The sequence below is a fragment of the Pseudomonas sp. NPDC089428 genome (assembly GCF_044749325.1).
Classification (GTDB): domain Bacteria; phylum Pseudomonadota; class Gammaproteobacteria; order Pseudomonadales; family Pseudomonadaceae; genus Aquipseudomonas.
In genome coordinates, this window is the sequence record NZ_JBIVHT010000013.1 from 56,193 (window position 1) to 153,316 (window position 97,124).

At 64.3% G+C, this 97,124-nt stretch carries 83 protein-coding genes and 3 pseudogenes (1 of these 86 only partly in view); 42 read left to right on the forward strand and 44 right to left on the reverse strand.

Annotated features, from left to right (window positions below; translation table 11 throughout):
* The 7 genes from ACIPZ5_RS21180 to ACIPZ5_RS21210 form a co-directional block, all read right to left on the reverse strand.
* Positions 1–557 carry the 5' portion of an SDR family oxidoreductase gene (locus ACIPZ5_RS21180; protein WP_261943933.1) on the reverse strand. The gene continues 196 nt to the left of window position 1, outside the view, so only the first 557 of its 753 coding nucleotides appear in the window; its start codon is at positions 555–557; its stop codon lies beyond the left edge, outside the window.
* The gene (locus ACIPZ5_RS21185) at positions 554–976 is read right to left on the reverse strand and encodes a nuclear transport factor 2 family protein (protein WP_261943934.1); all 423 of its coding nucleotides are present in this window, start codon (positions 974–976) and stop codon (positions 554–556) included. Before ACIPZ5_RS21185 ends, ACIPZ5_RS21180 begins: the two co-directional genes overlap by 4 nt.
* Positions 977–1,089: 113 nt before the next feature.
* On the reverse strand, positions 1,090–1,812 hold the full coding sequence (locus ACIPZ5_RS21190; RefSeq protein WP_261943935.1) for a proteasome-type protease: 723 nt from the start codon (positions 1,810–1,812) through the stop codon (positions 1,090–1,092).
* A 41-nt stretch (positions 1,813–1,853) separates the two neighbouring features.
* Positions 1,854–2,633 (reverse strand): transglutaminase family protein, encoded by a 780-nt coding sequence (locus ACIPZ5_RS21195; RefSeq protein WP_261943936.1) that lies wholly within the window; start codon positions 2,631–2,633, stop codon positions 1,854–1,856.
* Entirely contained in the window at positions 2,630–3,580 is a 951-nt protein-coding gene (locus ACIPZ5_RS21200) for an alpha-E domain-containing protein (protein WP_261943937.1), read from the reverse strand. Before ACIPZ5_RS21200 ends, ACIPZ5_RS21195 begins: the two co-directional genes overlap by 4 nt.
* A 3-nt stretch (positions 3,581–3,583) precedes the next feature.
* Positions 3,584–4,993, reverse strand: a complete 1,410-nt coding sequence (locus ACIPZ5_RS21205) for a circularly permuted type 2 ATP-grasp protein (protein ID WP_261943938.1) — start codon at positions 4,991–4,993, stop codon at positions 3,584–3,586.
* Positions 4,994–5,263: 270 nt separating this feature from the next.
* Complete coding sequence (locus ACIPZ5_RS21210) at positions 5,264–5,734, reverse strand: MarR family winged helix-turn-helix transcriptional regulator (protein WP_261943939.1); 471 nt, start codon at positions 5,732–5,734, stop codon at positions 5,264–5,266.
* A 198-nt stretch (positions 5,735–5,932) separates the two neighbouring features.
* On the opposite strand from ACIPZ5_RS21210, the gene ACIPZ5_RS21215 reads away from it, so the two are divergent.
* The 5 genes and pseudogenes from ACIPZ5_RS21215 to ACIPZ5_RS21235 all read left to right on the forward strand — a co-directional run bounded on the left by ACIPZ5_RS21215 (position 5,933) and on the right by ACIPZ5_RS21235 (position 13,256).
* Positions 5,933–6,763, forward strand: a complete 831-nt coding sequence (locus ACIPZ5_RS21215) for a p-hydroxycinnamoyl CoA hydratase/lyase (RefSeq protein WP_010954234.1) — start codon at positions 5,933–5,935, stop codon at positions 6,761–6,763.
* Positions 6,764–6,838: 75 nt separating this feature from the next.
* Positions 6,839–8,287, forward strand: a complete 1,449-nt coding sequence (locus ACIPZ5_RS21220) for an aldehyde dehydrogenase (protein WP_400810438.1) — start codon at positions 6,839–6,841, stop codon at positions 8,285–8,287.
* An 89-nt stretch (positions 8,288–8,376) separates the two neighbouring features.
* Positions 8,377–10,260: a feruloyl-CoA synthase gene (locus tag ACIPZ5_RS21225; RefSeq protein ID WP_400810440.1), complete on the forward strand. Its 1,884-nt coding sequence runs from the start codon at positions 8,377–8,379 to the stop codon at positions 10,258–10,260.
* Positions 10,257–11,498 (forward strand): thiolase family protein, encoded by a 1,242-nt coding sequence (locus tag ACIPZ5_RS21230; RefSeq protein WP_400810442.1) that lies wholly within the window; start codon positions 10,257–10,259, stop codon positions 11,496–11,498. The genes ACIPZ5_RS21225 and ACIPZ5_RS21230 overlap by 4 nt, the downstream gene beginning before the upstream one ends.
* Before the next feature lie 14 nt (positions 11,499–11,512).
* A pseudogene (locus ACIPZ5_RS21235) lies at positions 11,513–13,256 on the forward strand (acyl-CoA dehydrogenase family protein).
* Here the strand turns inward: ACIPZ5_RS21235 and ACIPZ5_RS21240 are convergent.
* The gene (locus ACIPZ5_RS21240) at positions 13,237–14,262 is read right to left on the reverse strand and encodes a formylglycine-generating enzyme family protein (protein WP_400810444.1); all 1,026 of its coding nucleotides are present in this window, start codon (positions 14,260–14,262) and stop codon (positions 13,237–13,239) included. The pseudogene ACIPZ5_RS21235 and the gene ACIPZ5_RS21240 sit on opposite strands and share 20 nt — an antisense overlap.
* Complete coding sequence (locus ACIPZ5_RS21245) at positions 14,259–15,932, reverse strand: arylsulfatase (protein WP_400810446.1); 1,674 nt, start codon at positions 15,930–15,932, stop codon at positions 14,259–14,261. The genes ACIPZ5_RS21240 and ACIPZ5_RS21245 overlap by 4 nt, the downstream gene beginning before the upstream one ends.
* Positions 15,933–16,188: 256 nt before the next feature.
* Between ACIPZ5_RS21245 and ACIPZ5_RS21250 the strand changes: the two genes are divergently transcribed.
* The 3 genes from ACIPZ5_RS21250 (at position 16,189) to ACIPZ5_RS21260 (ending at position 19,901) form a co-directional block, all read left to right on the forward strand.
* On the forward strand, positions 16,189–17,580 hold the full coding sequence (locus ACIPZ5_RS21250; protein WP_400810447.1) for an alginate export family protein: 1,392 nt from the start codon (positions 16,189–16,191) through the stop codon (positions 17,578–17,580).
* Positions 17,581–17,613: 33 nt separating this feature from the next.
* Positions 17,614–18,843 carry a 3-(3-hydroxy-phenyl)propionate transporter MhpT gene (gene mhpT / locus ACIPZ5_RS21255; protein WP_400810449.1) on the forward strand — a complete coding sequence of 410 codons (1,230 nt, stop codon included), beginning with the start codon at positions 17,614–17,616 and terminating at the stop codon, positions 18,841–18,843.
* Positions 18,844–18,938: 95 nt separating this feature from the next.
* On the forward strand, positions 18,939–19,901 hold the full coding sequence (locus ACIPZ5_RS21260) for a helix-turn-helix domain-containing protein (RefSeq protein WP_400810450.1): 963 nt from the start codon (positions 18,939–18,941) through the stop codon (positions 19,899–19,901).
* Here ACIPZ5_RS21260 and ACIPZ5_RS21265 read toward each other — a convergent pair.
* Genes ACIPZ5_RS21265 through ACIPZ5_RS21275 form a run of 3 tightly spaced genes read right to left on the reverse strand, consistent with a single transcriptional unit; the run spans position 19,877 to position 22,790 of the window.
* Positions 19,877–21,172: an NAD(P)/FAD-dependent oxidoreductase gene (locus ACIPZ5_RS21265; RefSeq protein ID WP_400810452.1), complete on the reverse strand. Its 1,296-nt coding sequence runs from the start codon at positions 21,170–21,172 to the stop codon at positions 19,877–19,879. The genes ACIPZ5_RS21260 and ACIPZ5_RS21265 overlap by 25 nt on opposite strands.
* A 22-nt stretch (positions 21,173–21,194) precedes the next feature.
* Positions 21,195–21,617, reverse strand: coding sequence for a Rid family hydrolase (locus ACIPZ5_RS21270; RefSeq protein ID WP_261943950.1), 423 nt, complete (start codon positions 21,615–21,617; stop codon positions 21,195–21,197).
* A gap of 33 nt (positions 21,618–21,650) precedes the next feature.
* On the reverse strand, positions 21,651–22,790 hold the full coding sequence (locus tag ACIPZ5_RS21275; protein WP_313712983.1) for a tyramine oxidase subunit B: 1,140 nt from the start codon (positions 22,788–22,790) through the stop codon (positions 21,651–21,653).
* A 293-nt stretch (positions 22,791–23,083) separates the two neighbouring features.
* Between ACIPZ5_RS21275 and ACIPZ5_RS21280 the strand changes: the two genes are divergently transcribed.
* Together ACIPZ5_RS21280 and ACIPZ5_RS21285 are read left to right on the forward strand one after the other, a co-directional pair.
* Positions 23,084–24,295 carry an MFS transporter gene (locus ACIPZ5_RS21280; RefSeq protein WP_400810454.1) on the forward strand — a complete coding sequence of 404 codons (1,212 nt, stop codon included), beginning with the start codon at positions 23,084–23,086 and terminating at the stop codon, positions 24,293–24,295.
* Between the two features lie 82 nt (positions 24,296–24,377).
* On the forward strand, positions 24,378–25,319 hold the full coding sequence (locus ACIPZ5_RS21285; protein WP_400810455.1) for a ketopantoate reductase family protein: 942 nt from the start codon (positions 24,378–24,380) through the stop codon (positions 25,317–25,319).
* On the opposite strand, the gene ACIPZ5_RS21290 is transcribed toward ACIPZ5_RS21285, so the two are convergent.
* The gene (locus ACIPZ5_RS21290; RefSeq protein WP_261943954.1) at positions 25,305–25,931 is read right to left on the reverse strand and encodes an NIPSNAP family protein; all 627 of its coding nucleotides are present in this window, start codon (positions 25,929–25,931) and stop codon (positions 25,305–25,307) included. The two genes, ACIPZ5_RS21285 and ACIPZ5_RS21290, sit on opposite strands and share 15 nt — an antisense overlap.
* Before the next feature lie 264 nt (positions 25,932–26,195).
* Between ACIPZ5_RS21290 and feaR the strand changes: the two genes are divergently transcribed.
* Positions 26,196–27,095 carry a transcriptional regulator FeaR gene (feaR, locus tag ACIPZ5_RS21295; RefSeq protein ID WP_400810457.1) on the forward strand — a complete coding sequence of 300 codons (900 nt, stop codon included), beginning with the start codon at positions 26,196–26,198 and terminating at the stop codon, positions 27,093–27,095.
* Between the two features lie 16 nt (positions 27,096–27,111).
* Here the strand turns inward: feaR and ACIPZ5_RS21300 are convergent, their stop codons facing one another.
* The 3 genes and pseudogenes from ACIPZ5_RS21300 to ACIPZ5_RS21310 form a co-directional block, all read right to left on the reverse strand.
* Entirely contained in the window at positions 27,112–27,969 is an 858-nt protein-coding gene (locus ACIPZ5_RS21300; protein ID WP_261943955.1) for an SDR family oxidoreductase, read from the reverse strand.
* A 141-nt stretch (positions 27,970–28,110) separates the two neighbouring features.
* Positions 28,111–28,650: a type 1 glutamine amidotransferase domain-containing protein gene (locus ACIPZ5_RS21305; protein WP_400810459.1), complete on the reverse strand. Its 540-nt coding sequence runs from the start codon at positions 28,648–28,650 to the stop codon at positions 28,111–28,113.
* Positions 28,651–28,953: 303 nt separating this feature from the next.
* Positions 28,954–29,238 (reverse strand): annotated as a pseudogene (locus tag ACIPZ5_RS21310) (short-chain dehydrogenase); the annotation flags it as partial.
* Between the two features lie 724 nt (positions 29,239–29,962).
* Here ACIPZ5_RS21310 and ACIPZ5_RS21315 point away from each other — a divergent pair.
* The 4 genes from ACIPZ5_RS21315 to ACIPZ5_RS21330 are packed head-to-tail and all read left to right on the forward strand — an operon-like array spanning position 29,963 to position 34,014.
* Entirely contained in the window at positions 29,963–30,508 is a 546-nt protein-coding gene (locus tag ACIPZ5_RS21315) for a sugar dehydrogenase complex small subunit (RefSeq protein WP_400810461.1), read from the forward strand.
* A complete protein-coding gene (locus ACIPZ5_RS21320) occupies positions 30,501–32,126 on the forward strand; it encodes a GMC family oxidoreductase (RefSeq protein ID WP_400810462.1) in 1,626 nt (541 codons plus the stop codon). Before ACIPZ5_RS21315 ends, ACIPZ5_RS21320 begins: the two co-directional genes overlap by 8 nt.
* A 10-nt stretch (positions 32,127–32,136) precedes the next feature.
* Positions 32,137–33,468 carry a cytochrome c gene (locus ACIPZ5_RS21325; RefSeq protein WP_400810464.1) on the forward strand — a complete coding sequence of 444 codons (1,332 nt, stop codon included), beginning with the start codon at positions 32,137–32,139 and terminating at the stop codon, positions 33,466–33,468.
* A 60-nt stretch (positions 33,469–33,528) separates the two neighbouring features.
* Positions 33,529–34,014 (forward strand): heme-binding protein, encoded by a 486-nt coding sequence (locus ACIPZ5_RS21330; protein WP_400810466.1) that lies wholly within the window; start codon positions 33,529–33,531, stop codon positions 34,012–34,014.
* Positions 34,015–34,218: 204 nt separating this feature from the next.
* Here ACIPZ5_RS21330 and ACIPZ5_RS21335 read toward each other — a convergent pair whose 3' ends face one another.
* Positions 34,219–35,133 (reverse strand): LysR family transcriptional regulator, encoded by a 915-nt coding sequence (locus ACIPZ5_RS21335; RefSeq protein WP_261943961.1) that lies wholly within the window; start codon positions 35,131–35,133, stop codon positions 34,219–34,221.
* A gap of 206 nt (positions 35,134–35,339) precedes the next feature.
* Here ACIPZ5_RS21335 and ACIPZ5_RS21340 point away from each other — a divergent pair, with 206 nt between their 5' ends.
* The 6 genes from ACIPZ5_RS21340 (at position 35,340) to pgm (ending at position 45,200) form a co-directional block, all read left to right on the forward strand.
* Entirely contained in the window at positions 35,340–36,362 is a 1,023-nt protein-coding gene (locus tag ACIPZ5_RS21340; protein ID WP_261943962.1) for a zinc-dependent alcohol dehydrogenase family protein, read from the forward strand.
* Between the two features lie 461 nt (positions 36,363–36,823).
* Positions 36,824–38,170, forward strand: coding sequence for a hypothetical protein (locus ACIPZ5_RS21345; RefSeq protein WP_400810468.1), 1,347 nt, complete (start codon positions 36,824–36,826; stop codon positions 38,168–38,170).
* Entirely contained in the window at positions 38,170–39,483 is a 1,314-nt protein-coding gene (locus ACIPZ5_RS21350) for a PLP-dependent aminotransferase family protein (RefSeq protein WP_400810470.1), read from the forward strand. Before ACIPZ5_RS21345 ends, ACIPZ5_RS21350 begins: the two co-directional genes overlap by 1 nt.
* A gap of 85 nt (positions 39,484–39,568) precedes the next feature.
* A complete protein-coding gene (locus ACIPZ5_RS21355) occupies positions 39,569–41,218 on the forward strand; it encodes a VRR-NUC domain-containing protein (RefSeq protein WP_400810472.1) in 1,650 nt (549 codons plus the stop codon).
* On the forward strand, positions 41,215–43,476 hold the full coding sequence (locus ACIPZ5_RS21360) for an ATP-dependent DNA helicase (RefSeq protein ID WP_400810474.1): 2,262 nt from the start codon (positions 41,215–41,217) through the stop codon (positions 43,474–43,476). Before ACIPZ5_RS21355 ends, ACIPZ5_RS21360 begins: the two co-directional genes overlap by 4 nt.
* A gap of 86 nt (positions 43,477–43,562) precedes the next feature.
* The gene (gene pgm / locus ACIPZ5_RS21365; RefSeq protein WP_400810475.1) at positions 43,563–45,200 is read left to right on the forward strand and encodes a phosphoglucomutase (alpha-D-glucose-1,6-bisphosphate-dependent); all 1,638 of its coding nucleotides are present in this window, start codon (positions 43,563–43,565) and stop codon (positions 45,198–45,200) included.
* Positions 45,201–45,337: 137 nt separating this feature from the next.
* On the opposite strand, the gene ACIPZ5_RS21370 is transcribed toward pgm, so the two are convergent.
* Entirely contained in the window at positions 45,338–46,036 is a 699-nt protein-coding gene (locus ACIPZ5_RS21370; protein ID WP_085677671.1) for a pirin family protein, read from the reverse strand.
* Positions 46,037–46,256: 220 nt separating this feature from the next.
* Here ACIPZ5_RS21370 and ACIPZ5_RS21375 point away from each other — a divergent pair, with 220 nt between their 5' ends.
* On the forward strand, positions 46,257–48,668 hold the full coding sequence (locus ACIPZ5_RS21375; protein WP_400810477.1) for a UvrD-helicase domain-containing protein: 2,412 nt from the start codon (positions 46,257–46,259) through the stop codon (positions 48,666–48,668).
* A 7-nt stretch (positions 48,669–48,675) separates the two neighbouring features.
* Here the strand turns inward: ACIPZ5_RS21375 and ACIPZ5_RS21380 are convergent, their stop codons facing one another.
* A complete protein-coding gene (locus tag ACIPZ5_RS21380; protein ID WP_400810478.1) occupies positions 48,676–53,547 on the reverse strand; it encodes an NEL-type E3 ubiquitin ligase domain-containing protein in 4,872 nt (1,623 codons plus the stop codon).
* Positions 53,548–53,802: 255 nt separating this feature from the next.
* On the opposite strand from ACIPZ5_RS21380, the gene ACIPZ5_RS21385 reads away from it, so the two are divergent.
* The 4 genes from ACIPZ5_RS21385 (at position 53,803) to ACIPZ5_RS21400 (ending at position 57,864) form a co-directional block, all read left to right on the forward strand.
* Entirely contained in the window at positions 53,803–54,729 is a 927-nt protein-coding gene (locus tag ACIPZ5_RS21385; RefSeq protein ID WP_313712480.1) for an alpha/beta hydrolase, read from the forward strand.
* Between the two features lie 76 nt (positions 54,730–54,805).
* On the forward strand, positions 54,806–55,225 hold the full coding sequence (locus ACIPZ5_RS21390; protein WP_400810480.1) for a VOC family protein: 420 nt from the start codon (positions 54,806–54,808) through the stop codon (positions 55,223–55,225).
* On the forward strand, positions 55,222–56,001 hold the full coding sequence (locus ACIPZ5_RS21395) for an alpha/beta fold hydrolase (RefSeq protein ID WP_400810481.1): 780 nt from the start codon (positions 55,222–55,224) through the stop codon (positions 55,999–56,001). The genes ACIPZ5_RS21390 and ACIPZ5_RS21395 overlap by 4 nt, the downstream gene beginning before the upstream one ends.
* Before the next feature lie 189 nt (positions 56,002–56,190).
* The gene (locus ACIPZ5_RS21400; RefSeq protein ID WP_261943973.1) at positions 56,191–57,864 is read left to right on the forward strand and encodes an MFS transporter; all 1,674 of its coding nucleotides are present in this window, start codon (positions 56,191–56,193) and stop codon (positions 57,862–57,864) included.
* 98 nt (positions 57,865–57,962) lie between these two features.
* Here the strand turns inward: ACIPZ5_RS21400 and ACIPZ5_RS21405 are convergent, their stop codons facing one another.
* Positions 57,963–58,532: a hypothetical protein gene (locus tag ACIPZ5_RS21405; protein ID WP_313712485.1), complete on the reverse strand. Its 570-nt coding sequence runs from the start codon at positions 58,530–58,532 to the stop codon at positions 57,963–57,965.
* Positions 58,533–58,607: 75 nt separating this feature from the next.
* The gene (locus ACIPZ5_RS21410; RefSeq protein WP_400810483.1) at positions 58,608–58,994 is read right to left on the reverse strand and encodes a VOC family protein; all 387 of its coding nucleotides are present in this window, start codon (positions 58,992–58,994) and stop codon (positions 58,608–58,610) included.
* A gap of 212 nt (positions 58,995–59,206) precedes the next feature.
* Between ACIPZ5_RS21410 and ACIPZ5_RS21415 the strand changes: the two genes are divergently transcribed.
* Positions 59,207–59,671 carry a hypothetical protein gene (locus tag ACIPZ5_RS21415; protein WP_400810484.1) on the forward strand — a complete coding sequence of 155 codons (465 nt, stop codon included), beginning with the start codon at positions 59,207–59,209 and terminating at the stop codon, positions 59,669–59,671.
* Between the two features lie 18 nt (positions 59,672–59,689).
* Here ACIPZ5_RS21415 and ACIPZ5_RS21420 read toward each other — a convergent pair whose 3' ends face one another.
* The 4 genes from ACIPZ5_RS21420 to ACIPZ5_RS21435 form a co-directional block, all read right to left on the reverse strand.
* Positions 59,690–60,688 carry a transketolase family protein gene (locus tag ACIPZ5_RS21420; RefSeq protein WP_261943977.1) on the reverse strand — a complete coding sequence of 333 codons (999 nt, stop codon included), beginning with the start codon at positions 60,686–60,688 and terminating at the stop codon, positions 59,690–59,692.
* Positions 60,685–61,533, reverse strand: a complete 849-nt coding sequence (locus tag ACIPZ5_RS21425; protein WP_400810485.1) for a transketolase — start codon at positions 61,531–61,533, stop codon at positions 60,685–60,687. The genes ACIPZ5_RS21420 and ACIPZ5_RS21425 overlap by 4 nt, the downstream gene beginning before the upstream one ends.
* Before the next feature lie 23 nt (positions 61,534–61,556).
* Entirely contained in the window at positions 61,557–62,855 is a 1,299-nt protein-coding gene (locus tag ACIPZ5_RS21430) for an MFS transporter (protein ID WP_261943979.1), read from the reverse strand.
* A 75-nt stretch (positions 62,856–62,930) separates the two neighbouring features.
* Positions 62,931–63,680, reverse strand: coding sequence for an SDR family NAD(P)-dependent oxidoreductase (locus tag ACIPZ5_RS21435; RefSeq protein WP_261943980.1), 750 nt, complete (start codon positions 63,678–63,680; stop codon positions 62,931–62,933).
* A 150-nt stretch (positions 63,681–63,830) separates the two neighbouring features.
* Here ACIPZ5_RS21435 and ACIPZ5_RS21440 point away from each other — a divergent pair, with 150 nt between their 5' ends.
* Positions 63,831–64,751, forward strand: coding sequence for a LysR substrate-binding domain-containing protein (locus tag ACIPZ5_RS21440; protein WP_400810487.1), 921 nt, complete (start codon positions 63,831–63,833; stop codon positions 64,749–64,751).
* Positions 64,752–64,894: 143 nt separating this feature from the next.
* A complete protein-coding gene (locus tag ACIPZ5_RS21445) occupies positions 64,895–65,800 on the forward strand; it encodes a LysR family transcriptional regulator (RefSeq protein WP_103447619.1) in 906 nt (301 codons plus the stop codon).
* A gap of 121 nt (positions 65,801–65,921) precedes the next feature.
* Here ACIPZ5_RS21445 and ACIPZ5_RS21450 read toward each other — a convergent pair whose 3' ends face one another.
* Both ACIPZ5_RS21450 and ACIPZ5_RS21455 read right to left on the reverse strand, forming a co-directional pair.
* Positions 65,922–66,338 carry a RidA family protein gene (locus ACIPZ5_RS21450; protein WP_014590706.1) on the reverse strand — a complete coding sequence of 139 codons (417 nt, stop codon included), beginning with the start codon at positions 66,336–66,338 and terminating at the stop codon, positions 65,922–65,924.
* A complete protein-coding gene (locus ACIPZ5_RS21455) occupies positions 66,338–67,657 on the reverse strand; it encodes a flavin-containing monooxygenase (RefSeq protein ID WP_400810489.1) in 1,320 nt (439 codons plus the stop codon). Before ACIPZ5_RS21455 ends, ACIPZ5_RS21450 begins: the two co-directional genes overlap by 1 nt.
* 293 nt (positions 67,658–67,950) lie before the next feature.
* Here ACIPZ5_RS21455 and ACIPZ5_RS21460 point away from each other — a divergent pair, with 293 nt between their 5' ends.
* The gene (locus tag ACIPZ5_RS21460; protein ID WP_261943983.1) at positions 67,951–68,628 is read left to right on the forward strand and encodes a DUF1028 domain-containing protein; all 678 of its coding nucleotides are present in this window, start codon (positions 67,951–67,953) and stop codon (positions 68,626–68,628) included.
* Positions 68,621–69,781: an acetylornithine deacetylase gene (gene argE / locus ACIPZ5_RS21465; protein ID WP_400810490.1), complete on the forward strand. Its 1,161-nt coding sequence runs from the start codon at positions 68,621–68,623 to the stop codon at positions 69,779–69,781. Before ACIPZ5_RS21460 ends, argE begins: the two co-directional genes overlap by 8 nt.
* Positions 69,782–69,868: 87 nt before the next feature.
* On the opposite strand, the gene ACIPZ5_RS21470 is transcribed toward argE, so the two are convergent.
* The 3 genes from ACIPZ5_RS21470 to ACIPZ5_RS21480 form a co-directional block, all read right to left on the reverse strand.
* Positions 69,869–71,137 (reverse strand): carbohydrate porin, encoded by a 1,269-nt coding sequence (locus ACIPZ5_RS21470; RefSeq protein WP_400810492.1) that lies wholly within the window; start codon positions 71,135–71,137, stop codon positions 69,869–69,871.
* 99 nt (positions 71,138–71,236) lie between these two features.
* Entirely contained in the window at positions 71,237–73,654 is a 2,418-nt protein-coding gene (locus ACIPZ5_RS21475) for a glucose/quinate/shikimate family membrane-bound PQQ-dependent dehydrogenase (RefSeq protein WP_400810494.1), read from the reverse strand.
* Positions 73,655–73,872: 218 nt separating this feature from the next.
* Positions 73,873–74,226, reverse strand: a complete 354-nt coding sequence (locus ACIPZ5_RS21480) for a cupin domain-containing protein (protein WP_261943987.1) — start codon at positions 74,224–74,226, stop codon at positions 73,873–73,875.
* A gap of 118 nt (positions 74,227–74,344) precedes the next feature.
* Here ACIPZ5_RS21480 and ACIPZ5_RS21485 point away from each other — a divergent pair, with 118 nt between their 5' ends.
* Both ACIPZ5_RS21485 and ACIPZ5_RS21490 read left to right on the forward strand, forming a co-directional pair.
* The gene (locus ACIPZ5_RS21485; RefSeq protein ID WP_261943988.1) at positions 74,345–75,244 is read left to right on the forward strand and encodes a LysR family transcriptional regulator; all 900 of its coding nucleotides are present in this window, start codon (positions 74,345–74,347) and stop codon (positions 75,242–75,244) included.
* Between the two features lie 113 nt (positions 75,245–75,357).
* Positions 75,358–76,557 carry an MFS transporter gene (locus tag ACIPZ5_RS21490; protein WP_400810496.1) on the forward strand — a complete coding sequence of 400 codons (1,200 nt, stop codon included), beginning with the start codon at positions 75,358–75,360 and terminating at the stop codon, positions 76,555–76,557.
* A 66-nt stretch (positions 76,558–76,623) separates the two neighbouring features.
* Here the strand turns inward: ACIPZ5_RS21490 and ACIPZ5_RS21495 are convergent, their stop codons facing one another.
* On the reverse strand, positions 76,624–77,235 hold the full coding sequence (locus ACIPZ5_RS21495; RefSeq protein WP_400810498.1) for a LysE family translocator: 612 nt from the start codon (positions 77,233–77,235) through the stop codon (positions 76,624–76,626).
* A 101-nt stretch (positions 77,236–77,336) separates the two neighbouring features.
* On the opposite strand from ACIPZ5_RS21495, the gene ACIPZ5_RS21500 reads away from it, so the two are divergent.
* Positions 77,337–78,314 carry a GlxA family transcriptional regulator gene (locus tag ACIPZ5_RS21500; protein WP_400810500.1) on the forward strand — a complete coding sequence of 326 codons (978 nt, stop codon included), beginning with the start codon at positions 77,337–77,339 and terminating at the stop codon, positions 78,312–78,314.
* 38 nt (positions 78,315–78,352) lie between these two features.
* On the opposite strand, the gene ACIPZ5_RS21505 is transcribed toward ACIPZ5_RS21500, so the two are convergent.
* From ACIPZ5_RS21505 to ACIPZ5_RS21520, 4 genes are all read right to left on the reverse strand, one after another.
* Positions 78,353–79,204 carry a CAP domain-containing protein gene (locus ACIPZ5_RS21505; protein WP_400810502.1) on the reverse strand — a complete coding sequence of 284 codons (852 nt, stop codon included), beginning with the start codon at positions 79,202–79,204 and terminating at the stop codon, positions 78,353–78,355.
* A gap of 165 nt (positions 79,205–79,369) precedes the next feature.
* Entirely contained in the window at positions 79,370–79,981 is a 612-nt protein-coding gene (locus ACIPZ5_RS21510) for a cell wall hydrolase (protein ID WP_261943993.1), read from the reverse strand.
* Positions 79,982–80,028: 47 nt separating this feature from the next.
* The gene (locus ACIPZ5_RS21515) at positions 80,029–80,946 is read right to left on the reverse strand and encodes an AEC family transporter (protein ID WP_400810504.1); all 918 of its coding nucleotides are present in this window, start codon (positions 80,944–80,946) and stop codon (positions 80,029–80,031) included.
* A gap of 99 nt (positions 80,947–81,045) precedes the next feature.
* Complete coding sequence (locus tag ACIPZ5_RS21520; RefSeq protein WP_400810505.1) at positions 81,046–81,909, reverse strand: LysR family transcriptional regulator; 864 nt, start codon at positions 81,907–81,909, stop codon at positions 81,046–81,048.
* A 568-nt stretch (positions 81,910–82,477) separates the two neighbouring features.
* On the opposite strand from ACIPZ5_RS21520, the gene ACIPZ5_RS21525 reads away from it, so the two are divergent.
* Positions 82,478–82,930, forward strand: a complete 453-nt coding sequence (locus ACIPZ5_RS21525) for a hypothetical protein (protein WP_400810507.1) — start codon at positions 82,478–82,480, stop codon at positions 82,928–82,930.
* A 74-nt stretch (positions 82,931–83,004) separates the two neighbouring features.
* Here ACIPZ5_RS21525 and ACIPZ5_RS21530 read toward each other — a convergent pair whose 3' ends face one another.
* From ACIPZ5_RS21530 to ACIPZ5_RS21545, 4 genes are all read right to left on the reverse strand, one after another.
* Entirely contained in the window at positions 83,005–83,604 is a 600-nt protein-coding gene (locus ACIPZ5_RS21530) for an START domain-containing protein (RefSeq protein WP_400810509.1), read from the reverse strand.
* A gap of 91 nt (positions 83,605–83,695) precedes the next feature.
* Complete coding sequence (locus ACIPZ5_RS21535; protein WP_027918838.1) at positions 83,696–84,532, reverse strand: bifunctional allantoicase/(S)-ureidoglycine aminohydrolase; 837 nt, start codon at positions 84,530–84,532, stop codon at positions 83,696–83,698.
* Between the two features lie 132 nt (positions 84,533–84,664).
* Complete coding sequence (locus tag ACIPZ5_RS21540; protein WP_400810511.1) at positions 84,665–86,029, reverse strand: LLM class flavin-dependent oxidoreductase; 1,365 nt, start codon at positions 86,027–86,029, stop codon at positions 84,665–84,667.
* Positions 86,030–86,045: 16 nt separating this feature from the next.
* Positions 86,046–87,017: an aliphatic sulfonate ABC transporter substrate-binding protein gene (locus ACIPZ5_RS21545; protein ID WP_400810513.1), complete on the reverse strand. Its 972-nt coding sequence runs from the start codon at positions 87,015–87,017 to the stop codon at positions 86,046–86,048.
* A 193-nt stretch (positions 87,018–87,210) separates the two neighbouring features.
* Between ACIPZ5_RS21545 and ACIPZ5_RS21550 the strand changes: the two genes are divergently transcribed.
* On the forward strand, positions 87,211–88,089 hold the full coding sequence (locus tag ACIPZ5_RS21550; RefSeq protein WP_400810515.1) for an SMP-30/gluconolactonase/LRE family protein: 879 nt from the start codon (positions 87,211–87,213) through the stop codon (positions 88,087–88,089).
* A 248-nt stretch (positions 88,090–88,337) separates the two neighbouring features.
* Here the strand turns inward: ACIPZ5_RS21550 and ACIPZ5_RS21555 are convergent, their stop codons facing one another.
* From ACIPZ5_RS21555 to ACIPZ5_RS21570, 4 genes are all read right to left on the reverse strand, one after another.
* The gene (locus ACIPZ5_RS21555) at positions 88,338–89,000 is read right to left on the reverse strand and encodes a class I SAM-dependent methyltransferase (RefSeq protein WP_400810517.1); all 663 of its coding nucleotides are present in this window, start codon (positions 88,998–89,000) and stop codon (positions 88,338–88,340) included.
* 27 nt (positions 89,001–89,027) lie between these two features.
* Positions 89,028–89,849 (reverse strand): phosphatase PAP2 family protein, encoded by an 822-nt coding sequence (locus ACIPZ5_RS21560; protein WP_400810518.1) that lies wholly within the window; start codon positions 89,847–89,849, stop codon positions 89,028–89,030.
* A gap of 2 nt (positions 89,850–89,851) precedes the next feature.
* Positions 89,852–90,529 (reverse strand): histidine phosphatase family protein, encoded by a 678-nt coding sequence (locus tag ACIPZ5_RS21565; protein ID WP_261944004.1) that lies wholly within the window; start codon positions 90,527–90,529, stop codon positions 89,852–89,854.
* Positions 90,530–90,854: 325 nt separating this feature from the next.
* Entirely contained in the window at positions 90,855–91,334 is a 480-nt protein-coding gene (locus ACIPZ5_RS21570; protein ID WP_400810520.1) for a GNAT family N-acetyltransferase, read from the reverse strand.
* Between the two features lie 229 nt (positions 91,335–91,563).
* On the opposite strand from ACIPZ5_RS21570, the gene ACIPZ5_RS21575 reads away from it, so the two are divergent.
* The 4 genes and pseudogenes from ACIPZ5_RS21575 to ACIPZ5_RS21590 all read left to right on the forward strand — a co-directional run.
* Complete coding sequence (locus ACIPZ5_RS21575) at positions 91,564–93,729, forward strand: methyl-accepting chemotaxis protein (protein ID WP_400810521.1); 2,166 nt, start codon at positions 91,564–91,566, stop codon at positions 93,727–93,729.
* Positions 93,730–93,823: 94 nt separating this feature from the next.
* A complete protein-coding gene (locus ACIPZ5_RS21580; RefSeq protein ID WP_085677616.1) occupies positions 93,824–94,024 on the forward strand; it encodes a DUF1289 domain-containing protein in 201 nt (66 codons plus the stop codon).
* Between the two features lie 53 nt (positions 94,025–94,077).
* Positions 94,078–94,707: a LysE family translocator gene (locus ACIPZ5_RS21585; protein WP_400810523.1), complete on the forward strand. Its 630-nt coding sequence runs from the start codon at positions 94,078–94,080 to the stop codon at positions 94,705–94,707.
* 72 nt (positions 94,708–94,779) lie between these two features.
* Positions 94,780–94,896: pseudogene (locus tag ACIPZ5_RS21590) on the forward strand (cupin domain-containing protein); the annotation flags it as partial.
* 51 nt (positions 94,897–94,947) lie between these two features.
* Here ACIPZ5_RS21590 and ftrA read toward each other — a convergent pair.
* Positions 94,948–95,907, reverse strand: a complete 960-nt coding sequence (gene ftrA / locus ACIPZ5_RS21595; protein ID WP_400810525.1) for a transcriptional regulator FtrA — start codon at positions 95,905–95,907, stop codon at positions 94,948–94,950.
* Positions 95,908–96,002: 95 nt separating this feature from the next.
* On the opposite strand from ftrA, the gene ACIPZ5_RS21600 reads away from it, so the two are divergent.
* On the forward strand, positions 96,003–96,437 hold the full coding sequence (locus ACIPZ5_RS21600; protein ID WP_400810526.1) for a rhodanese-like domain-containing protein: 435 nt from the start codon (positions 96,003–96,005) through the stop codon (positions 96,435–96,437).
* Positions 96,431–96,922: a GNAT family N-acetyltransferase gene (locus ACIPZ5_RS21605; RefSeq protein WP_400810527.1), complete on the forward strand. Its 492-nt coding sequence runs from the start codon at positions 96,431–96,433 to the stop codon at positions 96,920–96,922. The genes ACIPZ5_RS21600 and ACIPZ5_RS21605 overlap by 7 nt, the downstream gene beginning before the upstream one ends.
* Positions 96,923–97,124: the final 202 nt, after the last annotated feature.

Below are 97,124 nucleotides of genomic sequence, written 5' to 3' on the forward strand. Positions count from 1 at the left end.
CGCGTCAGCGGGGTGTCGACGAAGCCGGGGCTGATCAGGGTGACATCGATACCCTCGCGGGTCAGGTCCAGGCGCAGCGATTCGACCAGGTAGCGCAGTGCTGCCTTGGACGCCCCGTAGGCACCGGCCCGTGGCAGCGCCAGCCAGCTGACCGAGCTGCCCATCACCACCAGGTGCGGGCGCTGGCCGCGGCGCAGCAAGGGAAGGGCAGCCGCCAGGCAATGGCTGGTGCCGATCAGGTTGGTACGGATCACCCGCTCGACCAGGGCTGGGTCGAACTGCCCGGGCTCCAGGTACTCGCAGGTGCCAGCGTTCAGGATCACCAGGTCGAGCGCGCCCCAGGCCTGCTCGATCTGCGTGGCAATCCGCGCCACCTGCTCAGGCTGGTCGACATCGCCCACGGCCAGCAGGGTCTGGCCCGGAAAGCGTGCGGCGAGGTTTGTCAGGCTTTCTGCCCGGCGTGCCCCCAGCGCCACCTGGTGCCCTTGCTCCAGCAGGCGCTGCGCCAGCACCGCGCCGATGCCGCTGCTGGCACCGGTGAGCCAGCACCGGCTCATGCCAGCCTGCCCTTGAGCCAGCGAACTGCCCGGCCCATGACCGGAACATGTTCGTACAGCAAGGCGCCAGCGTCGAAGTAGTCCTGGTGAAAGTGCACCCGGCCACGCCAGCGCAAGTGGCTGCAGCCTTGCAGGCTGATCGGCTGGCCGCCGGCCAGGCGTGGGTGGCGAAAGTGCAAGGTCCAGCGGATGTAGCCGTGGCCCGGTTGCGGCTCGTCGAGGCCCTCGAAGGTGTAGCGAACCTCGGCAACATTGGCATACAGCTGCGCGAAATAGCCACGCAAGGCCGTCAGCCCACTGATGTGATGGAGCGGGTCGCGAAAGGTGACATCCTCGCTGTACAGGTCGCCCAGCAGCTCGAGGTTGTCTGCACCCAGCGTGGCAAAGCGTTCGGTGAAGTGCTGCAGGTAGGTGGACATGCACAATACCTGTACAAAGTTAAGTCGATGTACAAGGTATAGTGCAGGTGTCCGGATAAAGCTATACAGAAAAATAATTTTGTACAGCTTTGCCCCTCGTCAGTGGCTGGCCTTCAGCCATACGGCGGCGCTGGCAGCTCGGCCAGCAGTTTTTTCAGGCCATCGCTCCATTGCCGGCGAATCTGTGCGTAATAGGCGTCGTCGTTGCTGATGCGTTGGCGCGAGTGGGTTTCCAGGCTGTCCTTGCGGTACACCAGCAGGTCCAGCGGCATGCCAACCGACAGGTTGCTGCGAATGGTCGAGTCGAACGAGATCAGGCCGCAGCGCAGCGCTTCGTCCAGGGGCGTGTGGTAGCTCAGGTTGCGGTCGAGAATCGGCCGGCCGTACTTGCTTTCGCCCAGTTGCAGGAACGGCGTGTCGGCGGTGGCCTGGAAGAAGTTGCCCTGCGCGTAGATGTTGTAGATGGCCATGTCGGCGCCGGCAATCTGGCCGCCGACGATGAACGAGCAGCTCAGGTCGATGCCGGCCGTCAACTTGCTGCGGTCGCGGCTGACCACCTCACGCAGGGTATCGGCGACCAGCACGGTGGCGTCGTACAGCGTGGCCACGTTCAGCAGGTGAGGGCCGGGGCCCCGGGTGCGTTGCTGGAGCAGGTTCACCACCGACTGCGAGGTGGCCAGGTTGCCGGCGGTCTGCAGGACGATCAGGCGCTCGCCCGGCAGGCTGAACACGAACAACTTGGCAAAGGTCGAGATCTGGTCGATGCCGGCATTGGTGCGTGAGTCGCTGATGAAGACCAGCCCGTCCGCCAGGTGCATGGCGACACAGTAAGTCATGCGGGTTCCCTTGTTATCTCAATGAACGGATGTTGCCGCGGTCACTGGCGGTGGACATGGACGCTGGCCTGCATCGATTCGGCGCCGCCACCACGGCGCACGCCCCTGACCGGGCAGGCATCGAGGTAGTCCAGGCCCACTGCCAGCTTCAGGTGGCGTTCTGGCCGTGTCAGGCGGTTGGTGATGTCGAAGCTGTACCAGGCGTCGTCGACCCAGGCTTCGGCCCAGGCGTGGCTGGCCAGGTGCTGCTCGTCCTCGGTGCACAGGTAGCCGGAGACGTAGCGTGCCGGTATGCCCAGGCTGCGCGCGCAGGCGAGGAAGGCGTGGGTGTGGTCCTGGCAGACCCCGGCAGCGCCGTTGAACGCTTCGATGGCGGTGGTGCCCACCGAGGTGGCGCCCGGGCGGTACGGCATGTGCTCGGCCAGGCCTTGCATCAATCCGATCAGCGCCGAGCGGTCGCGGTGTTCGCCACAGTGCTGGCGGGCAAAGGCCTTGAGGGTGTCGTCGGCCTGGGTCAGGTGGCTGCCGCGCAGGAAGGGCAGTGGTGAAAGTTCACCCGCCTCGTGCTCGCATGCCGGGTCGATGTCGACCTGGCCGCTGGCGGTCAGCGCCAGATGGCCATGGGGCTTTTCCAGGGTCAGCACATGCAGGATGTTGCCATACGGGTCGATCTGGCCCTTCACCTTGCACGGCAGGTCCAGCTGCCATTCATCGATGCGCTGGCGTTCGCTGTTGCGTGGCGTCAGGCGCAGGAACTGGATGCTGTTGCTGACGTCGCTGGCGTAGCTGTAGGTGGTGTCGTGGCGGATGGACAGTTTCATACGACCTCCAGGTAGGAGTGATGGACCGCCTGGCCCAGTTGGTTGATGCGCCCGATGAAGTCGGTCAGCCACGGGTGCAGGCCGGCTTCGAGGATTTCGTCTACCGCGGTGTAGCGCAGGCGTGCATTGAGTTCGGCGGCCATGCGCTGGGCGGCGCGCCCGGTGCTGCCGGGCAGGCTGGCGAGGATCTGGTCCAGTTCCTCGATACAGGCATGCAGCGAACGCGGCACGTCCACCCGCAGCAACAGCAGCTCGGACACTGGCCGGGCACTGGGCGCAGCGCGATAGAGCTCGTTGAAGGCTTCGTACGCGGTCAGCGCGCGCAGCAGGGCACTCCACTGGTAGTAGCCGCGGGCAGAGTCGTCGCTGACCTCTTCGGAGGCCTCGCCAAACATTTCATAGCGCGCATCGAGCAGGCGCAGGGTGTTGTCCGCCCGCTCCAGGAAGGTCCCCAGGCGGATGAAGCTGTAGGCGTCGTTGCGCATGATGGTGCCCGAGGTCGCCCCGCGGAACAGGTGCGAGCGCTCCTTGACCCAGTCGCAGAACTGGCTGATGCCATACTGGCCCAGGCCGTTGCGGGCGATGTTGCGCATCTCGATCCAGGTGGCGTTGATGTTTTCCCACATGTCTGCGGTTATCCGCCCACGTACCGCGTGGGCATTGGTCCTGGCCGCCTGCAGGCAACAATAGATGCTGCTGGGGTTGGTCGCGTCGAGGGCGAAGAAGTGCAGCATGCGCTCGGTGTCGAGTTCGGTGTGCCGGCGGCGGTAGTCGTCCAGCGTGCCGGAGGCCAGCAGCGACATGGCCAGTTCGGCATGGCCGTCACTGCGCCCGGCCTGGGGCATCAGCGACAGCGAATAACTGACCTCGAGCATGCGCGCGAGGTTTTCTGCACGTTCCAGGTAGCGTGACATCCAGTACAGGTCGGAAGCGGTTCTCGAAAGCATGGTTCAGTCCTCCACCACCCAGGTGTCCTTGGTACCGCCGCCCTGCGACGAGTTGACCACCAGCGAGCCTTCCTGCAACGCCACGCGGGTCAGGCCACCGGGTACCAGGCGGGTTTCGCTGCCCGACAGCACGAACGGGCGCAGGTCGATATGGCGCGGGGCGATGCCGCTGTCGACGAAGGTCGGGCAGGTGGACAGGCACAGTGTGGGTTGCGCGATATAGGCATGCGGGCGGGCCTTGATGCGGGCGCGGAAGTCCTCGATCTGGGCACTGGTCGACGCCGGCCCGACCAACATGCCATAGCCACCGGAGCCCTGGGTTTCCTTGACCACCAGCTCGGGCAAGTGGGCCAGGACATGGGACAGGTCCGCAGGCCGGCGGCACTGCCAGGTGGGCACGTTGTTGAGGATCGGCTCTTCGCTCAGGTAGAAGCGGATCATGTCGCCGACATAGGGGTAGATCGACTTGTCGTCGGCCACACCGGTACCCACCGCGTTGGCCAGCACTACATTGCCGGCGCGGTACACCGAGATCAGCCCCGGCACACCCAGCATCGAGTCCGGGTTGAACGACAGCGGATCCAGGTAGTCGTCGTCCAGGCGCCGGTAGATCACGTCCACCTGCTGCGGGCCGGCGGTGGTGCGCATGTAGACATGCTCGTCACGGATGAACAGGTCGGCACCCTCGACCAGTTCGATGCCCATTTCCCGTGCCAGGAAGGCATGCTCGAAGTAGGCGCTGTTGAAGCGGCCCGGGGTGAGTAGCACGGCGGTCGGGTTGTCCAGGGGGCTGGCGCTCTTGAGGGTATCCAGCAGCAGGTTGGGGTAGTGGTCGATGGGGGCGATACGCTGGGCGGCGAACAGTTCGGGGAACAGCCGCATCATCATCTTGCGGTCTTCGAGCATGTAGCTCACCCCGCTGGGGGTGCGCAGGTTGTCCTCCAGCACGAAGTAGCTGCCATCGCCGTCGCGCACCAGGTCGACGCCGGCGATATGGGCATAGAGCCCACGGTGCAGGTCCAGGCCCTGCATGGCGATCTGGTATCCCTCGTTGGCCAGCACCTGCTCTGGCGGGATGATGCCGGCCTTGAGAATGCGCTGGTCGTGGTAGATGTCCTGAAGGAACAGGTTCAGCGCCTGCACCCGCTGGATACAACCGCGCTCGACCATGCGCCATTCGCTGGCGCGAATGCTGCGCGGGATGATGTCGAAGGGGATCAGGCGCTCGGTGTCCTGTTTGTCGCCGTACAAGGTGAAGGTGATGCCGGCGCGGTGAAACAGCAGGTCGGCTTCGCGCCGGCGTTGCTCCAGCAGCTCCAGCGGGGTATTGGCCAACCAGCGGGCGAACTCCTGGTAATGCGGGCGGCAATTGCCGTTCACTTCGTACATTTCATTGAAAAAAGCCCGGGACATAGCCACTCCTTGCTACCGTTGCTGGCAGTGCGTTGTGCATGCAAAAGGCCATTGCAATGAAAGTGCCGAAAGTTCGGCGCAGCACCGGAATGCGCGGCAGTGAGCGCTAAGGCATTGAAAAGGTGTGGTTTTACCTTGGCGTCGACGGGTGGTGTAGCGCCCAGTGGTGGCTGGCCTGCACCGATGCTGTCGCCTGGCGTGCATCAAAAAGGCGCGTCATGCAGCCCGCTGCAAGTTTTGCCCCGAGTTGGTGCTTGCACTGTGATGGGCTCAATCCTGATAGATCTTTGTCAGCAATTTCAGCAACTGCCCCCGTTCCTCATCATCCAGCGCTGACGTCGCGTCGCGATCGCTGTCGCTGGCGATCTGCTTCAGCTCCTTGAGCAGCGCTTCACCCGCCTTGCTCAGGTAGATGCCGTACGAGCGCTTGTCCGGCTTGCAGCGCACCCTTACTGCAAGCGCCCGTTCTTCCAGCTTGTTCAGCATGGGCACCACCTGCGGCGGCTCGATCGCCAGCGCCCGCGCCAGGTCTGCCTGCATCAGCCCCGGGTTCTGCTCGATGATCGCCAGCGCCGAGAACTGCGCCGGGCGCAGGTCGTACGCCGAGAGACGACCAATCAGGTTCTGAAACAGCTTCAGTTGCGCACGGCGCAACGCGTAACCGATCAAGTCCTCGAGTACCACTTCTCCGGCAGCGGGAAGCAGGGGGGCGGTATCGGCAGTGTGGGCAGACCTGGCCATCAGAGGGCATGCTCCTCGGTTATTGATAAGAAAGTTACCCAGTTTGCCTGCCCCCGCACGATCAGGCTAGGGGCGTGCCAGTAAAAAAGCTGCTCGATAGCAAGGTGAAGAAAGATAACTTTAATAATGGTTAATTGACATAGCTAATTTGCTCGATTAGCGTAAGCCCATCACCCCGAACAACAAGAGTGCAGAACCATGAGCAAATACGAAGGCCGCTGGACCACCGTCAAGGTCGAACTGGAGGCGGGCATCGCCTGGGTCACCCTCAATCGCCCGGAAAAGCGCAACGCCATGAGCCCCACCCTGAACCGGGAGATGGTCGACGTGCTGGAAACCCTCGAGCAGGACGCCGATGCAGGTGTGCTGGTGCTGACGGGGGCCGGCGAATCCTGGACGGCAGGGATGGACCTGAAGGAATACTTCCGTGAGGTGGACGCCGGCCCGGAAATCCTCCAGGAGAAGATCCGCCGTGAAGCCTCGCAGTGGCAATGGAAGCTGCTGCGTCTGTATGCCAAACCGACCATCGCGATGGTCAACGGTTGGTGCTTCGGCGGCGGCTTCAGCCCACTGGTGGCTTGCGACCTGGCTATTTGCGCCAACGAGGCGACCTTCGGCCTGTCGGAAATCAACTGGGGTATCCCGCCAGGCAACCTGGTCAGCAAGGCCATGGCCGATACCGTTGGCCATCGCCAGTCGCTGTACTACATCATGACCGGCAAGACCTTCGACGGCCGCAAGGCTGCCGAAATGGGCCTGGTCAACGACAGCGTGCCGCTGGCCGAGCTGCGTGAAACCACCCGTGAGCTGGCGCTGAACCTGCTGGAAAAGAACCCGGTGGTGCTGCGCGCCGCGAAAAACGGCTTCAAGCGTTGCCGCGAGCTCACCTGGGAGCAGAACGAAGACTACCTCTACGCCAAGCTCGACCAGTCGCGCCTGCTGGACACCACGGGTGGTCGCGAGCAGGGCATGAAGCAGTTCCTTGACGACAAGAGCATCAAGCCCGGTCTGCAAGCCTACAAGCGCTGAATCCAGCAGCGGGCAATGGCCTGATCCGCCGCTGCCCGCGGCTATTTCTCTATAACTACAACAAGAGGAATGAGCATGTTGCAGGTGCCTTTGCTGATTGGCGGGCAGCCACGTCCCGCCAGCGATGGACGCACGTTCGAACGCCGCAACCCGGTGACGGGCGAGGTGGTGTCGCAAGCCGCTGCCGCCACCCTGGACGATGCCGATGCGGCGGTGGCTGCGGCACACGCGGCATTTCCGGCCTGGGCGGCATTGGCCCCCGGTGAGCGGCGCAGCCGCTTGCTCGGCGCAGCGGACCTTTTGCAGGCGCGGGCTGCCGAGTTCATCGCCGCGGCTGGTGAAACCGGGGCCATGGCCAACTGGTACGGCTTCAACGTGAAGCTGGCCGCCAACATGCTGCGCGAAGCCGCGGCCATGACCACGCAGATCACCGGCGAGGTGATTCCCTCGGATGTGCCTGGCAGCTTCGCCATGGCCCTGCGCGCGCCCTGTGGCGTGGTGCTGGGCATCGCGCCGTGGAACGCCCCGGTGATCCTCGCCACACGCGCCATCGCCATGCCGCTGGCCTGCGGCAATACCGTGGTGCTCAAGGCATCGGAGCTGAGCCCGGCGGTGCACCGGTTGATCGGCCAGGTGTTGCATGACGCCGGCCTCGGCGACGGGGTGGTCAATGTCATCAGCAATGCCCCGGAAGATGCCCCGGCCATCGTCGAGCGCCTGATCGCCAACCCGGCAGTGCGCCGCGTCAACTTCACCGGCTCAACCCATGTCGGGCGCATCGTCGGCGAGTTGGCCGCCCGCCATCTCAAGCCGGCCTTGCTTGAACTGGGTGGCAAGGCGCCGCTGCTGGTACTCGATGATGCCGACCTGGACGCCACGGTAGAAGCCGCGGCTTTTGGCGCCTACTTCAACCAGGGCCAGATCTGCATGTCCACCGAACGCCTGGTGGTGGACAGCCGCATCGCCGACGCCTTTGTCGACAAGCTGGCGGGGAAGGTCGCCGGGCTGCGCGCCGGTGACCCGCAGGCCAGCACCTCGGTGCTCGGTTCGCTGGTCAGCGCTGAGGCTGGCGAGCGCATCAAGGCGCTGATCGACGACGCCGTGGCCAAGGGTGCGCGCCTGGTGTGCGGTGGCCAGCTGGACGGCAGCATCCTGCAACCGACCTTGCTCGATAACGTCGATGCCAGCATGCGCCTGTACCGCGAGGAGTCCTTCGGGCCGGTGGCGGTGGTGCTGCGCGCCGAGGGGGACGAAGCGCTGCTGGCGCTGGCCAACGATTCGGAATTCGGTTTGTCGTCGGCCATCTTCAGTCGCGACACCAGCCGCGCCCTGGGCCTTGCACAACGGGTGGAGTCGGGTATCTGCCATATCAACGGCCCGACCGTGCACGACGAAGCACAGATGCCCTTCGGCGGGGTCAAGTCCAGCGGCTACGGCAGCTTCGGCAGCCGCACCGCCATCGACCAGTTCACCCAGCTGCGTTGGGTCACCCTGCAGCAAGGCCCGCGGCATTACCCGATCTAGCCTCCAATTCCCAGGCAACGCGCAAGAAGACCGCCGCCTGCAACGCCAGGCGGCGGCAGGATGTACAACAAGAACAAGGAGCAACCTGCGTGAATACCGAAGCCCGCTCACGGTCGACCGACCCTGGCCAACGTCCGCGCTACCGGCAGGTGGCCATCGGGCATCCCCAGGTGCAGGTCAGCCATGTCGATGGCGTGCTGCGCATGCAGCCCGTCGAGTCCTTGGCGCCGCTGCCGGCGCGCCTGCTGGACCGCCTGCTGCACTGGGCTGCCGTGCGCCCCGACACCCCTTTCATCGCGGCGCGCCAGGCGGACGGTGCCTGGCGTGCGATCAGCTACGCACAGATGCTCGCCGATGTGCGCACCATCGCCGCCAACCTGCTGGGCTTTGGCCTCAGCGCCGAGCGGCCGCTGGCAGTGTTTTCCGGCAATGATATCGAGCACCTGCAGATCGCCCTTGGCGCCATGTACGCCGGCATTCCCTATTGCCCGGTGTCGCCGGCCTATGCGCTGCTGTCGCAGGACTTCGCCAAGCTGCGCCATGTGTGCGAGGTACTGACGCCAGGCCTGGTGTTTGCCTGCGACGCGCAACCGTTCCAGCGTGCCTTCGACGCGGTGCTGGACGAATCGGTCGCGGTGATCAGCGTGCGCGGCGTGGCCTCGGGCCGTCGCCACCTGAGTTTTGACCGCCTGCTGCGGCCTGCCGATCTGGCTGCGGCCGATGCGGCATTCGCCGCCACCGGGCCGGATACCATCGCCAAGTTCCTCTTCACCTCGGGCTCGACCAAGCTGCCCAAGGCGGTGATCACCACCCAGCGGATGCTGTGCGCCAACCAGCAGATGCTGCTGCAGACCTTCCCGGTGTTCGCCGAGGAGCCCCCGGTGCTGGTGGACTGGCTGCCGTGGAACCACACCTTCGGGGGCAGCCACAACCTTGGCATCGTGCTGTACAACGGCGGCAGCTTTTATCTGGACACCGGCAAGCCGACTGCGCAAGGCTTTGCCGAGACCCTGCGCAACCTGCGCGAGATTTCCCCCACGGCTTACCTCACCGTACCCAAGGGCTGGGAAGAGCTGGTCAAGGCGCTGGAGCAGGACGCCACGCTGCGCGAGGTGTTCTTTGCCCGCATCAAGCTGTTCTTCTTCGCCGCTGCGGGCCTGTCGCAGAGCGTGTGGGACCGCCTCGACCGGATTGCCGAGCAGCATTGTGGCGAGCGTATCCGCATGATGGCCGGCCTGGGCATGACCGAGGCCTCACCGTCGTGCACCTTCACCACCGGGCCGCTGTCGATGGCCGGCTATGTCGGCTTGCCCGCGCCGGGCTGCGAAGTGAAGCTGGTGCCGCAGGCCGGCAAGCTGGAGGCGCGTTTCCGTGGCCCACACATCATGCCGGGCTACTGGCGCTCGCCGCAGCAGACCGCCGAGGCCTTCGACGCAGAAGGCTTCTACTGCTCGGGTGATGCCCTGAAACTTGCTGTTGCCGAGCAACCCGAGCAGGGTCTGATGTTCGATGGCCGCATCGCCGAGGACTTCAAGTTGTCTTCGGGGGTGTTCGTCAGTGTTGGCCCGCTGCGCAACCGTGCGGTACTGGAGGGCTCACCCTATGTGCAGGATGTCGTGGTGACCGCGCCGGACCGGGAATGCCTGGGCCTGCTGGTATTCCCGCGTATGCCCGAGTGCCGGCAACTGGCTGGTCTGGCTGCCGGTGCCAGCGATGCTGAAGTATTGGCCAGTGATGCCGTGCGCCAGTGGTTCGGCGGCTGGCTGGAGCGCCTGAACCGGGATGCCCAGGGCAACGCCAGCCGCATCGAATGGTTATCGCTGCTCGCCGAGCCGCCGTCGATCGATGCCGGCGAGATCACCGACAAAGGCTCGATCAACCAGCGTGCTGTGCTGCAACGGCGCGCTGCGCAGGTCGAAGCGCTGTACCGTGGCGAAGACCCGGGCGCACTGCGCGCCGGGGCGCTGCCATGAGCCGCGGCGGGCTGTGCACGGCGTTCGAGGACGCCGCCATCGTGGAGATGGCGCGCACGCCTTGGGTCGACCTGGGCGGTGCCTTGGCCGGGGTTTCGCCCATTGACCTGGGTATCCTGGCCGGTCGGGCGGTGCTGGCGCGGGCCGCTATCGCACCCCAGGCGGTGGACAGCGTGCTTGCCGGCAGCATGGCCCAGGCCAGTTTCGATGCTTACATGCTGCCGCGTCACATCGGTCTGTACTGTGGCGTAGCGCAAGGCGTTCCGGCGCTGGCGGTGCAGCGCATCTGCGGCACCGGGCTGGAGTTGCTGCGTCAGGCCGGTGAGCAGTTGCGCAGTGGCGCGCAGTACGTGCTGTGCGTGGGCGCCGAGTCGATGTCGCGCAACCCGATCGCTGCCTACGAACACCGGGGCGGCTTCCGCCTTGGCGCGCCGGTCGGGTTCAAGGACTTTCTCTGGGAGGCGTTGTACGACCCCGCTGCCGGCATGGACATGATCGCTACCGCCGAGCTGCTGGCCCGTGAGCATGGCCTGGGCCGTGACGCGGTGGATGCCTGGGCCTTGCGCAGCCACCAGCGCGCCTTGCACGCCCAGGCGCAGGGTTGGTTCGACGATGAGATCGTACCTGTCACGGCGCAGGCGTTCAGCGCAGAAGGCTGCCTGCCACGGGCCATCGCGTTACCCCGCGCAGTGAGCGAAGTCAGCCGGGACAGCCACCCACGGCCTACCGACGCGGCGTCTCTGGCCCGATTGCGCCCAGTGCATGACGGTGGCGTACAAACCGCCGGTAACAGCTGTGCCATGGTCGATGGCGCGGCGGCGGCAGTGGTCACGCGCTTTTCGGGTTGCAGCCAGCCACCGCTGGCGCGCTTGCTGATGGCCACGGCCGTTGGCGTGCCGCCGAAAACCATGGGCATCGGGCCCGTGCCAGCCATCGCACTGCTGCTCGAGCGCAGCGGCCTGCGCCTGGAACAGATCGACCGCTTCGAGATCAACGAGGCGCAAGCCGCCCAGTTGCTGGCGGTAGCTCAGGCACTCGAACTCGATAGGGAAAAGCTCAACGTTCACGGCAGTTCCATTGCCCTCGGCCACCCCCTGGCCGCCACCGGCCTGCGCCTGGTGCACACCCTGGCCCGGCAGCTGCGCCACGGCAACCTGCGTTATGGCATCGCAGCGGCCTGCATCGGCGGAGGCCAGGGCATGGCGCTGCTGATCGAAAACCCCCATTTCACCGACTGATCCCGAGGTATGCCATGGCCTGGAAGGCTCCGCTGCGCGACATGCAATTCGTCCTGCAACACTGGTTGCGGGTCGACCAGTCCTGGCCGCAGCTGGCGGCTTATGCCGACGTCGACCTCGACCTGGCCGTTCAGGTGCTGGAGGAGGCGGCCCGTTTCAGTGAACAGGTGCTGGCGCCGTTGAATGCGTCCGGTGACCGCCAGGGCTGCCGGCTGGAACAGGGTGAGGTGCGCACGCCGGAGGGTTTCCCGGCGGCCTACCGCGCTTTCGTCGAAGGTGGCTGGCCGGCGCTGGCATGTGACCCCAGCCTCGGCGGCCAGGGGCTGCCCCTGGTGCTGGAAGCGGCCCTGCAGGAAATGCTCTTCGGCAGCAACCACGGCTGGGCCATGTACACCGGTATTGCCCACGGCGCCTACCTGTGCCTGAAAAGCCACGGGTCCGCCGTCTTGCAGGCACGCTATCTGCCGGGCATCGTCAGTGGCCAGACCCTGCCCACCATGTGCCTGACCGAACCCCAGGCCGGCAGCGACCTGAGCTTGCTGCGCAGCCGTGCCGAGCCACGGGGCGATGGCAGTTACGCGGTTACTGGTAACAAGCTGTTCATCTCTGGGGGCGAGCACGACCTGAGCCACGACATCCTCCACCTGGTGCTGGCGCGGCTCCCGGATGCGCCGGCCGGCAGCCGTGGGCTGTCGTTGCTGCTGGTGCCGAAGTGGCAGGAAAACGGCGAGCGCAATGCCGTGTATTGCGATGGCCTGGAGCACAAGCTGGGCATTCGTGGCAGCGCCACCTGCGCGTTGCGCTTCGAAGCTGCCCGGGGTTGGCTGGTCGGGCAGCCCCACGGTGGCCTGGCGGCGATGTTCGTGATGATGAACTCGGCCCGGCTGCATGTCGGCCTGCAAGGGTTGGGGCATGCCGAGGCCGCCTGGCAGCAGGCCCGCGACTATGCCCTGGAGCGGCGCCAGATGAACACGCCGGGGCAGGCCAAGGCTGCCCAGGGGGCCGACCTGATCCACCTGCACCCGGCCATGCGTCGGGCCCTGCTGGAGTTGCGCGTGCGCAGCGAAGGCATGCGTGCATTGGCTTACTGGGCGGCGCACTGGCTGGATATAGCCGCGTTCGCTGACGAACCTGAGCAACGGGCCCAGGCGGCGACACTGGCCGCGCTGTTGACGCCCGTCATCAAGGCGGCCTTCACCGAGCAAGGTTTCAGCCTGGCCAGCAAGGCCCTGCAGGTGTTCGGCGGCTATGGCTACACCCAGGAATTCGCCATCGAGCAGACGCTGCGCGATAGCCGCATCGCGATGATCTACGAAGGCACCAACGAGATCCAGGCCAACGACCTGTTGTTACGCAAGGTGCTGGGTGATGGCGGCGAAGGGGTTGCCCTGCTACTGGGCGAGCTGCGCGCCGAGGCTGCCGCGTCGTCTGGAAGGGGCTGCCACCGAGCTGGGCGGGGCCTGCGACAAACTGCAAGCGGTGCTGGCCAACGTGCGGTCAATGGCAGCGGGCGATCCTGAATACCCATATCGCGCGGCCGGCGACTGCCTGCAACTTTGTGCCACGGTCTTGCAGGCTTTTGCCTGGGCCCGCACTGCCCGCTGTATCGAGGCTCTGCCGGCGCAGGCGGCACAACGCCGCGAGAAGCAGGAAAGCATCGACTTCTTCTTCGACTACCTGCTACCCGACCTTGACCGGCAGGTGGCGGCCGTCGCCGCGGCCGCTGCACCTTTGCCCTTCATTGCCGAAGCGTTCTGAAGCCTACGTGTGAGGTTGCCATGAACACCGGCTGCGGCTGACGTGCCGAGGGCCGGTAGCGCATGCAGCGGTCCGCCGAGCACAGGTGCGAGCCGCCCTTGATCACCGCCACAGGCACGCCCGGCTCGGCGGGGTCGAAACTGTCGCTCAATTTCGGCCCCGGCGGGTCGAGCACGGCGTCACGCTGGGCGTCGTGGCCGGGTCGGTAGCCGCTGCGGGTCAGTTCCCAGACGTTGCCGCCGGCATCGAACAGGCCCAAGCCATTGGCCGGGAAGCAACCGACCGGCGAGGTGCCGGTAAAGCCGTCGGCCGCCGCGTTGTGGTAAGGGAACTGGCCCTGCCAGGTATTGGCCATGAGCCTGCCCTTGGGCAACTCGCTGGCGCCCCAGCTGAAGTCCGCATCCGCCAGGCCGCCGCGCATGGCGTACTCGAGCTGCGCCTCGCTGGGCAGTTCGCGGCCGGACCAGCGGGCGTAGGCCTGGGCATCTTCGAGGGTGACCTGCACCACCGGATGGTTGTCCAGCCCGGCCAGGCTGCTCGCCGGACCTTGCGGGTGCCGCCAGCTGGCACCTGGGATGAACTGCCAGCCGGGGTTGAGCACATCCGGCCCCTGCTTGAACACCATCGCACCGGGCACCCGCAGGTCGTCGGGCAGGGACGGGTCGTCTGCAACACTGATGCCGCGCTCGGCATGGGTGACGTACCCGGTGGCTTTCACGAAGCGGGCGAATTGGGCATTGGTGACGGGATGCACGTCGATCCAGAAACCCGACACCTTGGCGCGATGGGGCGGGCCTTCCTCATCGTAGAAGCGGCTCGAACCAAAGCTGAACTCACCGCCAGGCACGTGCACCATGCCGTCCCGCCACGGGCCCTGGCGGGGTACGGGCAGGCCGCTGTAGCCCGCGCACAGCAGCACTGGCGCCGGGGCGGGTGGCCAGGCGCCATAGACGGCAGCGAGCAGGCCGGCGGCGAGCGCTGCGCCGCCGGCGACCCGGGCGATCATGGCTGCCTGGCCAAGGCCGGGCGTGCCGGGCTGGCAGGGCGGCCATCGGCATCGATCGCAATGTTGCTGCGCTGGGCATAGGCTTTCCAGTCGCGCAGCAGCTGCGCCACCTGCCCGGGGTGCTCGGCGGCGATGTCGTGGTGTTCGCCGGGGTCTTTGCGCAGGTCGTACAGGTGCCAGCCCGGCTTGCCGTCGGTGGCATCCCACAGCAGCTTCATCGGCCCCTTGCGCAGCGAGGCGCTGCCGTTGATTTCCCAGCCCAGGGCTTCGTCGCTGGCGTGAATCTGGCTGTCCTTGCCTTGCAGGTAGTCCAGGGCCGAGGTGCCTTGCGGTGGCACGATATCGCGGTCGCGGTACTTGATGCCGGGCAGCGGCGCACCGGCCAGTTGCAGCAGCGTCGGCATGATGTCGCGCACGCTGGCCAGCTCCTCGCTGCGGCCGGCCTTGATGGTGGCCGGGTAGTAGACAAAGGCCGGTACGCGGATGCCGCCCTGGTAGGTGGTCATCTTGTAGCGGCGGCTGGGCAGGGCGCTGACCTGGGCCCAGGCCGAACCGATCATCAGGAACGAGTCGCGGCGGCCGTAGTTGTCCAGGCGGTTGTCGAAATTGGCCTTGATCCAGTCGGGGTCGACGCGGGTGGCGTTCTCCGGCCCGTTGTCGGACATGAACAGGATCAGCGTGTTATCCAGCTCGCCGGTATTGCGCAGATGCTCCACCAGGCGCCCGACCTCGGCATCCAGGGCCGTGACCATGGCGGCGTACACCTCCATGGTGCGGGCCGACTGGCGCTGCTGTTCCTTGCTCAGCGATGCCCAGCTCGGCACGCCTTCCAGTTGCGCCTCCAGAGGGAAGTCGGCCGGTACCAGGCCAGCTTCGCGCTGGCGCACCAGGCGCTCGTGGGCGATGGCCTCGTAACCCTGGTCGTAGCGGCCACGGTATTGCGCCAGGTAGCGGTCCGGCGCCTGCAGCGGCCAGTGCGGCGCAGTGTAGGCGGCGAAGGCGAAGAACGGCTTGTTGCTGGCCTTGCCCTGATCGATGACGTCGATCAGGCGGTCGGTGAACCAGGTGGTGGAGTAGAAGTCGTCGGGCAACTCGATGGGCTCGCCATTGTGCCGGAAGGTCGCGCTGTAGTTCGACTGCAGGTCCATGTTGGCCTGCTTGAAGTGAGCGGCGCCGCCTTCGAGCAACACGTAGGCCTGATCGAAGCCGCGGTTTTGCGGCTGCTGCGCCGGCTGCATGCCCAGGTGCCATTTGCCGGAGATGTAGGTGCGATAACCGGCGTCATGCAGCAGTTCGGCCAGGGTGGCGACGTTGCCACCGAGCACACCTTCGTAGCCGGCGCGCACCTCGGAACCGGCCGGCAGGCGCTTGCGCGCTTCCGACATCATGCCCAGCCCGGCCAGGTGCGGGTCATTGCCGGACATCAGCATCGCGCGGGTTGGTGAGCAGCTGGGCGCTGCATGGAAGTCGAGCATCAGACGACCGTCGGCCAGCAGTTTGTCGAGGTTCGGCGTCTGGATCTCGCTGCCCAGGGCCGACAGGTCGGAGAAGCCGAGGTCGTCAGCGACCACCAACAGAATGTTTGGTTGTTTAACGGTTGGTGCAGCCAGGGCCTGGCTGGCGCCGAGCATGAGCATGCCTAGGGCGGCAAGGGGGCGAAGATGAGTCATTGCGGTGCTCTTGTTGTTCTTGTGGAAGAGGTTTTTGCGACGACCGCACGCTAGAGGCCGCGCCATGGAAATACTAGCGGCCCGGCTTGGGTGTCCGCCGTCGCTGGGGGCAGAAGTGTGCGATCAGCGAACGCTTGTTGGTGGTCGCCGCTTGGCGCAGCGACTGTCCCTATTGACGGCTTAATAGTTAACAAAAATAATCGTTAACAGAGTTATCCAGTTTCAATCACAAATATAAGAAAAAAGGGAAATTCTGATGACCAGGCCGTTGAAAGGGGCATGGGTGCCCTTTGTACTGCTTTCGCTCTGCCAGTCCGTGCATGCGGCCAACCCCCTTGAAGAGAGCCGGCCAGGGCGGCCCGGCGCGCCTCGCTGGATCGAGGACTACCGCTTTCTCGACGCCCCCGGCAAAGCCACCGACCCATTCGATGGCCTGCGTTACCACCGGCTGTCCGAGTCGGCCTGGCTGCAACTCGGTGCCGAGGCACGCTACCGGCTCGATACGCTCGACAAACCCTTTTTCGGCCTGCGCGGGGTGCAAGACGATTCCTACCTGATGCAACGGCTGCAGGCCCACGCCGACCTGCACCTGTTCGACGATGCCGTGCGCACCTTCATCCAGCTGGAAAACACCCGCGCCTTCGGCAAGGACCTGTACTCGCCCAACGATGAGGGCCGCAATGAAGTGCGCCAGGCCTTCGTCGACTTCAACCACGACTTTGCCGGCGGGCGCTATACCACCCGTGTAGGTCGCCAGGAGATGGCTTTTGGCGACCAGGTGTTCGTCACTTTCCGCGATTCACCGAACATTCGCCTGAGCTTCGACGGCGTGCGCGCCGGGTTCAACCTCAAGGACGGTCGCAAGCTCGATGCCTTTGCCGTGCGCCCGCTGAAAACCGGCGAGGACAGCTGGGACGACGGGAGCAACAACGGTGTCAAGTTCTATGGCCTGTACGGTACCTTGCCGCTGTCGCCGGCCTGGAACATCGACCTGTTCGCCTTCGGCCTGGAAACCGATGACCGCAGCCTGGCCGGCGAATCCGGTGACGAGCAGCGTTACACCTTCGGCACGCGGCTGTTCGGTCGCCACCAGGCCCTGGACTGGAGCTGGAACCTGGCCGGGCAGACCGGCCACCTGGGCAATGCATCCATCCGCGCCTGGGCCTTGTCGAGCGACAGCGGTTATACCTTCGCCCATCCCTGGCAACCACGGCTGGGCATGCGCATCGATGCCGCCAGCGGCGACAGCGACGCAGGCGACGGCAAGGTCGGCACCTTCGACCCGCTTTACCCACGCAATGGCGTCTATGGCGAGGCCAGCCTGACCACCCTGAGCAACATCATCGTGGTCGGGCCCACGTTCGGCTTTTCGCCTTGGCGCAAGGTGCGCTTCGAACCCGGCATCTTCGCAGTCTGGAAGCAGCGTGAAGAGGACGGGGTGTACATGCCCGGCATGAGCCTGCTGGCCAACACCCGCGGCACAGGCCGGCAAGTGGGCACCATCTACCGCGCCAATGCCCGCTGGCTGGCCACGCCCAACCTCACCCTGGACCTCGACCTCAAGTACTACGACGTCGGCGCGGCCATCAAGGACGCAGGCGGCGAGGATTCGTCGATCATCTCGGTACGCGCCACGTTCCGGCTGTGACCACCCAACCCATAACAACAAGAGGGGCCAGACATGCGTCATACATCCGCAACTTCCAACAAGGCGGTGATCACGATCGGGTTGTGTTTTCTTGTCGCACTGCTTGAAGGGCTGGACCTGCAGGCGACCGGCATTGCCGCGCCGCACATGGCCAAGGAGTTTGCCCTGACCCCGAGCATGCTGGGTTGGGTGTTCAGTGCCGGGTTGCTGGGCTTGTTGCCCGGGGCGTTCGTCGGCGGCTGGCTGGCCGACCGGCTCGGCCGCAAGGCAATCCTGATCGTGGCGGTGCTGCTGTTCGGCGGCTTCTCGCTCGGCACCGCCCATGCCGAAAGCTACACCTCGCTGCTGATCGCGCGGCTGATGACCGGCCTTGGACTGGGCGCGGCGTTGCCGATACTGATCGCCCTGGCCAGCGAGGCGGCGCCCGCGCACCTGCGCAGCACGGCGGTGAGCCTGACCTACTGCGGCGTGCCGCTGGGTGGTGCGCTGGCTTCGGTGATCGGCATGAGTGCAGTGGGCGAGGGCTGGCGTGCGGTGTTCTACGTTGGTGGCATCGCGCCGATTGCGATTGCCCTGGTGCTGATGCTCTGGTTGAAAGAGTCCCAGGCGTTCCGCGCCCAGGGCAGCAAGCAGGCCGGCGCCGACAGCATGCTCAGCCAGCTGTTCGGTCCGGGGCAGGTGAGCCGCACGCTGCTGCTGTGGGTGGCGTGCTTCTTCACCCTGACGGTGCTGTACATGCTGCTCAACTGGCTGCCTTCGCTGCTGATCGGTCAAGGTTTCAGCCGGCCCCAGGCCGGTGCAGTGCAGATTCTGTTCAACCTTGGCGGGGCGGCGGGCTCATTCCTCACCGGGCGCATGATGGACCGCGGCCATGCCGGGCGGGCGGTGTTGATCGCCTATGCCGGGATGCTGGCGTCGTTGGCGGGGCTAGGTTTGTCGAGCAGCTTTGGCCTGATGCTACTGGCTGGGTTCACTGCCGGTTACTGCGCCATCGGCGGGCAACTGGTGCTGTATGCATTGGCGCCCACCTTGTATTCGACCCAGGTACGCGCCACGGGTGTGGGGGCTTCGGTGGCCATTGGGCGTTTGGGTTCGATGGCCGGGCCGCTGGCGGCCGGGCAGATCCTGGCAGCGGGGGCGGGGGTCGGCGGCCTGCTGCTGGCAGCATCGCCTGGCTTGGTGGTCGCTGCAGTAGCGGCGCGCGCCTTGCTTGGGCAGCGGAGAAAGCGAGCCGGCGAGGCTACCTCGGAGGGTATCGCGTAGTCCTTGTCACCGACTTTGCCTGGATACTCTGGTTAACCCAGTGGCCCAGACCTTGCTTCTATTTGCAAATTGCAACAGGAAGTAACACGCACGCCATGCATGCCCAACGCCACCGCTTCAATGACGTCAACACCCATGCCAGCGCCATCCTGGGCTGGCAGCAGACCTACGACCAGATCAGCGCCGGCAGTGCCCACACCGAACTGACGCATCTGACCGCGCAGCGCTTCCAGATTTTTCGTGAATGCCTGGACAAGCGTGTGGTCCAGCACGGGGTGGCGCCGGCGCGGCGGTTTTGCCTGGCGATACCCGCTGGCAGCGCGAGTGCCGGGGTGTTCCAGGGCAGCAGTGTGGGCAGCGCGGATGTCACGCTTCTTCACAGTGGTCAGGAGTTTTTCGTCCATGCGCCTGAAGGCATGGACCTGCTGGCGGTCAGTGTCGATGCCGGTCGTCTGGAGCAATTGGCCGAGCGTGAGTTCAGCGCCCAGGAACTGCGTGCTTTGAACCGGGCCACGCGGCTGAACGTCAGCCCGGCTTTTCTGGGGGCGATACGCCTGCAACTGCAGGGGCTGATCGATGCGGCGCTGCAGGGCGAGGCACTGGTGGAAGCGCAGCTCGAAGACTTGCTGCTGGAATGCATGCTGGTGCTGCTGGACCACATCAGCCAAGGCGGCGCGGGGCGTGCGGGCAATGTTGCGGTCAGCGCCTACCTGGTCCGGCAGGCGCACCAGTTGGCCTTGGATTGCCCGGACGAGCCGTTATCGGTTTTGCAGATCTGTGAGCGGCTGGATGTCAGCCGCAGCACCTTGCAGCGCAGTTTCCTCGGGGTCACCGGCCTGAGCCCGGTCGAGTACCTGCGCGCGGTACGCCTGAATGCCGTGCGCCAACGGCTGCAGTGCACCGCAGCCGAGCAGTTCACCGTCGCCCGGGTGGCCAGCGATCTGGGCTTCACCCACCTCGGGCATTTCTCCGGCGCCTACCGCGCGCTGTTCGGTGAACTGCCTTCGCACACCGCTCGCCAGGACAGCGTCGTTCAGGCAAAGCGTTCCAGGCGGTAAGGCGCGGGGTCGACCAGCGGGGTACTGCCATCGACCAGGTCCGCCGCCAGTTGCCCGGCCGCGGGCGAAGTACCGAAGCCGTGGCCGGAAAAGCCGGTCGCCAGCACCATCCCCGGCAGTTGTCGAACGTGCCCGATCACCGGCAGCGAGTCGGGCGTCACATCGATGGTGCCGGCCCACGCCTGCTCGATACGCGCCTCTTTGAACACCGGCCAGGCGGCCCTGAGGTTATTCAGCGCCTCCTGGTTCAAGGCCGGGTTGGCGGCAGGGTCCTGGGTGCGGATGCGCTCGAAAGGGGAGACTGACGTGGGCGACCAGCGTCGTGCCAGCGCCAGGTCCTTGAAGAACGGCTTGCCGAACGATACCCGCAGCAAGCCCCGCTGCGCGCGGAACTGCGGCAGGTAGCGCCGCCCCAGCAAGGCATGATCGAGGGTCAGGTGCGCGTCGAGGGCACCCCGTTGCGTGATGATGAAACCGCCGTCGATATGCTTGCGGAACGAGAAGTCCGGGCCGCCCACGGCGATGTCGGTCGGGCCTTCCATGGCCGCCGTGCGCAGTACCGAGCAGTTCAGCGGCAAGGTCGGCAGGGCGACGCCGTGGTTACCCAGCAGGCGCCGCGACCACAAGCCGCCGGCCAGCAGCACCTGCTCGCAGCGGATCTCGCCGTGTTCGGTCACCACGCCGTCAATGCGCCCAGCGGCGGTGGTCACGCTGCGCACGGCGCAGTGCTCGACAATCACCGCACCACGGGCCATGGCGGCGCTGGCGATGGCGCTGCTGGCCAGGGTCGGCTCGGCACGGCCATCGCTTTCGGTGAAGATGCCGCCGGCCCAGGTTGCTTGACCACCTGGCACACGCTGGGCGATTTCGGCATTGCTCAGCAGCCGCGAACCGACCGGCAAGCCTTGCACCGACTTCAGCCAGGCCTCGTGCATCGCCATTTGCTCGGGTTCCCGGGCGGCGAACAGGATGCCCGCCTGCCGGTAGCCGACCTCGCGCCCGACCCGGGTGGGCATTTGCGCCCATAACCGGTCTGCGGCCAAGGCCAGGGGCAGGTCCTCGCGGTGGCGGCTGGTCTTGCGTACCCAGCCGAGGTTGCGCGAAGACTGCTCGCCGGCGATGCGGCCTTTCTCCAGCACCACCACCGGGATGTTACGTTCGGCGAGGGTCAGTGCAGCGGTCAGGCCGACGATGCCGCCGCCGATGATGACCACGGTGGTGGTACTGGGGGGTGTGGTTGCGCAGTGCACCGGCGCGATGACAGGGGACATGGGCGGTTCTCCTCGGGGCGGGCTAGCGCGAAAGGTCGATCAGCTGGGTGGTGGCGCGCGATGCTCCGCGGTAGGCGGTGACCTCCAGCTCCACCCGGTAGACCGTCGCCCCCAGGGGCGGGCAGGTGACCGTGCTGGCCGGGTCGATGCCGCGAAACACTTCGCCGACGATGGTCATCACGCTGGCGACATCCTCTGGGTTCTGGATGAACACCCGTGAGCAGACCACGTCGGCCAGGGTCGCATCCACGGCGTGCAGCGCCGCTTCGATGTTGGCGAACACCTGGCGGGTCTGTGCCTCGAGGTCCTCGGGGATTTCGCCAGTTGCCGGATTACGCCCGGCGGTGTTGGAAACGAAGATCCAGTCGTCCACCGCCACCAGGCGCGAATAGCTGCCCAGGGTCTCGTATTTCGATCCGGTCTTGAGTTTGGTGATCTGCAGCATGGCAGTGTCCTTGCGATTGAAAAGGTGGATGAATCAGCTCAGCGCCGGGCTTTCCCACAGGTTCAGGCGTACCCCGACGCCGCGCTCAAGCGCCTGGCGGTACACCACCGTGCCCCAGGCCACATCCTCGACCGGCATGCCGCCCACCGACATGATGATGATCTCCTCGTCGTTGAGCCGGCCGGGCGCGACGCCTGCGACGATCTTGCCGATGTCTTCCAGCTGTTCGGCCGGCAGCGTGCCTTCGGCGATCATGTCCATGAAGCGCACGCCCACCAGCGGCACATGGTTGTGCGCCGGCTTGGGCAGCTCCTCGAACCAGGCCTCGTACAGGCCGGTGTTGTCGACCACCTTGCGTACGTCGGCTTGTTCCATGCCGGCGTCGATGCTGCAGCCGGCCGGCATGGCGAGAAATGCGCCGGGCTTGACCCATTCGCGCTTGACCAGCGGGTAGCTGGACGGGTCACCGGTTTCGCCGGAGGTGCAGTAGGTCACCAGGTCCGAGCCACGCACCACCGCCTCGATGCTGTCCACCACGTCGATGGTGGTGATTTGCGGGTAGGTGTCGCGCACCCAGCTGATGAAGTCGTCCAGGCTTTTCTGGCCGCGGCCCTTGAGCTTGAGGGTGTCGATTTGCGGGCACACGGCCATGAAGGCGGCCACGGTGGTCTTGCCCATCACGCCCGGGCCGAGCAGGCCGATCACCCGTGAGTCGCGGCGGGCCAGGTGGCGAGCGCCGACACCGGGGATGGCGCCGGTGCGGTAGGCCGACAGCAGGTTGGCCGACATGTGCGCCAAGGGGGCGCCGGTGTCGGGGTCATTGAGGGTGAACATCAGGATCGAACGCGGCAGGCCCTTGTCGCGGTTGGCGATGTTGGAGCCGTACCACTTGACCCCGGCGGTGCAGAAGTCGCCGCCCAGGTAGGCCGGCATCGCCATCATGCGCCGGTCGGCGGTGGGTTTGGGCATGTTGGGGAAGGGCGAATCCTTGGGGAAGGTGATCATCGCGCCGTGGGAGTCGCTGTTCGGCCCGGCCATGCGGTAGTCGCCGTGGTGCAGCAGGGCGAACATCTGCTCCATGGTGTTCACGCAGGCCAGCATGTCGGTGACACCGGCGCGGATCATGTCCTGCTCGGACAGGTAGAGAAAGTCGATTCTTGTCGTTGTAGTCATGGCTCATCTCGGGGCGGAGGAAGAGGGCCGACAGCGAAGACTGCTGCCGACGGTGCCGATGTTAGGAACCCGCCAGGGCGCCCGGCTATCCCGAATTGGTCAGGAATGACGGGGTGTTTGCAGGCATGTCGATCTGTGCTGTCTAGCGTGAGGCTTTGCGTGTTTTCGGCGGGTTTCGGGCCGCAGCCGTGTTGGCAGCCATGACCAAAAGCTCGGCAATGCGGTACATGCCGCACGCCTTCGGGCGTTGCACACTGAGGCGGTGACAAGGCCCCTCAATTCAGGATCAGTCCATGAAAACAACAACATCCAATCCGATTGACAAGACGTCCGTGTACATCTGCGCAGGCCTGGTTTCTGCTGGCGGGGCGCTGCTGCTCAATGTATTGCCGGTGCTGTTCGGTGCCCTGGCCGAGCAGTTCGGTTATGGCGAACAGCAACTGGGCAGTCTGGCCATGGCCATGAACCTCGGTTTCGGCGTGCTTGGCCTGGCCTCGCTGCTGTGGATCCAGCGCCTGAGTTGGCGGGTGATTTCCACCCTGGCCTCGCTGCTGGTGGCGGTGGCACTGGCCGGCATGCTGGGTAGCCCCACGTACGAGACGCTGATGCTGCTCATGGCCCTGGCAGGCGCCGGCACCGGTGCGCTGTATGCCCTGGCGATGACCATTTTTGGCGACAGCGCGCAACCTGAGCGGGCATTTGGTTTCAAGCTGGGCATGGAGACCGTGCCCGGCGCCTTGCTGCTGATCGTGCTGCCGGTTGCGGTGGCGCCACAGTGGGGCTTCCAGGGCATGCTGGTGACCCTGGTCATCAGCCTGCTGCTGATGGGCGTAGCCCCTCTGCCGTGGGTGCCAAGCCGCAGCGCGCGGCAGCTGCAAGCGCGCGCCGGCGAGCCGCCGGTGGTGTGCCGCGAGAGCCGCACCATTGCCTGGCTGAGCCTGCTCGCCAGCCTAGTGTTCCTGACCGGAATCATGTCGGTGTGGGCGTTCCTTGAGCTGATGGGAAAGAAGAGCGGGCTGTCTTCGGACACCATCGGCTCGGTGCTGGCGCTGGGCTTCATCATCAATGCCGGCGGCGGCTTCATCGCCTCGTCGGTCGGCCTGAAAGCCGGGCGCTTCCTGCCGGTGGCGGTAATCATCGCGGCCGAGGTAGCCGGCCTGGTGCTGTTGGCCCAGTTCGACTCGCTGACCACCTACGTGGCTGGGGTTATGTGCTTCCTGTTCTCGATCAGCTTCGTGCTGGCCTACACCTTCGGCGTGATGGCCGAGTTCGACCTGTCGGGCCGCTTGGTGGCCTTGGGGGCGTTGTGCCTGTCGGTCGGCGCGGCGGTGGGGCCGGCGGTCGGGGGCCTGCTGATCGAAGCCTACGGCTACACGGCGGTGCTGCTGTTCTCCGGTGCCTGCTCGATCAGCGTGCTGGCGATCTACGGTGCTGCCGTGCTGCGTTCGCAGCAGGCGGGTAAACGCCAGCCGCTTGGTGATGCGGTCACCTTGCCAAAGCTGTGAGGGATGCAGCCTGGGTAAACGAGGCTCGCCGGGGATGACCCGGCGAGCTTTTTCATTTCGCGCAGCAAGGACGAAACCAAACATGAAGATTGCTGTGATCGGGGCCGGGGCAATGGGCAGCCTGTTTGCCGCCAGGTTGATCGATGCCGATGCCGAGGTGACCCTGGTGGATGTCGATGAGCGTTTGCTCGACGCCTTGCGCAGCCATGGCCTGCGCCTTGAGGACGAACAGGGCGCCCGCGTGTACTGGCCTCAGGTGGCGCGTGCCGAGCAGTTGCAAGGCGAGGTCGATGCCATGCTGATGTTGACCAAGAGTTACCACACCCGCCAGGCCATGCAGGCAAGTCGGCATCTGCTCGGCCAACAGACCCTGGTACTGACGTTGCAGAATGGCCTGGACAGCGTGCCGGTGCTGCGCGAGTACGTGGCTGACCGTTGCCTGGCGATCGGCATGACCCTGTACCCGGCTGATGTGCTGGCGCCGGGCAGCGTACGCAGCTGCGGCGCTGGCGAAGTGCGCTTGCGCGGGCTGTTGCCTGGGCCGCAACAGGCCGGGCCGTTGCAGGCATTGATCGACTGCTTGCGCCGCGGCGGCATGCACTGCATCGAAGACCCGGATATCGAGGTGAGCATCTGGGAGAAAGTCGCTTTCAACACGGCCCTGAACTCGCTGTGCGCCCTGGCGCGGGAGAGCGTGGGCGAGCTTGGCCGCTGCGACCGTGGACGCGAAATGGCCCTGGCCTTGGTCGCCGAGGCCGCCATGATCGCCGCGTCGCTGGGCGTGGCGCTGGACCCGCAGCGAGTCACGCAGACGGTGCAGCAAGCATTCGTCGTGCACGCCGGGCACAAGCCTTCCATGCTCCAGGACCTTGAGCATGGCAGGCGCATGGAGATCGACGCGTTGTCCGGCGCGTTGCTCGCCCATGCCCGGCGCCAAGGCGTGCGCGCCCCGGCCATGGCCGCTGTCGACAGGCTGCTGCGCCGGGCGCAGCGGCGCGGCGCGATGGCCTCAGTGCAGCGGTGAAAAGGCCGCGGGCAGATAGACCACCGAATTCATCTTCTGCAGTTGCGGGGCAGAATTCTCCGGCGGCCATACCCCGTCGCCGACGGCGCGGCTGCGCACATCCAGGCGCTGCTCCAGGCTGGCGTAGGGCCAGATGTGCAGGTAGCGCGGCACCCGGCCATTGGTGGCGTAGAACGCCGCATACACCGGCGAATACTGCGCGCCGGTGCGCGGCCCGACCGCCTTGCGCCAGCCGGCCAGGGTCGGTGCCAGGCCGGAGCTGACCAGGTCGTATTCGCGCAGCTCGTAGAACGGCCCATGCTTGCCGGGCGCCAGTGGTTCGAGGAAAGGGAACAGGCGGTAGTCGTCCATGTGCTGCTCGAGCACGAACTCACCGATACCGAAGGCGTCGCTGGCCACTAACACACGCTCGCGTTCGGCCGCCTGGACCTCGATGCTGGCAAAGCGTCGCAGCACGGCGATGGTGTTCTGCGGACCGATTTCGCAAACCCAGCAGCCGATCAGCTCAACGCCTTCGACGGCGGCCTGCAAGGCCAGCTGCAGGCGTGGCAGGGCCTGACCTGGGGTGCGCACGCGCAAGGTGAAGCGCAGCAGTTCGTAGTGGTGGGACATCAAGCGTAACTCCTGGATGAAAGGCCCGGGCTTTCGTACGGCATCGCCGGGCAAACCGGTAGGGCACGCTAAAGGGAGGCGGGCAGGGCGCTCAATGACAGGCGGGAGCAATGTTGTTGCGATGTCCGCAACGACCTTCCGGTCGCAGACCGGCGTGGGCAATGTGGCGCGGTATGTGCTTACGCTTTGGGCACAGCTTTTTTGTTACCCAAAATCACGTGAAAATTGCACTAATATGGCGCGTGCTTTCGATAGAGGTGGTTGATGAACGGTCAAGCGATGTCTGTCTGGAACGCCAGTGTCCACGCTATTTGCGGGCGCTTCGAAACCCGCTACGACCACTGTCAGAGCCTTTTCATCGGCGATCTGCGCCCGTCGCTACTGGGTACGACGCGGGTCGCCCATATCCGCAGCAATGCCCATGCGATCGCACGCTCAGGACGCGACATTGGGCGTGACGGCGATTCACATTGTTTCCTTGTGTTACAACAGAGTGGGGAAATGTCCATCGAGCTGGGCGACCGGGTGATGGACCTGCGCGAAGGTGACATGGCCCTGCTGGACTCGGCGCAGGCCATGAAGATGATCCCCCGCGGGCTGTTCTCCCACGTGTCTATCCACCTACCCCGGGAGCGTTTGAAGAACCTCGATGCCAGCCGTTTCGGCAAGCTGTCCACCGCCGGCGCATGCGGGCAGTTGCTGGCGACGATGGTGCGCCAGGTGGCCGAAGGCGAACTCGAACAGTGGGCCTGCGCACAAGACGGTGACGGGCTGCAGGCCGCGCTGGTCGGGCTGCTCGGTTCGGTGCTGGAATATCGTGCGCGTGACAGTTCGCCCGGCCTGCACCTGCACGAAGTGCAGTCGCTGATCCAGCAGCGCCTGGACTCGCCGCGCCTGACGCCCGTCGCCCTGGCCGAGGAACTGGGTATTTCCAGCCGCCAGCTGTATCGCCTGTTCGAAGCCAGCGGCGACAGTGTCTGTCGTTACATCCTGCGCGAACGGTTGCACAAGGCCGCCCAGGACTTGCGCAACCCCGCCTATGGGCATCGCTCGATCACCGACATCGGCACCCGTTGGGGCTTCGCCGATTCCGCGCATTTCTCCAAGACCTTCAAGAAGCAGCTGGGCATGACGCCGAGCGGTTATCGCAGCCAAGGCCAGTAGGCCAAGACCCGCTTGCTCAAAGGATCGGTTTACCGCCGGTTACCGCGTAACGTGAGCCACTGATGTAGCTGGCCTCATCGGAACCCAGCAGCACATAGATCGGCGCGACCTCGACCGGCTGCCCTGGCCGCCCCATGGGGTAACCGGAACCGAAGTTCTTCACGGCCTCATCGGGCATGGTAGCCGGAATCAAGGGTGTCCAGATGGGGCCTGGCGCCACACTGTTGACCCGAATCCCCTTTTTGCCCAGCAACTGGGCCAAGCCAGCGGTGAAGTTGGCAATCGCGCCCTTGGTTGCGGCATAGGCCAGCAGGCTGGGGGACGGGTCGTCGGAATTGACCGAGCTGGTGTTGATGATCGAGCTGCCCTTTGCCATGGAGGGCAGTGCCGCCTTGCAGAGCCGGAAGATGGCGGTGATGTTGATGTCGAACGTCTTCACCCATTCATCATCGTCGATCTCCTCGAGGGTCTCATGGGTCATCTGGAACGCTGCGTTGTTCACCAGGATGTCGATACGACCGAACCGCTCCACGGTCTTTGCAACGATGTCATGGCAGTGTTGCTTGTTCGCAAGGTCCCCTGGCAACAGCAGGCATTGCCGGCCAGCGGCTTCTACCCAACGTGCGGTCTCTTGCGCATCTTCATGTTCGTTGAGATAGGCGATGGCAACGTCCGCACCCTCACGGGCATAGGCAATCGCTACAGCCCGCCCAATTCCGCTGTCGGCGCCGGTGATCAGGGCAATCTTGCCGTGCAGTCGGTTGTGGCCGGTATACGACTGCTCCCCACAGTCTGGAATCGGCTCCATTCTGCGTTGGGAGCCTGGCACGTCCTGTGGCTGTGACGGGAAGGGGGGAGTAGGGAAATCTCGCATCAGGGAAGCTCCTGCAGTTGAGTACGCTCATACCATTCGAAACGCCTGACGTCTGGACGTTGGTTTCGATGCGCAGTTGCAGCGACGAGCGGTGCGGCCCCGGCTCGGTGCATGCGCACGACAGGGGCCGTGGAGAGACGATCAGCCAGCCAGCGCCCTGATCAACTGCTCGTTGAAGGCCGGGATATCGTCAGGTTTGCGGCTGCTGATCAGGTTGCCGTCCACGACGACTTCTTCATCCACCCAGTTGCCGCCAGCATTACGAATATCGTCCTGCAAGGTCTTGTAGCTGGTCATCCGCTTGCCCTTGACGAGGCCTGTGGACACCAGCAGCCAGGCGCCGTGGCAGATCACCGCCAGCGGCTTGTTGGCCGAATGGTGACTTTTCACCAGTTTCTGAGCGCCGGGTATCAGCCGAATGTTGTCGGAATTCTGTACGCCGCCAGGCAGCACGATGGCGTCGTAAAGATCGAGGTGGGCACTGTCGAAGGTGGCATCCACGGCAAATTCGTCGGCGGGTTTGTCGTGATGCCAGCCGCGCACCCTTCCTTCCTTGTCCGCCAGGATGTCGACCACCGCACCGATTTTTTGCAACGCGTCACGGGGCCCCGTCAGCTCCACTTGTTCAAAACCATCGGTGACCAGGAAGGCCACATGCTTGCCGTTGAGTTGTGCACTCATTGTTGAATCTCCGTTTGCGATAGACCTGAAAGGGCAGGCCCTGATCCGGGCGTGAAGTTCAAACTCGATGCTTCAGCGGCGCCTGCGCTGTGCATGGGTGATGAGCAGCCCGGCGAGCAAGCCCATGACTGCGGCACTCAATAACAGCGGTACGGTGTCTTTACGGGTTATGCCGACACCCTCCATGCCCAGCTGTCCGCCCGGTGAGGTGGGCGGGTGTTCGGAGAATGTCGGCGCACTGGCAGCGTTGCGGGTTGCGCCACCGTTGTGTGTGTGACGGGCGACCTCGATATCTTCGGTCGGGGCACTGACTTCTATCCGGGCAAGCTTCAGTGCTGTGCCGTCCACCAACGTCAGCGTCAGGTTTTTGATATCCCCCGCTGCGCGATCAGGAAAAACCGGTTCGCCTGCCGCATCGAGGTTGTCGTAGATGAAGCGCGTGCCCTCCAGCCAGCCCACAGCGGTGAGCAACTCGGGGCCGAGGTAGTATTTGCCATCGAGAAAGAAGCCTGGAAATTGATGTGCGCGTTCGACGTTTTCTACCGAGTAACGCTCACCCGCCTTCATGCCGGTTGTTGGATCAATCATGGCCACCGCCTCCCTATGTTGTTAAAGCGATGGAGACTGGGCGGAGCAGAACTGTTCCGAAGGACTGACCAGTGGGCTTCGATTCAGCCGTCGGTGGTGGCGATGGGTAACTACCATCGACCGGCCTTTTTCATGCGAATCGCGTTACCGACTGTATGGCGAGAGCGCTTCAGCCTGCCTGTCGAAGAAGAAAGTGTGCGTTTATCGAACGCGCCTTGGGCGAGCAACTGTGCATTTCAAGAATGCTCCAACGACAGCAACAAACTGAGGAAAAGCGCAGGCGACCCTGAGTTGTTCGCCTTGAGCGCGACCCTTCACGAGCCTATCGCTACAAGCTCGCCACGGGTCGCGAACTGCAAGCGGCGCCCTGGTCTCCACCCGCATCTGGAGCCCGTAATTGCTGGGCTTCAGACGCCTGGCCAGGCTGTGCCAAGGCACGGTTGCGCCACGAATCAGTGTCATCAAACTGGGTGAGATCACGCCCAGCCGGCGTGCCATGAACGTTTTTGCCTTGATCCTCAACGTTCTGCGCGCTAGCGGTTTTTCTGGCATCAATCCACTCGCCTTTGGTCGCAAATCAATGTGTTGAACCGCTCTAGAAAGGGCCTTTCAGCGATCACAAAAGTTAACTACACATTTAGTAACATGTGCTAGGGTGGCGCCGCCTTGCAGGGGGGCGTGTGCCCATCCCGCTTGGGCAGCTTCCCATTCATTGGTACTTCCCATGCTTAGTAGACGAGAATTTTTTGTCTCCAGCGGCGCTGGCATGATGCTGCTGACCCTGGGCGCACCCAAACTTCTGCCCAAGGCCATGGCGGCCAGCGGCGCACTCGAAGTCCCTGTTGCCCCGATCCCGTTCATCTCTCTGGCTGACCAACTCTCCGGCCAGATCGGTGTCGATCGCGAACTGGTCAACCTGGTGCACCAGAAACTTCAGCCGACACTCCCACAACTCCCCCAGCTGGTCGAGCAGTTGCTGGCAACGCTACCCGAACTGTCCGTCTTGAAGTCCCCGGCCGAGCGCCTGCAATTGCTGGCCAGCAAAGACCCGGACCTCAAAAGCCTGTTCCTTCGCCTGAACACCGCGCTGTATCTGGGCACCGTCGAAGACGGCGAAGGGGTACGTGAGTGCGTCGCTTTCGAAAGCGTCGTGGCCTACCAGGCCGTGTCCGATTTCGTCGAGCCCCCAAGCTACTGCACCGGAAGCCCGAATTTCTGGGTAAATCCCCCTGCCTACGCCCTGCAGAAAGATACCGAACGCCATGCCTGATTCGAATTCCACCCCAATGTCGGCCGACGTGGTCATCATCGGCGCCGGTGCCGCGGGCGGCGCCGCTGCCGTCAAGCTGCTGCGCAAAGGCCTGTCGGTGCTGATGCTCGAGGCCGGCGCACCGCTGGACCAGGCTATGCTGGTGTCCAACTACCGCAATGGCGCGTACAAGAACAACCACATGGCGCCCTACCCAGCGATGCCATGGGCGCCCCAGCCGAACTTCGTTCCCCACGACAACGGTTACCTGATCCAGAAGGGCCCGGCCCCGTACACCGCGCAGTACATTCGCGGCGTGGGCGGTACCACCTGGCACTGGGCGGGCCAGGCCTGGCGCCTTATCCCCAACGATTTCCGCATGCAGTCGCTGTACGGGCAGTCGGTCGACTGGCCGATCAGCTACGACGATCTCGAACCCTACTACTGCGAAGCGGAGATCGAGATGGGCGTCTCCGGCGGCGGTGCACTGGCGGGTGACTACGGCTCGCCACGCTCGATGCCGTACCCCATGGACGTCCTGCCGCTGCCCTACGGGTTCGAGCGCCTGCGCCAGCGCTACGAGGCGGTCGGCCTGGAGCTGCTGCCAGGCCCGCAAGCGCGCAACAGCACCGCTTACGACGATCGCCCGGCCTGCTGTGGCAACAACAACTGCATGCCCATCTGCCCGATCGGCGCCCAGTACAACGGCAGCATGTCGGTGCGCCGTGCCCAAGGGCTGGGGCTGAACCTGATCAGCAATGCCGTGGTGTTCAAGCTCGAGACCGGGGAAGGCAACCGTATCGTCGCTGCCCACTTCATCGACCACAACAAGGAGGTCCACCGGGTCACCGGCAAGCACTTCCTGCTCACCGCCAATGCCATGGAAAGCGTCAAGATCCTGCTGATGTCCAAGGATGAGCGCAATCCCAACGGCGTGGCCAACGCCACCGACCAGGTCGGCCGCCGCCTGATGGACCACCCTGCCAGCGCCGTGGAGTACCTGGCCGACGAGCCGCTGTACGTCGGCCGCGGCCCGATGTGCCCGGGCAGCATCAACAACACCCGCGACGGTGCCTTCCGCAGCGAGCGCTCGGCCTTGCGCATCGATGTGCACAACGACAACCCGACCCGTTACCTGACCGAGAAGTACGTTGCCCAGGGTTATTACGGCAAGGAGCTGAACGAGAAGATCAAGCGCGATGGCGAACGCTTCGTGCTGCTCAAGTCGATGTTCGAAATGCTGCCGGACCCGGAAAACCGCATCGTCCTGAGCGACCAGAAGGACGCCTGGGGCATCCCCAGGATGGAAATCCACTACCGCTTCCCCGAGTACGTGCACCGTGGTTACGACGCCTGCCGCGAGCACTTCGCCGACTGCGTGACGGCCTCCGGCGGCAGCGAGGCGAAGTTCTCCGAGCGCGGGCAGTACACCAACAGCCAGCACATCACCGGCACCTTGAGCATGGGCAACGACCCGCACACCTCGGTGTGCAACAAGCTGGCCCAGGCCCACGACCACGAAAACCTGTACTTCGGCGGCACTGGCGTGATGCCGACCGCAGCGCTGGTCAACTCGACGCTGACCGGGGTGGCGCTGTCGCTGCTGGCCGCCGACAGCATCATCAAGGCTTCGGTGTGAGGTGCTACGCATGTTGATGAAAACAGGATCGACAAAAGCGCGCGCCCGCTTGCGGGCGCTGGCCTGGAGCGGTATTGCCGTAGCGGTCGCGGCGGGTATCGGTGCCGGCAGCGTGATCTGGAAACAATCGCAGATCGACATGCCGGTGGCCAAGCCTGGGCAGGATGGCGCAGCATGGATCGAACGCGGCCGCGCCGTGGCCCTGGCCTCTGACTGCGTGGCCTGCCACACCGCCGACGCCAGCAAACCCTATGCGGGCGGCATGGCGTTCGACACACCGTTCGGCAGGCTGTACTCGACCAACATCACCCAGGACCCGGTCAACGGGATTGGCGCCTTTACCGACGCCGAGATCGTCGGCTCGGTACGCAATGGCATCTCCCGGCACGGCAGACGCCTGTACCCGGCCATGCCATATACCTCGTACACCGGGATGTCCGACGACGACGCACTGGCACTGGTCGCCTACCTGCGCACGATCAAGCCGATCGACAGCAAGCCGCCAGAAAACACCATGGGTTTCCCGTTCAACCAGCGCTGGGCCATGGCCTTCTGGAACGTCATGAACTTCCGTTCCGGGCGCCAGTTGCCGGTAGCTGGCAAGAGCGATGAATGGAACCGCGGCGCCTACCTGGTACAGAGCCTGGAACACTGCGGCGAATGCCACAGCCCGCGCAACTTCATCCAGGGTCTGAGCCATCCGGACTTGGGCGGTGGCAATCTTGGGGTCTGGAAGGCCTACGACATCACCGGTGGCCAGAGTGGTATCGGCACCTGGAGCGATCAGGAGCTGTTCACCTACCTCAAGACCGGTGCCGTGCATGGCAAGGCCAACGCCGCAGGCCCCATGGCCGAGGCGGTAGAGAACAGCCTGAACCACCTGCCCGATGCCGACCTGCACGCCATGGTCGCCTATCTGCGCGATCTGCCGGTCAGCGGAACACCGAACAGTGCACCCGCCCGCACCGGCCAGGGCCAGGCCTACACCGGTACCACTGCGCTGCGCGCCAGCCATCCGCAATACGACCCGAACAGCGACGCGCTGGGTGCCGAAGTGATGTTCAACGCCAACTGCGCCACCTGCCATGCGGTCACCGGCAAGGGCGTGGGCGAATACCCGCGGCTGTTCGGCAATAGCGTGCTGGGCGCAGGCGACCCGACCAATGTGGTGTCGGTGCTGCTGCGCGGCGTGCACCGTAAGGTCGATGGCCAGGAGGTGTTCATGCCTGGCTTCGCCAACCTGAGTGATGCCCAGTTGGCGACCTTGGGTACCTTCCTGTTCAAGCAGTTCGGCAACTCCCAAGTTCAGGTCACCGCAGCAGAGGTAGCCAAACTGCGCTGACACCCTTTACTCGCGCGCCCGGCTTGCCGGGCGCTTTCGCTAAATCGTCAGGAGAACCTCATGTCCGTACGATTCCTGCTGTCCGCCGCGTTCGCCCTGGGCCTCGCCGGTACCGCCGCAGCCGCCGATTCGGTAGCACTGCCTTCGATCAAGCAACTGGACCTGGCTGCCGCCGAGCGCATCGCCCAGGCCGCCGACCAGTACGCCAAGCAACAGGGTTGGGTGGGCTCGATCGCCGTGGTCGACAACGCCGGTTACCCCATCGTGGTCCGCCGCATGGATGGCGCCACCGCCATCAGCGCGGAACTTGCGATGCGCAAGGCCAAGGCATCGGCTCTGATCGGCGCCCCCAGCGTGAATTTTGAGAACCGTGTGAATGACGGCCACCCGGCGTTGCTGGCACTGGACGTCACCACATTGGCCGGTGGCCAGCCGATCCTGGTAGAGGGCAAGGTGATTGGTGCGGTGGGCGTGAGCACCGCGGTGGGCGCACACGATGATCCGATTGCGGTGGCCGGTGCCCACGCGGTGGACGGCGCACGCTAAGGGTTGTAGTGCGCGCAGTGACTGCCAAGCGCTTGCTTGGGACGAGTGATTGACGTGTAGCGGTTTGCTGAAAGATAGCGGTCATGCCTGACTGCTATCGACCGCGAGCAGCTACTGATCCAAGCGCCAGCGTATGCCGCTGGTAGGGCGCGGAGGATCCGAAAAGCCAGGCATCCTGATTTGTCAGAATCCCGTGGAACTCACTCACAGGCTATCCGGATCCCCGAAGAACATCTGTATCCGCGACCTCAGCCAGCGTTCCGCCGGGTCGTTGTCCTGCGCTCCGCGCCAGGCCATGTGCAGCTCGAACGTGCGCACTTCGATCGGCAGGTCTTCAGCGCGCAGCCCGCCGGCTGCGGTCAAGGCATCGGCTGTGTAGTCCGGCACCGTGGCGACGATATCGGTCCCCGCCAGCAAACTCCCCAAACCATTGAACTGCGGCACCGCCAGCACCACATGGCGCTTGCGGCCGATTTCTTCCAGGGCTTCGTCGATGAAGCCCGACAAGTCACCGGCAAACGACACCAGCGCATGTGGCCGTGCGCAGAAGTCGTCGAGGCTGATGCTGCCCGGCACACTGTCGGCGCGCAGCAGCTTGGGCTTGCTGCGGCGCAGCACCTTGCGCTTGGCGTTGGCCGGTAATTCACTGGTGTAGCTGACACCCACGGAAATCTCGCCCGAGGCCAGCAGGGTCGGCATCAGCAGGTAGTTGACCCGACGCACCACCAGGACGATGCCGGGAGCTTCGGCGCGAATGCGCTTGAGCAGCTGTGGCAGCAGGGCGAACTCGGCGTCGTCCGACAGGCCGATGCGGAACACTGCATTGCTGGTGGCCGGGTCGAACTCGGCAGCACGGCTGACGGCGGTGGAGATCGAATCAAGCGCCGGCGACAGCAGGGCGAAGATTTCATGAGCCCTGGCCGACGGCTCCATGCTGCGCCCGGTGCGCACGAACAGCGGGTCGTCGAACAGGTTGCGCAGGCGCGACAGGGCCGCGCTGATTGCCGGCTGGCCGAGGAACAGCTTCTCGGCGGCACGGGTCACGCTACGCTCGTGCATGAGGGTTTCGAACACGATCAGCAGGTTGAGGTCTACGCGACGCAGGTCGTTTCGATTCATCGGTGCGCTTCGCCTAAAGTGGGGCAGGGGTGAATCTTAAGGCCAAAGGCTGTTACCCTGCACCGATTTCCGGGGGCCAATGCACAGGAAAGTCAGGTGCCCAATCGATGACAGGCATGTCGACTATTAATAGCCACTGATGGTCTAACGGTAAAAGCCCGGATAAAGTCCGTGGTAATACGAGATTCACACAGGCGAGGTATGCGATGTCCCGCATGATCCGTTTCCACAAGTTCGGCGCTGCCGATGTGCTCCGTTGCGAGGAGCAGGCCGAACCGTCACCTGCCGTCGGCGAGGTGCAGATCCGCGTCGAGGCGATCGGCGTGAGCTGGTATGACGTGCTCTGGCGGCAGAACCTGGCGCCATCCCAAGCCCGTCTGCCCGCAGGGATCGGCCATGAGATGGCCGGTGTGGTGACGGCGGTCGGCGAAGGCGTCGATGACATCGCGGTGGGCGACCGGGTCGCGAGCTTCCCGGCCACCAGTGCCAACGATCACCCAGTGTATGGCGATGTCATCGTCCTGCCGCGCAGCGCCATCACCCGTTATCCGGACGTGCTCACGCCGATCGAGGCCAGCGTGCATTACACGCCGCTGCTGATCGCCTACTTCGCCTACGTCGACCTGGCGCGGGCCAAGGCCGGGCAGACCGCGCTGGTCACCGATGCCAGCCATTGTGCCGGGCCGGCCTTCGTGCAGCTGGGCAAGGCTCTCGGCCTGAAGGTATTTGCCGTCACCAAGGAACCCGAGCAGCGTGAATACCTGCTGGGCCTGGGCGCCGACAAGGTGATCGTCAGCGAAGAGCAGGACCTGCTCATGCAGGTTGGCAAGTACACCGATGGGCGCGGCGTCGACATGGTCCTCGATGGCATGGGCGGCCCGCAGATGTCGCTGCTTGGCGATGTGCTGGCACCGCGGGGCAGCCTGGTGCTGTACGGCCTGCAGGGCGGCAACCAGACGCCGTTCCCGGCCTGTGCGGCGTTCCAGAAGAACATCCAGTTCTACGTGCACTGTATCGGCAACTTCACCGGCAAGCCGGAGCTGGGCATCAGCCAGGACCAGGTGGCCCTGCAACGGGCCTTGCGTGATATCAACCAGTTCACCGCCGATCAGTTGCTGACGCCACAGATCATCAAGGTGTATCCGTTCGCCGAGGTGGTCGAGGCCCATCGCTACATGGACGAATGCCCCTGTGGTGGGCGGGTAGTGCTCGATATGGCGCCGCGCTGACGGCATGTTTGGCAACGAAAAACCGGGCTGATGCCCGGTTTTTGCATTTTTGCCTGACTATATTTGAACAGGGTGAAGTTGCTGGTTTTGTAAGTTGATGTTGCTGGTTAATCATTGCCAGCTTCCTGGCGAGCTTTTCTGCTCTGTGCATTGTGCGTTTGCTGATTTCTGAATGGTATTTTCATCAGGATCTGTATCTTTTAATCCATATGCAACGCTCGATAATGGCGCATTGATAGTTGGTGCGAGGAGCGTGCAGTGGAGAAGAGCAGGCGCGGCGGTGCGCGGTTCAAGGCGGTGGCGGGTGCTTGGGCGGGCTCGTATTTTTCAATGGTGTGGCGACAGCGTTTAGCAACTTCAAAATTTCCTAATTAATTGTAGGAAGTTTCTTCAAGGTAATTCCGCTGCCCTCGTGTTCAGGTGGCGTGCTTTTGTGCTGAATGAAGTTGTGAGGTAACGCCGTGAGTATTGTTCACGACCAGGCTATGCACTTTATCTATCAGCAAGTGCTGGAGCGCCTGTTGAATCATATGTCCAAAGAACAACGCGCTTCGCTGCAGTTGTTGATCCAGCGTTTGCTGGTGGCTGCGGGCGGGCCGGAATACATCGGTACGTTCAGGTTGCTGGTGGTTCAGGGGGCAGACCGCCGTAGCGCCCGGCTGTTGGCCATACTGCGCGCCGCCCAGCTGAGCATTGCCTTGCGAGCACCGGTGACCTTCAAGTTGCGGGTGCTGGTGACCTGTTTGCCGGCCACCAGCAGCGCGTTGCTCGAGCAGCATGAGCGCAGCTTCAACGCCTTGTTCATGCATGATGATCCAAGGGTACAGCTGCTTATGGTCGAGGGAGCGGCAGTTGTACCTTTCTGTCACCAGGGTGGCGCCACGGCCGGGCATCTACCCTTGTCACGTGAAGCCTTGCTGTTGTTCGGCCACCTCGTTGATGCGCGCCCGGAAGCGCTGCTGGGCAGTCGCACGCATCTGGAACTGGCCGATGGTGTCCGCCTTGCACTGGCCGAATACCCGGGCGCCGATGCGCTGATCACCGCCATGCCAGCCAGCCAGCGGCGGCGCTTTGCGGCCTGGGCCCGGCGGAGCCTGCGCCAGGCAGGTGTCGCCAGCCCCGACGCGCTGCATCAATGCGTAGACAGCCTGGCCACGTGGCTGGCCCAGTTGCATGCCGTCGCAGGTTCACCGGGCAGGGTGATTGACGCGCCGGGTATCGCTCAGGAAAGGGCATTGCCGCTGCGGGTCATCGTGATCGACGATCTGCTCGCCCAGTTGCTCACTGCCGGCGAACTGGACCGGGTGATGGGCTGGGGCATCGAGCTCGGGCAAGAAGGCGCACCGCTGGCAGCATTTGTCGACCCTCTGGCGCTGGCGCAGCTGTACGAGATAGGCGGGCGCTGCAAGGCGCTTGCTGCGTCCAGGCAAGCGCTACGCCTGGTCAGGCCTCAAGCGCCTCAGCAGGTGCGCTTTGCCAAGGCCTACGGGCTGGAGCAGACCCAGCTTGCCTGTCTGTTGTACCGGCCGTTTGCCAATCAGGGGGCTGGGCTGGAGCGGTTTCTGCAATGCCGTCACGCTGACATGCTGGTCGCCTTGCCTTACCTGCACCGGGCCTTGCAGGGCAGATCCTGCCCTGATGCCGTCAAGGACTGGATCGTGAACACCAGCGGCCTGCCACTGGCGCAATTGCGCATGGTCTACAAAGGGCGGCTGGGGGCGGGGGTACGGCAACTGCTGGCCAACCTGGCGCGGCGGGATGTGCAGTTGCGGTTTGTGGGCAGCGTGACGCGCAAGGCTTCATCCTGATGGGGCGTGAGTTCGCCTATCAGGCGGTGTACCGCTACCTGGTCGCCTTGATCGAAGAGGCCGAGCGGGGCGGGCAGCCACGCTTGCCTTCACTGCGGGCATTGTCAAGGCGCCTGCGCGTCTCGTTGGCCACGGTGCAGGCTGCCTACAGCCTGCTCGAGCACGAAGGGCGTGTGCAGTCGGTGCCAAGGTCTGGCTACTTCGCCCAGGTGGGCGTGCAGGCCGGCCTGGCCGATGCAGCCCAGGCGCTACCAGCGCAGCCACTGCTGGAGCGCGCGCTGTTCGCCCATGAGCGGCGCCTGGGGCGGCTGCGTGCCCGGCCCACACACGTGCTGGGCGGGCCACGCCTGCGAGATGCCCTGGCCGAGCGCTATACCCAGTCTTCCCGTCAGTACTGGCGGCCTGAGGATGTGCACCTGGGCCCTGATGTGCAGGCGTTGCTGGAAACGCTGCTGCAGGCATTGGCGCTGCGCGGCAGTACCGTACTGGTCGCCTCCCCATGCTGTTGGCGCATATTGCGGGCCTTGCAACGTTGCGACGTGCGGGTCCTGGAGGTGCCGCTGGTTGCCGGCGGCAGCCCTGATATCGGTAGCCTGTCCAGGCTGCTGGGCGGTGAACCGGTGCGCATGGTGATCGTGCCTTCGTGCCTGGGTACCCCAGTGGGGCGCCTGATGCCCGAGCGCGATCAGCAACAGATTGCCGACCTGCTGGCCGTGCACCCGGTCTGGTTGCTGGAAAACGATCTGGACAGCGAACTGTGCTTTTCCGGCCCTCCGAGCTCGCGCTTGCGTGACTGGGTGGACCCGCGCTGGTTGCTGGTGCTGGGTTCGCTGGAGGCGACAGTGGGCGGCGAGGCGCCCTATGCCTACCTGCTGGGGCGCCATATGGCCTTGGCAGAAGCGTTCGCCCAGCGCGCTTTCCAGCTCGCCCCGATGCGCCAGCAGGCGCTGGCGCAGATGATCACTTCCGGGGAAATCGACGAGCACCTGGGCCGGATGCGGGTTGCGCTGCGTGGGCGCATGGAGCAGTTGTGCCAGCACCTGCGCAGGGTGTTGGGCGGGGAGGTCGACTTTGACATGCCTGAAGGTGGATACGCCTTGTGGGTGCGCCTGTCACCGACCATGGTAAGCGCTCAAGCCGTGGCGGCGTCAGCGGACTCGGCATTGCAGGTGCTGGAAGGGGAGCAGTTCAGTCTGCATGGGCGTCACCGGCAGTTCCTGGCGCTGAGCTGGTTGGGTGAGCAGCCTGAGGCGCTGAGCGAGGCGCTTGAGAACCTGGCGCGGGCCCTGGCGTTTGACGCCATTCGTCGGTAGGGCGGCGCAACGGGCCTGGGGGCTTGCCTGTGTGCCTGATCTGTATGTATAAACAGTGCTCACTTTTGCTGCCCGACCCTGTCCTGTGATCGCCCACTCTGTCGATGACCCGCTGTATTACCTGCACAACTTCCGCCAGGTACTGCTCTGGGTCGAGTCACGTTATGCCGACTTGCTCGACGAGCATGAAATGGCCTTTCTGCATGCCTTTGCCGAGCTGGCGCAACCGGCCCAGGCGCTGATGGTGCGCATGGTGATGCGCAAGGGCGAGCTGTTTCGCTGTGACCGCCTGGACTATGCCGAAATCGGTGACAGCATGGCGGCCTTGCAACCGCTGTTGGCATTGGGTTGGGTGCGCGAGCCCGAGGCCCTGAGCCTTGAGCAGCTGTTTGCACTGTTGCGCAAGGATGAACTCGCCCTCGGTTTCGCTGGGCAGTTGAGCCGTCCGCGGGCGGCCAAGGCCGACCTGTTTGAGCAACTGCGGCCCCTGTCGCTGGCCGCCCGGCCCTTGCGCGACTGGTTCACCCAGGCCCCGGTGGCTATCGTGCAGTGGTGCCTGCAGCCGCTGTGCGATCGCATGCGCCTGTTGTTTTTCGGCAACCTGTACCAGGACTGGTCGGATTTCGTGCTGGCCGACCTGGGCCTGCTGCGTTACGAGCAGGTAGCGTTCAGCCCCCACTCACGTGCCCTGCAGCAGCGCAGCGAGGTCGACCAGGCCATCGCGCTGCACCAGTGCGCCGAGCGTCTGGAACTGGGTGAGGACCCTGGATCAATCCTGGCGACGCTTGCCGGCCTGAGTATCGACAACCCTTGGCTGGCCCGGCGCCATGGGCGGTTGCTGTTCGCCGTGGGCCAGCAGTGCGAGCGCCTGGGTGATTGGGATCAGGCCCTGGCGGTGTATGCCCGTAGCAGCCATGCGCAAGCGCGTATCCGCCAGGTTCGTGTGTACGAGCGCAGCGAGCGCTGGGCGCAGGCCGACGCATTGGCCCGTCAACTGGCTGCCGCACCGGCCAACGCCCTGGAAGTTCAAGCCCTGGAGCGCATGTTGCCGCGGCTGGCCCGCAAGCTTGGCGGCCCCGCACAGCCCCGCCGGCGCGCCGCGCCTCTGGCGCTGATCGAACTGGAGTTGCCGCGTGAGCAGGCAGCGCTGGGTGTCGAGGAGGCCGTGCGCCAACATCTGGCACAAGCGGGTGGGCAGGCGCATTACGTGGAGAACACGCTGTTCAACAGCCTGTTTGGCCTGTTGTGCTGGGAGGCGATCTTCGCTCCGGTTCCGGGGGCCTTCTTCAACCCGTTCCAGGCCGCGCCGCAGGATTTGCATGACAGCGATTTCCAGCAACGGCGTGCAGAAGCTTTCGCGGCCTGCCTGGGCCGTCTTGACGACGGTTCCCATCGCCAGGCCATCCTCGATTGCTACGCGGCCAAGCAAGGCCTGCAATCGCCGTTCGTGTTCTGGCCCATGCTCAGCGAAGCGTTGCTCGATCAGGCGCTGGCGTGCCTGCCCGCCGCGCATTTGAAACAGTGCTTCCTGCGCCTGTTGCAGGATATCCGCAACAACCGCGCCGGCATGCCGGACCTGATCCAGTTCTGGCCGGAGCAGCAGTGCTATCGGATGGTCGAGGTCAAGGGGCCGGGTGACCGCCTGCAGGACAATCAACTGCGCTGGCTGGCATTCTGCGCTGAGCACGGCTTGCCGGTGGCGGTCTGCCATGTGCGCTGGAGTGAGCCAACGTGAGCTATCGTGTGGCGGTGCGGGCGTTGTGCGAGTTCAGCGCCAAGGTCGGTGACCTGGACCTGCGCTTTACCCCGTCACCCACGGCTCAGGAAGGTATCGAAGGGCACCGCCGGGTAGTCGCCCGGCGCGCTGCGGGCTATGAGGCGGAAGTCGCCCTCGAGGGCGAGTATCAGGGCCTGCTGGTGCGCGGGCGTGCCGATGGCTATGACCCGGCCGCCAATCGCCTGGAAGAGATCAAGACCTACCGCGGCGACCTGGCGAAACAGCCGGCCAACCACCGCCAGTTGCACTGGGCCCAGGCCAAGGTCTATGCCTGGCTGCTGTGCCAGGCGCGGCAGCTGGCGGCCATCGAGGTGGCATTGGTCTACCTGGACGTCGACACCGACAGCCAGACGCTGATCAGTGAGCACTGTCGCGCCGAGGCGTTGCAGCACTTCTTCGAAGTGCAGTGCCAACGGTTTCTCGCCTGGGCCCAGGCTCAGCAACAGCGCCTTGCCGAGCGCGACCAGGGTTTGCAGGCACTGGGCTTTCCTTACCCGCAGTTTCGCCAGGGCCAGCGGCAACTGGCCGAAACCTTGTACAAGGCGGTCAGCACCGGGCGCTGCCTGATGGCCCAGGCCAGCACTGGCATCGGCAAGACCCTCGGCACCTTGTTCCCGCTGCTCAAGGCCATGGTCCCGCAGCAGCTGGACAAGGTGTTTTTCCTCACGGCCAAGACCCCGGGCCGGGCGCTGGCGCTGGACGCGCTGGGCCAGATCAGCGCGGGCACGCCGCAGCCGGCCTTGCGCACCCTCGAGCTGATCGCCCGCGACAAGGCCTGCGAATACCCGGACAAAGCCTGCCATGGCGAGTCCTGCCCGTTGGCCCAAGGCTTTTACGACCGCCTGCCTGCCGCACGCGAGGCGGCGGCGTTGCGGCCTATGCTCGATCGCGCCGGCTTGCGCGAAGTGGCGTTGGCGCACCAGGTCTGCCCGTACTACCTCGGGCAGGAAATGGCCCGTTGGGTGGACGTCCTGGTGGCCGATTACAACTATTACTTCGACGCCCATGCCTTGCTGTTCAGCCTGACCCAGCTCAACCAATGGCGGGTGGCCGTGCTGGTGGACGAGGCGCACAACCTGGTCGAGCGCGGTCGTGGCATGTACAGCGCCAGCCTCGACCAGGGCCAGTTGATCGCCTTGCGCCAGAGCAAACCTCAAGGGCTCGGCAGCGCCCTGGACCGGCTCAATCGGCAGTGGAACGCGCTGTACAAGGCGCAGCAGGCCCCGTACCAGGCCAGTGAGCAGCTGCCGGAGGCCTTTCTGCGGGCCCTGCAACAGTGTATCGGGCTGATCCAGGAACGCATGAACGAAAAACCCGCCGAGGTCGATGCCCAGGTGTTGCAGTTTTTCTACCAGGCGCTGCAGTTCAGCCGCGTGGCCGAGCTGTTCGATGAGCATTTCCTGTTCGATGTCAGCCTGCGTGAAGGCCCGCGCAAGCGACGTTTGGCCAGCCTGTGCCTGCGCAATGTCACCCCGGCCCGGCTGCTTGCGCCGCGCATGCAGGCGGCGCGCAGTGTGACGCTGTTTTCCGCCACCTTGAGCCCACGGCATTTCTATACCGACCTGCTCGGCATGCCGGCCGATACCGCCTGGCTGGAGGTGGCGGCACCGTTTCGCGCCGAGCAGCTGGAGGTGCGCATCGCCAGCCAGATCTCGACCCGCTACCGCGAACGCCAGGCGTCACTGGCGCCGATCGCCGAGCTGATTGCCGACCAGTATCAGCGCCAGCCCGGCAACTACCTGGCGTTCTTCAGCAGCTTCGAATACCTGCAGCAGGTGGCCTGCCTGCTCGCCGAACGTTTTCCCGGTATCCCGCTGTGGGCCCAGGCGCCAGGCATGGACGAAACCGCGCGCCAGGCCTTTCTCGATCGTTTCGTGGCAAACGGGCAGGGGGTGGGCTTTGCCGTGCTCGGCGGGGCATTCGGCGAGGGCGTCGACTTGCCTGGCACGCGCCTGATCGGGGCCTTTGTCGCCACCCTCGGGCTGCCCCAGGTCAACCCGGTCAACGAACAGTTCAAGCAGCGCCTGGGGCGGCAGTTTGGCGCCGGTTTCGACTACGCCTACCTCTACCCCGGCGTGCGCAAGGTCATCCAGGCCGCCGGGCGGGTCATTCGTGGCGACCAGGACCGTGGAGTGCTGGTGCTGATCGACGAACGTTTCGCCGAACAACGGGTACAACAGATGTTCCCCGCCTGGTGGCAGGTGGCCGTTAAATAATCCTGGGCGGCCCCATCGCACGGTATTGCAACTCCCAGTACACTGCGTGTTCCAACACCAACATCTGTTGAACTCGAGGTTTTTGCATGACGCTCAGTCCTTTGGCAGGCAAGCCGGCTCCGGCCAGCGTGCTGGTCGATATCCCCCGCCTGCTCACCGCTTACTACACCGGCCGCCCTGACGCCGCCGTGGCGGCCCAGCGCGTGGCCTTCGGCACTTCGGGGCACCGGGGCAGCTCGTTCGACCTGAGCTTCAACGAGCACCATGTGCTGGCGATTACCCAGGCCATCTGCCTGTACCGCCAGGAAAAAGCCATCGATGGCCCGCTGTTCATCGGCGCCGACACCCACGCGCTGTCTGCGCCAGCTGCGGCCAGTGCGCTGGAAGTGCTGGCCGCCAATGGCGTGCAGGTGATGCTCTCCAAGGACGACGAATACACCCCGACGCCGGCGGTGTCCCATGCCATCCTCTGCTACAACCGTGGCCGCAGCCAGGGCCTGGCCGATGGCATCGTCATCACCCCGTCGCACAACCCGCCACAAAGCGGTGGTTTCAAGTACAACCCGCCCAACGGCGGCCCGGCCGACAGCGATGTGACCAAGTGGATCGAGGCCAAGGCCAACGAACTGCTGGCCGCCGGGCTTGCCGGGGTCAAGCGCATGGAACATGCCCAGGCGCTGCAAGCTGCCACCACCCAGCGCCATGACTACGTGGCCAGCTACGTGGCCGATCTGGAAAATGTCATCGACTTCGACGTCATTCGTGGCGCCAACCTGCGCCTGGGCGTCGATCCGCTGGGCGGGGCAGGGGTGCGCTACTGGTCGGCGATCGCCGAGCGCTACCAGCTGAACCTGGAAGTGGTGAACACCGAAGTCGACCCGACTTTCCGCTTCATGTGCGTGGACTGGGACGGCCAGATCCGCATGGACCCATCCTCGCCTTACGCAATGCAAGGCCTGATCGGCCTGCGCGAGCGTTTCGACGTGGCCTTCGCCTGCGACCCGGACCACGACCGCCACGGCATCGTCACGCCAGACGGCTTGCTGCAGCCGAACAACTACCTGGCGGTGGCCATCGACTACCTGTACCGCCACCGTCCGCAATGGCGCAGCGACGCAGCGGTGGGCAAGACCGTGGTGTCCAGCGGCCTGATTGATCGCGTCACCCAGGCCTTGGGCCGCAAGCTGTTCGAAGTGCCGGTGGGCTTCAAGTTCTTCGCCCAGGGGCTGTTCGAAGGTTCGCTGGGCTTTGGCGGCGAAGAAAGCGCTGGCGCATCGTTCCTGCGCAAGGACGGCTCGGTCTGGGCCACCGACAAGGACGGCTTGATCCCGGCCTTGCTGGCAGCCGAGATGACTGCACGCACCGGGCGCAACCCGAGCCAGGCCTACAACGACCTGACCGACAAGCTTGGCAAGCCATTCTCCACCCGCGTCGAGGCCAAGGCCGATGCACGGCAGAAAGCGGCGCTCAGCAAGCTGGCACCGGAGCAGGTGAAGTCGACCGAACTGGCCGGTGAGCCGATCGTGCAGATCCTCAGCCATGCGCCGGGCAATGGCCAGGCGATCGGTGGCTTGAAGGTGATGACCGCCAACGGCTGGTTCGCCGCGCGGCCATCGGGCACCGAAGACATCTACAAGATCTACGCCGAGAGCTTTGTCGACGAGGCGCACCTCAAGCGCCTGGTGGAAGAGGCGCAGGTGCTGGTGGATGCGGCGATTGCCTGAATGACCTGAGCGGGGCTGCCTTGCAGCCCAATCGCCGGAAAGCCGGCTTCCACAGAAACTGCACAAGTCTCAAGGTATGTGCGGTCTCTGTGGGAGCCGGCTTTCCGGCGATTGGGCCGCAAAGCGGCCCCCTTCACTTACGCGACATCGACCAGGACGATTTCGCTGTCCTCGATCGCGGTGACCTTGAGCACTTCCTCCTGCTCGATCGCCACCCCATCCCGGCCCTTGGCACGCAGCCCATTGACCTCCACCAGCCCCTTGGCCGGCACCAGGTAACCCCGGCGCCCGGCGTCGAAGCGGTATTCGGCGGTTTCGCCAGCGCGCAGCGTCGCGGCCACCAACCGTGCGTCGGTACGGATCTGCAGGCTGTCTTCATCACCGGCACGGCCACTGGCCAGGGTCACGAAACCTTCGCCGCGCTCACCTTTCGGGAACGGGCGGGTCCCCCACGACGGCGCATCACCAGTACGCTCCGGCACGATCCAGATCTGGAAGATGCGGGTATCGACCTCTTCGAGGTTGTACTCGCTGTGCACGATGCCGCTACCGGCACTCATCACCTGCACGTCGCCAGCCTCGGTACGGCCTTTGTTGCCCAGGCTGTCCTGGTGGGTAATGGCGCCTTCACGCACATAGGTGATGATTTCCATGTCGCGGTGCGGGTGCGGCGGGAAGCCGCTGCCGGCAGCGATCAGGTCGTCGTTCCAGACCCGCAGGTTGCCCCAGTGCATGCGCGCCGGGTCGTAGTATTCGGCGAACGAGAAGTGGTGGTGAGCGTCGAGCCAGCCGTGGTTGGCGTGGCCGAGGCCTTCGAACGGTCGCAGTTGCAGCATGGTCGTGCTCCTTGAATCAGTGGAATGGAGCCATGATGCGACAAAAATAGATCGAAAATAAGCGTAAATATCGGCTAATTATGATCAGTTTAGTGGATTGATGATGGCGATGTGGATTATGCGATTCATCGCCTAATGCACTGATCTGCAAGCATTCGCTGGCGATTTTCGGCGGATCCAGCCACCATGGTCCGCTGATTCGATCTTCAACGGAGTGACCGTGGCCAACGAGCAACCCCAGGCCCTCGCCGAACTGACCCCGCCCGCCCAATTGCCCTGGTTTCGCCGCCTGGCTGCCCGCTTGCTGGGCCGTGGCCTGACCCGCCTGCAGGCGCAACATCGCGAATCCTGGAGCCTCGGCCACGCACAGGGTTATGAAGCCGGTCGCCAGGTTTTGGTGATCCGCGATTCACGGCCGGACACCGCCGCCGTGCCCGACCGGGACGACAACCTCTTCGATGACTGGCGCCTGCCCTTGACTGCGGAGCTGAAAAAGCGCTTCAAGGCCGACGTTGCCCAGCGCCTGCCTGCCGAGGCCCAGCCCAGCGCGGCGCAGTGGAAGCTGATCTTCAGCGACACGCCGTCCACCTGCGTGGTGGCCGGTGCCGGGGCGGGCAAGTCGACCTCGCTGGTGCTGCGCATCCTGCTGCTGCGCCACTACCTGGGCTACGAGCTGGACGCGATGACCGTGGTCACCTTCACCCGTGAGTCGCGCAAGGATTTCATCAAGCGCCTGGTGCAGGTGTTCGCCCTCTGGCAGCTTGACCTGCAACCGGCCAAGGCGCGCGAGCTGGTGCGCACCTTCCATTCGCGGATCCTGCCGCTGGTGCGCAGCCTGCCGGGTTTCGGCCAGGTGCGCGCGTTCGAGACCCTGGGCAATGAGATGCCGGCTGGCCGCGAGGCCGAGGCCGACAGCAACCCGTTCGACCTGCGCCTGAACGATGCCCAGCGCCAGCAGCTCAACCAGTGCTACAGCCAGTTGCTCGGGCAAAGCCCGCGCTTCGCCGAGATCGTCGCCGCCTTGCGCCGCGAGGCCCTGCAACTCAAGCCGCTGGACCCGGACCACCCGGATGTGCAGAAGCGCGTGCAGGTCACCCAGCTGGCCGCCCAGCGTGACGAAGAACTGTGCGACGTGATCGAAGACCTGTGGTTCGCCGCTGGCGCCTGGCCGATCAAGGGTATCGAGCCCTGCCGCGAAACGGTCCAGATCCGCGGCAGCCGCTTCCATGTGCATGGCCGCCTGGAAGGCCTCGATGCCTGGGTGGTGCTGGGCTTCGACCCGGCGGAAAGTGCCCAGTATCAGCGGCCCGGCGCCAAGCTGGCGGTGCGTGCCGAGTGGGCGGTCAAGCGCACCTTGTTGCAGGCGTTCTGCGACAAGCCGCTGATCTGGCTCGACAACTACGCCATGGCCCGGCGCCTGGCCGCCTCACTGGCCGGCGATGCCGTGGCCGGGCCCGGTTTCGAATACAAGGTCAAGGGCGAGCTGGCCCCGGCACCGCTGCTCGATGCCTTTGTCGGCGCCGCCAACTTCATCGAGAACCTGGGCCTTGAGGTGAACCCGGCCGTGGCGGCCATGAGCTTCCCGTCCGGCGATCCCGATGCGTTGTTCTTCGAGGCGTTGGCCCTGTACTGGAAAGCCCTGGAGGCGCACCTGCTCGACCAGTCGCCACCGGTGATGAGCTACAACCGCATGTTCGCCCTGTTCGGCGAGAACAACCCGGAAAACCTGCAGTTGCTGCCCGACTCGCTGCTCAGGCCGCTGGCGCACCTGATGATCGACGAGTTCCAGGACGTTTCGCCTCAGATCGTCAGCTGGCTGCGCGCCAGCCTTGCGGAAATCCGCCGCCGTGGCCCGGTCATGCACACCGGGCGCAATGCCCAACACGCGTCGCTGATGTGTGTGGGCGACGACTGGCAGTCGATCTACGGTTGGCGCGGCAGTTCGCCGAAGTACTTCATGGAGTTCACCAAGGCCTTCCCGTCACCGGCCAACACCCGCGTGATGCTGGTCGACAACTACCGCTGCCAGCAGCAGGTGATCGATGCCGCCGAGCACCTGGTGCGAGGGACGCCGGCCATTACCGGCAAAAAGGCGCGGGCCAGTGGGCCTGCCGCCGCGCTGCCGGGCACGCCCGTGCGGGTCTTCGACCGTGACGAGGCGGCGCTGGGCCAGACGCTGATCGAGCACTACCAGCGCGGCGAGTCGGTGATGATGCTGTACCGCAAAGGCAGCGACAAAGCGCTGATGAGCGAGCATCTGCACAGCGTCCTGCACGCCGAGGCCCAGTTGCCCGCCGAGCAACGGCGCCTGCGCCAACTGACCTACCATAGCGCCAAAGGCTTGCAGGCCGATGCCGTGTTCATGCTGGGCGATTGCCAGTACCTGACCAGCTCGCCCTACAAGAACCAGGTATACCGCCAGGCCGGCCTGGGCAAGGCCGGAGATGCGCAGCCGTTCGATACCGCGCAGAAAGAGGAGGTGCAGCGCCTGGCCTATGTGGCGGTGACCCGCGCGGTCAGGCACTGCTATTGGCATGTGGAGGCGGCCAATGGTGACGCGGCGGCAGCGCCGCGTGCGTCCAGCCAGGTGGATGGGCGGCAGGCCTTCTTCGAAGACCTGCGTGGTCATTGATCAGCCCTCAGGCATCGAGGACTTCCGCTTGCCGGGTGAGGCTCAGCAGCAACCCGGCTTCAACCTTCTGCTGCTCGCCGTTCAGGGCATTGGTGGCCTTGTAGTACTCGGCATCCTTGAGCGGTACTCGGCGTAGCCTGCCGTTTTCGTCCAGCGGCGGCGATGGCATTTCAGGGCTCAATGCCTGAATGATCGCGGTGCTCAGCTGAGTGACCGGCTCCTGGCTTTCATCCAGGCAATAGAGCAGGTAGTCGAGCCCGGGCCGCCAGAAGTCGGTGATGGCCTCGAACTGGCTGGCATGTTGGCGCTTGAGGTAGTCGACCCACACCGGTTGTTCGGCCATCCACTGCTGCCTGGCGCCGGTGTCTGCATCGAGCTTGAGCACGGCATTGCGCACGTTGTCGATGATTTGCTCGTCGATCCTGGCGGTGTACCGATAAAGCATGCCACTGCTGGGCTCTGGAAAGTCCAGTATCTTGGCCAGCGACTGGCGCAGGGCCAGGCGGACTTCGATGTCGTCCACCAGGCCGGTGGTCAGTGCGCTATCGGGGAAGGCCGCCGGGACGTCCAGCACGTCATAAGCCGGCAGTTGCTCATCCATGGCGTTGTTCTGCAGGGCCTGCTTGCGCAAGCTGCGCTGCAGGCTGATACGATCAGCCAGCTCGTTGACTTTCTCGCGACGATACAACTTGCGGTATAGCTGCAAAAGCGGCTTGGCGGCGCCCTCTGTCTGCCCGGATGCCTGGCTGACGAACAGCTCCACCTCCAGGGCGCTGAATGCATCGGCGCCGGCATCTCCACAGGTAGGGGGAAAGGATTGTGCTACCTGATTCAGGCGCTCGCGCAACGCAGTCTCGTCGTGGGCCTTCTCCAGCAGCGCCCATACCCGATCGCGCAAGCCTTCCGGGTCTCTGTTCGCTTCCACCGAGCGAGTCAGGCGCTCCAACACAGCCAGTAGGTCGCCATGCTCGTTGTGCTCGAACAGGTCGTTCCAGACGCGTTCCTGATCAGCGCTCGCCGAATCGCGCCAGAGGTTTTGCCACTCGGGCCTGTCGGGCGCGGCTTCGTAAATATTCACGCCGAGTGTGCGCAGGCGCGTTGCCAGATTGGCTTCCAGGTTGTTGTAGTTGAACAGCCATCTTTGCCCTCGCTCGCGGGCGGCTAAACCTCTTACGTACGGGGTATTCACAAGATCGTCCACGCCGTCTAAGTGATGAATGCGATTGGACGAAAGCTCCAGGAAGCGAAGCTGGTAGTTTGCCTGTGACATCAGGGTGATAAGGCCGCTTGGCCATGCCTGCAACTCGCAGCTGTGCAGGATCAGCTCCTCGAGGCGGGCCATGTAGCGTACATCCGGTGCATGTCGCAACGGGTTGAAGTTCAGCGCCAGTCGCTTCAGGAACACCATGTCCTGAAAACGCGCCGCCAGGTTTGCATCAAGCGAAATGCGGTTGTGCCCCAGCTCCAGGACTTCCAGCGGTCGGCTGGCCAGCAGTTGCAGCGTGCTTTCATCCAGCGTCAGCCGGTTACGGCTCAGATTCAACTCGCGCAGGTCAGGCATGGCAGCCAGTGCCCTGTGGGCAGTAGCGGAGAGGCTTTCCAGGGCATTGTTGGCCAGATTCAGCGAGCGAAGCCTCGGGACGTTTTCAAGCGCCTCGAAGAGTGATTGCGCGTGTAAGCTCGGGTTGCCGGACACTTCCAGCACCTGCAGGTTGGGAAAGCCTGCCAGGAATGCTGCATCCAGTTGCTGCAGCTCAAGCCTTGGCAGCCTGAGTTCGCGGATATGGGGGAGGCGGGCAGCGAGTGGTGGCAAGTGCGTCAAACGGAACCTCTCAAGCGAGAGCGTCCCCTGGTTGCTGGCACCTGTACGCTGCCAAGCCTCCTGGATACGTGCGATGCATCCTTGACGTTCCAACAGGATCGCCAGCGTTGCAGCACTGTCTTTCCATGATTTCAGATTAGATTTGAGCTCCTTCCATTCATTTTCTAACTGCCGGACCTTTGACCCGAGGTCACCTGCCAGGCTCAGTTCGGCCTGCAAGGCGCTGATCTGGCCGCTGCTCAGGGAAGGGTACAGGGACTTGAGCCGGCGTGCCGCAGCCTTGGTGCTGAGGTGGCCTGCACCGCGGCCACTGAGCGGGTAACCGATGCGGCCATGGGCCAGGCGCATGGGCGAGCGCCAGCTTGGCTTGATGGGCTGCTGGCCAAGCAGGGTCGCGCATGCAGCGCGGTCAGCGAGGGCCATGTCCAGCAACTGCGCTGCACTTGCATGGGGTTGTCGGGCCAGCAGTGTGTCACGAAGCAGTTGGCTGTCGGCATTGGCCAGGCTCGGTCGATAGAGGCCAAGCAAGGCACGGTCAAGGCGCGCCCGCGCTTGCAGGTGGCGAGCTTCCTCGGCCACGCGTAACGGCACGCGCCCGTTCCTCATGCTTTCACGTTCGCGGCTGCCGGCATGCGCGACGAGTTCTTCCAGGGCACTGTCTGGCAGCCCGGTGAACTGCCGGCCAAGGGTCTGCGCCTCGGCGCCAAGCGTCGGGCGATGGTATTTCAGCAGGCTGGCGAACACTTCGGCACGGCGCGCGGCCAGGCTATCGGCCAACAATTCGTCGAGCGCCCTGGAGCGCTGCTCTGGCGCAGTGTCCGGTAGCAATTGCTGTTTGGCATCTTCATCCATCCCGGCCAGGAGAGTCTGGCTCAGCTTGCCTTCGTCCAGCTCCTCACGACCGATCTCGATCTGCACCGTGCCGGGCTTGTCCTCTGCGCCATAGTAAACCGCATCCCCCCACTTTTCGGCGCCCTTGAACACTTTGAGCCGGTAGCGCGCCGGCCAGCCCGGCAGGCGCACCAGTTCCGGCAGGGCGAAGTTCATGTGGGCGGCCAGGGGCAGGCCGTGACGCACCCGGGTGATGATGCTCTGCACGTCGTTATCCAGGCGCAACCTCAGCAAGGCATCGGCCAGCAAGGCCGGTGGGCGTAAGCCGGCGACCTGATGGCGGCGCAAGGTGGAAGCATCGGTGTCGGTGATGCGCAAGGCGCTCAGACGCTCTGATTCATCCAGCCCCCGGCTATGCAGGCCAAGCCCTTCGAGCAGTTGCGCATCGTCCCATTCGAGCGGTTCGTCGTGGGCCAGCTGCCAGCGCTGGTCGCCCAGGTAGCGCAAGGCCGGGTTGTAGGCATCAGGATCACTGGGATGACGCACACGCCACTCAGCGTCGCGTTGAAAAACCTCATACAGCTCGCCCTGCAGCCAGACGTGGGGTTTGTCGTCGATGCTGTAGAGCCCATCAGCATTTGGCTGAGGCTCCAGCGGCAGCGAACGGGACGTGCCATAGGCGCGCATGTCGGCGTGCCACAGCCGTTCGCGGCCATCTTTCCAGACACTCTCAAGGGCATCGACGAACCCCGAGGCCTTGAGCACTGTGCTGCCGCCAGCAAAACCGGCTGCCACCACGGCATTGATGGCCAGCGACTCGAGCTGCTGCAGTGCCTCCTGGGTATCGCCTTCTTCCCACGCTTCGAAACCAGTGAACACCGAGTCCATGAGGTCGTAGGCGAACACACCGAGCATCACCGCATCCAGCCCCGGCACGAAGAAGGCGGCGACGTTGAGCAGGTTCATGCCTGCGTCAAGCCATTGTTGCAGCCGCGCTTTGCGAGCCTTGGCGTCGACGTCGGCGGTGGGCACCGCGAGGGTTCTGGCATCTGCCTTGAGGCGGCGCTTGTGGTTCTTGTAGAGCACTGTCCAGATGGGTAATGCCAGGCGGGTTCGGTTGAAACGTAGATCGGGCTGCTTACGCGGTTTGCGCACGCCGTCGCTGGATTCGAACAAGGCGTCAGCGAGCTTGTGGCTGAGTTCGGCTTGTCTGGCTTTGTCTGCGAAGCCGATCAGGTGCTGGCGAAATTCGCTTTGCAGCAAGCGTTGACGCAGGTGAGCGCCGGCGTTCTGCAACGAGGGGAATTCCCTCACCGGGTGCTCGCTGTCCTGGGGGATGTAAAGGATGCAGGGATTGCTCTGGTCAGCCTCATCCGGGCCGATCAGCAGGACATCATGGATCGGAATGCCGAACAGGCTGAAACGCCAGCAGTGCAGGGCGTGCTCACCGTAGTGCGGCGTGCGGGTGTTGGCGCAGAGCTGAGCCAGTGCGTCGCGACCTTTGCTCGACAGCAGGTCTTTGAGCACCGCCATTTCTGCCTCGGTGTCCAGCGTCTGCTGGCTTGCCTCTATCCACAATTGCTGAATCGTTGCCTGTGCGGGGCCGTCATAGATGCTCTGCAGGTGCTCCTGGTACTGGCGGCCCAGATCCAGATCACGGCAATGGCTGACGAACGCTTGCAGTTCCAGGCCGGGCGGTGATGTGTCGTTGTTCGGGCCAAGGGTCAGGGCGTCGAACGGGCCCAGATCGTCATCCCCTTCGAAGTTGTGCAGTGCTGCCTCCAGCAGCGTGCGCTTTTGTGCCGGGCCATCAGGGAACCTGATCAGTTCAGGTACGTTGCCGAACTCCAGTCCAGGGGGATTTTGCTGGGTGGTGTAGACCTTGTACGGCTGGTGCAGGTACTGGGCTTGCTCGACGTCGATATCCTGGGCCAGTCGTTGCTCCAGCAAAGGCTTGCAGAATTCGCCAATCTGCCTGAAGTCCTTGAGCGCCGTTCGCAGGGCCTTGAACTGCGCATCGCGTAGCCTGATGAGCTGGCGTACCTGCGCCTGGTCTTCAGCGCTGGCGGCGGCAAACCAGGCATGGGGCGCGCCGTTTTCGTCAAGGTAGTCCTTGCGTACGCCCTGCACGATGCGGCGGATATGGTCGGGGTGCAGGGTTCGGGCCCAGGCGGGCAGGGTGCGGACAATCTGGGCCTGGTGATAGGGCACAGCAGTGGTGGTCATGGGGGGATGCTCCGTAGTCGAAGGAGGCATCAGTCGACCGGTTTGGCTTCGCCCTGCGGTGGTACTTAGTTGAATGAGCAGGTCGGTCCTGTGCACGCGAGGGTCGGTAGGGGAGCAGCGTGGACGGGTTGCCTGGGGGATGGTGGAGTACGGCATGGCGTGGGCATGCCGTGTGGGTGGCGTCGGCGCACGGGGAGTGGGCCGACGCCACGTGATGCCTGGCCACGGGCCGGCACTCTGTCAGGGAGAACTTCGATGCATTCGCTGTGCAGTCCCAAGGATCACCTGCTGGACCTCGACGGTATTGAAATAGCGGTACGCACCTGGGGGCCGGAAGATGGCATTCCGGTGCTGGCCGTACATGGCTGGCTGGATAACGCCGCTTCGTTCGAGCGCCTGGGGCCATTGCTGGAGGGCTGCTTCGTGGTAGCCCCTGATCTGGTCGGCCACGGTCGTTCCGATCACCGCCGCCACGACAGCGGCTACTACCTCTGGGAGCATGCCGAGGACATGCTGGCGGTCACCGATAGCCTGGGCCTGTCCCAGTTTCATGTACTCGCCCATGGCATGGGGACCGGCATTGCCTCGCTGCTCGCCGCCATGACCAGCGGCATTGCCAGCATGATCTTCCTCGATGGCATGGGGGCGCCATTCACCGTGGCCGAGGATGACCGCGTGCAGCACCTGGCACGTGCCTACCGCCTCAAGCGGATGGTCCAGCGCAGCCAGTTGCAAGGTTTTGCCGAAACCCCCAACAGCCGATTCGACAACCTGGAAACCGCGCTCGAGCAACGGCGCAAGCGCTTGGATGGCGAGTTGGCGGAAGACGCCGCACGGCTGCTGGCCTTGCGCGACCTGTTGCAATTGGCCGACGGCTATTGCTGGCGCCACGACCCGCGCCTGGTGCTGCCCGAGCCGATGCCGCTGACCGAACGCGAGGCCTGCGACCTGCTGCGGGAAATCCGTTGCCCGTTGTACCTGATGTTCGGCAGGCAGGGCGCTTTTGCTGGTAATGGGTTCGAAAAGCGCCAGGCGGCGTTGCCCGGCCACGCGAAGGTATCCTGGCACCCCGGTGGGCACCATTTCCACCTGGAGGCGCCGGACCGGGCGCTGGTCGACCAGATCCTGCGCATCCTCGCCCGGCATGAGGGCGGTCTGTTGCAGCGGCTGGTGAATGAGTAGCGGGTAATGGCCAGCGGGCCAGGTCCTGGGCTATGGTGGCGAACGCTATCGGGCAATCGCCACAAGGAGACCTGGCATGCGGCCGTTCGCCATCAAGCACATCGACCATTTGGTACTGCGGGTCACCGACTTGCAGCGCAGCGTGGCTTTTTACCGCGACCTGCTGGGTTGCACCGTCAGCCGTGAACGCCCGGATCTGGGCATGGTTCACCTGGCAACCGGGTCGGCAATGATCGACCTGGTGACGCTCGACGGCCCGCTGGGCCTGCCCGGTGGTGCGGCGCCGGGCGCGGAAGGTCGCAACCTGCACCACTTCTGCCTGCGCATCGACCCGTTCGACGAGCAGGCGCTGACGGCTTACCTGCACGCGGCTGGGGTAGCGGTCGAGCCGGCAGAAAAACGTTATGGCGCTGAAGGCGAGGGGCTGTCGCTGTACTGCTTCGACCCTGATGGCAATCAAGTCGAACTCAAGGGCCCGGTCGAGGGGGCGGCATGACGCAGATCACCCTGGCCGAGCACTGGATCGATACGCCCGACGGCAAGCTGTTCGCCCAGCACTGGCGACCACAAAACGCACCGGGCGTGCCGATCATACTGCTGCACGATTCGTTGGGCTGCGTTGCCTTGTGGCGTGACTTCCCCGAACGGCTGGCAGTGGCGACCGGGCACTGGGTGATTGCCTATGACCGGCTGGGCTTTGGCCGCTCCGATGCGCACCCGGGCCGCTTGCGCCGAGGCTTCGTCGAGGCCGAGGCGCAGCTGGGCTTCGCGGCGTTGCGGCGGCAGTTGGAGATCGGCGATTTCATCGTCTTTGGTCACAGTGTCGGCGGCGGCATGGCTGTCGGCTGCGCCGCGACCCATGGCAACCATTGTCGAGGCCTGATCACCGAATCGGCCCAGGCCTTTGTCGAAGACCTGACCTTGCAGGGTATTGCTGATGCCAATCGGCAGTTCGCCGAGCCAGGGCAGTTGCAGCGCCTGGCGCGCTACCACGGCGACAAGGCCGAATGGGTGCTGCGCGCCTGGGTGGACACCTGGCTTGACGAAGCCTTCGCCGACTGGAACCTGGATGGGTTGCTGGCGAAGGTGCATTGCCCGCTGCTCAGCCTGCATGGCGACCAGGATGAATTCGGTTCGCCAGCGCATCCCCGGCGTTTCACCACGTTGGCCGCTGGGCCGAGCGTGATGCGCCTGCTGCCGGGCTGCGGGCATGTCCCGCACCGGGAGCAAGCCGAAGTGGTGCTGGCCGAGGTGCAGCGGTTTCTGGGGTGACGGCATATGGTGATGCTGGCAAGTGGATATTGCGGCAAAGCCGATTATGCTTCAGTTACCTTGCTGCGATTCGAGGCGGCCAGCCTCGTCGTGCTTCGCGCAACCAATGCTAGCCCTAGGGCCTGGGTGCGACGGTGAAATGGGTGTGAGGTACTCCGGCCTTCGACAACGACAAGACGGAGGCACCCCATGGCGGTACTCGATAGCGCTTCCACGGGCAGTAGCGCGCCCCAACGGGGCATTACCAAAGAGGAGCGCAAGGTCATCTTCGCTTCCTCGCTGGGCACCGTGTTCGAATGGTACGACTTCTACCTGTACGGCTCGCTGGCGGCGATCATCGCCAAGCACTTCTTTGCCGGCGTCAATGAAACCACCTCGTTCATCTTCGCCTTGCTGGCCTTTGCCGCCGGCTTTGCCGTGCGGCCGTTCGGCGCCATCGTGTTCGGCCGCCTGGGCGACATGATCGGGCGCAAGTACACCTTCCTCATCACCATCGTCATCATGGGCCTGTCCACCGCCGTGGTGGGGCTTTTGCCCAGCTATGCGGCGATTGGCGTGGCGGCACCGATCATCCTGATCACCCTGCGCCTGCTCCAGGGCCTGGCGCTGGGTGGCGAGTACGGCGGTGCGGCCACCTATGTGGCCGAGCACGCGCCCAAGGGCCGGCGTGGCTTCTTCACCGCGTGGATCCAGACCACGGCCACGCTCGGCCTGTTCCTCTCGCTGCTGGTGATCCTGGCCTGCCGCACCGCCATGGGTACCGAGGTGTTCGAAGCCTGGGGCTGGCGGGTGCCGTTCCTGTTGTCGATTCTGCTGCTGGCGATCTCGGTGTACATCCGCATGCAGCTCAACGAGTCGCCGGTGTTCATGAAGATGAAGGCCGAGGGCAAGGCGTCCAAGGCGCCGCTGACCGAGTCGTTCGCCCGTTGGGACAACCTCAAGGTGGTGATCATGTCGCTGCTCGGTGGCACCGCCGGGCAGGCGGTGGTGTGGTACACCGGGCAGTTCTATGCGCTGTTCTTCCTGCTGCAGATGCTCAAGATCGACCCGCAGACCGCCAACCTGCTGATCGCCGGCTCCTTGCTGATCGGCACGCCGTTCTTCATTTTCTTCGGCAGCCTGTCGGACCGCATCGGCCGCAAGAAGATCATCATGGCCGGCTGTATCATCGCCGCGCTGACCTACTTCCCGATCTTCAAGGCACTGACCGAGTACGGCAACCCGGACGTGTTCGTCGCCCAGGAACAGAACCCGGTGGTGGTGGTGGCCGACCCTGGCCAGTGCGCCTTCCAGTTCGACCCGGTGGGCAAGGCCAAATTCACCAGCTCCTGTGACATCGCCAAGAGCCTGCTGGCCAAACGGGCGATTCCCTACACCAACCAGGCGGCCGAGCCTGGCAGCGTGGCGCAGGTTCGCATCGGTGAGCGGGTGATCCCGAGCATCGACGGCAGCAGCCTGGCGGCCGCCGACCTGAAGACCCAGAGCGACGCCTTCACCGCGACCATGGTTGGCGCCCTGAAAGAAGCGGGTTACCCGGAAAAGGCCGACCCGGCGAAGATTCACTATCCGATGGTGCTGTTGTTGCTGACCCTGCTGGTGATCTACGTGACCATGGTCTACGGGCCGATCGCCGCCTGGCTGGTGGAGCTGTTCCCGGCACGCATCCGCTACACCTCGATGTCGCTGCCGTACCACATCGGCAACGGCTGGTTCGGCGGTTTCCTGCCGACAGTGGCCTTCGCCATGGTGGCGGCGACCGGGGATATCTACTACGGGCTGTGGTACCCGATCGTGATTGCGGTGATGACGGCGGTGCTGGGGATCTTCTTCCTGCCGGAGACCAAGGACCGGGATATCACTTAGGCAGGTCCGGCCCCATCGCGGCTAAAGCCGCTCCCACAGGTGCCGCGCAGGCCTTGTAGGAGCGGCTTCAGCCGCGAAGAGGCCGGCACAGGTACACATCAATCGAAGTAGCCCCGCAGGCTAAAGGCATACCCGGTATCCACGCCCTTGGCTTCACCCCGGCTCCAGCGCTTTTTCAGCACGAACTCGAACGCCGGCTCGTACAACCCATCCCTGATCAGCGCTCCCGCCAGCACCTCGACGTCATACCAGCCATTGTCCAGCTCGATGATCGGCCGCCCCGGCACCTGATAGCGCGCGATCAGGTCACCCAGCGTCTTGGGGGTGAAGTGCTGCAGGATGCGCCAGGTGTAGAGCATCACCGCGCGGTTCTCGACTTGCAGCACATAGCCGTTGCGCCGGTGCTTGAGGCGGCTGCCGGGTTCGAGCAGGGCGGGTGTGTAGCCATCGAGGGTGAACAGGATGTGGTAGGGCAGGTTGTCGACCCCTGCCAGCGGTATCACCACACCTTCGGCCACGGCCCTGTCGCCGCTGTCGTTGCGGGTGAACTCGCGGGCCAGGTCGTCGGACAGGTTGTTGTCATGTTTGAAGCGGTCGAGCAGCTGGATATCGCCCAGCAGGAAGTAGTCGACCAGGTCATTGAGCACTTCGCTGAATTCGTGGCGCATCTGTTTTCCTTATTGTGGCGCACGGGATACAGCTGCAATGTAGCCAATGGCAGCATCGGCTGCCATGGCCGCGGCTCAGTGTTTCTGGGCGATCTGGATCAGGTTGCCGCAGGTGTCGTCGAACACCGCGACCGTGACTGGGCCCAGGTCGGTGGGCGCCTTGGTGAACTTCACGCCGGCCTTGCACAGCCGCGTGTACTCGGCCTGGATATCGCGCACGCCGAAGGAAGTGGCGGGAATACCATCCTGCTTCAGCGCTTGCTTGTAGGTTTTCGCCGCCGGGTGCGCATCGGGCTCCAGCAGCAGCTCGACACCATTGGGGTCGTTGGGTGAGGTCAGCGTCAGCCAGCGATGCTGGCCCATGGGGACGTCGTGCTTGGGCTCGAAGCCCAGTACGTAATGGTAGAAAGCCAAGGCCTTGGCCTGGTCGTCGACGAGGATGCTGGTGACAACGATCTTCATAGGCGCACACCGTTCCTGCGGGTCGTTACCTGACAGTAAAGACGCTCTGGCCCATTTCTCCAGCGAAGGGCAAGAAGCACTTCGCTAGGCCGCACACTTGTAAGAGCAATCGCTTAAGGATGTACGGTTGTTCGCTATCTGCGCCAGGCCGCTTTGTTTCGTTGCTTATCCCGCTATCTTGCGGCTTCTTTTCAACCGCATGAGGTACAGCCATGAAACTCCGATCCATGCTCGCTGCCGTCGCCACAGGTTTTTCCGCGATCACCCACGCCGCCACAGCTACCCCGATCACGGTCGCCGTCGGGGCGCCGACCATGGTGCATCATTTGAAATACCAGGTGATGTACAGCGAAAAGCCATTCGAGCTTGCGACCATCTACTACTACGACAATGGCATCTACAAGATCGTGTCGCCGGGCGAAGATCACTATGGCGTGTATGTGATCGAGGGGCAGTCGACCGACGAGGTGTACAAGATCAGCTACATCTCACTACCCTCCGAAGACTGGGCCGGAAATGTCGCCAGGCACGATCTGACCTTCGACAACCAGACGCAGGTGTTCACGCAGCAAGCCCTGGCCCATTCGGACCAGGGCATTCCACCACAGCATGGCAGCTTCGTGCAGGCTGCGAACACCGCTACCGATCATGCCGGCGTGCGCTGGCAGCAACCCTGACGGCAGCGCCTGCGCAGGCTACAGCCAGCCCTTGATCTGCCGCGCCACCGCCGCGGTGGAGATGCCATAGCGATCATGCAAGGTCGGTAACGCCCCGGCATCGAGGAATGCATCGGGCAAGGCGATCTGGCGGAAGGTCGGGGTCACGCCATTGCGCAGCAGCACGCCGGCCACGGCCTCACCCAACCCGCCGACGATGGAGTGGTTCTCCGCCGTCACCACCAGCCGCCCCGGCTTGCGCGCCTCGGCCAGGATGGTTGCCTCGTCCAGTGGCTTGATGGTCGGCACATGCAGCACCGACACGTCCACGCCATCCTTGTGCAGCTGTTCGGCTGCCTCCAGCGCACGCATGGTCATCAGCCCGCTGGCAATCACCAGCACGTCGCGGCCGCCGCGCACCACCTGGGCCTTGCCCAGCTGGAAGCGGTAGTCGTAGCGGTCCAGCACCAGCGGCACGTTGCCGCGCAGCAGGCGCATGTACACCGGGCCCTGGTGAGCGGCGATGGCCGGTACGGCCTGTTCGATCTCCAGGGCATCACAAGGGTCGACCACCATCAGGTTGGGCATGGCGCGCATGATCGCCAGGTCGTCGGTGGCCTGATGGCTGGGGCCATAGCCGGTGGTCAGGCCGGGCAGGCCACAGACGATCTTGACGTTGAGGTTCTCCTCGGCGATGGCCATGCAGATGAAGTCGTAGGCGCGCCGCGATGCGAACACCGCATAGGTGGTGGCGAACGGGGTGAAGCCTTCGCGCGCCATGCCCGCTGCGGCGCTCATCAGCAGCTGTTCGGCCATGCCCATCTGGTAGAAACGCTGTGGGTGGGCTTTGGCGAAGATGTGCAGGTCCGTGTACCTGGACAGGTCGGCGCTCAGGCCGACGATGTCCTGGCGCTGTTCGGCCAGCGCCGTCAAGGCATGGCCGAAGGGGGCCGGGCGGGTGGGTTGGCCTTCTGCGGCGATCGAGGCGATCATCGCCGAAGTGGTCAGGCGTTTGGCAGGTGCGGTCTGGCTGTTCATGCGCGGCTCCCGGCGTCCAGTGCTTGCAGGGCGAGGTCCCATTCGTGTTCGTCGACACGGATGAAGTGGGTCTTGTCGCGGTTCTCGAGGAAGGGCACGCCCTTGCCCATGCGCGTGTCGCAGATGATCACCCGCGGTTGCGCGCCGCGGTGCGCGCGGGCCTGGTCGAAGGCCTGAACCAAGGCGTCGAGGTCGTTGCCATCGACCCGCTGCACATGCCAGCCAAAAGCCCGCCAGCGGTCGACGATCGGCTCGAAGGCCAGTATCTCGCTGGAGTGGCCGTCGGCCTGCTGGTTGTTGACGTCGATGATGGCGATCAGGTTGTCCAACTGCCAGTGGCTGGCGGACATCGCCGCTTCCCAGGTCGAGCCTTCATTCAGTTCGCCGTCGGACAGCAGGTTGTACACCCAGCTGGCCGAGCCCTTGCGCTTGATGCCCAGGCAGGCGCCGACGGCGATGCCCAGGCCGTGGCCGAGCGAGCCACCGGTGATTTCCATGCCGGGGGTGTAGGCGGCCATGCCGGACATCGGCAGGCGGCTGTCGTCGCAACCGTAACTTTCCAGTTCGTCTTCGGCGATCACCCCGGCTTCGATCAGCGCCGCGTACAGGGCGATGGCGTAATGGCCGATGGACAGGTAGAAGCGGTCGCGCTGTTCCCATTCGGGGTTGGCCGGGTCCAGGCGCAGGGCGTGGAAGTAGGCCACGGCCAGCAGGTCGGCAGCACCCAGGGCCTGGCCGATGTAGCCCTGGCCCTGGACCTGGCCCATGCGCAGGGCATTGCGGCGGATGTTGTGGGCGCGCGCAGCCAGAGGCCGCGCACCCGGGGTAGCGGGTACGGCATTCATGGGGTGACTCCTTTACAGGGAAATTAACGGTTGACCAGGCTCGCCGGCACGCGGAACACCAGGGCGGCACCAAAGATCAGCACGGCGGTGATCAGGTACATGCCGATGGCGTTGTTGCCCAGGGTGCTGGTGACCCAGCCGATCAGGAACGGTGAGCAGAACCCGGCCAGGTTGGCGAAACTGTTGACGGCGGCGATGCCGGCGGCGGCTGAAACACCCCCGAGCAGTGTGGTCGGCAGCATCCAGAACAGTGACGAGGCCGAGAGGATGCCCGATGCCGCCAGGCACAGGCTGAGGATCGACAGGCTCAGGTGGCTGGCGAACACGGCGGCCAAGGTCAGGCCCAGGGCGCCGGCCAGCATCGGGATTGCCAGGTGCCAGCGCCGCTCGCGGTGGCGGTCGCCGCTGCGTCCGGCCAGCAGCATGGCACCGATGGCGCACAGGTAAGGCAGGCTGGTGAGCAAGCCGATGTGCAGCGGGTCGGCGACGCCGGCATTGCGCACCAGGGTCGGCAGCCAGAAGGTGATCGCGTACTGGCCCATGACTACGCAGAAGTAGATACCGGCCAGCAGCCACAGGCGACGGTCACGGATGAAGTCGGCCACCGAGCCGTGCTGCACCTTGTGCTGCTCATCCTCGGCCAGCTCCTTGCGCAGCAACGCCTTTTCTTCATCGTTGAGCCAGTGCGCCTGATGGACACCGTCCTTGAGGTAGCTGAGTACCAGAATGCCTACCAGCACGGTCGGAACGGCCTCGAGGACGAACATCCACTGCCAGCCGGCCCAGCCATGCACGCCGGCGAAACGCTCCATGATCCAGCCCGACAGCGGCCCGCCGACCATGCCCGAGAGCGGGATGGCGATGAACCACAGCGCGGTCATCTTCGCCCGCCGGTAGGACGGGAACCAGTAGGTCAGGTACAGCAGCAGGCCGGGTGCCAGGCCGGCTTCGGCGACGCCGAGTAAGAAACGCAGCACATAGAATTGCCAGGCCGTCTCGACGAAGGCGAACAGGGCCGAGATCAGGCCCCAGGTGATCATGATGCGGGCGATCCAGCGCCGTGCGCCGACCTTGTGCAGGATGATGTTGCTCGGCACCTCGCAGAGGAAGTAGCCGATGAAGAACATCCCGGCGCCCAGGCCGTAGACCGCTTCGGACAGGGCCAGGTCATCCATCATCTGCAGCTTGGCGAAGCCGACGTTGACCCGGTCGAGGTAGGCGCACAGGTAGCACAGCATGAGAAAGGGCATCAGCCGCCAGGCGGTCTTGCGATAGGCATTGCTACGCGCGACCGTGGCCGCGTCGAGGGTTAGGAGGGTCATGTCGATCTGATCTCTTGTTGTTATCGATCGCCCCGCGTGGCGGGGCTCAGATGCAAAACACAGTGCCAGGGTCGATCAGTGAATCAGCATGCCTCCGTTGACGTCCAGGGTGATGCCGGTGAGGTAGCTGGAGAGGTCGCTGGCCAGAAACAGCGCGGCGTTGGCCACGTCGCGGGCTTCGCCCAGTCGGCCCAGGGGGATGCCATCGATGATCGCGTGACGGCGCTCGTCCTGCATCAGGCCGCCCGTGATGTCGGTATGGATCAGCCCGGGAGTGATGGCGTTGACCCTCACGTTGTCCGGGCCGAATTCACGGGCCATGGCCTTGCCCAAGCCCAGCACACCGGCCTTGGCGGCGCTGTAGTGCGGGCCGCCGAAGATGCCTCCGCCACGCTGTGCCGACACCGACGACATGCAGATGATGCTGCCCGAGCGTTGGGCGCGCATGGCAGGGAGCACGGCCTGGGACATCAACAGTGTGCCGCGCAGGTTGACGTCGAGGATGCGCTCGTAGTCCTTGCCGGTGATTTCCAGGGTTTTCACCGGTTGGGTGATACCGGCGTTGTTGACCAGCACGTCGATGCGGCCAAAGTACGCCAGCACTTCGGCCACCGCGTCGCGCACCTGGGCTTCGTCGGCGACGTTGGCGGCAAGGCCCAGGTGGCCTGCGCCCAATTGCGCGGCAGCGTCACGGGCGGCTTGCAGGTCGAGGTCGAGGATGGCCACCTTGGCGCCCTGGTCGGCAAAGGCCTGGGCGGTGGCGCGACCGATACCGCGGGCAGAGGCGGCACCGGTGACGATTGCGATTTTACCTTCGAGCAGCATGGGTGTACTCCGGATGTTTGTTGTTGTGGGTACAGCTTGGGACCCACGCGAGGGCTGGGCAACGCAGTGCACTTCAGCCTATGCTGAAAAAAATTCAGCACAGGGCAGGGGCGTGACCACGTTCGAGGCCCGTTACACCCAAGGAATGCGATGAACCACGATCCGGGCAAGAAGCCCTTGCAACTGCCGCCGCTGAAAGCGATTCAGGCCTTCGAGCAGGCGGCGCGCTTTGGCAACGTCGCGCGCGCCGCCGAACAGCTCAACCTGACACCGTCGGCGGTCAGCCATCAGATCGCCAACCTGGAAGCGCTGATCGGCCGGCCGTTGTTTCTGCGCACGGCCAAGGGGGTGACGCTGACGGCGGCAGGCGACCAGTACCTGCGCGAGGTATCGGGCATTCTGCAGAGCCTGGCCATGGCCACCGAGCGGGCTGGCAGCGCGGTCGGCTTCGACTGCCTGCGCCTGCATTCGGCGCCGAGCTTCGGCCTGCTCTGGCTGTTGCCGCGGCTGGAACATTTTCGCGCCAGCCACCCGGATATCCAGATCAACCTGTCGTGTTCCTATGAAACGCTGCACTTTGGCCGCCATCAGATCGACGTCGATATCCGCCATGGCTACCCCAACTGGCCGAGCCTGGAGGTGCGCACCATCCGCTACGAGCGGGCCACCGTGCTGGCGTCGCCGGCGTTGCTGGCCCGCCAGCCGATCCACCAGCCTGCCGACCTGCTGGGGCAGAACCTGATTCTCTCCGAGTCGGCGCTGGTGCAATGGCCGCAGTGGTTTGCCCAGCAAGGCGTATCGTTGCCACAGGCGCCGTTCGCCTTGAGCTTCGACCGTTCGTACATGAGCCTGGAGGCGGCCAGCCATGGCTACGGGTTCGCCCTGGAAAGCTCACTGTTGTCACAGGACTACGTGGCCAGGGGGCAGCTGGTGCCGGTGTTCGGTACCGACCAGGCAAGCCCGGTGAGTGCTCACCACCTGGTGTTTCCGCGGGGGCATGCCGAGTTGACCAGGGTGCGCACGTTCCTGCAGTGGATGCAGGGACAGTTGGGGCATGATTTCAGTTACTGATTGCCACGAGCCGCAGAGGGCAGCCATTTTGTATTCAAGCCTTAGGCAAATCCTTCATCACCCAGCAGCCCGCTGAATCAGGCCACAAGGTAAAGTGACAGGAAAATACCAAGGCGCCCGCCCAGGGCGCCAACGAGGTGCCTGTGGCTTCCTACACCCTGCGACAACTCAAATACTTCGTCACCACCGTCGAGGCCGGCAGCGTCGCCGAGGCCTCGCGCCAGCTGTACATCGCCCAGCCGTCGATCTCCACGGCGATCAAGAGCCTGGAGGAAAGCTTCGGCGTGCAGCTGTTCATCCGCCACCACGCCCAAGGGGTGTCGCTGACCCCTAGCGGCAAGCGCTTCTACGCCAAGACCAAGTCGCTGCTGCAGATGGCCCACGAGTTCGAGCAGAACGCCCTGGCCGACAACGACACAGTGGCCGGGCAGATCGACATCGGTTGCTTCGAGACCGTGGCGCCGTTGTACCTGCCGCGGCTGATTGCCGGCTTTCGCGAACGCTATCCAGGCGTGGACATCCGCCTGCGCGACGGCGAGCAGCAAGACCTGATCCAGGGCCTGACCGCCGGCACCTTCGACCTGGCGTTTCTGTATGACCATGATCTGGACGGCACCATCGAAGCCGAACCCTTGATGCCGCCGCAGAAGCCTTACGTGCTGCTGCCCGAGAAGCACCGCTTCGCCGGCCAGGCGCAGGTGTCGCTGCGCGACCTGTGCCCGGAGCCGATGATCTTGCTGGACGTGGCGCCGAGCCGGACCTACTTCGTCAGCCTGTTCAATGAAATGGGCCTGACGCCGAACATCGTCTTCAGTTCGCCGTCGATCGAGATGGTGCGCGGGATGGTGGGGCAGGGCTTCGGCTTTTCGTTGCTGGTGACCCGGCCGCATTCGGAATGCACCTATGACGGGCAGAAGCTGGTGATGATCGACATCGCCGAGCCGGTGGCGTTGTCGGGGTTGGCGGCGGCGCACCTGAAGCGGGTGCAGCTGACCAAGCCCGCGCAGTTGTTCGTCGAGTTCTGCCGCGAAGAACTGGCCAAGTTCTGAAAATGCTTCGCGGGCAAGCCCGCTCCCACAGGGTTGCGCCGAACCTTAGGTCTGCGCGGTACCTGTGGGAGCGGGCTTGCCCGCGAATGGGGCGCAGAGCGCCCCCGGCGTTTTCACAGGATCACTGCTGATCCGGTACCACCGCAATCACATCGATTTCCATCAGCCACTCGGCCTGGGCCAGACCGGCCACCACCAGCCCGGTGGAAATCGGGAACACCCCCTTGAGCCATTTGCCCACTTCCTTGTACACCGGCTCGCGGAACCGCGGGTCGGTGATGTAGGTGGTGGTCTTGACGATGTGCGACAGGTCCGAGCCTGCCTCTTCAAGCAGTTGCTTGACGTTCTTCATCGCCTGCTCGGTCTGCGCCCGAGGGTCACCCAGGCCTACCAGCTTGCCTTCGAAGTCGGTGCCGACCTGGCCGCGCACGTAGATGGTGTTACCGGCCCGCACGGCCTGGCACAGGTCGTTGTCCAGGGTCTGGTTGGGGTAGGTTTCCTTGGTGTTGAACATGCGGATGCGAGTATGGGTAGGCATCAGTGGGCTCCGAGGGTGCTGACGTTGCTGATCGAGTGGTCTTGTTGGGCATCCGCTTCGCGCTGCTCGCGGTCGCGGTAGGCCAGGTAGGTGCGTTGCGTGGCGATATGGCCGGCGACGTGCTTGGCGTCGTGCCATACGCCCCAGATGAACGACGAACCACGGCGCGACAGCCAAGGCAGGCCGAGGAAGTACACGCCTGGCTCGCGGGCTACGCCGCGCTGGTGCTGGGGCTTGCCGTTGGCATCGAAGGTGTCGACCTGCAGCCAGCTGAAGTCGACACCGTAGCCGGTGGCCCAGATGATGCTGGTGACGCCGGCCTGGGCCAGGTCCAGTTGCTGCAGCGGGTTGACCATGCATTCCGGATCAGCCAGGCGCTTGCGCGCTTCGGGCTCTTGCGGCAGGTCCAGGCCGTTGCGCTCGATGTAGGCATCGGCGGCGTCCAGCAGGGCCAGGTAGTTTTCGTCGCCACGGTTGATGTTTTCGACCAGGTTGTCCTGGAAGCGCGCTACGCCGTTTTCGAACGACTGGGTCAGCCCAACCAGGGTCATGCCCTGATGGGCGAGGGCGCGGAAGTCCACGGTGTGGCCGCCACGGGCGCCACTGACGGCGATGGTCACGTGCTCGCGGCCCGGCTTGGCGATTTCCGCGTCCCACTCGCCGAGCACGCCCAGCCACCAGCAGAAGTCGCGGTTGCGGTAGGCCCGAGGCGGTCGGTCGTGGGCGCCGACCGACAGGTACACCTGGCGCCCGGCGCGCATCAGTTCTTCGGCGATCTGCACACCGGAGGAACCGGCGCCCACTACCAGCACGGCGCCTTCAGGCAGTTGCTCGGGGTTGTAGTAGGCAGCAGAGTGGATCTGGTGCAGGTTGGCGTCTTTCGGCGCGATGGCCGGGATGACCGGCTTCTGGAACGGGCCGGTGGCGGCCACCACGCGGTTGGCGCGGATCACGCCTTCGTTGGTTTCGATGGTGAAGCCGGGGCGGTCGGCGTTGCGCACCACCTTCTTCACTTCGATGCCGGTGCGTACCGGCAGGTTGTACTTGCGAACGTACTGTTCGAAGTAGTCGGCGACCTGGTCCTTGCCAGCGAAGGCGTCGGCGTCGAGGTTGAATTCCAGCCCCGGGAAGCGGTCGTGCCAGACCGGGCCGTTGGCCACCAGCGAATCCCAGCGGCCGGTGCGCCAGGCCTCGGCGATGCGCTTGCGCTCCAGTACCAGGTGCGGCACGCCAAGCTTGTTCAGGTGTTCGCTCATGGCCACGCCGGCCTGGCCGGCGCCAACCACGAGGGTGTCGATTTCGATGTTGTTCAGTGTCATGTCCGAGCCCTTGTTCAGGCGGTTTTTGTCAGGTCGGTTTGGAGGACCGCCGTTGCCTGGGGCCAGACTAGGGACGCCTGGAAATTCGCGAAAATAGTATTTAGCTGGGGCTTGCCGATAAAACGGCGAAGGCCCCGATTTGCAAGGGCTTGACTGGGGTTCTCAGGGCTTTTCCAGGTGTATTGGCGGGCCTTAGTTTTTTCCTGTTCAAGGCACAGGAAAATGTTGGTTTCGTGGCCCTGAAGGTTCCGCCCAGAATGCTGGGCATCGCACAGAACAACAGGAGCTCCACCATGACCTTCTCCATCATCGGTCGCTGCCAGGAAACCGGCCAGGTCGGTATTGCCATCAGCTCGTCGAGCATCGCCGTGGGCGCCCGCTGCCCCTGGGTACGTGCCGGTGTCGGTGCCGTGTCCACCCAGAACATCACCTTGCCGGCACTCGGCCCGCAGATCCTCGATGCCCTGGAGCAGGGCCAGTTGCCGCCAGCCGCCGCGCTGGACCGGGTACTCAGCGCCAATGGCTGGAGCGAGTATCGCCAGGTCACGGTAATCGACAGCCAGGGCCAGGTGGCGCTGTTCACCGGCAAGGAGGCGCTGGGCGTGCATAACGCCGTGGCGGGTGAGCAATGTGCGGCCGCTGGCAACCTGTTGTCCTCGCTGCAGGTGATCGAGGCCATGGTGCAGGCTTTCGAACAGGCCGGCGGGCATCTGGCTGACCGCCTGCTGGCGGCGATGCATGCGGCGATGGCGGCCGGTGGCGAAGCCGGCCCGGTGCACTCGGCGGCGCTGAAGATCGCCGGCGAGCTGACCTGGCCACTAGTTGACCTGCGTGTCGACTGGGCTGAGGAAGACCCGATCGGCGTGCTCGATGGCCTGTGGCAGGCGTACCGCCCGCAGATGCAGGACTATGTCACCCGCGCCCTCGACCCGACCGCCGCGCCGAGCTACGGGGTGCCGGGCGATGAGTGAATTCAGCAGCCGCACCTTGCTGGAGCGGCTGATCGGCTTTGCCACGGTCAGCCGCGATTCCAACCTCGAACTGATCGGTTTCATCCGCGACTACCTGACCGGGTTTGGCGTGGAGTGCGAGCTGTTCCACAACCCGGAAGGCACCAAAGCCAACCTGTTCGCCACCATCGGCCCCCAGGATGTCGGCGGTGTGGTGCTGTCCGGGCACACCGATGTGGTGCCGGTGGAAGGCCAGGCCTGGACGCTGCCGCCTTTTGCCCTGACCGAGCGCGATGGGCGCCTGTATGGCCGCGGCACGGCTGACATGAAGGGTTTCATTGCCTCGGTGCTCGCTGCGGTGCCGGCGTTCCTTGCGCAACCGCTGCGCCTGCCGGTGCACCTGGCGTTCTCCTATGACGAGGAAGTCGGCTGCCTGGGCGTGCGCTCGATGCTGGCCGCACTGCAGCAGCGCCCGCACAAGCCGCGGCTGTGCCTGATCGGCGAGCCCACCGAACTCAAGCCGGTGCTTGGCCACAAGGGCAAGCTGGCGATGCGTTGCGAAGTACATGGCGCAGCGTGCCACTCGGCGTACGCCCCTTACGGGGTAAATGCCATCGAGTACGCCGCAAAACTGATCGGCAAGCTGGGCGAGATCGGTGAGGCGCTGGCCTTGCCGGCGCATCATGACGAGCGCTTCGACCCGCCGTTCTCCACGGTGCAGACCGGGGTGATCAAAGGCGGCAGGGCACTGAACATCGTGCCGGAGGAATGCGCATTCGATTTCGAAGTGCGCGCCTTGCCGGGGTACGAAGCACAAGCCGTGGCCGACCAGTTGCAGACCTACGCCGAGGCCGAGTTGCTGCCGCGCATGCGCAAGGTCAACGCGGCCAGTGCAATTCGCCTGCAACCGCTCAGTGCGTATCCAGGGCTGGCCACGCCAGCTGACAGCGAAGCCGCGCGGTTGGTGGCCTTGCTCAGTGGCTCGGATGATTTCGGTACCGTGGCGTTTGGCACCGAAGGCGGTTTGTTCGACCAGGCTGGCATACCCACTGTGGTGTGTGGGCCAGGCAGCATGGACCAGGGGCACAAGCCGGACGAGTTCGTCAGCGTCGAGCAGCTGCAGGGCTGTGATGCGATGTTGGAGAGGCTGGTGGATTACCTCAGGCATGCCTGAGCGGGTATATCACCGCCCTTGCGGGCCGTGCCGTACCTGTAGGAGCGGATTTATCCGCGAAGGGGCCGCAGAGCGGCCCCGGCAGTTTTAGAAGGTAGCCTTGACCTGCAGGCCCACCACCAGCGCGTTGTCGATGTCTTTGCCGGAGAACGCACCTGGCTCGATGATGTATTGCACATCCGGGCGCAGGTTCAGCCACGGCGTGGCCTGGTAGCCATAGCTCAGTTCGATCAGCTGCTCGGCATTGTCGATGTTGGGGAACTGCTGCCCGGCGTTGAAGGCGGCGTCTTCCAGCACATCGCGGCTGCGCGGGTTCGGCACGGCGCGGCCATAACCCAGGGCCACGGTATCGCGCGGGCGGCCTTCGAACGGCTTGTACAGCACCACACCGGCGCCATACCACTTGGTGAACGGCGAAGCAGCCTCGCTCGCGGCCGAGTACTGGCCGAAGGCGTGCAGGCTACGGCCCGGCGAGCCGGCGTCATTCCATACCGCCTGATCGACCAGCAGGTAGTGGCCGCCGCGACCGGATACTTCCTTGCTACTGTCGACGCGTTTCACGTCGGAGCTGTCGTAGTAGTAACCCAGCTTGTACTCGCCTGGCAGTTCGCCCTGCAGCTTGTACACCAGCTCCACAGGCACCACGGTACCGGTGGTGTGCTTGGGCCCCAGGTGCCAGGCGCGGCTGGAGTTGCCGTTGCTTTCCGGGTCGACGTTGAACGCCGCCACGCGCAGCTGCCAGGACGGCCACAGGTCGTATTTGACGCGCACGCCGAGGTGGGCGTTGGGGTAGTTGGTCCAGCCGCTGCCGCCGGACATGTTCAGCGGGTGGCCGCAGAAGCCGGCGTTCATGAAGTTGCACAGGATGCCGCTGTCCAGGCCGCCGAGGTCGTTGCCCATGGCCATGTAGCCAAGCTTGACGTTGAGTGCCGGGGTGAACAGGGTGCGCTCGTAGCTCAGTTCGGTCAGGCGGGTGTACAGGCCACCGTAGTTTTCCTGGATCGGCAGGCGGTTGCCGACCAGGTCTTCCGAGGCACTGTTGCCGCGGCGGTCGTTGATGGTCAACTGGACCTTGCCGCCGTTTTCCAGGCCGTACAGTTTCGACAGGTCGAACTGTGCACCGAGCTTGATGTTCTGCGAGTAGCGCGCCGAACGGTGCAGGCCACCGTGGGTGTTGTAGGCGGTTTCGCCGCTGTAGTCGCCGGTGATCTTGACGCCGTCTTCTTCGAGCTGGTGACGCAGGCCGCCCCAGTCACCGGTCATGGTGCTGCGGTTGAGCAGGTCGCCGTCGGCCAGGGCAGGGGTGCTGGCCAGGGCCAGGAGCAGGGTTGGAGTGATACGGATAGCGGATGGCATTGCTGTGTCTCGTGTTGTTGTTCAGGGCCCACTCGCGATCAGGCCCGCCCCCACATGGATCGATGGGGGCGGGCCTGGTCGTTGCAGAAGCGACGCGGTTTACGGCAGCGCGTAAGAAATCACATAGTCGCCACGATCAGTCGACTGGCGCGCACCGCCAGCGGTGATCACCACGTACTGCTTGCCGGTTTTCGGCGAAACGTAGGTCATCGGGCCACCCTGGCTGCCCACTGGCAGGCGGGCTTTCCAGATTTCGTTACCGTTGCTGCTGTCGTAGGCGCGCAGGTAGAAGTCCTGGGTACCGGCGATGAACACCAGGCCGCCTTGGGTCGACAGGGTGCCGCCGAGGGTCGGCAGGCCGATCTTGATCGGCAGGTGCATGCGGATGCCCAGGGGACCTGTGTCTTCCACGGTACCGACCGGTACCTGCCAGGCGACCTGGCGCGACTTCATGTCGATGGCGGTCAGGGTGCCGAATGGCGGAGCCTGGCAAGGAATGCCAGCAACCGACAGGAAGCGGTTCTTGTTCACGGCATACGGGGTGCCCTTGAGCGGTACGGCGCCCATGCCGGTGTTCAGCGCTTCACCGCCGGAAGCGGCGTCGCCTTTGTTCTGCGACGGGATCATCTGGATCCACAGGCCCAGGCGCATGTCGTTGACGAAGATGAAACCATGTACCGGGTCAGTGGAGATGCTGCCCCAGTTCATGCCACCCAGCGAACCCGGGAAGCTCAGCGACAGGTCGGTACCCGGCGCGGTGTACAGGCCGTCGTAGCGCATCTTCTTGAAGTCGATACGGCACAGCAGCTGGTCATACGGCGTGGCACCCCACATGTCCGATTCGCTCAGGGTCTGCGCGCCGATCTGTGGCATGCCTACCGATTTGGGCTGGGTCGGGGAGTACGGCTCGTTGGGGATGTTGCTCGCCTTGACCGGTACTTCGTCGACCTGGGTCAATGGTTTGCCGGTAGCACGGTCGAGCACGTAGATCTGCCCGGCCTTGGTGCCGATCACCACCGCAGGCACGGACTTGCCGTCGTCCTTGGTGAAGTCGATCAGGCTTGGCTGCATCGGCAGGTCGAAGTCCCAGAGGTCGTTGTGCACGGTCTGGAAGACCCACTTCTGGTTGCCGGTGGTGGCGTCCAGCGCCAGCACGGACGCGCCGTAGGTGTGGTCCAGCTTGCTGCGTTCAACACCGTAGATGTCGGTGGACGACGAGCCCATTGGCAGGAACACGGTGTTCATCGCCGGGTCGTAGGACATCGGTGCCCAGCTGTTCGGGGTGCTGCGCACATAGGTGCTGTCGCCTTCTGGCGCCTTGCGGTCTTCCGGGTTGCCCGGGTCGAAGGCCCAGCGCATTTCACCGGTGATCACGTCGAAACCACGGATCACGCCGCCAGGCATGTCGGTCTGGACGTTGTCGGCGACACGGCCGCCAACTACAACGGTGGTGCCGGCCATCAATGGCGCGGAGGACAGCTGGTAGTAGGAGTCCGGCACGTCACCCAGGCCGGCCTTGAGGTCGACCTGGCCATTGTTGCCGAAGCCCTGGCAGAACTCGCCGTTGTCGGCGTCGACGGCAATCAGGCGGCCGTCGATGGTGTTGGTCAGCAGACGACGCTGGCAGTTGGCACCGGCTGCGACGCTGACGCTGGTGACAGGCGAGCTGTTCGGCTGGGTCGGCTGGGCGATCGCGGCGGTGGCGTCGAAGTAGGCCATGCCACGGCAACGCTGCCAGACCTTGGACTGCGCGTTGATTGCGTTCTTCCACAGCTCTTTGCCGGTGTCGGCGTCAAGGGCGATCAAGTTGTTGTGCGGGGTGCAGATGAACACCTTGTTGCCGATTTGCAGCGGGGTCAGCTGGTCTTCGGCACCGTTGCCGTCACTGATGGCGACGTCACCGGTGTGGTAGGTCCAGGCCACCTTGAGCTTGTTGACGTTGTCGCGGTTGATCTGGTCCAGCGCGGCGAAGCGGCTGCCACCTTCGGTGTTGCCGTAGTGGGCCCAGTCCTTCTGCTCCTTGCCGGCTTCGACCGGGGTCATGCCCGGGCCTTTGCCGGTTGGAGCAACGCTTGGGTGCGCGACGAACATGTTGCCGACGGCGATCACCAGCGCCACGGCCAGCACGCCGGCGATGCCGTAGGCACCACGGCCGGCGCTGGCGCCATTGGCACGGGCCAGCATCGGGTAGACCAGCGCCACCACCATGCCGATCGCGCCGAACATGAACAGGCGCGAGAACAGTGGCCAGAACACCAGGCCGGCGTCGCTCACAGCCCAGATCGCAGTACCGACCAGAAACGCCGCATACAGCCAGGCGCCGGCCTGCTTGCGGCGAGCGATGAGAATGCCGGCGATGGCCATGGCCAGGCCGCCGATCAGGAAGTACCAGGAACCGCCCAGGCCAGCGAGCTTGACGCCGCCAGCAGCCAGGAGCAGGCCGAGCAGGGCGACGATCACGCCCAAGCCGACCAGAATGATTTTTGTAGCGCCAGAGGCGCGCGGTGTTTCGTTCATGCCAGGGATCTCAGCAGGTGGAATGTGCGCAGTTTAAGCCCTTAGCTTGCTAATTAACAAGTTGGTACATAATTTTCTGAGGCTGATTGTCGCAGGGCTGAACTTGCGAATATGCGACTAAAAGTCTAGGACACGTTCTGAAAATTGCAGTAAACGCAGTGTTTAGGAGGCATGTGCATGTGACGGCTTAGACTTTTGTAGCATGAACGATGGGTGTTTCAATGGCTCGGCCAGGGTGTGTCGATGCCATGAAACACGGCAAGCCAGATGGTCGGCTGCCCCTTTGCAGTCCATTCCACGCGGTGCCGGCAATGCGCCGGAATGTCCAGGCAGTCGCCCGGGGCCAGCAAGCGGGTGTAGTCCTCATGCTCCAGGCGCAGCCCTGCGCTGCCGGCCAACAACATGATCCATTCGCCTTCGGCCTGGTCGTACCAGAAACCGGGCGGACTGGCCTGGCCGCAGGACACGATGCGTTCGATGCGCAGGCCAGGTCGCTGCAGCAGTTCATCGACCCGCTCGCCAGCGGCCGGGTCGCAATGGGGCAGGGCATTGAGCAGATTGGTAATGGTCATGGGAAATTCTCGCGCTGATGGAGGTGCTTCCACTATGGACCTGATCGCTCTGTTGCGCGCTTCTTGACCCGCCTTGTGGATTGTAGGAGTGTTCCGAAATCTGAAAATTGGAGTAGCTATGGACAAGCTCCTGGCGATGCAGATGTTCACCGCGACAGTCGATGCACAAGGCTTTTCCGCAGCGGCGCGTCGGCTTGGCGTGGCTACCTCGTCGGTGACGCGCCTGGTCGATGCGCTGGAGTCGGAACTCGGTACGACCCTGCTCAATCGCTCCACACGCCAGGTCAGCCTGACCGAAGCGGGCGCACGTTACTATGCGCGCGCCAGAGAAATCTTCGACGCGCTGGAGGAGGCAGACGCCAGCGTCGCCGACCGCGGCGATGAGCCAGTCGGCGTGCTGCGCCTGTGCCTGCCGGTGGAGTTCGGCCGGCGGGTGATCGCACCGCACCTGGGGCCATTCCTGGCCCGTTACCCGTCGCTGGAGCTGGACATCGACATGAGCGACCGGCTCGATGACCTGCTCGACGGCCGCTACGATCTGTCCATTCGCCTCGGCGACCCGTCACCGAACGACGAACTGGTGTGCCGGCAACTGGGCCGCTTCCAGCGCTGGCTGGTGGCAAGCCCGGACTACCTGGCCAAGCGTGACGCGCTGCTGCACCCCGAGCAGTTGCTGCAGCAGGCCTGCCTGCGTTTTCGCTATGGGCAGAAGGCGCGCGCCTGGCGCCTGCAACGCGCGGATGAGGTGCTGGAACTGGAAGTGAGCGGGCCGCTGCGCAGCGCCAACGCCGACCTGTTGCGCGAAGCGGCGCTGGCCGGTAGCGGTATCGCCTTGCTGGCTGATTGGCTGGTGCGCGAGGATGTCGCGGCCGGGCGTCTGCAGCGGTTGTTCGCGCAGTGGCAGGTCAGCCCCGGTACCGCCAACGACAGCATCAATGCCTTGTACTTGCCCAACCATCGCGGCTCTCGGCGGGTCAACGCGTTCATCGGCTTTTGCGAAGGCCTGCTCAACCCCTGATCCCCAGCGTTGCGCCTGGCGCAAAGCCCCGTTGCGCCACTGCCGGATTCACGCAGCGGCAAGCGCTCGGTAAGGTGCCAGGCATATTCCAACCCGATGCCGAGGTACCTCGCATGAATTCCTCCCTTGCTGCTGCCCAGCCAGCCCATGCCAGCCTGAGCCGTGCCCTGGTCGCGCTGCTGGCATTCTGCTGCGGCGCGATCGTCGCCAATATCTATTACGCGCAGCCCATCGTCGGGCTGATCGCCCCGGACCTGGGCCTGTCCACCGAGCGCGCCAGCCTGATCGTGTCGCTGACCCAGCTGGGTTACGCACTGGGCCTGCTGTTGCTGGTGCCACTGGCCGACCTGGTGGAAAACCGCCGGTTGATGATCATCACCGCCGTGCTGGCCTGCGTCAGCCTGCTGCTGGCAGGCACCAGCAGCAGTGGCCAGGGGCAGCTGTTCCTGGCCTATGCCTTGCTGATCGGTTTCAGTTCGGTGGCTGTGCAGATGCTCATCCCATTGGCCGCGCACCTGGCGCCTGAGCAGGAACGCGGGCGGGTGGTCGGCAACATCATGGGCGGCCTGCTGCTGGGCATTCTGCTGGCGCGGCCGATGTCGAGCCTGGTTGCCGACCACTTTGGCTGGCGCACGGTGTTCATCGGCGCTGCCGGCCTGATGCTGGCAATCATCCTGTTGCTGGCGCTGACGCTGCCGCGCCGGGTGCCTGAGCACAAGGCGAGTTATGCCGGCCTGATGCTGTCGTTGGTTGCACTGCTGCGTCAGCACCCGGTGCTGCGTCAGCGCTCGCTGTACCAGGCGTTGATGTTTGCGGCGTTCAGCCTCTACTGGACCGCGGTGCCGCTGGCCCTGGCCAGCGAGCATGGCCTGTCGCAGAGCCAGATCGCCTTGTTTGCCCTGGTCGGTGCCGTTGGCGCCATCGCCGCACCGATCGCGGGCCGCCTGGCCGACGCCGGCCATGCCCGTGTCGGTTCGTTGCTGGCGCTGGTGTTGGCACCGGTGGCACTGCTGCTGGGGCTGACCACGCCCGGTTACAGCGTGATCGGCCTGGGGCTGACCGGGGTACTGCTGGATTTTGCGGTGCAGATGAACATGGTGATTGGCCAGCGTGAGGTGTATGCACTGGACCCGGCCAGCCGCGGGCGGCTGAATGCGCTGTACATGACCAGCATTTTCCTTGGCGGGGCAGCGGGCTCGGCGGTGGCCAGTGCGGTGTTTGCCCAACAGGGGTGGCACGGTGTGGCACTGGTGGGGGCGGCATTGCCGGGCATGGCGCTGGTGTTCTTCCTGTCGGTTTCGCGGCGCGCTTGAAAGGGGGCGCCTGGCGCCCCTTTCGCCGGCAAGCCGGCTGCCACAGGAGCGCGGCAGCCAGCGATACTACCGGCCCAGCGGCAAGGCCACGCCAATCAACGCGAACAGGCTCGCGCAGCAGCGATTGAATCCCTTGCCACCCTTTGCCAGCCATGGCCGGATACGAAACGCCAGGCGCGCCAGCACGTATTCGACCACGCACTCCACGCTGGCAAAGGTCGCTGCCATGATCACGAACTGCAGCAACAGCCCACGCTGTGGGTCGATGAACTGCGGCAGGAAGGCACCGTAGAACAACAGCACCTTGGGGTTGGCGATCGCAGACAGCAGGCCTTGGCGGAACATCCCCGGATTGCTCAGGCGGGCTGCGCGCTCGGTCACTTCCAGCTGCAGGGCAGGGCTGCGCCAGAGCTGGATGCCCAGCCAGACCAGGTAGGCCCCGCCCACCCACTTGAGCACGGTCAGCACCGAAGCCGAGGTCTGCAGCAACGCCGTCAGCCCGAACATCGCCAGGGCAATCAGCGCACTGAAGCCGAACACCCCGCCGAGGATGGTGAACAGTGTGCGGCGCGCGCCGTACAGCGCGCCGTGGGTCAGGGCGAGCAGACTGTTCGGGCCAGGGGTCAGCGACAGGCCGATGCTCGCCAGCAGGTAGATGAGCCAGGTATCCAGAGCCATGGTGGGTGCCTTCGGAATTCACGAGCGGCCAGTCTATGCGACGGCGCTGCAAGCGCAGGGTATGATCTGGACATTTCATGGTGTTTTCTGGACGAGTTTACATGACCCCTGATATCCGCCTGCTGATCTTGCCGTTGCCAGATTTCGCCTTGCTGCCATTCGGTGGGTTTCTCGACAAACTGCGCTTCAGCGCCGACGACGAGGACTACAGCCAGCAGCGCTACTGCAGCTGGACCCTGGCCAGCCTCACGGGTGAGCCAGTACCGTCGAGCAGTGGCGCGGTGATGCAGGTGCAGGCCATTGCCGAGCAGTTGCAGTGGGATGACTACGACTACCTGGTGCTGTTCGGTAGCCGCAATGCCGAGGCCACTGCCGCATTGGCACCCCATTACCAGCGCCTGCTCAAGCGTGCGGCCAAGGCGGGGGTGAAACTGGTCGCCATCGACAACGCCGCCTTCCTGCTGGCCGCCTGCGGCCTGCTGGACGGGCACAAAGTCGTGGTGCACTGGCGCCATGAGGCGGAGTTCCGGGCATCCTTCCCGCATCTGCAGCTGTTGCGCGAGCAGTTGTACTACATGGATGGCGCACGCATCACCTGTGCCGGCGGCACGGCAGCCATCGACCTGGCGGTGGAACTGCTGGCGGGCGCGTGCGGACGGGCCCGGGCGCTCAAGGGGCTGGCCGACATGCTGGTCGACGAGTCGCGTGACAGTCGCCATGCCCTGCGTTCGCTGGAAACCGGTGCGGGGCAGGGGCGCCAGGTGCAGCGCGTGCTGGCACTGATGCGTCATCACCTGGCGGCGCGTTGGTCGATCGAACAGCTGGCGGGCGAGCTGGGCATCAGCCGCCGGCAACTGGACCGGCAATTCCAGGCCAGCCACGGCATGAGCGCCAAGGCCTGGTGGCTGGAAATGCGCTTGCAGCAGGCGCGCTGGCGATTGCTCAACGCCAGCCACAGCCTGGCGCAGATCGCCGATGAGGTCGGTTTGGGGGATGCCAGCTACCTGGGCAAATGCGTGAAGCGGCGGTTTGGCTGCACAGCATTGGCGCTGCGCACACGTGCTACACGCACCGTGTAGGAGCGGCCTTGTGTCGCGAAAGGGCCGCTCCTACAGGGTCACTGCGGTGTGCCGAACAAACCGGTCCAGTAGATGCCCGCATCGCTCTTCGGGTCCACTGCATAGGCCGCGCCCATTTCGCGGAAGTCCGCGTTCATCAGGGTGGCGCAATGGCCTGGGCTGTCCAGCCAGCCATCCACCACCTTCTGCGCCGTGTCGCGGCCGGCGGCGATGTTTTCGCCAATCTGCCGATACAGATATCCGGCCAGCTCGGCCCGGTCGCCCGGCGTGCGCCCGTCCTTGTCGATATGGTCGAAGAAGTTCTGGTTGGCCATGGCCCGCGTATGATTGGCCGCCACGCCCGCCAATGCTGCATTCCAGCTCAACGCTGGCGCTGCGGGGAATGGCTGGCCACCGCACTGGTGTGGCGCCTTGCGCGCACTGTTGATGGCCTGCAGCAGCTTCTGCCCTTCGGCCTGCCAATCGCCCAGGCGCCCGCTGAGCAAGGGCCGGGCAAGCACGATGCGCCAGTCGCGGCCTTCCTGGCTGACGCCGATGTCGACGAACTGCGGGTCGAGCACCACCTGGCAGAAGCTCTCTTTGATGGCGTTCATGGCCGCATTCGCATCACGTGGGCCAGAGAGGCTGATGGCCTGGACGTTGACCATGGGGTAGGCTGCGCGGCTCATGGCCTGCTGCAGGTCGCGAGTGCCCTCCGGCGACAGGGCCAGGCGCGTGTCGCTGTTGAGCGGCGGCAGTTCCACCGACACCTGGTCACCGCAGCGCTGGGCCTGGCTGCGGTAGATATTGATCGAATCGATCAGCTGCGCCTCTTCGCCGGTGACGGCCAGGGCTCCGGTCGACAAGACCAGGCCCAGCGACAAGGCGGCAACGGATGACAGGACGCGCATGTGGATCTCCCTGTGACTGGCAGCGTCTTGGTATGCGCTGCTCATCCTACACAAGCGCAAGGCGTTTGGCCCACTCTCGTGCAAAGCAAAGAAAACGCCAGCAATGACTTGCGGGCGGCAAAAGAGGGAGTAGACCGGTGAACGCCAGAAAAGTGCGATGGCCTGTCAACGCGCCAGCGCCTGGTTCGGCTTGTAGAACAGAAAGTGCCGGGTCTCGGCGGTTTTGCGATAGGCCTTGGCCCAGTCCGGGTGCACGTTGCGGTCATGGAAATACAAGGCGCCCCCGGTCGGGTCCTTCAACTGCTGGTTCAGTGCCTTGCGCGCGATTTCCTTGGCCACGTCGTAGCGTTGTGCTTCCTCGACCTGGTCGGAGCGCCCGTCACACCACCAGGAAAACTGGCAGGCTTTGGTTTCAACGCCCTGCTTGACCACGCCGCAGATGGTATCGGGGAAGCCTTCATGGCCCAACCGGTTGAGCACCACGCTGGCCACCGCGCTCATGTCCTGGGCATCGGCGCCTTTGGCTTCCCAATAGATGGTGCGGGCCAGGCAGGTGATACTGTCGTCCATTGGCGCCTGGCCTGCCGGGTCCACCGCCTGCACCTCGACTGGGGTGATGGTTTCCGCTTTTTTCGGCGGTGGGGCATCCTCCACCACCTTTTTCTCAAGCTTTTCGGCCTTGTCTTCGGCCACGGCGGCCTTGGCACTTTCGGCGGCATGCAAGGGGCCTGCGAGCAGGGCCGAAGTCAAGCAGATCACCATCCACGAGAGGCGCATGGTCGAGTTTCCAACGGTGGGGTGATTCACAGTCTAGCCAAGCGGATTCACTTCAGTGCAAGCATCAGCACCAAGGGCAACGTCACGGCTGCGACCACGGTCTGCAGGGCGATGATGGTCGCCATCAATGGCGCGTTGCCGCCCATCTGGCGCGCCATCACGTAAGACGACGAGGCGGTTGGCAAGGCCTGGAACAGCACCGCCACGACCGCCGCCTGGCCGCTCAGCCCAAGCAGGCGGCACAGGCCCCAGGTGGTCAGCGGCATGACCAGGAACTTGAACGCCGATGCCGCCAGCAGTGGGCGCACTTGCTGGCCGAGGCTGGCTCCGCCGAGCGCGGCACCCACGCACAGCAGGCCCAGGGGCAGGGCGGCCTGGCCCAGCGCCTTGACCGTTGGCTCCAGGCCAGCCGGCAGGCCCAGGCCGGTGACCCGCAGCAACAGCCCCCCGGCGCAACCGACGATCAGCGGGTTGGCGAAGATGGCCCGCAGCACCGTCGCTGGCGAACTGTGGCGCGCGCTGAAGCGGGCGAACACCAGCACGCAGAGCAGGTTGACCAAGGGCACGATGGCGGCGTTGGCCACCGCTGCCAGGGCAATCCCGGCGCTGCCGTAGATGCCGGCGGCGAGGGTGGCGCCGATGTAGTTGTTGAAGCGCACGCCGCCCTGGAACACCGAGGTAAAGTCGGCGCCTTCATGGTTCACTGCACCCTGGTAAAGCACCAGCAGCACGGCACCCAGCAAGGTCGAAAGCATCAGCACGCCAACCATGCCCAGCACCGGTACGCCCTCGAGGTTGGCCGTGGCCAGGCCATGCAGGAATAGTGAGGGCAGCAGCACGTAGTAGCTCAGGCGTTCGGCGCCGGGCCAGAACGACTCGGCGAGAAAACCACGGACCCGCAGGAAGGTGCCCAGGGCGATCAGCAGGATGATAGGCACCAGGGTGGTCAGCAGCAGGTGGAGCATGGGTGTCATTCCGTGGTCGGGTACGGGCACAGGTTAGCGTGGCTGACCGAACGGGAAAAACGTTGATTTCTGCAGCGACTGTTGAGAAAAACTGTACATTCAGGCGTCCATGGCAGTCTTCAGTACCGCACTCAGGTGGCGCCGCTGACTTTTTTGGTGTTCCAGCAGCACCACCCGCCGCACCAGCTGAGGCTCGCCAAACGGCAGGCAGGTGGCGGGTGGCAGGCGCTGCAGGTCGTCATCGGCCATGGGAATGATCGCCACACCCAGCCCCATCACCGCCATGCGCGCCAGCGCTTCCTGGCTGTCCAGCTCCATCTGTTCGCTGACCTGCAAATGCTGGCGGCGCAGCTCCTGCTCAATCTGACGTCCGGCCCAAGCACGTTTGTCGAAGCGCAGGAACGGCTGGCTGGCGAGCAGCTGTGGCAGGCTCTGGCCAGCCAGGTCGGGGTGGGCGATGGCCCAGAAGCGGTCTTCGAACAGGGGCGTGAAATCCAGGCTTTGCGGGTAGGGGCTGATCGGCTCGGTGGTGATCGCCGCATCCAGCTCGCCATCTTCGACACGCCGTGCCAGCTCCGCCGACATCCCCGAGTTGACGCTGATGTGCAGTTCCGGATAGTGCGCCTTGAGCCACACCAGGGCCTTGGGCAGGCGTCGGGCCAGGACCGTGTGAATCGCCCCCAGACGCAGCCGGCCACGCAGGCTCGGGCCGCTGGCCAGGGCATCGGCCAGTTCGTCGTAGGCGCCGAGTATGTGCTCGGCCCGCGCCACAGCCAGTTGCCCAGCCTCGGTCAGCACCACCTGGCGGCGGCTGCGGTCGAACAGCGCGACCTTGAGTTCGTCTTCGAGGGTCTTGATGTGCAGGCTCACGGCCGAAGGGGTGAGGCTGAGTAGGTCGGCGGCACGGGCGAACGTGCCGTGGCGGGCGATGGTCACCAGGGTGCGCAGGGCTTTGAGGGACACGCGAACGGGCTCCGGGCGGCTAGCGAAGTGCTTGAGTCTGTGGCTGGATGGGATGCCTGGCAAGGTGCGCAGTCCCAAAAGTCACGTGGGTACGATACCTGCTTATCCCAACCCATAGAGAAACGACGTGAAAGCACGGGTCTTCAGCGCAGTGCTGGCCTCGACCGGTCTCGTCCAGGCCGCACAGACGTTGGAACTGAAGCTGGTCGGGGTAGACGGCCCGGGCAAGTCGATCGCACCAGCTCGTCCGAGGCCAGCAGGTTATCGAGCATGCGCCCCCACCCAACGCCACGCCATGCCCGTGTAAGGCGGCTTGAATGATGCCGTGGGGCTTCAACACTTCACTCAGGGTAAGGACGCTTTGGCTTGAACGCTGGTTGATCAAGGGTTTTAGAGAAAGCCGCCGTCGGTGAAATTGATTGAGTTCAAAGTTTTGTCGCGCACTCGAGCAAAAAGATGAACCCACCCAACGTGCAACTCGTAGTCCTGCTAGTTGTACGATTGCTTTGTCCTTTTTAATTTGTGAGTGCGGCTAAAGAATGGCTTTGGCCAGAAACGAGGTAGTGGCATGAATATTTTTGAATGTGCAGGTTTGAAACTTAACGAAGAGGCAAGGCAGCAAGCAGGGGCTAAAGAAGAGCAGTGGTTCACTGTTACCTGGAAGCGACCGAATGAAGCATATGAGACTCATGAGGGGGCAGATGCGTTCATTGACTATGAGTATAATGCGGGCCACATTCAGCTGGTAGGCAACATAATCCGAAAGCACTCATGGTTGGTACTTAATATTCCCAACAATTATGACGACGGCACTCATGAAATTATTACTTTCGACGAGAAGCTGAGCGGAAAGGAAGGTGTTGTGTTATCAGGTGTGTTAGACCAAATGATAATGAATGACTGGCGCGGAAAATTGACATTTGAACGAAAAGAAAAATTTACGGCAACGTTCAATGCAGTCAGTGAAGGCGGTTATGAAATTCAGGAGGCGAGCATGGAATTCAATAGCTATAAGAAGTAGTTAAACAAGCGCCGGTGTGATGGCATGCGGTCATGGATTTGAATTGCATAAATTCTGCAAGGGACGTAAGGCCCTTACGGCTGGCGTTCGGCTACCGCACGCAAGGTTCGCAGCGTCACCACCGGGGCATCGACGACGAAGCGGTTGGCCAGCCAGCCCGGTACGTCCCCGGCAGGATCTGCCTGCAACTGATAGGTGACTTCGGTTTCTCGCTCGCCGAGCGGCTTCATGATCCATTCGCCCGACAGGCGCTGAACGCGGATCAACCCGGGTTCTTCGGGCAAGCGGCCCGGTTCGGCGCTCAGGTGCCGCACCAGGGTGCCGTCATCCAGGCGCTCGGTGCGAACCTTGAGAATGATGTCGCGCGGCAGGGTCGGCCATGGCAGGTTGGTGGTCAGGTAGACCCAGGTGCTGTCGCCATCCACGCCCAGCAAGCGCATCTGCTCGCAGGCGTAAAGCCATTTGCACGCCACCCGCAGGTTTTCCTGCAGGTCGGTGAGGGTGCGTACGCTGGCCTTCATGGTGCTGACGCCGCGGAACTGCTGGTAGGGCGAATCGGCCACGCCACTGAGGTACACGCGGATACCTTCGCGGTCGTAGGCAATCTTCCAGTCGTCAGCCGCCAGGCTGGCGGTGGAAACAAGCAGTACGGCAAGTATCAGGCAGCGGTTCATGGCGAGTACCGCGCATGGAGGCAGGGTTTTTCAGTATGAGCGGCAAACAGAAAGCCCGCCAGGTGGCGGGCTTTCGGGCATCAGCCTGAACTCAACGCTGTGGATTGAGGGTCAGGTGCACATGGCGGTTGACGTCCTTGTACAGCAGGTAGCTGAACTTGCCTGGGCCACCGGCGTAGCAAGCCTGCGGGCAGAAGGCGCGCAGCCACATGAAGTCGCCGGCTTCCACTTCCACCCAGTCCTGGTTCAGGCGGTACACCGCCTTGCCTTCCAGCACATACAGGCCGTGTTCCATGACGTGGGTTTCAGCAAACGGAATCACGCCGCCCGGCTGGAAGGTGACGATGTTGACGTGCATGTCGTGACGCATGTCGGCCATGTCGACGAAGCGGGTGGTGACCCAACGGCCTTCGGTACCTGGCATTTCGATGACGGTGGCGTTGTCGCGGTGGGTGACGAACGACTCAGGCACGGCCAGGCCTTCGACCTTCTGGTAGTGCTTGCGCAGCCAGTGGAAGGTGACGTTGGCCTTGCTGTTGTTGCGCAGGCTCCATTCGGCGCCCGGGGCCAGGAAGGCATAGCCGCCCGGGGTCAGGGTGTGGTGCTTGCCTTCGACGGTGATGTCCAGCTCGCCTTCGACGATGAACACCACGGCTTCGGCATTCGGGTCCAGCTCAGGGCGCTCGCTGCCGCCTTCCGGAGCCACTTCGACGATGTACTGCGAGAAGGTTTCGGCGAAACCGGTCAGCGGGCGGGCGATGACCCACATGCGCATCTTGTCCCAGAACGGCAGGTGGCTGGTGACGATGTCACGCATCACGCCTTTGGGGATGACGGCATAGGCTTCGGTGAACATGGCACGGTCAGTCAGCAGCTCGGTCTGAGCTGGGTGCCCACCGTGGGGGGCGAAGTAGGAGTGGTTCGACATGAGCGGTCTCGACTTGTTGTTCTCTCCCCGTGCCTTGGACCACACCGGCCGGTGCGTGCAGGGGATGTGCGGACAGCATAGGGGGCAGCCCGCATCATCCACAAATTAAATGTTGAAATACTCGACATTCAGTTACTGAATGCGAACCTGGCGCCCCGCGTGGGCCTCCGGCAGGCGGTCGCCGTGGCCGAAAAGCTTGTTGCGCAAGGTGCCGTCGGCGTAGCCCAGTGGGTAGCGACCACGGCGCTGAAGCTCCGGTACCAGCAGTTCGACGACGTTGGCCAGGTCGTCCGGTTGTACGGCATAGGTGAGGTTGAAACCGTCGATGCCGGTCTGCTCGAGCCAGTGCTCCAGTTGGTCGGCAATGTCGCCTGGCGAACCGACCAATACCGGGCCACGCCCGCCCAGGCCGACGAACTCAGCGGCTTCACGCACGGTCCAGCGGCGGTTCGGGTCGGCCGCAGTGAACGCCGCCAGGGCGGCGCGGCCAGCATCATTCTCGACATATTCGATGGGCGCATCCGGGTCGAGGCCGGCGAAGTCGATGCCGGTCCAGCCCGAAAGCAGGGCGAGGGCCGCATCCAGGTCGACGTAACGGCGGTATTCGGCAAAGCGCGCCTGGGCCTCTTCCTTGGTTGGCGCGACGATCAGCAGCGCCTGGGCATAGATCAGCACCTCGTCGCGGCCACGCCCGGCCACCTCGCTGGCCTGGCGAATGCCGTCGGCGTAGCGGCGCAGCACGGTGGGGGTCGGGCCGCTGATGAACACGCACTCGGCATGCCGGGCGGCGAACTGTTGGCCGCGCGCCGAGGCACCGGCCTGGAACAGCACCGGGGTGCGCTGGGGCGATGGCTGGCAGAGGTGCATGCCGGGCACCTGGAAGTGTTCGCCAGCGTGCTGGATCGCATGCACTTTCGACGGTTCGATGTAGCGGCCGGTTTCGCGCTCCAGTGGCACGGCATCGTCCTCCCAGCTTTTTTCCCAGAGTTTGTACAGCACCTCCAGGTACTCCTCGGCCAGGTCGTAGCGCTGGTCATGGCCCAGCTGGCGGGCCAGGCCCAGGTTGCGGGCGGCGCTGTCGAGGTAGCCGGTGACGATGTTCCAGCCGACCCGGCCATTGCTCAGGTGATCGAGCGTCGACATGCGCCGGGCAAACGGATAGGGGTGCTCGTAGGTCAGCGAGAAGGTCACGCCGAACCCCAGGTGCTCGGTGACTCCGGCCATGGCCGGCACCAGCAGCAGAGGGTCGTTGACCGGCACCTGCACGCCACCGCGCAAGGCGGCTTGCGGGCCACCCTGGTAGACATCGTAGATACCCAGCACGTCGGCGATGAACAGCGCATCGAACAGCCCGCGCTCCAGCAGGCGCGCGAGGTCGGTCCAGTAGTCCAGGCGGTTGAACGCCACGCTGGTGTTGCGCGGGTGGCGCCACAGCCCCGGGGACTGGTGGCTGGCGGCGTTCATGCTGAAGGCGTTGAAACGGATGTGGCGGGGCATGGCGTTCACTCCCTGGTCACGGCAATACAGACGCCGGGTAGATCGCATCGGCCACCTGCAATTTGCGCGGGATCAGGCCCAGGCCCTGGAAGGTATCGGCCAGTTTCTGCTGCTCGGCGACGATCTCAGGGGTGATGGCCACGGCGTTGTAGTTGCGCCGCTCGCTGGCCACCTCCAGCACGTTGGCGCTGATGCCCAGTTGTGGTGCCAGCAGCGCGGCGACTTCGGCGGGCTTGGCGTTGGCCCACTGGCTGACCTTGCCCAGCTCGCTGAAGAAGGTTTTCAGCAGGTCGCGGTGCTGGTCGGCGAAGGCGGCGGTGGACAGGTAGAAGGTGCGGTTGTTGGACAGGCCGCTGCCATCGCGCAGGTTCTTCAGGCCCGGCTGGCTTTCGGCTGCAGCGAGGAACGGGTCCCACAGGGTCACAGCCTGCACGCTGCCTGATTGCAGGGCGGCGACGGCGTCGGCGGCGTTGTTGACATAGGCCGGGGTGATGTCCTTGTAGCTCAGGCCGGCCTGCTCCAGGGCCACCGCCAGCAGGTATTGGGCATTCCAGCCGCGGCCGGTGGCCACGCGCTTGCCTTTGAGGTCCTGCACCGCGGTGAGGTGATCCTGCTCGCGCACCACCAGGCCGATGCCGCGCGGGTAGGGTTGTTCGGCGGCCAGGTAGACCACCGGTTTGCCGGCGGCCTGGGCGAACACCGATGGCGCGTCTGCAGCGTGGCCCAGGTCGATGGCACCGGTGCTCAGTGCCTCGAGCAGTTGCGGCCCGGCGGCGAATTCGTGCCAGCTGACCTTCACGCCTTGGGGCGCCAGGGCCTTTTCCAGCGCGCCGCTGCCTTTGAGGATGTTGATGCTGTTGAATTTCTGATAGCCGATGCGCAGGGTCTTGGTGTCTTCGGCGAAGGCGCTGGACCAAGGCAGCAGGCTGCTGGCGACAGTCGCCAGAATGCCGCCTAGCAGTAGGCGGCGCAGGGGGGAGAAGGGCATTGACGTCGCTCCTTGAGCAGGTGGGAAAGGGTGCACCCAGCCTAAGGAGGAGGCCTCTGGCTTTCAATTTTTTAATTCCATTTTGTTAGAATGTTTTGTTCTTTTTATATCCTTTTGTGTTTGCGTCATCTGATGACGACAATTTCTCATGCGCTTGCTAGCATTCGGGCCAAAATCGAGGAGCCCCCCGTTCATGTCCATCCTGCGCCGGCGCAGCACCCGTATCGCCCTGACTGCCACCACCAGCCTGGTGGCCGCGACCCTCGGCTTTTTCGCCTGGCAATCGTTCTACCCGGTGCAGGCCGCCAGTGGCTGGCGTGTCGAGGTGCTGCACCGCGACGTGGCCAAGGCCGCCTCGCTGCTGCCCCAGGCCGACGGCAGCCTGCTGGTCAGCCGCGAGCTGGATGACGGCAAAGGCAGCATTCTCAAGATCACCGCCAGCGGCGACCGCGTGGTGCTGATCGACAACCTGTCCAAGCCCGACGGCATGGTCGCGGCACAAGGTGGCTGGGTGTTCAGCCAGGAAGGCGGCCACGCGCCGGTGAGCCTGTCCCGCGATGGCCAGGTCACTCACCTGTTCAACGGTGACAGCGTGCAGGGGCTTTGGAATGACGGCGATCACCTGTATGCCATCGAAGACCGCAAGGGCAATGGGCGCCTGATGCGCTATGACTGGGCCAGCGGCCAGCTCGACGTGCTGCGTTCGGGGTTGACTGAAACCGAGGGCCTGGCCCGTTGCGCCGACGGCCGCCTGCTGTACACCGAGAAAGGCACCGGCATCGTTCGTGCGTTGTCCGATGACGGTAAAGACCCGGTGGTGGTCGAGGGCCTGCGCCATCCCACCTTCCTGATGTGCGACCAGCGTGGCCTGTGGATCAGCGAAGACAACACCCACCGCGCGCGCCTGCTGCGCGTGGATGCCGATGGCACTCAGCACGTGGTGCTGACCTTCCTCAAGGCACCGCAGTCGATCATCGCGGACGGCAAGGGGGGCTACCTGCTCGCGGAAGGCGGGCGCAATCGCGTGCTGCAGCTGACCCCGCCCGCCGACGAGGCCACCGCCCAGCGTTAACTGGGCAGGCGGCGATATCGCGAGGTTGCATGGGGCAGGGTCCGTCCAGGCAGGAGGCACGCAGGCTAGCGGGTTGTTGAATGGAATTTCAAGAACGATGCTGCCTGTTCCGGCCCCTTCGCGGGTAAACCCGCTCCCACAGGTATCGCGCAAACCTCAGGTTCTGTGGAGTACCTGTCTTGCTCAATTTCTGGAATCTGGCGCGATCCCTGTGGGAGCGGGCTTGCCCGCGAAGAGGCCGGAATAGGCTAACCCGCAATCATCAGCAACGACTGTGGCACGGGGCTTTGTGGATGCTGCGGTTCTTGCAGGCTCAGCAATCTGAAACCCGCCATGTCCAGCGCATTCAGCCAGCTGGCCAAAGTCCGGAAATACCACGGCATCGGCCGCCAGTTACCAGCAAACCCGGCAAACGACTCCTCGCGCCAGCCGTCCTGATAATCACCGCCCGCCACGCTCCAGGGGTGCAAGGTCTGGATCACCAGCGCGCCGGTGGGTGCGAGCCGTGCTTTCATGGCCGCCAGCAAGGGGATGATGTCTTGTTGCAGCAGGGCGAAATTGGCGCAGATCAGGTCATAGCCACTGCCAATGTCCACCGCGCCTTCGGCCAGCTGGGCATAACTGGCCTGGTGCACCTGCGCTGAGCCTGCGGCCCGGGCAGCCTCCACCAGCGCGGCGTCGCCATCCACACCGGCCACCTCGATGCCGCGATCAGCCAGCGCCCGCAGCAACCAGCCCTCGCCGCAGCCAAGGTCCAGCACCCGCTCAGGCTGGCGACCGAGGATCGCCAGCAGGATTGCCTGGTCGGTCACCTGCAGGCGGCTCTCGATGGCGCCGCCACGCACTGCGTCTATCCAGGCCCGGGCGTTGAGCTGCCAGCTGTGCAGCAGGGCGTCTTCGGGGTTGGGCATGGTCGTGTTCCTGAGCAGAGGGCCTGCTCAAGCATAGGCATCTACCGGTGCCTTGTCTGCGCTCGCCTGCGCCGGTGCCTGCAGCGCCTCGCGGCCGTAGAAGCCCAGGGCAGTGGCCCAGGTGGTCAGCCACACGAAGATCCCGGCCCAGAAGGTGTGCGACATGTAGTGCCAACCTTGCAGCACGCGGGTCGTGCCGTAGATGAAGCCGATCAGCAGAATGGCAACCAGCAGCTTGCGCGCATGCTGCCAGCGGTGGCGCAGTGCCACGAAGTACAGCGCCAGCAGGGTGAAGCCGCTGGAAGCGTGGCCGCCCGGCCAGCAACGGCCTTTGCCAGCCTCGCTGAACCAGCTGAAGTTCTCGTACCACTCCACATGTGCTTCTGGGCCGCCGTAGAGGGTGGTTTCCACCGGGCAATACACGCTGGTATGGCTTTTCAGGTAATGGATGATTGTGGTGCTCAAGGCAAATGCCACCACCACGAACAGGAAGTCACGGCGATGACGGCTGGTGAAGCGCAGGACCGGGCTGATTCGGGCGGCATTCAGGCCGCGGGTGATCAGGGCGTCGGGGTGGTTGGCCAGCCGTGGCCAGATGAACGACAGCAGTGAACCGATGACCGCCGCCTCGCCGGTCCAGTTCGGCAGGATGCGCGGCCATTTGTGGGTCACTTTCTCGAACAGCTGGTCATGCAACAGTGGGAACTGCCCGGTGACCGGGTCGAGCAGCAGGTTGCTGATCCAACGGTCCAGCTCGGTGAGGTCGAACAGCATGAACACGATCGCTGCCAGCAGCAGTGGCAACAGCAAATTGTTGACGTAGAACGTGGTGCGTGAAGAAACGGGCATGCTTACTTCCCTGTGCTGCTGTTGAGTGTCTGCCATTGGTTGGCGTTGAGTTGCCCGAGCAAGTGGGCCTTGCCGTTGCTGTCTTTGCTGATGAACAGGGTGCTGGCATAGCCGGCAACGCGTTCGCCGCCTGCTACGCGCAGTTGCCGTTCGAGGTGGTCGATGCAGCCACTGTGGGTGACCAGCACCAGGTTGTGGCCCTCGCGCTTGTGCGCCAGGGCGGCGTTGGCAAAGGTGCTGTCACAGCGCGCCAGCCATTCCTGGGTTTCGATACCCTTGCCGAAGACGAACGACGCGGTCTGCTGGGTGCGGACTTCCGGGCTGCTGAGGATATCGGCATTGGCCAGGCCCAGGCGGCGGATGCCGTCGCCGACGGCGGCAGCGGCCTGGCTGCCGTCAACGGTGATGCCGGCAGGGTCGCCAAGGCAGGCATGGTTGGAGCGGTCGCAGCGTTCGGCATGGCGGACCAGGACAATCACCTTGCCGCTGTTCCAGGCGCTGTAGACGCCATTTTCGCTCATCAGTTGCGGGCTGCCCAAGTTGGTGACATGCGGACGAAGCACGTGCCAGAGGCCGAACGCCATGATGGCCAGCAATACGGCCAACAGCCAGACTGCAGGCAGTTTCCGGCGTTTCGGGCGCAGAAGGCGCGGGTGCGTCGCAATAACATTTTCCAGCATGCTGCCACTCCGAGGACAAGGCTGGCAGCACCTTATCCTCGGGTTTGTGGCCCAAGAGTGAAGCAGATGTGAAAATTGTCTTATCCCGGCCGGCCGCCGCCGAGCGTCTTGTACAAGGCCACCCGGCTGGCCTGCTCGGCCCATTGCAGGCTGATCAGCGCCTGCTACGCGCAATAGAGCGGGCGCTGGGCGTCGAGCATATTGAGGAAGCTGTACGAGCCTTGCTTGTTCCGCGCCAGCGACAGGTTGTTACGGGTCTGGTTGTTATCGGTCTGAAATGTAAGCGATGTCTCGGGTTTGTACCCGCGAAGGGGCCAGAGCAGGATTACAGGGCCTTGCGCATGAACACACGAGAAAACCCATGCTCTTCGGCCCGGTGAGTCTCGACATAACCCAGTTTCTTATAGAGCTCGATGTTCTCGGTCATCCGCTCGTGGGTATACAGCCGCACCGCGCTGCACCCAACCTGCCGTGACCGGGTTTCGCACAGCTGCATCAGCACCTTGCCAATCCCTTGGCCCTTGCACTCTGGCAACACGGCGACATTGACCAGCAGCATCTCGCCACTCTCACGCTCCAGTACCAGCACGCCGGCAACGCGCTTTCCTTGCAGTGCTAGATGCACCTCTGCGTCTGCGATTACCTGGCGGTAGTCATCCAGCATCGGAGCGGGCGGTTTGCCGATGCGCGCGATATAGGGCGAGTAGGCCGCCTGGACCAGCCCGGTGATGGCCTCGACGTCAGCGGGCTCGGCTCTGCGAAGGATTAGAGGTAAATGCAAAGTAGGGTCTCCGGAAGTCTGCATGAGCTTAATGCAGGCAATCTTGCAGGGCCAATCGTCGCGAGTCTGCGGTTCTTCCTCGGATTCATCGCCAGAACAATCGCCCCGTGACGGGGCGCATTTGAACGAGTGCACCCTGCCAGTGCGCTTGCAGGGTGCGTGGATCGTTGGAAAGCGCGATAGTTAGCTTGCATACGAGTTGGCGTGCAACTTGCTATCACTTTGCCATCTAATGTCGCTTATGGTGAAGATAATGTCGCTTTCAAGTAGTTCCATGCAGTTGTCATCGAGCGAAAAGGGCTGGCTGCCGTGGTTTGGCAAGACCGGCAAGTTCAGCATGGGCTGGGCCTGCCACCTCAACCGTGCGCACTACCCGGTGGTCGAGCAGACCTTCGAAGCCATCGCCCAGACCCGCGTGCAGTTGCTGCAGAACTGGGCCCGCGAGCAGTGGGAGCACCTGGCCGAGCTGGCGGAGCAGATGGCGCCAGGCGGCGCTGAGATCGACCGTTCGGTGTTGCTCGACAAGCTGGCCCAGGCTGAAGATTTTTCCGAGCTGTGCGTGATCGACACCGCTGGCAATGTCACCGTCTCTACCTGGGCAAAGCGCGGCAACTCACGGACCGACCAGATGCAGGCATTGGCCCAGGGCCTGAAGGCGCCGTTCCTCCACGGCCCCTACAGCGACCCGCTGACGTTGCAGATCGGCCCGTCATCGTCGCGCTTCCACGATGAAGTGACGCTGATGTTCTACCAGCCGCTCAAGCGCGAAGGCAAAACCGTCGGCTGCCTGTGTGGCCGGGTGCCCAACGATGTGCTCGGTGACCTGATCCAGCGTGAAGCCGGGCACATTTTTGCCGAATCCGGCGACAACTACCTGTTCATGGCGCAGTCGCACTTCGACCGCACCATCGAGCCAGGCACTGCCTTGTCCCGTTCGCGTTTCGAAGACGGCACCTTCACCCACGGCGAGAACCTCAAGAGCGGCGTGCACACGCCCTGGGCCACGGTGCAGATCCAGCGCCACACCGAGCTGGAACTGCGCTTCACCGACCCCTCCACCCGTGAACTGCACCCCGGTGTACGGGAAACCATCCGTCACGGGGCCAACCTGTTCGTGACCTACCCAGGCTATTCGGACTATCGCCATGTGCCGGTGGTGGGCAAGGGCGTCACGTTCCAGTTGCCGGGCTCGCCAGACCGTTGGGGGATGATGTGTGAAGCCGACCTGGAAGAAGTCTACCGCCGCCGTTCGCTCAGCTACGGGCTGATGAAGCCCTATGTGGCGACCATGGCCGGGCTGTTCGGCTGCAACTACCTGGTGCAGCACTACGCCGGCTTGCCACAGGGGCTGAACGACGCCATCGAGGCGCTGTGCATGATTGCCGCGACGCTGCTGTTCAGTGTGCTCGGGCCGAAGCGGCTGGCTGCACGCCTGAACGGCATGAGCGGCGTGCTGCGCACCATCGCCGAAGGCGAAGGCAACTTGCGCCAGCGCCTGGACACCAGCACCATGGCCAATGACGAAAGTGGCGACATGGCGCGCTGGATCAACAGCTTCATCGACCGTCTGGACGCGGTGGTCGGGCAGGTGGTCAAGGCCAGTCGCACGGTGGGCGCCACCAACCAGATGATGCTGGGCCGCAGCCAGGCGGCGAGCGTGAGTTCCACCGATGTGGCCGACGCGGTTCACCAGATGATGATCATCATGGAAGAACAGCTGGGCGAGCTGCAGCAGGCATCGGTCAGCGCTGAGCAGATGAAACAGGCCATGGACGAGGTGGTCAGCCGCGCCCGCGAGCAGTTTCTGGCGGTGCAGGCCGGTACCCAGTCGATTCGCGATGTGGTGGCGCGTTCCTCGTCGAGCGTGCAGTTGCTCGACAGCCGCATGGGCCAGATCGGCAACATCACCGGGCTGATCAGCGACATCACCAACCAGACCAACCTGCTGGCCCTCAATGCCGCCATCGAGGCCGCGCGGGCCGGGGAGCATGGCCGTGGTTTCGCGGTGGTGGCCGACGAGGTGCGCAGCCTGGCTGCGCGTACCTCGCGTGCTGCCGACGACATCCGGCACATGGTCGAAGGCCTGCAGAACGAAACCCAGCAAGCCGTGAACTTCATGGAGGAGGGCGTGCAGGATGTCGATGACAGCCTGCGCCTGGCGGAGGATGCCTCGTCGGAGAACATCCAGCTGCATCAGGCGGTGGAGGCGATGTTCGCAATCATCCAGCAGCTCAACCGGCGCAGCATGGAGTACGGCAAGACCATCGACCAGGTCAACCAGTCCTCCAGTGATATGCGCCAGACAGCGGTGGTGTTGCAGAGCAGTGCCGAGACGGTGAAGGCCAATGCCAGCAAGTTGCAGAAGCTGGTGGGGCAGTTCGAGGTCAGCGGCAAGCATGAGCGCGCTGCCGTGGCCTGATCATGCACGGTTGGCGTAGGAGCGGCCTTGCCGGTCTGGCGCCCCGGCGAGGCCGCTCCTTTGGTATGATCCGCGGCCGTAATTGGAGCCCGCCATGGCCAAAGACATCGAAAACCCCTGCGTCTCGCTTTGCCAGCTCAACAGCGAGCTGTGCGTGAGCTGCGGCCGCACCCGTGAGGAAATCCGCAAGTGGCGCGGCATGAAGCGCCCGGAGAAGATGGCCACTGTGCAACGCGCGGCCACGCGGATGAAGGCCATCAGCAAAAAGAACGCCAAGCGCCAGGGCAGCGACTGAAGCCGCTGCGCTTGTGTAAGATGCTGGCTCCGCACTGTTCTTGAGCCTGCCGTATGGATACCCACTCGCTTCTCGCCTTTACCCTGGTCGCTGCAATCGCCATCGCAAGCCCGGGGCCGGCCACCTTGATGGCCATCAACAACAGCCTCAACCATGGCCAGCGCAGCACGCTGTGGTCGTCGCTGGGCAATGGCACGGGGCTGTTTTGCCTGTCGGCGGCCGCCATGCTCGGGCTGGGGGCCTTGTTGGCCAGTTCAGAGATGTTGTTCAACGCAGTCAAGCTGATCGGTGCCGGCTACCTGTTCTACCTCGGTGCCCGTCAATTGATCAAGAAAGGCCCGATGCTGATGGATCAGTCGGCGGCCAAGGTCAGCAGGCCGACCCCGATGAAGTTGTACAAGTCAGCGTTCCTGACCGCCGTCACCAACCCCAAGGCGACCATGTTCTTCACTGCACTGTTCCCGCAGTTCATCGACCAGGGCGCGCCGCTGCTGCCGCAGTTCCTGACCCTTACCGGGATTTTCGTGGCCTTGTCGCTGACGTCGCTGAGCCTCTATGCCGCGCTGGCCGCGCGGGCCAAAGGTGTGCTGACCCGGCCGGCGCTGTCGCGCTGGGTGAGCCGGGTGGTCGGCACCACGTTCATTGGCTTTGGTGCGGCGATTCTCACCATGCGCCGGCAGTAACCCCTCGCCGGCAAGCCGGCTCTTACAGGGATATCACCGGCCTGCAGGCCTGCACTATACCTGTGGGAGCCGGAGCACAGAACAGCGGCTGAGACGGAAACAAGACTCATGATGATCGAGCCGCGAGGGGTGTTGAATACCGGCCATGAAGGCGGGGAGCGAACAGCGCTGAATGACGTCTGGATCTGATTCGAGATCGATAGCAGTGGCTCGCTTCATCACGGGGAAGGATTGATTGGGTCAGTGCCTTCCAAATTGCGCACGGTAGGCCATGGGTGCCAGCCCGACGGCCTTGCGAAAGGCTGCACGAAAACTTTCCGCAGAGGCGAACCCGCAACGTCCAGCGATTTGCTCATTGCTCAACGGGCTGCTTTCCAGCAGGTCGCGCGCCAGATTCATGCGAACCTGAAGCAGCCAGGCTTTTGGTGCCATGCCGGTCGCTTCGCTGAACCGTCGCAGGAAGGTGCGTTCGCTCATCAGTGCCTTGGCCGCCATTTGCTTCACCGTCAGAAGGCTATCCACATGACGGGTCGCCCATTCCAGTACCGATGCCAGATCATCGCGAGGCTTCTGGGCAACCGGTGCTGGAATGAATTGCATTTGCCCCCCCGCGCGCTGCGGCGCCATGACCAGGCGCCGCGCAACCGCATTGGCGACATGGGTGCCAAAGTCCCGGCTCACCAGGTGCAGGCAGGCGTCGATCCCGGCAGCGCTACCTGCCGAGGTAATCAGCTGGCCGCTGTCCACGTACAGCACACCCGGATCCACTTCGATACAGGGGTAGCGTTGCGCGAGTTCATCCGTATACCGCCAATGGGTAGTGGCGCGTTTGCCGTCCAGAAGGCCTGCGGCCGCGAGTACAAATACCCCTGAACAGATCGAGAGCAACCGGGCGCCCCGCTGATGGGCGGCGATCAAGGTGTCCAGCAGCGCTTGTGGCGGGCGTTCATCACGGCTGCGCCAACCGGGGATGATGATGGTCTGGGCATCGATGAGCGACTCCATCCCGAATTCGGCCAGCACCTGCATGCCACCTGCCGCCCGCATCGGCGCGGGGTCGACGGCGACGATGCGATGCCGGTACCAGGCAAACTCGAATTCCGGGCGTGGCAGAGCGAAAATCTCCACGGCAATACCGAATTCGAACGTACACAGCCCGTCATAGGCCAGCACGGCAACCAAACCTGGGTCGTTGAGCATTGGCGGAAAACTACCGGTCACTGTCGAGTGCGCCACTGTAGCGGTATGGGTCGGCTTCCTACAATGGGCACACTTTCAATCGAGGAGTGATATCCATGCCTAGCTTGGTCAGCGAATACCCTGCCGCAAACCCCTCCGATGCCTCGTTGCACTTCAGGCGGCGTCTGGCCTTTGAAACCGACTGTTCGGACGTTCAGCGCAGCCAGCTGTCGGGTGAAGTCGACTATGTACTGGTCGACGTCAGGAGCAGCGAGGCCTTTGCACTTGGGCATGTGCCGGGTGCTATCAACATCCCGAGCCGCATGATCAGCGCACAGCGGATGGCCGAATATGCTCGCCAGACGCTGTTCGTTGTCTATTGCGCTGGCCCTCATTGCAATGGCGTACATCGGGCGGCGGTGCGCTTGGCTGAACTGGGCTATCCAGTCAAGGAAATGATCGGAGGGGTCACCGGTTGGCTCGATGAAGGCTTCTCGCTGGTTGGCGAGAATGTCTCTGCCCTCGGCAACGGCGTTTCCTGCGCATGTTGAGTAGAGAGGGCTGCGTTCGGCCGGCACTGCGCGGGGATGTACCCGCGCTGATTGGGCTCATGCGGGCGTTGGCGGAATTCGAGGGGTACCTCGATGAATTCGCAGTGGATGAAAACGCGCTGCTTGCACGTGCGTTTGGCGAGAGCCCCGAGTGTAATGTTTTTGTCGTCGAGGGCGCAGAAGGTATCGCTGGCTACGCCGTCGGGTTGATTATCCCTTTCACCTATGACCTGCGACCGACCGTAGTGCTCAAGGAACTGTTCGTGGCGGCCAGTGACCGGGGAAAAGGGTTCGGAGCAGCATTGCTGAGCCAGGTTGCTGCCTGGTCGCTGGAGCAGGGAGCGGGGAGGTTGAAGTGGGACGTGTTGGCCGGGAATCACAGCGCTGAAGCGTTCTATCGGCAGCATGGCGGTCGACCAGAGGCGAAATGGATGCCATACCAGATGAGTGAGGTAGGGTTAAAAGTTCTATCCCGCATGGAATAACGGTCTCACGGACGCTTGGAGTCTCAATCCTGCATGGTGCTGGCGACGTACCTGACTTGGGGCTGGTGAGGACTCGGATGTTTTCGCCGTGGGGTATGTAGCGCCTATGAGATCGAGCGCCGCCCGCGCGGCGCATCGCGGATAAATCCGCTCCTTGTATGTTGTGTCTGGCCTAACGAGAGAGGTTATGCTCGTTGGGCTA

Excerpts from the sequence above, each read along its gene's own strand:
- ACIPZ5_RS21415 (WP_400810484.1), top strand. The coding sequence starts at position 59,207 with ATGAAACTCCGATCCATGCTCGCTGCCGTCGCCACAGGTTTTTCCGCG.
- ACIPZ5_RS21525 (WP_400810507.1), top strand. The coding sequence starts at position 82,478 with ATGAATATTTTTGAATGTGCAGGTTTGAAACTTAACGAAGAGGCAAGG.
- ACIPZ5_RS21315 (WP_400810461.1), top strand. The coding sequence starts at position 29,963 with ATGCTTAGTAGACGAGAATTTTTTGTCTCCAGCGGCGCTGGCATGATG.
- ACIPZ5_RS21210 (WP_261943939.1), bottom strand. The coding sequence starts at position 5,734 with ATGGCCAGGTCTGCCCACACTGCCGATACCGCCCCCCTGCTTCCCGCT.
- ACIPZ5_RS21340 (WP_261943962.1), top strand. The coding sequence starts at position 35,340 with ATGTCCCGCATGATCCGTTTCCACAAGTTCGGCGCTGCCGATGTGCTC.
- ACIPZ5_RS21335 (WP_261943961.1), bottom strand. The coding sequence starts at position 35,133 with ATGAATCGAAACGACCTGCGTCGCGTAGACCTCAACCTGCTGATCGTG.
- ACIPZ5_RS21280 (WP_400810454.1), top strand. The coding sequence starts at position 23,084 with ATGAAAACAACAACATCCAATCCGATTGACAAGACGTCCGTGTACATC.
- ACIPZ5_RS21580 (WP_085677616.1), top strand. The coding sequence starts at position 93,824 with ATGGCCAAAGACATCGAAAACCCCTGCGTCTCGCTTTGCCAGCTCAAC.
- ACIPZ5_RS21250 (WP_400810447.1), top strand. The coding sequence starts at position 16,189 with ATGACCAGGCCGTTGAAAGGGGCATGGGTGCCCTTTGTACTGCTTTCG.
- ACIPZ5_RS21570 (WP_400810520.1), bottom strand. The coding sequence starts at position 91,334 with ATGCAGACTTCCGGAGACCCTACTTTGCATTTACCTCTAATCCTTCGC.
- ACIPZ5_RS21480 (WP_261943987.1), bottom strand. The coding sequence starts at position 74,226 with ATGACCATTACCAATCTGCTCAATGCCCTGCCCCATTGCGACCCGGCC.
- ACIPZ5_RS21545 (WP_400810513.1), bottom strand. The coding sequence starts at position 87,017 with ATGCCCTTCTCCCCCCTGCGCCGCCTACTGCTAGGCGGCATTCTGGCG.
- ACIPZ5_RS21405 (WP_313712485.1), bottom strand. The coding sequence starts at position 58,532 with ATGCGCCACGAATTCAGCGAAGTGCTCAATGACCTGGTCGACTACTTC.
- ACIPZ5_RS21245 (WP_400810446.1), bottom strand. The coding sequence starts at position 15,932 with ATGACTCATCTTCGCCCCCTTGCCGCCCTAGGCATGCTCATGCTCGGC.
- ACIPZ5_RS21540 (WP_400810511.1), bottom strand. The coding sequence starts at position 86,029 with ATGCCCCGCCACATCCGTTTCAACGCCTTCAGCATGAACGCCGCCAGC.
- ACIPZ5_RS21430 (WP_261943979.1), bottom strand. The coding sequence starts at position 62,855 with ATGACCCTCCTAACCCTCGACGCGGCCACGGTCGCGCGTAGCAATGCC.
- ACIPZ5_RS21190 (WP_261943935.1), bottom strand. The coding sequence starts at position 1,812 with ATGACTTACTGTGTCGCCATGCACCTGGCGGACGGGCTGGTCTTCATC.
- ACIPZ5_RS21530 (WP_400810509.1), bottom strand. The coding sequence starts at position 83,604 with ATGAACCGCTGCCTGATACTTGCCGTACTGCTTGTTTCCACCGCCAGC.
- feaR (WP_400810457.1), top strand. The coding sequence starts at position 26,196 with ATGAACGGTCAAGCGATGTCTGTCTGGAACGCCAGTGTCCACGCTATT.
- ACIPZ5_RS21380 (WP_400810478.1), bottom strand. The coding sequence starts at position 53,547 with ATGACCACCACTGCTGTGCCCTATCACCAGGCCCAGATTGTCCGCACC.
- ACIPZ5_RS21410 (WP_400810483.1), bottom strand. The coding sequence starts at position 58,994 with ATGAAGATCGTTGTCACCAGCATCCTCGTCGACGACCAGGCCAAGGCC.
- ACIPZ5_RS21370 (WP_085677671.1), bottom strand. The coding sequence starts at position 46,036 with ATGCTGCAACTGCGACCGTTCGAAGGCCTCGGCCACGCCAACCACGGC.
- ACIPZ5_RS21305 (WP_400810459.1), bottom strand. The coding sequence starts at position 28,650 with ATGAGTGCACAACTCAACGGCAAGCATGTGGCCTTCCTGGTCACCGAT.
- ACIPZ5_RS21500 (WP_400810500.1), top strand. The coding sequence starts at position 77,337 with ATGACCCCTGATATCCGCCTGCTGATCTTGCCGTTGCCAGATTTCGCC.
- ACIPZ5_RS21600 (WP_400810526.1), top strand. The coding sequence starts at position 96,003 with ATGCCTAGCTTGGTCAGCGAATACCCTGCCGCAAACCCCTCCGATGCC.
- ACIPZ5_RS21185 (WP_261943934.1), bottom strand. The coding sequence starts at position 976 with ATGTCCACCTACCTGCAGCACTTCACCGAACGCTTTGCCACGCTGGGT.
- ACIPZ5_RS21450 (WP_014590706.1), bottom strand. The coding sequence starts at position 66,338 with ATGCCTACCCATACTCGCATCCGCATGTTCAACACCAAGGAAACCTAC.
- ACIPZ5_RS21420 (WP_261943977.1), bottom strand. The coding sequence starts at position 60,688 with ATGAACAGCCAGACCGCACCTGCCAAACGCCTGACCACTTCGGCGATG.
- ACIPZ5_RS21455 (WP_400810489.1), bottom strand. The coding sequence starts at position 67,657 with ATGACACTGAACAACATCGAAATCGACACCCTCGTGGTTGGCGCCGGC.
- ACIPZ5_RS21560 (WP_400810518.1), bottom strand. The coding sequence starts at position 89,849 with ATGCCCGTTTCTTCACGCACCACGTTCTACGTCAACAATTTGCTGTTG.
- ACIPZ5_RS21475 (WP_400810494.1), bottom strand. The coding sequence starts at position 73,654 with ATGAACGAAACACCGCGCGCCTCTGGCGCTACAAAAATCATTCTGGTC.
- ACIPZ5_RS21220 (WP_400810438.1), top strand. The coding sequence starts at position 6,839 with ATGTTGCAGGTGCCTTTGCTGATTGGCGGGCAGCCACGTCCCGCCAGC.
- ACIPZ5_RS21230 (WP_400810442.1), top strand. The coding sequence starts at position 10,257 with ATGAGCCGCGGCGGGCTGTGCACGGCGTTCGAGGACGCCGCCATCGTG.
- ACIPZ5_RS21535 (WP_027918838.1), bottom strand. The coding sequence starts at position 84,532 with ATGTCGAACCACTCCTACTTCGCCCCCCACGGTGGGCACCCAGCTCAG.
- ACIPZ5_RS21240 (WP_400810444.1), bottom strand. The coding sequence starts at position 14,262 with ATGATCGCCCGGGTCGCCGGCGGCGCAGCGCTCGCCGCCGGCCTGCTC.
- ACIPZ5_RS21270 (WP_261943950.1), bottom strand. The coding sequence starts at position 21,617 with ATGCTGCAGATCACCAAACTCAAGACCGGATCGAAATACGAGACCCTG.
- ACIPZ5_RS21205 (WP_261943938.1), bottom strand. The coding sequence starts at position 4,993 with ATGTCCCGGGCTTTTTTCAATGAAATGTACGAAGTGAACGGCAATTGC.
- ACIPZ5_RS21515 (WP_400810504.1), bottom strand. The coding sequence starts at position 80,946 with ATGCTCCACCTGCTGCTGACCACCCTGGTGCCTATCATCCTGCTGATC.
- ACIPZ5_RS21575 (WP_400810521.1), top strand. The coding sequence starts at position 91,564 with ATGTCGCTTTCAAGTAGTTCCATGCAGTTGTCATCGAGCGAAAAGGGC.
- ACIPZ5_RS21605 (WP_400810527.1), top strand. The coding sequence starts at position 96,431 with ATGTTGAGTAGAGAGGGCTGCGTTCGGCCGGCACTGCGCGGGGATGTA.
- ACIPZ5_RS21200 (WP_261943937.1), bottom strand. The coding sequence starts at position 3,580 with ATGCTTTCGAGAACCGCTTCCGACCTGTACTGGATGTCACGCTACCTG.
- ACIPZ5_RS21495 (WP_400810498.1), bottom strand. The coding sequence starts at position 77,235 with ATGGCTCTGGATACCTGGCTCATCTACCTGCTGGCGAGCATCGGCCTG.
- ACIPZ5_RS21265 (WP_400810452.1), bottom strand. The coding sequence starts at position 21,172 with ATGTCCCCTGTCATCGCGCCGGTGCACTGCGCAACCACACCCCCCAGT.
- ACIPZ5_RS21435 (WP_261943980.1), bottom strand. The coding sequence starts at position 63,680 with ATGCTGCTCGAAGGTAAAATCGCAATCGTCACCGGTGCCGCCTCTGCC.
- ACIPZ5_RS21490 (WP_400810496.1), top strand. The coding sequence starts at position 75,358 with ATGAATTCCTCCCTTGCTGCTGCCCAGCCAGCCCATGCCAGCCTGAGC.
- ACIPZ5_RS21400 (WP_261943973.1), top strand. The coding sequence starts at position 56,191 with ATGGCGGTACTCGATAGCGCTTCCACGGGCAGTAGCGCGCCCCAACGG.
- ACIPZ5_RS21555 (WP_400810517.1), bottom strand. The coding sequence starts at position 89,000 with ATGCCCAACCCCGAAGACGCCCTGCTGCACAGCTGGCAGCTCAACGCC.
- ACIPZ5_RS21485 (WP_261943988.1), top strand. The coding sequence starts at position 74,345 with ATGGACAAGCTCCTGGCGATGCAGATGTTCACCGCGACAGTCGATGCA.
- ACIPZ5_RS21215 (WP_010954234.1), top strand. The coding sequence starts at position 5,933 with ATGAGCAAATACGAAGGCCGCTGGACCACCGTCAAGGTCGAACTGGAG.
- ACIPZ5_RS21330 (WP_400810466.1), top strand. The coding sequence starts at position 33,529 with ATGTCCGTACGATTCCTGCTGTCCGCCGCGTTCGCCCTGGGCCTCGCC.
- ACIPZ5_RS21325 (WP_400810464.1), top strand. The coding sequence starts at position 32,137 with ATGTTGATGAAAACAGGATCGACAAAAGCGCGCGCCCGCTTGCGGGCG.
- ACIPZ5_RS21470 (WP_400810492.1), bottom strand. The coding sequence starts at position 71,137 with ATGCCATCCGCTATCCGTATCACTCCAACCCTGCTCCTGGCCCTGGCC.
- argE (WP_400810490.1), top strand. The coding sequence starts at position 68,621 with ATGAGTGAATTCAGCAGCCGCACCTTGCTGGAGCGGCTGATCGGCTTT.
- ftrA (WP_400810525.1), bottom strand. The coding sequence starts at position 95,907 with ATGCTCAACGACCCAGGTTTGGTTGCCGTGCTGGCCTATGACGGGCTG.
- ACIPZ5_RS21425 (WP_400810485.1), bottom strand. The coding sequence starts at position 61,533 with ATGAATGCCGTACCCGCTACCCCGGGTGCGCGGCCTCTGGCTGCGCGC.
- ACIPZ5_RS21510 (WP_261943993.1), bottom strand. The coding sequence starts at position 79,981 with ATGCGCCTCTCGTGGATGGTGATCTGCTTGACTTCGGCCCTGCTCGCA.
- ACIPZ5_RS21395 (WP_400810481.1), top strand. The coding sequence starts at position 55,222 with ATGACGCAGATCACCCTGGCCGAGCACTGGATCGATACGCCCGACGGC.
- ACIPZ5_RS21260 (WP_400810450.1), top strand. The coding sequence starts at position 18,939 with ATGCATGCCCAACGCCACCGCTTCAATGACGTCAACACCCATGCCAGC.
- pgm (WP_400810475.1), top strand. The coding sequence starts at position 43,563 with ATGACGCTCAGTCCTTTGGCAGGCAAGCCGGCTCCGGCCAGCGTGCTG.
- ACIPZ5_RS21505 (WP_400810502.1), bottom strand. The coding sequence starts at position 79,204 with ATGCGCGTCCTGTCATCCGTTGCCGCCTTGTCGCTGGGCCTGGTCTTG.
- ACIPZ5_RS21350 (WP_400810470.1), top strand. The coding sequence starts at position 38,170 with ATGGGGCGTGAGTTCGCCTATCAGGCGGTGTACCGCTACCTGGTCGCC.
- ACIPZ5_RS21385 (WP_313712480.1), top strand. The coding sequence starts at position 53,803 with ATGCATTCGCTGTGCAGTCCCAAGGATCACCTGCTGGACCTCGACGGT.
- ACIPZ5_RS21565 (WP_261944004.1), bottom strand. The coding sequence starts at position 90,529 with ATGCTGGAAAATGTTATTGCGACGCACCCGCGCCTTCTGCGCCCGAAA.
- ACIPZ5_RS21320 (WP_400810462.1), top strand. The coding sequence starts at position 30,501 with ATGCCTGATTCGAATTCCACCCCAATGTCGGCCGACGTGGTCATCATC.
- ACIPZ5_RS21290 (WP_261943954.1), bottom strand. The coding sequence starts at position 25,931 with ATGTCCCACCACTACGAACTGCTGCGCTTCACCTTGCGCGTGCGCACC.
- ACIPZ5_RS21275 (WP_313712983.1), bottom strand. The coding sequence starts at position 22,790 with ATGACTACAACGACAAGAATCGACTTTCTCTACCTGTCCGAGCAGGAC.
- ACIPZ5_RS21585 (WP_400810523.1), top strand. The coding sequence starts at position 94,078 with ATGGATACCCACTCGCTTCTCGCCTTTACCCTGGTCGCTGCAATCGCC.
- ACIPZ5_RS21390 (WP_400810480.1), top strand. The coding sequence starts at position 54,806 with ATGCGGCCGTTCGCCATCAAGCACATCGACCATTTGGTACTGCGGGTC.
- ACIPZ5_RS21460 (WP_261943983.1), top strand. The coding sequence starts at position 67,951 with ATGACCTTCTCCATCATCGGTCGCTGCCAGGAAACCGGCCAGGTCGGT.
- ACIPZ5_RS21440 (WP_400810487.1), top strand. The coding sequence starts at position 63,831 with ATGAACCACGATCCGGGCAAGAAGCCCTTGCAACTGCCGCCGCTGAAA.
- mhpT (WP_400810449.1), top strand. The coding sequence starts at position 17,614 with ATGCGTCATACATCCGCAACTTCCAACAAGGCGGTGATCACGATCGGG.
- ACIPZ5_RS21195 (WP_261943936.1), bottom strand. The coding sequence starts at position 2,633 with ATGAAACTGTCCATCCGCCACGACACCACCTACAGCTACGCCAGCGAC.
- ACIPZ5_RS21550 (WP_400810515.1), top strand. The coding sequence starts at position 87,211 with ATGTCCATCCTGCGCCGGCGCAGCACCCGTATCGCCCTGACTGCCACC.
- ACIPZ5_RS21285 (WP_400810455.1), top strand. The coding sequence starts at position 24,378 with ATGAAGATTGCTGTGATCGGGGCCGGGGCAATGGGCAGCCTGTTTGCC.
- ACIPZ5_RS21300 (WP_261943955.1), bottom strand. The coding sequence starts at position 27,969 with ATGCGAGATTTCCCTACTCCCCCCTTCCCGTCACAGCCACAGGACGTG.